Here is a 113804-nt window from a genome sequence, read left to right as displayed (position 1 = left end):
GAGCTCCTTGAACCGCACCAGCTCATCGACCACCTCGACCGGGTCGCCCACGATCAGCGGTCCGCGACCGCCGATGGAGATGAACTCGGCGACATCACGGACCGTCCAGCGCTTCGTCGGGTCCTTGGTGAACATCGCCAGCGCGGACTGATTGGCCTCGGTCTGCACATCGGCGACCACATCGTCATCACGCAGGTTCGACAGATCCACGCCCGTCCATCCGCCGAAGAGCGTCAGCGCAGAGGCGGTGTCCACATACTCCCGGTATTCGGCCAGCCGCGCCTGGGCGAGCTCCGACGTCTCGGCCACGATGATCGTGGCCATGGCGAAGAAGCGGACCGACTCAGGATCCCGCCCAGCCTCCTGCAGCGCCGCCCGGGTGTCGGAGACCTGGGTCCCCAGCCGCTCCGGGGAGGAACTGATCACGAAGATCGCCTCTCCATGGTCCACCGCGAACCTCTGGCCCCGCGCGGAGGACCCTGCCTGGAAGAGCAAGGGAGTGCGCTGCGGGCCTGGGTGGGTGAGCATCTCGCCCGGCACGGTGAACCACTGCCCCTGGTGCTCGATCGGGTGGACCTTCTCCGGGTCCACGAAGACCCCGGTGGACTTGTCCGCCAGCACCGCGCCTTCTTCGAAGGAGTGCTCGAAGAGCTTGTACATCACCTCGAGGTACTCGTCGGCCCGGTCATAGCGCTCATCGTGCGGGATCTGCTCGGTGAGACCGAGATTGCGCGCCGCCGAGTCCTGATAGCTGGTGACGATGTTCCAGGCGATCCTGCCCCGGGTCAGGTGATCCAGGGTGGCGAACCGTCGAGCCAGGGAGTAGGGAGCCTCATAGGTGACCGACGCGGTCAGCCCGAAGCCCAGATGCGTGGTGGCCGCTGCCAGCGCCGGCACGATGACCTGCGGGTCCAGCAGCGGGAACTGCACTCCCCCCCGGGCCGCGGAGTCGGCGGTGCCGCCGTAGACGTCATAGACCCCTGGAATGTCGGCCAGGAACAGCGAGGAGAATCCGGCCCGCTCCACCGTCCGGGCGAGCTCGGACCAGTAGTCGAGCGTGTCGAACTCCTCGATCCGCGACTCCGGATGGCGCCACAGGCCCGGGGACTGATGCACCGGGACCAACATGTCGAAGGCGTTGAAATGGATGGTCATGGCTTCTCCTTGGCCTCGCCGATCGCGTTGAGTCCCTGGGGCAGGGTGCCGTTGATCTCGTGGTCTCCCAGCGACCGGGCACGAAAGACGATCGGGTTGTGGGTGGCGATGGTCTGAGCGTTGCGCCAGTGCCGGTCAAGCGCCTTGGTGCGCAGCGTGGCGGAGGCGCCCACGGTCTGGAACAGCTCGGAGGTCACCGCCAGGACCAGGTCGGGCACGCTGATCTGGGCCTTCTCCACGGCGATCTCCGCATCGTGGATCTCTCGCGGCGGTTCACCCTGGAAGTCCGGGTCGCCGGTGCCGGCCTGCAGCCCCGCGACCAGCGTCTTGTCCAAGGTGCGGGCCGCCTGGAGCACCGCAGCCTCTGCAACGAAGGCCTTGGAGGACATCCTGCCCACCACCTGTTGAATCAGAGGATCTTGGCTGAAGGCCTGACCTGCGGTGGAGGTGTTGAAGGTGCGGGTCCGGCGCGCCAGGGTGGAGGTCGCATCTGCCAGCGCCGCCTTGGCGATGCCGGTCTGGACGGCGAGCAGATAGAGCTGGAAGAACGCCGCCTCGTGGACGGACTCGTGATCGCCGGGGCTGCGTCCGAGCACGCCGAGATCCTCCACGGCGACCGAGTCCAGCAGGGTCGTCCCGGTGCCGGTGAGCTTCTGCCCGAAGCCGTCCCAGTCATCGAGCAGCGTCACCCCGGCGGCGTCGGTGGGCACCACCGCGAAACGCCGACCCTCCCCCTCCTGCGCCTGCGCGGCGGAGACCCTGGTGTAGGTCGAGAAGATGGTGCCGGTGGAGTAGTACTTCGCCCCGGTGAGCTGCGCCGCGCCGTCCTCGTCGCGGTCGAGCCGGGTGTTCAGGCTGCCCAGCGCATTGCCGCCCTTCTCAGTGGAGGCGTTGCCCACCGTGCTGCCCTTGAGCACCCGGGCGTACCAGAGCTCCCGCACAGCAGACGGCTGGAAGCGCAGCGACTCGACGAACCCGAAGTGGCCTCGATAGAGGTGGGCGATGTTGGAGTCGGCCTCGGCGAGCGCGATCACCTCGGTGATCAGCTCTTCGACGCTGATCTCCTCGCCGCCGAACTCGGCCGGCACGCGCAGGGCGCCGAAGCCGACGTCGTCGAGCCAGCTGACCTGCTCGAAGGGCAGGACCCGGTCCAGCTCCCGGGTGACCGTGCCTTCCCGGATGCGGATCAGCAGATCGTGGGGAATCGTGCGGGTCATGCAGCGTTCACCTGTTCCCATGCGGCGTCGATGTCTCGGTCGAAGGCGGGGTTGAGCAGCCCGTCGAGGTACTCGCCGTACCACTCGCGCACCTCGGCCGAATGATAGGCGGCCTTCAGCGCCTCATACCGCTCGGGCTGCTCCTCGCGGAAGCCCGGGCGAGCGCAGACCGCCAGGGCGAACGGCAGCGCCTCCTCGGCGGATTCCATGATCAGCACCTCGTCGGGGAGCACATCAATCTCTGCGAGCAGCCGGGCGAAGCCGAAGACCGCGTCCACATCCGAGTAGATCTGGCCCACTGACTGCTGGTCCACCTCGATGAACTGCAGATCCTTGGGGTTCGCGGTGATGTCCCGGACGCTGAGCGCGGCGACATGCTTGGACTCGTCGATCTCGATCAGACCTCCGCGAGCCAGCAGCCGGATCCCGCGCCCGTTGTTCGCGGTGTCGACCGGCAGGGCGATCTGAGCTCCGTCCGGGAGCTCCTCGAGGGAGTCGTACTGTTCGGAGTAGATCCCGGAGGGCTGTTCGAACATGAAGAAGATCGGCTCGATGTCCAAGTCGTTGTCCGCGATGAACTGGCGCAGGTAGCTGATGTTCTGGAAGAAGTTGACGTCGTATTCACCGTTGTTCACCGCGTGGTTCGGCTGGATGATGTCGGTCACGTAGGTGGCGCCGAACTCCCATCCGTCGGCCTCCAGGATCCGTTGCGCGATCCGGGTCGGCTCCTGGAAGGGAGCATTCTCGGTGACCACCAGGCGCAGGGTGCGGTCACCTTCGATCCGATCCACAAGACCGCAGCCCGAGGTCAGGCTCCCGACGCCGAGCAGAGCAGCCATGCCCAGTGAACCGCTCAATACTCGACGTCGGGAGAGTGTGGGGGAGCTGGAAGAGCTCATGCGCTGAAGTCCGTCCAGATCTCTTCGGCGTTCTCGGTGGTCATGAAGTCCTCGAAGTCGATGACCCCGCCCTGGTACTCCTCGAACCACTGCTCGACCTCTTCGGACTGGAAGGCGTCCTGCAGCGCCTGGGCCTGTTCGTCGGTGACCCCGTCGGGCCCGACGGCGACCACGCAGGTGAACGGTGTGCGCACCTCTTCGCGGCCGTCTTCGATGCTCAGCGTCGTCTCCTCGACATCGAGGTCCGCCTCCGCGATCAGCCGGACGAAGGCGAATCCGGCGTCGACGTCGGGCAGCACCTGCGCCGCGGACTGCTGGTCAGTCTCCACGAACTGGAAGTCCCGGGGATTGTCGGTGATGTCGTTCTGGGTGAGCTCGATGACGGAGACCGACTCGTCGACCTCGATCAGGCCCTCATCTGCGAGGAGCCGGAGCGCACGGCCATTGTTCGAGGGATCCACCGGCAGGTTGATCTCGGCGCCATCCGGCAGCTCCTCCAGGGAGTCATATTCCAGCGAGAAGAGTCCGGCCGGGGCGTAGTACACCGAGAACAGCGGCTCGACCTCCGTGTCGTTGGACTGGTTGAAATTGTTCAGATAGGCCAGGTGCTGGAAGTAGTTGCCCTCGAACTCACCCTGGTTGACCACCTGGTTGGGCTGCACGATGTCGGTCATATAGGTGATGTCGAGTTCGTAGCCCTGCTCCTCGAGCAGCTCCGCGGCGATCTCGGCGGGCTCCTGGAAAGGTGCGGATTCGGTGACGACGATGCTGATCGTCTCATCGTCCTCCACCAGTCCGCAGCTGGTCAGGCCAAGGGCGGCGGTGGACAGGACTGCGCCGGTCAGGATCGCGGGGCGTCGAGCGTTCATGGGTGTGAGCTGCTTTCTCTTGCTGGGCAACAAGGGGCCCAGAGGGTGTGCGGAGATGACCAGGGCGCGACGTCGGGCGCCAGCCCCGGGGTGTGGAGATCAGGTGTGGTGATGGAGCGCGGTGAGCCTGGAAGGCGGAGGACCGGCCTGCAGGAATCTGGTCAGGCTCTGCTCCTGATCAGGCGGTGATCCTGGGCCACGCGGTATGTCGGCTCAGCCGGTGCGGTGGCTCAGGCGGTGATGCGCCGGTCCGAGGCGCGGGCGACCCGCGTGCCGGTGAACTGCACCAGCGAGACCAGCAGCACCATCAGCACGATGGCCGCGATCATGGTGGGGGTCTCGTATCGGTAGTAGCCGTACCGGATGGCCAGATCCCCGATCCCGCCGCCGCCGACCAGTCCCGACATCGCCGAATAGGAGATGAAGCTGACCGTGGTGATGGTGATGGACCCGATCAGTCCGGGCTTGGCGTCGACCAGGAGCACATTGCGGATGATCTGTCCGCGGGTCGCTCCCATGGCCCGGGAGGCTTCGACCGCGCCGGAGCCCAGCTGGGTGATGTTCTGCTCGACGAGGCGCGCGAAGTACGGGATCGCATTGATGGTCAGCGGGACGATCACCGCGGCGGTGCCCACCGACGTGCCCACCACGAACCGGGTGAACGGGATGATCGCGATGAGCAGGATCAGGAAGGGGAAGGACCGGATCATGTTGACCAGTCCGGAGACGATGGCGTGGGAGCGGGGTCGCGGCGCCAGCCCGTCGGGGGCGTGGACGAAGAGCCAGATGCCCAGCGGGGTGCCGAGCAGGACTGCCACCGGGATGGCGACCGCGATCATCGCGAAGGTCTCCAACATGGCCTGGTTGATCTCGGGGAGTCGTTCGATGACGAGGTTCATCAGCGCACACCCCCTGTCGAAGCGGCGAGCGCGGTGTGCTGGGACCGGCGTGCATAGCCCGTCTGCGCGGCGTCCGGGTCCTGCGGATCAGCTGTCGACTCGTGCGCTCGGGGGCCGCTGCGGTCCAGCCGGATCCCATCGGTGAGCAGATACTTCCCGATCGAGGTGCGGGGGTTGAAACCCTCCCGGCGAAGCTCCGAGGCGGGGAACTCCTCCACCACGCGACCGTCCTCCATCACCGCGACATTGTCGGCGAGGGCCTTGATGACTTCCATCTCGTGGGTCACGATCACCACGGTGATGCCGAATTCACGGTTCACGTCAGCCAGGTACTGCAGCACGGTGGCCGTGGTGAAGGGGTCCAGCGCGGAGGTCGGTTCATCGCAGAGCAGCACCTCCGGCTTGGTGGCCAGCGCCCGGGCGATCGCCACCCGCTGCTTCTGGCCACCCGAGAGCTGTGCCGGATAGACGGAGGTCTTGTCGGTGATGTCGACGATCTCCAGCGCTTCTGCGGCCCGGCGGAGACGCTCCCGCCGGTCCCTGACCCCGGCGAACTTCAGTGAGAGCTCGACGTTCTGCGCGACGGTGAGGTTGTTGACCAGGTTGAACCCCTGGAAGATCATGCCGATCTGGTGCCGGGCCTGGCGCAGGGCCGCGTCATCCAGGCTGGTCAGCTCGGTGCCGGCGACGCTCACGGTGCCCGATGTGGGGCGTTCCAGCAGGTTGATGTTGCGTAGCAGCGTGGACTTCCCGGCGCCTGAGAACCCGATGATGCCCTGGATGCTGCCTCGCGGCACCTCAAGGCTGACGTCATCGACTGCGGTCAGCGGCTCCCTGCCGCGGGCGGCGAAGGTCGTCGAGACATGGGTAAGCGAAATCATGAGGCATGCTCCATCGGTCCTGGCGTTAGCACCCGGCCGAGGCTGTGAGGCCCTCCGGGTTGCTGCGACGTCTTCGAGCCAGATCTCTCAGTCGCTCTGGATGGTTGAGTGCCCTCACTCTAAGGGCGAACCTGGGCGAAAAGTCAAGTCGGGATATGTGTTGCGTTTTGTCTCATTGAGTGAGCGTGACATTGATCGGATTCCCCGGCTGGGCGTAGTCTGATCCGCGTACCATCCCGAGCGGCCGAGAGATCTGGCTCGTCGACGCCGCAGCAACCCAGGGAGGGACCCCTCAGATGAGGAGTCTTTTCGCCGGGTGCTACCGCCAGGATCGATGGGAGTATCCTCTGATGATTTCGCCTGCCTCCACCCTGAACGGCACCGCCGCAGTCACCCCTGCGCACACTGCCGACACCTCAGACACCTCCGAGGTCTCTGCCGCGCCCGCTGAAGCGCCGGCGAGCCGAGCGCAGTACACCTCGCTGGACGTCAAGCTCTCCGGCGTCGGCCGGGGCTTCGGCTCCCGCACCGTGCTGCGCGACGTCAGCCTGCAGATCGCCCCCGGCGAGGTGCTGGCGATCTTGGGGTCCTCCGGCTGCGGCAAGTCCACGCTGCTGCGCGCCGTCGGCGGTCTCGACACCGGAAGCACCGGTGAGATCCTGATCAACGGCTCCCCGGTGCAGCGCTATGACGAACGCACTGCGGTCGGGTTCCAGGAGCCGCGACTGCTGCCCTGGCGCTCGATCCACAAGAACGTCAGTCTGGGCCTGCCGCGCAGCCTGTCCAAGTCCGAGGGCCGCGAACGCGTCAATGAGCTCCTGGAGCTGGTCGGGCTCCATGACCGTGCGTCGCTGCGGCCCCGGGAGATCTCCGGCGGCATGGCACAGCGGGCGTCGCTGGCCCGCGCCCTGGCCCGCCGCCCCGGCGTGCTGCTGCTCGACGAGCCCTTCGGCGCCCTCGACGCACTGACCCGGCTCAAGATGCAGGACCTGCTGCTAGATCTGCATGCGCAGACCGGCACCACGGTGCTGCTGGTCACCCACGACGTGGACGAGGCGCTGCAGCTCGCAGACCGCGTGCTCCTCCTGGGCAAGGATCCGGCCGATCCCGACCCCGCCGAGGGCGCCACGATCGCTCGTCTGCTGAACGTGCCCGGTGAGCGTCCGCGCGATCGCGCCTCAGCCGAACTGGCGGCGCTGCGCGGTGAGCTCTTCTCCGGGCTCGGCGTCGACTCACACAGCCACTGACCCCACCACTGACCCCGTGGAGAGACCGCCGGGCGCAGCCCTGACCCTCCCAGCACCAGCACCGAAGCGCACCGGCCAGCTGTCCGATGCACTCTTCGCTCACCCTTCGGTCGGATCCCGGTCATCACCGGACAGCCGATCTCTTCAGAGGCATCCACCCGCTTGCACCTGACATGCACGACTCAGAACTTCCAGCACACTGTCCATCACTGAAGTACCGAAAGGCCCTCCCCCATGCCCAGCACCACCGCTTCCCGCTCCTCACGCCCCCGCCGCACCTCCGTCAAGGCGGTCTCGGCGGCCGCCGCCGTGGCGCTGCTCGCCACCGCATGCGGCGGCGACGGCGGTGAGGATGAGCAGCTCGAGACGCTGAACATCGACTTCGCCACCTACAACCCGCTGAGCCTGATCATCCTGGAGAACGGCTGGTTGGAGGAGGAGCTCGAGGAGCTCGACGTCGATGTGAAGTGGGTGCAGTCCACAGGCTCGAACGTCGCCAACGAGAACCTCCGCGCCGGCAACATCGACGTGGGATCCACCGCAGGCTCGGCGGCGCTGCTCAACCGCGCAGTCGGCGCCGACACCCACACGATCATGATCGAGAACCAGCCGGAGTGGTCTGCGCTTGTGACCGACGGGGATTCCGACATCGAATCGGTGGAGGACCTCGAAGGAGCGTCGATCGCGGCAACACCCGCGACGGACCCCTACTTCTTCATGGCACGGTCCCTCCAGGAGGCCGGGCTCAGTGTGGATGACGTGGAGGTCCAGTCCCTGCAGCACGCCGACGGGTGGCAGGCACTGGCCAACGGCGACGTGGACGCCTGGGCCGGCCTGGATCCCATCATGGCCGGCGCCGAGGCCGACGGCGCCGAGCTGCTCTACCGCAACGTCGACTTCAACACCTACTCGGTGGTCAACGCCACCGGCGAATTCGTGGAGAACCACCCCGACGTCGCGCAGATCGTGGTCAACGTCTACGAGCAGGCGCGCGAGTGGGCCAAGGAGAACCCGGACGGCACCGCCGAGATTCTCGCTGAGTACGCGGGGCTGGAACTGGAGATCGCCGAGGCCGTCATCTCCGAGCGCACGAACTTCGAGGTGGATCCTGTGCCGGGAGACGAGGTCCGCGCCGCGATGGAGGCCGCCGGACCGTTCTTCGTGGAGAACGGCGACGTGGACAGCCAGGACGCTGTGGACGAGGCGCTGGAGTCGCTGTTCTACACCGACTTCGCTGAGAACATCGAGGCCACCGACGCCGCAGGCACCGAGGACGCGGCTGATGAGGCCGATATCGAGGAGACTGACGAGTGAGCGAGACCCTTTCCACGGCGCCAACGACCCAGCCGGCCGATGCCCCGGCCCGAACACCCGGAAGGCGCCGGCGCAGAAAGGTGCCAGGACGCGGACTGCTGATCGGCGCCGTCGTCCCGCTGCTGCTGCTGGGGCTGTGGTGGCTGGTCACCGAAGGGACCGGCACGTTCAGCCCGGTCCAGCTTCCCGCCCCGCAGACCGTCTTCAGCGCGGGGCTCGGGCTCTTCGAGTCCGGAGACCTCATCGATCACATGACGATCTCGCTGCAGCGCGTGCTGATCGGCTTCGGGATCGGTGCCGCGCTGGGTCTGGCGCTGGGCTCGCTGCTGGGACTGTCCTCCATCGCCGATGCCCTGCTGCACCCGACCGTGGGCGCCTTCCGTGCCGTGCCCTCACTGGCCTGGGTTCCGCTGCTGCTGCTCTGGGTCGGAATCGACGAGGACTCGAAGGTCATCCTCATCGCGATCGGAGCATTCTTCCCGGTGTTCACCGCGGTGCATTCGGCGCTCCGGCACGTGGACGCCCAACTGGTCGAGGCCGGGCGAGCCTTCGGGTTCCACGGCGTGCGGCTGCTCGGTACGGTGCAGCTTCCTGCCGTCGTGCCCAGCGTGTTCTCCGGGCTGCGCCTGGGCCTGGCTCAGGCATGGCTGTTCCTGGTGGCCGCCGAGCTGCTGGCCTCCTCGGAGGGACTGGGCTTCCTGCTGGACGAATCGAGGAACAACGGGCGCACCGACCGGCTGCTGCTGGCCATCGTGCTGCTGGCTCTGCTGGGCAAGCTCACCGATACCCTGCTCGGGGTGCTCGAGCGCAAGGCGCTCAAGACCTGGGCCTGACCCTCCCCCTCTCGGCGTTCTACCGGGGCTTCCGCGTTCTACCAGCCACACCATCGGCGAGGTAGATCGCGGAAGCCCCGGTATTTCGCGCAGTGGGGGTGATCAGCTTCTGCGGCGCAGCTGGAACTGCGCGGCGTGGTGGTCCTCGGGCAGGTGGTCGCCGGCGCCGAAGAGCTTGTTGCGCAGGGTGCCCGGGGCGTACTCGGTCTTATAGCGACCAAGCTTCTGCAGCTCGGGGACCACGTGCTCCACCACATCCTCGAAGGTCCCGGGAGTGATGTGATAAGCCAGGTTGAACCCGTCCACGTCGGTCTCCTCCTGCCATTCGATGAGCTGCTGCGCGGCACTCGGTCCGTCGCCGATGATCACCGGGCCGAAGCCGCCGACGCCGACCCACTCGGCGAGCTGCCGGACGGTCCAGACCTCGTCCTCCCGGCCCGAGGCCTTCTGGAAGGTCTCCACGGTGGACTGGATGGCGTTGGACTTCACGTCGCCGATGGGCTGGTCGAGATCGAATTGGCTCAGGTCGATGCCCATCCAGCCCGACATCAGCACCAGTCCGCCCTCGGCGTCGATGTACTGGGCCAGGTCGTCGTACTTGGCCTGGGCGGCGTCGTCGTCCGGGCCGGTGACGATGGTCTGCATCGCGAAGATCCGCACCGAATAGGGATCGCGTCCGGCCTCGGCCACCGACTGACGGATCTTGGCCACGGAGGCCTTCGCCAGCTCTTTGGTGGGCGGGTTGATGAAGACGGCCTCTGCATGCTTGCCGGCGAAGGCGCGGCCTCGGCTGGAGGCGCCGGCCTGGTAGATCACCGGGGTGCGCTGCGGGGAGGGCTCCACCACGCCGATACCAGGGGTCTTGAAGAACTCGCCGTGGTGTTCGATCCGGTGCACCTTCGCCGGGTCGGTGAAGACGCCTGAGGCCTTGTCAGCGAGGACGGCGTCGTCTTCCCAGGAGCCTTCGAGCAGCTTGTAGACGACGTCGAGGTACTCATCGGCATGGTCGTAGCGGCGATCGTGCTCCATCTGGTCGTCCTGGCCCATGTTCTGCGCCGCAGAGGGCAGGTACCCGGTGACCACGTTCCACCCCACGCGTCCACCGGTCAGGTGATCCAGGGTGCCCAGCCGCCGGGAGAACGGGTAGGGGTGCTCGTAGGCGGTGCCCGCGGTGATGCCGAAGCCGAGGTGCTTGGTGACCGCGGCCATCGCCGAGACCAGCAGGAACGGGTCCTGCAGCGGGATCTGCGCCCCGGAGCGCAGCGCGGCCTCCGGGTTCGAGCCGAAGACGTCGTAGGGGCCCAGCACGTCGGCGATGAAGAGGCCGTCGAAGAGCCCGCGCTCGAGGATCTGCGCCACCTCGGTCCAGTAGCCGATCGTGTTGTACTCCCGCGCACGATCATCCGGGTGCCGCCACAGTCCCGGGGACTGATGCACCACGCAGTTCATGTCGAAGGCGTTGAAGAGGATCTCGCGCTTGCCGGACTCGGTGGTCGGGAAGGTCATTCGTGGTTCTCCTTGGGGTTCGGATCACTGACAGATATCGGCGTTCACCGAAAATCGGGCCCCGGCGGACGGGAGGCAGGTGCAGGTGAGGTTCAGGCGCTCGGTGCGGCGCTGACCGTGGCGTCTGGCGGGCTGGCCGGGGCAGGTTCATCGTTCAGCGTCGGCTCGCCGACGCTCCACAGTCGGACCGGCTCGGAGCCGTTGACCCGGTGGTCCCCCGCGATCCGGGCCTTATAGACCCAGGGGTTGTGACTGGTGACGGTGCGGGCGTTGCGCCAATGCCGGTCCAGGCCGCGGGACTGGCTCACCCCGGAGGCACCCAGGACATCGAAGATCCGGGTGACCGCCTCCAGCACGGGACGGTGCAGCGCCACCTGGGCGCGGCCCGTGGCGAGCTCCACGGCATTGGCGGCGGCGATCTGCGCGTCCTGGGCGCTGGTCCGCGCCGCGAAGGCGGCATCCAGGCTCGCGGCGGTGGCGAGCACCTGCGCCCGGGCCAGCGCCGCGACCGCATCCACCTCCCCGACGGCCTGGAGCAGCTGCGGATCCGTGCGCGGAGTGCGGGTGTTGGCGTGGGAGAAGGTCCGCGAGCGCTCATGCAGCAGCGCCGCGGCGTCCCGGGCCGCGGCCTCGGCGACGCCGGCGAGCACGATCAGCAGGAAGTGCTGGTAGAGCGCGGTCTGGTAGGGGAACCGATCGGTCAGCCCGCGCAGCTCGGCCTCCTCCACCACGGCATCGGTGAGCCGCGCCGTGCCGGAGCCGGTGGTGCGCTGGCCGAAGCCGTCCCAGTCGTCGTCGATCTCCACACCGGGCTGGTCCCGGCGCACCAGCACCGCGAGCTCTCGACCTGCGGCGTCCCGGGCGGTGACGTCGAGCCAGTCCGCGAAGATCGCCCCTGTGGTGTAGTACTTCACCCCATTGACCACGTGCCCGGCATCGGTCTCGGTGACCACCGTGCCGGACTGGTGGAAGCCCCCCTTGCCCGGCTCGGTCCACGCGTTGCCGACCAGCTCCCCGGCCGTCAGCCGCGCGAGCCAGCGCTGCACGAGCGGCGCGGGGTCGGACTCAGAGTCAGCCTCGGTACCTGCGCGCCACAGCAGATCCTCCTGGACCGCGAAGTGACCGCGCAGCACCTGCGGAATGTTGCTGTCCTGGGCGGCGAGCTCCAGGAGGACCTGGGTGGTCTGCACCCAGTCCAGGCCGAAGCCACCCGCCAGCTCGGGCACGCGGAGCCGCCCGATGCCGGCGGCGACGAGGTCCTTGACCTCCTCGCGGGCCAGCTCACGGCTGCGCTCCCGGTCGAGCGCGGAGAGACCGACACGCTCGACGGCGTCACGCAGAATCTGAGGCACAGGCAGTTGAATGTTCATTCTTTCCTCCATCGATTCTGGCGGTAGCACCCGGCATGTCCGGGTTGCTGCGACGTCTTCGGGCCAGATCCCTCAGTCGCTCTGGATGGTGATGACGCTAAATATAGAGGGTCTTGGGGCTCATCCGTCAAGTTCAGATGACGCCGCATGTCTGAACTCAGCTGCGCCTCGGCGCCCACTTGACGATCGATATTCATGAACGCCGATGCGGTGGATCTTCAAGGAGTCCTAGTTTGTTCATCGGACGAATCGTGGGCGAACGGGGCGCCGACCCGTCCCTGGAATGTCATGCGGCGTCTCACAGTGCGAACAATTCTTGCTGGGGAACGGGACCACGCGTAGCGTTGAACCGTAACCATCCCGAGCGGCTGAGAGATCTGGCTCAGAGACGCCGCAGCAACCCGGACACGCCGGGTGCTAACGCCAGGACCGATGGAGTTGATCTGCATGTCTGTTCCTGCTCGCACCCTCGAGAACCCCGCTGACGCATCCCGCGTGGATCCCTTTGCGCTGCGCCATGCCCTGGCCCAGTTCCCGCAGGGCGTCGTCGCCGTCGGCGCGGAGGTCGACGGGACCCCCGAGGCGATCATCGCGTCCACCTTCACCGTGGGCGTCTCGCTGGAGCCGCCCCTGGTCACCCTGGCGGTCCAGCACAACTCCTCCACCTGGCCGAAGCTCGAGCACAGCGGAGGCGACCTGGGCATCTCGGTGCTCGGCCGCGACCAGAACGGGCTGTGCCGACAGATCGCGTCCAAGGATCGGGCCAACCGCTTCACCGGGGTGGACTACCAGCTCCATGGCTCGGCGCTGCTGCTCGACGGGGTCCCGATGTGGCTGCGCACCCGGATCTATGACCGGGTCCGCGCCGGAGACCACGACATCATCGTGCTCGAGATCCTGGACCTCGGCTTCACCGAGGGGGCCCCTGGACTGGTCTTCCACCAGCACGAGTTCAAGACCCTGACCACCCTGAGCTGACTCGAAGGACCCTTTCTTGACCACCCACACCCGCTTCACCGTGCCCGCAGACCCGCTCGGCGCGGACGTCCACCAGTGGACGGACCCGCAGGATGAGGACCAGCGCCTGGCGTTCTGGTCCGCCGCGGCGACTCTCCTGGACTGGGAGACCCCCTGGGAGACCACCCGTTCCTGGACGCCGCCGAACCCGGTGACCCGGCGCGGCCCGACGATCGGCTGGTACGAGGGCGGGACGCTGAATGCCGCGGTGAACTGCGTGGACCGGCACGTCGCCGCCGGACGCGGGGAGAAGATCGCGCTGCACTTCGAGGGCGAGCCCGGAGACCGCGAGGACGTCAGCTATGCCGAGCTCGGACGCCGGGTCAACCAGGCGGCGAACGCGCTGACCGCGATGGGCATCACCCGCGGGGACCGTGTGGTGATCTACCTCCCGGTGCTCGTCGAGACCATCGTGGTCACCCTGGCCTGCGCCAGGATCGGCGCGGTGCATTCCCTGGTCTTCGGCGGTTTCTCCGCCGAGGCGCTGAAGTTCCGCGTCGAGGACACCGGGGCGAAGCTGCTGGTCACCACCGACGGACAGTTCCGCCGTGGCAAGGCCGTGCCGGTTAAGGCCAACGCTGATGCCGCCGTCGCCGGGGCCACCGCCGAACATGGCGGCAACCTCGAACACGTCCTGGTCATCAACCGCACCGATTCGGTCGTGGAATGGACACCAGGACGAGACCTCTGGTGGCACGAGGTGGTGGAGACCGCCTCCACCGAGCACACCCCGGAGTTCTTCGACGCCGAGACCGAGCTGTTCATCATGTACACCTCCGGGACCACCGGCAAGCCCAAGGGCCTGGTGCACACCACCGGCGGGTACCTCACCGGAGCGCTCTACACCTACCTGCGACTCTTCGCCCACCCTGACCCGGCTCGACGCCCCGAGGACGTCCACTGGTGCACCGCGGACCTGGCCTGGGTCACCGCGCACACCTACGAGATCTACGGTCCGCTGGCGGCGGGCGCCACCCAGGTGATCTTCGAGGGCACCCCGAACACCCCGCATGAGGGCCGCCACTTCGAGATCATCGAGCGCCATCGCGTCACCACCTACTACACCGCCCCCACACTGGTCCGCTCGCTGATGGGCTGGTTCCCCGAGGGCGTGCCGGCGCAGTACGACCTCTCCTCGATCCGGCTCGCGGGCACCGTGGGCGAGGCGGTCAACCCCGAGGCGTGGCACTGGATCCGCCGTGAGATCGGCCGTGACACCATCGACGACGCCGGCCAGCCGGCCCTTCCCATGGTGGACACCTGGTGGCAGTCCGAATCCGGGTCCACGGTGCTCTCCCCGCGGCCCGAGGATGCTTCGCTCAAGCCCGGGGCCGCGACCCGCGAGCTGCCGGGCTGGGGCGCCGCCGTCGTCGACGAGGTCGGCCAGCCCGCGACCGCGGGCACGCAGGGCAACATCGTGCTCACCCACACCGGGCCTTCGATGGCCAGGACGGTGTGGGGCGATCCGGAACGCTACTTCACCTCCTATTGGGAGAAGTACGCCGATCAGGGCTGGTTCCTCGCCGGAGACGGGGCGCGGAAGGATCAGGACGGGGACATCTGGATCCTGGGCCGGATCGATGACGTCATCAACATCTCCGGACACCGGCTCTCCACCATCGAGATCGAATCCGCGCTGATCTCCCATCCGGATGTGGTCGAGGCCGGGGTCTGCCCGGTGTTCGATCCGATGACCGGGCACGCCGCCGTCGCCTTCACCGTGCTGACCACCGCCGCCCGCGAGCGTCTCGACGCCGCCGGCGGGACGGGCAGCGCGGCCGAGGATGAGCTGCTCGGCGCCCTGCGCAGCCATGTCGGCGAGGTGATCGGTCCGGTGGCGAAGCCGCGCACGGTGATCCCCGTGCCGGAGGTGCCCAAGACCCGCTCCGGAAAGATCATGCGCCGACTGCTGACCCAGCTCCATGACGGGGAGACCCTGGGAGACACCACCAGCCTGCAGAATGAACCCTGTGTACCGAAGATCGAAGAGATCTGCCAACGGCGCGGGACCGCGCCGAGAAGAGAAGAGGTAGCTACATGAGCGATCGCCAGTTCGGCTTCCGCACCCGCGCCCTGCACGCCGGGGCCGTCCCCGATGCCGTCTACGGATCGCGTGCTGTGCCCATCCACCAGTCGACCTCCTTCGTGTTCAAGGACACCGATGACGCCGCGAACCTGTTCGCGCTGCAGAAGTACGGGAACATCTACTCCAGGATCGGCAACCCCACGGTCTCGGCGCTGGAAGAGCGCGTGGCCTCGCTGGAGGGCGGCATCGGAGCGGTGGCCACCGCCTCCGGGATGAGCGCCGAATTCCTGGTCTTCGCCGCGCTGTGCGGGTCCGGAGACCACATCGTGGCCAGCTCGAAGCTCTACGGCGGCACGATCACCCAGCTCGACGTCACGCTGCGCCGCTTCGGGATCGAGACCACCTTCGTGGACTCGCTGGAGCCGGCGGACTACGAGGCCGCGATGCAGGAGAACACCAAGGTCCTCTACACCGAGGTCGTCGCGAACCCCAGCTCGGACATCGCTGACCTGCGCGGACTCTCCGAAGTCGCGCATAAGCACGGCGTACCGCTCGTGGTGGACTCCACCCTGACCACCCCGTACCTGATCCGGCCCTTCGAACACGGCGCGGACATCGTGATCCACTCGGTGACCAAGTTCATGGGTGGTCACGGCACCACCCTGGGCGGCGTGATCGTGGAGTCCGGCGAGTTCCCCTGGGACAACGGGAACTTCCCTGCGATGACCGAGCCGGTGGCCTCCTATGGCGGACTCTCCTGGTGGGGCAACTTCGGCGAGTACGGGTTCCTGACCAAGCTGCGCGCCGAGCAGCTGCGCGACATCGGACCTTCCTTGGGCCCGCAGGCCGCGTTCAACCTGATCCAAGGCATCGAGACCCTCCCGCAGCGGATCGACGAGCACGTCGCCAACGCCCAGAAGGTCGCCGAATGGCTCGAGGCCGATGACCGGGTGGACTACGTCAACTACGCCGGACTTCCCTCCCACGCCGATCATGACCGGGCCAAGGAGATGCTGCCCAAGGGCGTGGGCTCGGTGTTCAGCTTCGGCATCCGCGGCGGCCGGGCCACCGGCGCCCGTTTCATCGAATCCCTGCAGCTGGCCAGCCACCTGGCTAATGTGGGAGACGTGCGCACCTTGATCCTGCACCCAGGATCGACCACCCACCAGCAGCTCTCCCCGGAGCAGATGGCCGCGGCCGGAATCCCCGAGGACCTGATACGCATCTCGGTCGGCATCGAAGACGTCGACGACATCATCTGGGATCTGGACCAGGCACTGAGCACCGCAGTCGAAGGAGACAAGGCATGAGCGAGCAGACGTTGAAGCACGACGACGTGGCCACGGCCGAACGTCCCCATGGCCGCTGGGAGGCGCCGTCGCCCTCTCGCCGGCTGCAGCTGCTGCGCAGCGCCAAGTCGGTGGCGATCGTGGGCATGTCGGACAAGCCCGCGCGCGCCAGCTACTTCGTGGCGACCTACCTGCTGAGCTCCTCGAGCTACACCGTGTACTTCGTGAATCCGCGGCTCAAGGAGGTGCTGGGCCAGCCGGTCTACGCCTCGCTCAAGGACCTGCCCGAGGTCCCTGACATCGTGGACATCTTCCGCCGCCCCGACGACGTCCCGGGGATCGCCCAGGAGGCTGCCGAGATCGGCGCGAAGACCATCTGGGCGCAGCTCGGGATCCATTCCGACGAGGCCATGCAGGTGGCCCAGGACGCCGGGCTCAATGCGGTGCAGAACCGGTGCATCAAGATCGAGCACGGCCGCTTCCACGGCAACCTTCACCTGGCCGGCTTCAACACCGGGGTCATTTCTGCGAAACGGCAGATCCTCGACCGCTGAGTGAGACCGACTTCGAGGGCGCGGCGCCGGGAGACTCGATCTCCTGGGGCCGCGCCCTCATCCGTCGGTGCTGAAACAGCCCGAAGAACAGGGTGAACAGCGCGAAGCTGCCGAAGTGGTTGTAGTTGATGAAGAGAAACTCGGTGGGCGAGGCGATCAGGAAGATCACCATCACCATCAGCAGTCCCACACCGGTGCGGGTATCGGTGGTGCGGGCGTAGAGATACGCGGCCCCGGTCGTGAAGCCGAGCACCAGGATCAGCACCAGCAGCCCCAGGAGGCCCAGGTCGACGGCGGTCTGGATATAGGAGTTGTGGAAGTGCGCGATCACGTAGTCGTCGAACTCCGGCACATACAGGCTGGGTATGGCGCCCTGGGGTGAGTTGAAGTATCCGGTGAAGCCCCAGCCGAGAACCGGGCGCTCCACGATGGCTCGCACGCCCCACTCCCAGAGCACGGTGCGCCCGGTCAAGGTCGGGTCACGCCCGATGGCTTCAAGCAGCGGCACCCAGACCTGGTTCAGCACAGCCCCCGCCGCGGCACCCAGCGGCACCAGGACGGCGAGCAGCCCGCCCAGCGGGATGCGCGGCACCAGCAGCTGGGCAAGCGGGACGATGATCACCGCGGCACCGGCCAGCAGCAGACCCGTGGCCGATCCGGCCCAGACGACGAAGACGATGAAGGCGGCGAGCACCAGCACCCGGCGGAGGCCGCGCAGCAGCGTCATCGCCAGGACGGCGCCGGTGGCCGCGTAGAAGCCGGCCATGATGTTGTGCTGGAAGAACCCGCGGATCTTCTCCCCGCCGAGAAGGTTGGAACGAGCATGCGGGTCGAAGTCCATGACCTGCTCAAGCCCGATGAGGGCAAATGCCATGCCGGCCAGAACCAGCACCGTCAGCACGTTCAGAAACATCCGAGCGATCTGGTTCAGCGAGTACTCTGCGGCCAGCATGCAGGCGACGAGGATGTTGCCGGCGGCCATGGCTCCGTAGATCAGCGAGTCCATCGGCGAGACTGACCAGGCGGCGCTGAGGACCACGAGCCCCCCGATGCCCAGTGCGACGGTGACCGGCACCGGGCTCAGCGCCCGGGAGCTCAGCAGCACCAGCACGGACAAGAGATGCAGCAGGATCCAGGTCGCAGAGAAGATCGAGTTGTCCGCGACGCCTCCGGAGGGGTCGTACGAGATGAGGATGACCGCGTTGACCCCGAGCGTGCAGGCGATATAGACGTAGAAGAACCAGGTCCTCAGCGACCTCACCAGGGCACGCCCTGCGCCAGCTTCCGCACGGATCCATGGATCCGGGCCAGAGACAGCCGGACCTGTTCGGCAGACTCCCGGTAGACCTTGGGGCTGCGCTGATAGGGATCCAGCACGTCTATGGTGTCCGGGTCACGGGGTGGGACCAGCCCGCGCTGCGCCGCAGCACGCTCGACGCCCTGACGCAGCTGCTCCGGCAGGGACGGCGCGGAGACTCCCAGGCCCGGCGGAGGAAGCGGCTCGAACTGACGCGAGGAGGCCTGCTCGACCCCTTCGAGCAGGTCGGCGAACTCGGTCAGCAGAAACGCCTTCCGGGAAGATCGCGGTGCCGCACGGACCACTCCGCTCCGGTGTTCGCGTGCCATGCAGAGCACCAGGTCGGCCTCCTCGATCATCCCGGGGGTGAGCTGCCGGGCCTTGTGATCGGTGCCCGTGGCCCCGAGCTTCGCGGCGAGCCCCGCCGAGTGCTCATCCATGGGAGATCCCTCCAAGGCCCGCGTCCCGGCGCTGGCCACCACCACCGAGGACGGCCAGGGCTCTCCTGCTTCCTCGATCTTGGCCTGGAGCAGCTGCGCGGTCTGGGGCGAGCGGCAGACGTTCCCGGTGCAGACCACCAGAACGCTGAACGGGGCGTCACTGGCCGGCATCATCGCGATTCCACCCCCACCGGCTGACGATATGCGGAGCTGTACCCGACGATCGCCTTGGGGGGCAGCATCGTGGGGACCAGTCCGAGGAGCTTCACGTCGACGAGGCGCAGGGCCTCGATCGCCTTCTTCAGCTGCGGCTTCTGCACCTTGCCGACCGCGACCACCAGAAGCACGCCGGAGCAGTGCGCGCCGAGCACGCGGGCGTCGCTGACCGGCAGCAGCGGCGGGGCGTCAAAGAGGACGATCTCGTACTCCTGCTGCAGCGCGGCGACCAGTTCGGCCATCGCCTCGGAGCCGAGGAGCTCGATGGGATTCGGCGGCACCGTCCCGGCGGGGAGCACCTCCAGCTGGTCGGGTCCCCACAGCTGGACAACGTCGGGCAGATCCACACGTCCGCTGAGCACATCGGTCAGACCCACAGCGCCCTCGAGCCCGAGCATCGGCGCAACCCTGGGTCGGCGTAGATCCGCGTCGACCAGGAGGACCCGGTGGCCGGCGTCGCGCAGGCTGATCGCCAGGTTCACCGCTATCGAGGACTTCCCCTCCCCCTCGATCGCGGAGGAGATGACGAAGCTGCGCGCGGACTGTCCCACGGCGAGGAACTGCAGGTTCGTACCGAGGGTGCTGAAAGATTCGGTCAACGGGCTGCCGACATCGGTGTGCGCGATGACCTGGCCCTTCTGCAGTCGACGGTCGTACTGCACGCCTCCGAGCACCGCCTGGTCGGTGAGCTCCGCGATGTCGTCCTCGCTGCGCACCTTGGTGTCGAGGACCTCGCGCATCGCCAGCAGCACGATTCCGATGGCGAGCCCGGCCAGGAGGCCGAGCCCCAGGATGTTCATCGGCTGGGGGAAGCTGGGGCCCTCCGGGGTGAAAGGCTCCTCCACGGTGGTCAGGGTGACGCTTCCGCTGCCCTCCGTGGAGGTCGTGAGGCCCTGGACCACGTCGTCGAGCGCAGCTGTCATCGATGTGGCGATCGCGGCGGCCTGCTCCGGGTTGTCGTCGGTGACGGTGACCTCCAGGATGACCGTGCCGGTCTGGGAGGCCACGCTGATCCGATCGGCGAGCTCTCGCGGGGTCTCTTCCAGGGCCAGGTCCTCCACCACGGGCCCCAGCACGGCTGAGCTCTGGGCGAGCTCGACGAAGCTCCGCACGAGTTCCTGGCTGTAGATCGACCGCTGGCTCAGGTCATAGGACTCGGCATCATCAACTGAGACATAGATGCGAGTCTCGGCCTCGTAGGTGGCGGGCAACAACGCGACCACGACTGCGGCGGCTCCGAGGGCGACCAGCGCAGAAAGGACCAGCGTCAGCCACCCTCGTTTGAGGACTCGGACATACTGATGAAGCTCCATAGGGGGCCCGCTCTTTTCAGGAAACGACAACGTCAGGAACAGATTACGGGGCAAAAGACGAATCGAACAGAGCTTTCTTCCGGACGAAGCCTGACGTCAGCGACAGGTGGCGCTGACGTCAGCGTCGCGTGTCCGCGATCTTCACGGACCCTCCGGCTTGTTTTGCCGTGGTTCTGCGCAGACAAATGATCTGCAGAAGAAGCGCCGGAGAAAGGATGAGCGCCCACCCGTGCATGGGCAGATCAAAAGATTCCCACGGGGAGAACTTTGGTGCGTCGTATTCTTCAAAGGTACGTTCGGCGGTAACCAGAATTCGATGCGTGTTTAGCCCCAGCGGCGTACAGGTGACCAGCGTGACGAGGTCACGTCCCGCCTCCCGATACAGCGACTCGGTCTCGTCAGGCTCCAACACCTGGGTTCGCGGGTCTCCCCCGTAGGCCAGGTTCTCCCCGAAGACCTCGAGGGAGAAGAGATCACCCTCCCCAAGCTCAACTCCATGGAGCAGAGGACCGCCGATGCTCTGGCGTGCTCACCGACAGCACCCGGATTCACCGTGCCGTAGTTCCCTCCGGCGCCACTGGACGCAGACGACGTCGCGAAGCTGGAAGAAAGCGGTCCAACGTCTACAGGGCCCGTGTCTCCCTGGACGCCGAGGCCTCGATTCTCTTGGTACTGCTTCCCTCATCTCGGGACCCTCTATTGTGGGGTTCTCCCGCACCTCGATGCGCGAATCCTCAGTCCTCGATGAGGTCGTGGATCGCAATGACCTGATCGCGACCCGGGCCGACGCCCACACCAGAGATCCGGCAGCCGCTGAGCTTCTCCAGGGCAAGCACGTAGTTCCGGGCGTTCTCGGGGAGGTCCTCCAGCGTCCGGGCACCAGAGATGTCCTCGGTCCAACCGGGATAGTTCTCGAAGACCGGCTTCGCGTGGTGGAACTCGGTCTGGGTCATCGGCATCTCATCGTGGCGGACGCCGTCGACCTCGTAGGCGACGCAGACCGGAATCTCTTCGATGCCGGTGAGCACGTCGAGCTTGGTCAGGAAGAAGTCAGTGAAGCCGTTGATGCGCGAGGCATAGCGCGCCATCACGGCGTCGTACCAGCCGCAGCGCCGCGGACGTCCGGTGTTGACCCCGAACTCCCCGCCGGTCTTCTGCAGGTACTCGCCCCACTCGTCGAAGAGCTCGGTCGGGAACGGTCCGGCGCCCACACGGGTGGTGTAGGCCTTGACGATGCCGATCGAGCGCTTGATCCGCGTGGGCCCGATGCCCGAACCGACGGACGCGCCGCCCGCCGTCGGGTTGGATGAGGTCACGAACGGGTAGGTGCCGTGGTCAACGTCCAGGTAGGTCGCCTGACCACCCTCCATCAGCACGACCTCGCCGCGGTCCAGCGCGTCGTTGAGCAGGATGGTGGTGTCGACGACCATGGGCCGGAGCCGTTCGGCGAAGTCCAGGAAGTACTCGGCGATCTCATCGACGGCGATGGCCCGACGGTTATACAGCTTGACCAGGAGCTCATTCTTCTGGCGCAGCGCGCCCTCGATCTTCTGCCGAAGGATCGACTCGTCGAAGATGTCCTGCACCCGGATGCCGAGGCGGGCGACCTTGTCCATGTACGTGGGACCGATGCCACGGCCGGTGGTGCCGATGGCCCGCTTGCCGAGGAATCGCTCGGTGACCTTGTCCATGGTCTGGTGATAGGGCGCCACCAGGTGAGCGTTTGCCGAGATCTTCAGCTTGGAGGTGTCTGCACCGCGCGCCTCGAGGCCGTCGATCTCGTGGAAGAGCGCCTCCAGGTTCACGACGACGCCGTTGCCGATCACCGGGACGGCGTTCGGAGACAGGATTCCGGCGGGAAGGAGCTTGAGCTCGAACTTCTCGCCGCCGACGACGACTGTGTGGCCTGCATTGTTGCCGCCATTGGGCTTCACCACGTAGTCAACCCGTGAACCGAGCAGGTCCGTGGCTTTGCCCTTACCTTCGTCGCCCCACTGGGCTCCGACGATCACAATGGCTGGCATGGCAGTCCTTTCCCGAGCTGAGCTGGTCTGGGAGCACCCGCAACAGCAAAGGCGTCCCTGAAGATCCTACCAACGTCGGTCGGCGCGGGGTTTGGACCGGGCACGACTCAGCCCAGCCGGCCGTCCGAGGCCTCCAGGTAGCAGGCCGCGCAGAGGGACTCGTACCAGATGTCTGTGCCGTCGATCGCTACCTGGTCACCGTCGAAGATGATCGCGTCCCCGGCGCGGCGGGTGTTGAAGACGGCCTTGCGCCCGCAGCGGCAGATGGTCTTGAGCTCCTCCAGTGCATGGGCGAGGTCCATCAGCCGGGCCGAGCCGGGGAAAGCCATCGTGCGGAAATCAGTGCGGATGCCGTAGGCAAGGACGGGGACGTCGTCGAGCACGGCGATGCGCAGCAGGTCCTCCACCTGTGCCGGAGTGAGGAACTGGGCCTCATCGACCAACAAGCAGGCCACCGGTTTGATCTGGCGGTTCAGCGCCCCGGACTCGGCTTCCATCTCATCGAGCAGCGTCCCCGGGGTAGTGCCGGCAGCATGCTGCGCCACCAGTTCGCGAAGCCGAGCCTGCGCCGGGATGAGGAAGTCGACATTGCGGGTGACTCCCAGGCGGGAGACGATCTCGTCCTCACCTTTGGTATCGACCTGAGGCTTGGTGAGCAGAACTCGTTGTCCGCGTTCCTCATAGTTGAACGCCGCCTGCAACAATCCGGTGGACTTGCCTGAATTCATCGCACCGTAACGGAAATAGAGCTTAGCCATTCTTGGAACAACCCCTCAGCGCGGTCACCTCCAGAGTCAGCGCAGGCGGCTGATCGCCTCGGGGGCTGAAGCGTCGCAGTCACGCAGCAGCGTGGTGATGCGCTCAACCTCGGCGGTCTCGCCGATGGCGGCCGCAGCCTGACCCAGCGCCCCGAGGGCACGCAGGAAGCCGCGGTTGGGCTCATGGCTCCACGGGACCGGACCGGCACCGCGCCAGCCGGAGCGACGCAGCACGTCGAGGCCGCGGTGATAGCCGACGCGGGCGTAGGCGTAGCCCTCCACGGTGTAGCCCTGGTCCAGCGCGTCCTCGGCGAGCAGCGCCCACACCAGTGAGGACTCCGGGTGCTTCGCCGCGAGATCCACGGGCTCCTCGCCGGTGGCCAGCGATTCGGAGACTTCAGGTTCAGCCGGAAGCAGCGTGGGCTCCGGCTCCATCAAATTTTGACCAACGATGCTCATGGCCACATCCTACTGCCAAGATTCCTCCACGAAATTCGCCGTCCGCGCCCGGTCCTGCGGGCCTCACCGTCGGTTCCCCAGAGGGAACCTCGGTCAGAGACCGGCGGCGGCTCGAGTCGACTTCGGGGCCGGATCGTCCTGGACCGATGTGCCGGTGGCTGGGCCCGGATCGGGGGCGCCGTCGTCGTCGTCTTCCTGGGGCTCTCCCCCGTCGCTGCGCACGCCTGCACCGTGGATCACGCGATGCCGTATGAACGCGGAGATCTGGTCCACCAGCATGGTGACCACGATGATCACGACCAGCACGATGCCGATCCGGTCCCAGTCGCGGGCGCCGAAGACCGTGGAGAGCAGCGAGCCGATGCCGCCGGCCCCCAGCACACCGAGGATCGCCGAGGCGCGGATGTTGACCTCGAAGCGGTAGAGCCAGATCGCGATGACCTCAGGCATCACCTGGGGCAGCACCGCCCAGCGAATCAGCTGCAGGTGATTGCTCCCCGAGGCCCGGGAGGACTCCAGCGGGCCGTCGTCGACCGCTTCGATGGCCTCGGAGATGAGCTTCGAGAGCGTGCCGATGGAGCTTATGCCCAGCGCCATGGCTCCGGCGAGCGCTCCGCCGCCGCCGGAGCCGAAGCCGAAGAGCGGGAGCATGATCGCGATGGCGAAGATGATCTCGGGCACCGCGCGGATCACGGAGAGGATGAAGCGGACCACGACGTACACCGGCAGCGGGGACATGTTGCGCGCGGCCATGAATCCCAGCGGCAGTGAGAACAGCGCACCGACCATCGTGCCGACCCAGGCGATCGCCACGGACTCGAACACCGCACCGAAGGACTGGCTCCAGTAGCCGGCCACGGTCTCGTCCGGGATCTGGAAGACGCCGGCGGCCATGAGCTGGCCGTATTGGATGATGCTGGCCGGCAGCTCCACCAGCGCGCTGACGTCCATGCCGGTCCCGTAGATCGCGGCGATGAAGATGATCCCGACGACCAGCATGCCCACGTTGTAGCCGAGCTTGGAGGGCTTGACGGGGCGCCGGTCCAGCGCATCCGGGGCGAAGCGTGGCTCAGGCCGGGGCTCCGTGCGCTGCTCGGTGCTCGGCTCGGTGCTCGGCTCGGAGCTTGGCTCGGGTCTTGAGGCGCTGCCCGGACCGGCATTGGTTCCTCGATTGCTCACAGCAGCTTCCTCCGGATGTACATGGAGAACATGTCGACCAGCAGCACCACGACGATCAGCGCGATCAGGATGGCGGCGACGTTCTCGAATTGGAAGCGGTTCAGCTGCAGCATCATGGCCGAACCGATGCCACCCACTCCGACGATGCCCAGCGCCGCCGAGGCGCGGATGTTCAGTTCAAAGACGTAGAGCCCGTAGGACACGAACCCGGGCAGCACCTGGGGCAGGATCGCGAGCCGGTTGCGCTGAGTCAGGTTCGCGCCGGAGGCGTCGGCGGCCTCCACGGGGCCTGGGTTGACGGCGTCGATGGTCTCGCTGAGCAGCTTGGCGACGATGCCGATGTTGAACATCAGCAGCGCCAGGATGCCCGCCATGGGGCCCAGCCCGTGCGCGGTGCCGCCGATGAACGCGACGAAGAGCAGCGCCCAGCCGACATCCGGGATCGAGCGGATCACCGAGTTCACGGCCTTGATCGCCTGCGAGACGCCCTTGTTGGGGCTCGAGACCGGCGAGGCGAACATGGCCAGCACGAGCCCGATGGCGCAGCCGATCAGCGTCGCCACCACGGCCATGGAGATGGTGATCAGCCACTGGTCCCGGACGGTCCAGATGTAGCTCCAGTTGGGATCCAGGAACGCCATGAGCCGCGGTTCCACGTTGGACCAGCGTTCGGGGATCTCCAGCAGCGTGAAGCCGACGGTGGCACCGGCCCAGTAGCTCATGATGATGAAGGCGACGGTTCCGAAGGCCGCCATCGTGGCGATCCTGGCCTTGAAGCAGACCGCGAGCGCCACCAGCATCACGACCAGACCGATGACCGGGTTCAGCGGCGCCCACAGGGTCACGAAGCCCAGTGGGATCAGCAGCACGTCCCCAGACTCCTGGATGACCCAGAAGACGATGAACGCAAGCACTGCGAGTCCAGCGAGACCCAGATAGATCAGGCCGCTGGGCCGTGGTGGCTCGGGTCGGACCGTCGTCGAAGTCTGAGCGGCGGAGCGGCCCGCCGCGGTGGTGGTGACCACGCCTTACTCCCGGGTCGCTTCAGCCGTGACGACGTCCTCGGCGGTCAGCGAGCGCTGGTAGACCTCTTCGATGACCGCGTCGGTGGCCTCGTCCACGGGACCGTCGAAGACCACCTCTCCGGCGCGCATCCCGATGATGCGATCGGCGTAGCTGCGGGCCAGGTCGAGGTGGTGCATGTTGACGATGGTGGTGATGCCCAGCTCCTGCTGGATCCGGCGCAGGTCTCGCATCACCTTATGTGCGGTGGGCGGATCCAGGGAGGCGACCGGCTCGTCGGCGAGGATCACCTCGGGATCCTGGGCGAGCACGCGGGCGATGGCCACACGCTGCTGCTGGCCGCCGGAGAGCGAGGAAGCCCGCATATAGGCCTTGTCCACGATCCCGACGCGCTCCAGGGACTGGAACGCGAGCTCCTTGTCCTCGGCGCGGTACCAGCCGAGCAACGAACGCCAGGTGGGGGTCTCCGCAGAGCGCCCGACCAGCACATTGTTCAGCACGGAGACCCGGGTGACGAGGTTGAAGGACTGGAAGATCATCCCCACCCGCGAGCGCAGCCGGCGCAGCTTGGCCTTGCTGCGCGGGTCCACGACGACGTCGCCGACGGTCAGGGTGCCCGAGGTGAAGGGGACGAGTCCGTTGACGGTGCGGATCAGCGTGGACTTGCCAGCGCCTGAGAGCCCCACGATGGCGACGAACTCGCCCTTGTTGATCTGCAGGTTGACGTTGCTCAGCCCCTTGAAGCCATTGGGGTAGACGACGTCGATGTTCTCGAAAGTGATCATGATCTGGTGTCCTAGCCGGGTCCGGGTGCGCAGCTCACGCCTCAAGCGTAGGAGCTGCGCACCCGGGTCACCGACTGCTGGAGGACTGGTTCCTCTCTGAGGGGGTTCTAGAGGTCACTCATCGCCGAAGTCGTTGTAGACCTGGCGAGCACCGTCCAGCGCTTCCTGGTCGGCTTCGACCATGCCCTCGATCTCGTAGACCTCGTCGAGTGCGGCAAGGCCGTCCTCGTCCTCGGCCACGGCGAGCCAGGCATCGGTCAGGACCTGCTGCTCGTCTTCGGTGAACTCGGAGGAGACAACGATGCCGTCATTCGGGATCGGACCGGCCCAGGCGAAGACGACGACCTCTTCACCCACATCGGGGTTCTCCGCGACGACGTTCTCGCGAGCGTCATCGAAGGAGGTGCCGATCGTGGCACTGTCGTTGTAGACGTTGATCACGGAGTTGTCGTGGCTGCCGGCGAACTGCTCGTCGATATCACCCTCACCCGGAGCGAAGCCGAGCAGATCGTTGAGCTGGGTGGCCGGGTAGTAGTAGCCCGAGGCGGAGCCCTGGTCCACGTAGGAGACGGTGGTGCCCTCTTCGATCATCTCCAGCGCCTCGGTGCCGACGGCTCCGGGCTCGGCCTCATCGGTTCCGTTGCAGAAGAGCATGGTGTTGCCCTCGTCGTCGGGGACGTCGACCGGCTCATCCATGCAGTAGGTGTCGGGGTCGTTGGTGAACCACTGGGTCACGTAGACCTCTGAGCCGTAGCGCACCGACTGGGTGATCGGCACGGCGTCGGCCTGCTCCTCGGCCTGGATCATGCCCACGGGTCCGGACATCACGACCTGCGCATCGCCGGTCTGCATGGCAGTGATGGCGCCCAGGTAGTCCTGGGTCTCTTCCGCGCGGACTGGGAAGCCGTCAAGCGCGTCGCTGAGCGCGTCGGCCAGCGGCTCGGCGCTCTCGACGATGTTGTCGACGTCGTTGGAGGGGACGAGCGCGATGACGATCTCGTCGACGCTGCTGATCTCAGCAGTCTCGGAGTCGCCCGCTTCGGCCTCCTCGTCGCCGCCGGTCTCGCCCTCTTCAGCCACACAGCCGGCCATGGTCAGAGTCAGCACGCTCGCCAGGGCGAACGTGGACAAAGTCTTCTTACGCATATGGAATTTCCTCTTCATCAAGATGCCAGGGCGACCCCGGTGCTGCGCATCGCCGCACGTCAGGCGCGTCGAAGTCCGGAGAGTCACGCGTGGGGTCGGCAGCGTCATGCCGCTGACCTCGTGCGATTCCACAATTCACTTTAGGGGCGCGCTGCTGAGCCCTCCACCTGGAACAGGCCAGTTGGTCAACCTGTCACGCACTGTTAACACAGTGGTGTTTTCCATGTGACGCTGATTACATGATGGGCAGTCTTGGTGCGTGGGACGGAGCTGCCGGTCAGACCGTCGCGGCGCTGTGTGACCATGCCTCGATCGCCCGGGCGACGGCGTCGAAGTCCTGCACTCGATGATCGGGGGTGCCCAGGCCGGTGCCGAATCGGTCGATCAGCACCGTGGTGCCGCCCAGGGCGTGCACGTGTTCGAGGTCGTTGGCCCAGATGTCCCCGGCGGAGAGCACCTGGTCCGGGGCGACCAGCTCCCCGGCACCCCCGCCGGCAGCCCGGGCGCGGTCCAGCGCCGCGGGCATGCCGAGGGGTTTGCGCGCGTCGTTGATGACCAGGTCGAAGGCGTCGCTGAGCCCCAGCGTCGTCAGCCAGGGCTCGAATGCGTCCGCCGGCGAGTTCGTCACCAGCACGACGACGGCGCGCCGCCGGGTCTCGGCGAGCAGCTCCTGGGCCCCAGACGGCGCGTGGACGTCGGTGTTCTCCAGCCCATGGGCCAGCAGATCCAGCCGCGCCGCCCGGAAGGACTGTCCGGAATCGGCGTCGGTGAGCCCGGCCTGGCGGGCCAGCAGCTGGACCAGCTGATAGCCGTCCTGCAGCGGCCAGGAGACCGGATGCGCCTTGGCGTCATCATGGGTGGCCTCGCTGCCCACGGTGAGCGGAACCCCGGCGTCGTCGTACTGGATCTGCGGGGCCAGCAGGGAGTTCTCCGCGAAGGCGCGCGTCACGATCTCGTGGACGCTGGTGTCCGTGAAGCGTCCGCTCAGGCCGCGTTCCGCCAGGAGTGCGTCGACGCGGTCGGCGTAAAAGAGGACCGGGGCGTCACCGAGGCAGAGAGTGCCGTCGAAATCGAGCAGGAGCAGCTTCTCGCGGGTCATACACGTCGCTTTCTGCGAGGGTCAGCGTGGCCGGGCCAGATCCCCGGAAAGGCTTCACGGAACGGATTCACGGGGTCAGTCGTCGGCCAGCCGAATCCAGGCGGTTCACTTCTTCTTGCGGCTGGCCTTCTTGCCGGAGCTGACCAATGCGATGGCGATGGCGGCGAGCCAGGCGTCCTTGGCCAGCGGGGTGCCGTCCTGGGTGGGGCGGACGCCGTCGGACTCGGTCATGCCGTCGTTGCGGAAGTACATGCTGAGCATGCCGGCGGCGAAGCCGCCGAGCGCGAGGCCGGCGACCCGGTTGCTCACGAAGGGCGTCAGCAGGGCGCTGCCGAGGGCGATCTCGCCCCAGGCCAGGGCCTTGCCGAACTGCTCGGGAGAGAGCTTCTTGACGGCGGGCACGCCGGTGGCGGCCATGCCCTGCATGCCGGCGGCGGACTCAGCGTCGAGGCCGAGCTTGCCGATGCCGGCGTTGAGGATGAAGGCTCCGGGGACGGTGCGCAGGGCGAGGGTGGAAATGTTCATGAGGTTCTCCGACTGTTGTGGGCGTCCGGCTCCCTGAGGCGGGGCCGTTGAAGACGATTTCCCAAGCCTTAACCCTACCGAGGGTGCGGCCATTCCCTCACTCGAACCCTCCCCCGCGGAGTCCCGGTTCGCGGCGGCGGCAGCTGCCTGCACCGCCGGGCAAATTATCGTAGAGCTGTTGCATTGTCGTAGTACTGAAGCGCTACGACTTCCTGCAGCTCTACGATTTTCTCGCTCGGGCTACGTGCTGGGAACGACGACGGGCGGGCCGCCCCAGGTGTCGAGGATCAGACCCGCCGTCATCCGGCCTGTGGCCACCGGATCCGCAGGAAGCCCGCGCAGCAGGCTGGCAAGCACCCCGTTGTAGACCAACAGGATCGCTGCTGCACTCGACTCTGGGTCCGAGAAGCCGGCCTCCGCGGCGAGAGAGGTCAGCCGTTCGGTGACCATGTCGGTGTCTTGACGGACCAGGTCGAAGACCGGATCCTCACTGCCCGGGGTCGGGGCCGGTCGCTCCGAGGCGGTAGCCAGGAAGCAGCACCACTGCGTCGCCCCCGCCGACGCACGGAAGGTCTCAATCGCATCGAAGATGGCGAGCACGCGTTCGCGCGGTGATTCCGCCGCCGCGACCGCCGATTCCCAGTGCGCACTCCAGACCTGGAGCCGGCGGGCGAGGATCTCGCGCAGCAGGTTGTCCTTGGATCCGAAGTGCTTATAGAGCGTGACGATCGAGACCCCCGCGGCCGCGGCGGCGCGATCGACACCGGTGCTCGCGATGCCCTCGTGGAAGAAGAGTCCCTCTGCCGCGTCGAGGATCCGGGTGCGGGTCAGCTGTGGGTTCGACATGAATGTAGTATAACGTTCGCTTCAGTGAAACGATCGTTATACATCGTTCGAACCGAGACCAAAGGATCATCATGCTCGACATCACTGGGCAAACTGCCGCCCCTGCTGCTGCACCAGCGCGCGGTCACGTACCCCCACGATCAGGCCTCGGCACCGCGGTGTCGGGCATGCTGCTGATTGCCGCGACGTACGGGATGGCCCGCTTCGGCGTCGGGCTCTTTGCTCCGAGGCTGGCGGCCGAACGGCCTGAACTCCTCGAGGTGCTCGGCTGGGCCGCGGCGGCGCAGTTCATCGCGTACTCGGTGGCCGCGGTGATCGCGGCACGACTGGTGGACCGCCGTCCACGGGTGGGGCTTGTCCTGGCAGGAGCCACCGCGACGCTGGGCTCACTCGGAGTGGCCGTGGCCTCGGAGCCGATCTCCTTCGTCGCCTCGGTGGTGATCGCCGGGATGGGCGGGGGCTTCGCCTCCCCCGCGCTGGTGCCGGTCATCGACGCCGTGGTCGCTCTGCGAGCGCGGTCCACCGCCCAATCGGTGGTGAACACCGGAACCGGCGTGGGCGTGATCGGTGCAGGAGTGGTCGCGTTCCTCGCGCCGTCGGTCGGCTCTGCGTGGATGGTGATGGCCGGGCTCTCCGCAGCCGCCGCAGCGGCGGTGCTCCTTCCGCTGCGGGGTCGGAAGGATCTGGGGGTCCGCCGAGAGGCTGCCGGACGGGTCGGCGAACGGACCGGCGAACTGGCCGGAGGCGCCTCGACTGGGGGCGACGGTTCCAGCTCTGGGCCGGCCTCTTCCACGAGGACCAGGCCTGCGTGGCGGAACCTGCTTGAGCCGGCAACCGCCGCCGTCGTCGCCGGCGCCGGCTCTGCGCTGATCTGGACCTTCGGCCCGCTGCTCGTCACCGACTCTGGCGTGGTCACCGCGGATCAGGTGGGCTGGCTCTGGATCGCACTGGGTATCGGCGGACTGCTGGGCTCCTTCACCGGTGTGCTAGTGACCCGCGTAGGCGAACACTCCGGCTTCAGCGCCACCGCGGGCGTGCTCGCACTCGCCAGTGGTCTCCTGGCGTGGGCGTTGCTGACAGAGTCCGGGCCGGCGGCCTATGCCAGCCTGGCGATGTTCGGGGCGGGATATATGGCGCTGTCCGGGGTGCTGATCCTCTGGGCTCGCCGCGTCTGGCCCGATCACGCCGGGGCCGGCACCTCCGTGTTGTTCATCGCCCTGGCCACGGGGCAGGCGGTGGGTTCAGCCGGCTTCGGACTGGTCCAGGGCAGCTGGAATCCGGTCGTCATGGGGGCCATGGCTGCGGGCCTCTGCCTGGTCGGAGGATGCGTCGCTATGATCGGGGCGTGGACGCGTCGCGCAGAGAAGTGATCGGGTGGGTGGCTGCGGCGAGACTCGTGCTCGCCGGCGTCGTCACGCTGCTCGTCCTGAGGCACCTGTCGACCGATTTCGGCTATGCGGGGCCTCCGCCGCTCCTCGGAGGCGCGTACATCCCCGTAGCCTTCGGGACGACACACACACGCTGAACGCAGTGGCCGCCGGCGCCTTGGTGCTGGGCCTGGCCGCGAGCGGATTCATGGCTGGACTGCGGGCGGGTCGCAGGCGGCACCTCTCCTCCAGTCCAGGATTGTTCAGCTGGGCGGTCGCTGCGACGCTCATCATCGCCGGCCTCGCCGTCGTGATTCTGGCAATGGACCGTCCCACCTCCTTCGGCTGGTTCGCCTACGCCCCACTCTCAGACACCACCTACATGCCCGGCCCCTCAGGGGCCACCCTTGCGATCGCCGCGGCAGGCGTGGCTCTCCTCGTCCTGGGACTGCTGGCCACGGGTTTCCTGGCAGGAGTGCGGATCCGCCGCAGCGGCCACCCCCTCTCTCACCGGCAGGATCGCGGCAATCCTGAGACGAAGTAGCCGCAGAGCCCCGACCGACGGGCCCGGCTCGAGAAGACCGTCGAGGTCCACGCGGAGCTCGCGACCCTGCTCGCGCAGCCCAGCTGCAGCTCGGGTGGGAAGTCTGATGTGATCCAATAACCCCATGGAGCCCGCCCCAGCCGCTGCCCTCTCCCGTGACCCGCTCCCGCTGCGCGGAAGGAACGTGCTGATCACCGGGGTGAGCCGGCGGGCCGGGATCGGCTACGCCACCGCGTGCCGGATGGCCGCCTACGGCGCCAGCGTCTTCTGCCACCACTTCGCTCCGCATGACCGTGAACAACCCTGGGGCGCAGACGACATCGCACTGGTGCTCGACGGCGTCCGCAGCCACTTAGTCGGAGATGCCCGGGTCGCGGATCTCCATGCTGACCTGGCCGATCCTGCGGGTCCGGATCACGTGATGCAGGCGGCGACCTCCACGTTCGGCTCGGTCGATGCACTGGTCTGCAATCAGGCGCTCAGCGGCCGGGACGGGGCGCTGGGGGATCTCACGGCGGCGCAGCTGGATCAGCACTGGGCGGTGAACACTCGCGCCTCGATCCTGCTGGCCCAGGCGTACCTGCAGCAGCACCGCCCCGGCGCCGGTGGATCCATCATCTTCCTGACCTCGGGGCAGGGTCTGGGGCCCATGCCCGGGGAGGTGGCCTACGCGGCGGCGAAGGCGGCGCTGGCGGGCATCACGAGCACGCTCTCAGAGCAGCTGATCAGCCAGGGCATCCGGGTCAACACGGTGAATCCGGGGCCGGTGGACACGGGCTATCTGGGACCCGATCTCTGGAAGGACGTCGCCCCTATGTTCCCGTTGGGGCGGTTCGGTGAACCCGATGACCCGGCAAGGCTCATCGCCTGGCTGAGCACCGACGAGGCCTCCTGGATCACCGGCCAGATCATCAACACCGAGGGTGGGTTCCGCCGCTGAAGCGCGTGATCCCAAGCGGATCGGCCCGCCCGCTGGTCAAAAAATCGTAGAGCTGTCGATTCGTCGTAGTGCTCTAGCGATACGACCCACCACAGGTCTACGATTTTTCGGCCCCGGGAGCGGTGGGAACGACGACGGCGGCCGCCCTCCACGGAGAAGGGACGGCCGCCGTCGTCGTCGTTGCTCGGCGCGGGAGGCCGAACGGACCGGGCTTACTTGATGGACTTGCCTGCGGAACCGAGGCGCTGGGAGGCCTCGACGATGCGGGCGGCCATGGACTCTTCAGCCTTCGCTCCCCAGACGCGCGGGTCGTAGGTCTTCTTGTTGCCGACCTCGCCGTCGATCTTCAGCACACCGTCGTAGTTGGCGAGCATGTGACCGGCCACCGGACGGGTGAAGGCATACTGGGTGTCGGTGTCGATGTTCATCTTGATCACGCCGTAGGAGACCGCGTCGGAGATCTCCTGCTCGGAAGAGCCGGAGCCACCGTGGAAGACCAGATCGAAGGGGGCGTCCTTGCCGTACTTCACGCCGGCCTCTTCCTGGATGGCCTTGAGGATCTCCGGGCGCAGCTTCACGCCGCCGGGCTTGTAGACGCCGTGGACGTTGCCGAAGGTCAGCGCGGTCATGTAGCGGCCATGCTCACCCAGGCCGAGGGCCTCGATGGTCGCGGTGGCGTCTTCGATGGTGGTGTAGAGCTTCTCGTTGATCTCGTTCTCCACGCCGTCCTCTTCGCCGCCGACGGTGCCGATCTCGACCTCGAGGATCTGCTTGGCGGCCGCACTGCGGGGCAGCAGCTCAGCGGCGATGCGCAGGTTCTCCTCGAGGGTCTCTGCGGAGCCGTCCCACATGTGGGAGTTGAAGATGGGGTCGCGCCCGGCCTTGACCTCGGCCTCGGAGGCCTCGAGCAGCGGCAGCACGAAGCCGTCGAGCTTGTCCTTGGGGCAGTGGTCGGTGTGCAGCGCGATGTTCACGCCGTAGCTCTTGGCGACCTGCTTGGCGAAGGCGGCGAAGCCCAGGGAGCCCGTCACCATGTCCTTCACGCTGGCGCCGGACCAGTAGGCGGCACCGCCGGTGGAGACCTGGATGATGCCGTCAGACTCGGCCTCGGCGAATCCTCGGATTGCGGCGTTCAGGGTCTGCGAGCTGGTGACGTTCACCGCGGGGTAGGCGTAGCCGCCAGCCTTCGCGGAATCGATCATCTGGTTGTACTTGTCCGGGGTTGCGATAGCCACGTGTGAGCTCCTTAGGAGTTAAGTCAGGTACGGCAGCGTCATTGGTGCACCGCCGTCATCCTATCGGGGTTGGGTGGCCGGGGCCGAGGAAACTTTCGCTGAATCTGCAGATTCTTCAGGACCGGGGGCGGCCAGCGCGTCCGCGGCCCAGCAGTCAGACTTGAGGAGCTTCGCGGGCCACCCGTTGGGCGCAGAACTTTCCAGGGAAGTCCGGTGAGCGGTGCGCCGACCAGCGAAGGTTCCGTGACAGAGGTTCTGCTCAGTCGACGTCCGGCAGCCTGGCCTGACCTTTGGCGAGAGCCGGAGATCTTCCGTAGGCGCGACGGTAGGCACGGCTGAAGGTACTGACGTCGTTGAATCCGCTGGAGAAAGCAGACTCGGCCACGCTCATTCCCCGGCGAAGCAGCTGGTCCCCTCGGATGAGCCGGGCTCGGCGAATCTCCTGAGCCGGAGACGTCTTCTGTTGCGCAAACATCGCCTGCAGGGTGCGCAGCGACACCCCCGCCCGCCCAGCCACGCGGTCGGGGGTCAGTGTGGAATCTTCGCAATGCGATTCGATGTAGGTCTTGATCTCCGCGAAGCCACCGCTGGACTCGGTCTCGAGCCGGGAGATAGGCGATCCCGGCGACCCGGTGGGCCCTGAGGACTGGCGCGGGGTGAAGGTAAGCAGCTTGTGGTCGGAATCCTCGAGCTGACGGAGCCGCCAGCGCACCCGCAGCGGACGCCCGCGACGGTCGATGAACTCCTCGGCGTGACTGTGACCCACGGTTCCTGAGGCCGTCACGATCGGGCATGCCTCGCGCGGGTATGGGGAGCCGTCTGCGTGCCGGGGATGCAGAGCCTCGTGGCTGCAACGACCTACGAGGCTTCTGCCCTCGCTGTAGCCCAGTACGGTGGCCGCGGCCTCGTTCACCAGCGCGACCGACCCGTCGGACTCGATGAGCCAGAGCGGAGTGGGGGCCGCGTCAATGAGGGAGCGTAGAACTCCCCCGCCGTCGAAGGTCATCTTGAGATGCATCTCCTTCCGACACCTTTGCCGTTGTTCCACAATCCTAGGAGCGCGCTGTTTCCCTCAAGATGCCCAGATATTTCGGTCGCGTTAAACCATTGCCGCTTGCGTGAATCGTCAGATGTTCCGCGCGGATCGCCTTGTCGGTCGGATTCGCGCCGACCTAGGTTCGAAAACGCGCCAGAGCCGTTCCGGTCCGGCGCCACCGATCGAGGAGGCCGACACCTGTGGAACCGTTCATCAGCAAGCCAGAAGCCGCCGAGCACATCCGGGTCGCCCGTCACCGGGCGGGCATCAGCTGGGCGCAGATCGCCGAGCACCTGGGCGTGGCGAAGGAATGGAGCACCGCCGCTCTGCTCGGCAGCCATCCCATGACCGCCGAGCAGGCCACTGTGGTGCAGGAGCTGTTGAGCCTTGATGACGCCGTCGCCGAAGCGCTGCAGATGCAGCCCTACCGTGGACCGCTGAGCGAGGACGTCCTGTCCGATCCGACCATCTACCGCTTCCAGGAAGCCGTCATGGTCTACGGTCCCACGATCAAGGAGCTGATCCACGAGGAGTTCGGCGACGGGATCATGAGCGCGATCAACTTTCAGCTCGACGTCCAGCGCCGCGCCGACCCCGAGGGGGACCGCGTCGTCGTGACCTTGGACGGCAAGTTCCTCGACTACAAGTGGTGACCATGGGACACCGTCACCTGTCCCGACGCAATCTGCTCAGCCTCGGCGGCGGGGCGCTGGGCGCGAGCCTGCTCGCCGGCTGCACCCCCACCGGCGGCACCCCGAACACGAACCCGCTCGGGATCGATTTCGCGGCTGCGATGGAACCGTCCGGAGAGCTGGAGATCCGCGATGTCACCATCGGGTTCGTGCCGATCACCTGTTCCTCACCGATCATCAATGCAGCCGCGATGGGCATCTTCGAGCAGTACGGGCTCAACGTGACCCTGCAGCGCTACACGGGCTGGGGCGAGTTGTGGATCGCCTATGTCGCCGGAGAGCTCGATGCCACCCAGATGCTCATCCCGATGCCGCTGGGCATTCACCACAACTTCGCCGCCGGTCAGCGCGATTCCCGGCTGCCTTACATCACCAACGTCAACGGCCAGGCGATCACGCTGGGCACCCAGCACATGAACCGGGTGCGCAGCGCCGAAGACTTCCGCGGGCTGACCATCGCGGTGCCCTTCGACTACTCCGGGCACAACCTGCTGCTGCGGGACTACCTCGCACTGGGCGGATTGGACCCGGACTACGACGTCGGCATCCAGGTGATGCGCCCCTCGGACATGGTCGCTTCGCTCAACATCGGTGACATCGACGGGTTCCTGGCACCGGATCCGTTCAACCAGCGCGCCGTCGCCCTCGGCAGCGGCTACCTGCACATGCTCTCGAAGGACCTCTGGGACGGGCACCCGTGCTGCAGCTTCACCGTGGCCGATGAGTTCGCCACCGCCTACCCCAACACCTACACCACGCTGCTGCGGGCCATCGGTGATTCCGCCGTCTGGACCGACAGGATAGAGAACCGCGCCGACGCCGCGGAGACGATGGCGGGACGCGCCTTCCTCAGCCAGGATCCCGCCGTCATCGCGGCGGTGCTCACCGGTGAGTTCGACGACGGCACCGGGGCCACCCAGTCCGTGGAGGACCGCATCGGCTTCCGCCCCTATCCGCATGAGTCCTATGCGATCTGGGCGTTGACCCAGCTCCAGCGCTGGGACCTCGCCCCCACGGCCGGCTACGACTCAGCGGCGGACTACCAGTCCGCGGTGCGCCAGGTCCTGGACCCCGACGCTGCGACCCCGATCCTTGAGGCGCTTGGCGCGGACACCACCCCTCGGACCACCGAGACCATCATCGGACGCACGTTCGACCCGGCGAACCCACTGCCCTGGACCGAGAAACAGGTGAACCTATGAGCACCCAGACCACTGCGTCGACTGACACCACAGACGCCGCCCAGAAGCCGCACACCAACACCGCACCGGAGGCGCTGCAACAGCGCGCGAAGGCCCAGCGCACCCGGGACAGGTTCCAGACCACCGGGCTCTTTGTGATCTTCTTCCTCGGGTTCATCGGCATCTGGCACCTCGCCACCGTGGGGCTCGACGACGGCGGCCTCGCTCCCACTCCCGGGGCCACATGGGACCGGCTGGTGGAGATGCTCGGTACCGCCTTCCTGCTGGACGGGCCGAACAACGTGGGCATCTTCTATCACCTGCTCGCCTCCATCCAGCGCGTGCTCCTGGGCTTCGGGCTCGCAGCGATCATCGCGGTGCCGCTGGGTCTGCTGCTGGGAACCTCTCGGGTGATCCACGACGGCATGGACCCTTTCATCCAGATCCTGCGCCCCGTCTCACCCCTGGCCTGGCTGCCGCTGGGCCTGGCCCTGCTGCGGGATTCGCAGATGACCGCGATCTTCGTGATCTTCATGGCCGCACTCTGGCCGATCCTGGTCTCGACCATCGACGGGGTGCGACGGGTCAACCCGCTCTTCCTCGACCTCGCGAAGTCCCTGGAGACCGACACCAAGACCCGGGTCTTCAAGGTGCTGCTTCCAGCCACCCTGCCCGCCATCGTGACGGGTCTTCGCACCGCGCTGTCGACCGCGTGGCTGGTGATCGTCGCAGCCGAGATGATCGTCGGCGGGCGAGGGATGGGGCACTTCGTCTGGAACGAATGGAACGCGCTGAACACTCCCAGCATCGTCGTGGCAATCGTGATCATCGGCGGAGTCGGCTTCCTGCTGGACCGCTCGATCGCGCAGCTGCAGCGCCTCGTGCCGAAATCCTGAGCGCCCGCGCTCAAACACCCGCGCCTGCGATATCCGCGCCGACGACACCGACACCTGAGACCGACGCCTGAGACCGACGCCTGAACAACCAGGAGACACAGACATGACCGCCGAAACTCTCACCGCAGAGCGCACAAGCACCGAACCGGTGGTGAAGCTCGAGGGCATCACCAAGGGGTTCCCCGATCGCAAGAAGGGCTTCCAGCGGATCGTCGGCACCACCGACGTCGACATCAACGAGGGTGAGTTCATCACGATCATCGGCCCCTCGGGCTGCGGCAAGTCGACCATCCTGAAGATGATCGCGGGCCTGGAATCAGTCGATGAGGGCACGATCTCGCTGGACGGGAAGCCGATCACCGCTCCGAGCCGGGAGCTGGGCATCGTGTTCCAGCAGCATGTGCTGCTCCCGTGGATGTCAGCCCGGCAGAACGTGATCTTCGCCCTGGAGACCGACCCGCATCAGAAGCGCAGCAAGCAGGAGCTCGAGACGCTGGCGGACGAATACCTGGAGCTGGTGAACCTTTCGCACGCCGCAGACCGGCGGTCGACCCAGCTCTCCGGAGGCATGCAGCAGCGCGTGGGCATCGCCCGGGCCTTCGCACTGGAACCCAAGGTGATGCTCCTCGACGAGCCACTCGGCGCCCTGGACGCACTGACCCGCCACGAGCTCCAGCTTCAGCTGCTGCAGCTGTGTGAGCAGCAGAAGCGCACCTTCATCATGGTCACCCATGATGTGGACGAGGCACTGCTGCTCTCGGACCGGATCCTGGTGATGGGAGCCGGACCGAACGCTCAGATCGTCCACGATCTGACGGTCCCGTTCTCCAGACCCCGCGACGTGGATCACCTGGAGCAAGACCCGAAGCATCACGAGCTGCGCAGCTTTTTGCTCAGCTCGCTCACCGGTCACTGAGCGGGACGGCCCGCACGCGCCCCGACCCATGATCAGGTCGGGGATCGGGGCTTGCGCTTGACCCAACGTCAACTGGAATGCTGAGTCGCACAGCCACAGGGCTGATCGTCAGAGGCAGAAGGGATGGCATGGGGTCATGGAGTGGTCGATTCACGAGCTGACCAGGCTCACCGGCACCACCAGCCGGACTCTTAGGCACTACGGCGAGATCGGACTGCTGAGACCATCACGCACGGGTGCCGGAGGCATCCGGTTCTATGGCGAGACCGAGCTGCTCACACTGCAGCGGATTCTGCTGCTGCGCCAGCTGGGTCTCTCCTTGCCAGCGATCGGCGAGATCCTCGCCGGATCACAGGAGCTCACCGACGCCCTGGACACGCATCTGCTGCTGCTTGAGCAGGAGCAGGACCGGCTGCAGCGCCAGATCACCTCGGTCCGGCGCACACTCAAGAGAAAGCGAAGGGGTGAATCCCTCATGGCGGCAGAGATGTTCGATGGTTTCGACCACACCGCGCACAAGGAGGAGGTCGAGTCACGCTGGGGCAAGGAGGCCTACGCCTCCGGGGACCGCTGGTGGCGCGGCATGGACGATGCCTCGAAGGCCGCGTGGAAGCAGCGCAGCGCGGAGCTGATCGCGGACTGGTCCGCGGCGGCCGAGCGCGGCACGGCCCCCGACTCGACCGAGGCCCAGGAGCTGGCCCGGCGTCATGTCGACTGGCTGGGCTCCGTGCCGGGCTCGCGCACCGGCTTCGGCGGGTCGATGAAGGAGTACGTGATCAGTCTGGGCGAGATGTACGTGGCGGACTCACGCTTCGCCGCCACCTACGGCGGGGATGAGCCAGCGCGGTTCGTCCGCGACGCGGTGACGCTCTACGCGCAGCGCCACCTTTAACCCGAAGACCGCTTGCACTCAGGGGACTCTCCGCGAAAAGCAGAGAGTCCCCCCAGTGCCCGAGCGATCCGCTCGCCTGCTCCATGCGGCAACGCGTACAGGGACGCACCCAGAGGACTGGACGAGCTCCAATCCATGGTCATCCGGAACTGTCGAGCGGCTTCGCCGAATTCAGCAAGAGCATCCATCACAGTCTGGTAGGCCTCCCGATCATCGACGATTTCACGAAGTGGCGTCCCCAGAGAGACTTCTCCTCTCACCCGAGGAGGCTGTGACCCCGACGCAGCCGCCTCAATTCTCCACTCGTGCTGTCCCGGACCGATCGTGAACTCATCCATCGCGGGTAGCGCAACAGTGGCCGTGGCATGCTCCGGAACCAACAGTGACAGCACCACGATGTCCGCCTCTCGGCGCCATCCTCCGCGCACTCTGCCGGCGGGGGTGTCGAGAACCGCACTGGCACGATCAATTCGTGAAGTCAGGGCCGGGGCGAATCTGATCTGTTTGTACCCTGGGGCGGCAGGAGCCACTCCTGCGAGACGACGGTAGAGCCAGTCCACCACGGCACCCAGCGCGTAGTGGTTGAACGAGGTCATCTCCCCCGGATTGACGCTCCCGTCCTCGAGAAGCGAGTCCCAGCGTTCCCATACCGTCGTCGCCCCCATCGTCACGGGATACAGCCACGAGGGGTTCTCCGTCTGCAAGAGCAGTCTCTCCGCCACGTCGGCATGACCGGTGTCCGCGAGCGCATCGAGGAGATGCGGTGTACCGAGGAACCCGGTGCCGATGTGGTAGGAATCCCGGCGGATGCATTCAACCAGAAACTCTCCAAGACGACGACGTCGATCCGGCTCGGTCACCAGGTTGAAGGTGATCGCGAGCACGTACGCCGTGGGCGCGTCTGAGACCATCCGTCCGCTGGGGGTCAGGTATTCCTGAAGAAAGGCGGCCCGGATCTCTGCAGCGAGGGTGCGGTACTTTGAGGCGTCCTCTTCGAAGCCCAGACGTTCGGCGATCTCTGCCAGGAGGCCGGTCGAACGGAACCAGTACGCGGTGGCCACCAGGTCGCGATCGGCACGCGCTGCCCCTGGGCGTTCTGGTGGCGCGGTGGGATCCAGCCAATCACCGAACTGCAGGTCTCCTTTCCACAAACTGCCTTCGGACCGAGCGGTGACGGCATCGACCCACGACTTCATGCTGGAATACTGCTGCGTCAGAACCGAGGGATCTGCTCCGCGCTCGAAGAGCGCCCAGGGCACCAGGACCGCGGCATCTCCCCAGCCTGCCGCTGGTCCAGGAGGGAAACCCAGGACATCGGGGACGACGAAGGGAACCACACCGCCCCATTTGCGCTGCTCGGACTCCAGATCCACAAGCCAGCTCCGCAGGAAGCTCTCACAATCGAAGAGGGTCCGTGCAGTCGGAGTGAACACCGCGACGTCGCCAGTCCAGCCCATCCGTTCGTCACGCTGGGGGCAGTCGGACGGCACTGAGAGGAAGTTGGAGCGAGTGCTCCACAAGACGTTCTCATGAAGCCGGTTGAGCAGGGGTTCTGAGCACTCGAACCACCCGGTGCGCTTCATGTCGGTGCTCAGCACGACCCCCCTGATGGCATCCAGATCGAAGTTTCCGGGCCAACCTGAGATCTCGGCATAGCGAAAGCCATGGAAGGTCCCGAAGGGCTCAAAGAGCTCCTCACCCTCCCCCGAGAGAACGAACGTGTCCCGCGCCGCAGCTCGGCGCAGCGGTTCCAGGGCTAACCGACCATCTTCGAGGACCTCAGCGTGGCGCACCGTGATCTCAGTGCCCCGAGGCCCGGCAACACGGAGCCGAAGGCGGCCTGCGAAGTTCTGGCCGAAGTCGAGAAGGACAGTGTCCGGTGCGGTGCGGGTTGCGGTGACCGGTTCAAGGGTCAGCACCTCGCGCACCGGGTCGCTGGTCCGCGGCACCACCGCCGCCGAGGTTTCTACCGCCTTCGCGTGGACCCAGTCAGCGTCTGCGCATCCGGTCCGGCGGTGATCGATCGTCTCACCGGCGTAGATACCTGAGTCGATGATCTCCCACTCGGCGCAGACCTCCCACTCTGCGTCGGTCACGATGGTCTGGGAGGTTCCGTCCTGGTGGATCAGCTCGAGCTGAGCTGAGACAGACGGCTGGTCACCATAGATGCGGTGAGCGGAAGCTCCGAAGCCATACTCCTCCGTGTACCAGGCTCCTGTGGCCTCGAGCTGGAGCGTATGTCTGCCCACATCGAAGTGTTCGGTGACGTCGAGGGTATCCGTGAGTACTCTTTCCCGATAGGTGGTCCAGCCAGGTGACAGTGCCGCGTCCGTGACCACTTGCCCATCGATCCGAGCCCGGACAGCGCCCAGGGCGGTGAGATGCAGGATGGCGCGCTCAAGCGGCTTGTCCACGCTGACACCTGTCCGCGCCTTGAACGGCTGGGCCGGGCGCGAAGGTTCGGGCACGCCGATGAAACCGGCCTTCCACGACCCCTCCGGCGCCGCGCCCAGTTCCACGCGGACCGGAGCCGACCACGGCGACCAGACGGCGCCCGCGTCACGGACGCGAAGCTCGACCAGGTGGAGACGGTAGGGCTCCAGCGCGGCCTGGAAAGGCCACTCCACGAACAGGTGCTGTGGGCCGGAGAGGGTGACGGTCTCTGTTCCGTCAAGACGAACCTCAACCTGAGTCTGGTCCCAGTCATCTGTCGGGGTCTTCACCTGCCAACTCAGACGAGGCCTGGGCAGGGTGACGAACTGGTCTTCCCGAGCGTGCTCACACCACAGCTCTGCCACCTCGGGGACAGTTGCTTCGTTCAGCCCCATATCGAGCACCTCCAGCCAATCGGGAACAAGGGGTCTTCGCTGTCGGATCCGACGTCGGGACTGCTGGCGATCACGGCCTCCATGCTGCGCGGCAACTCGAAGGGAAGCCGGCCCTGCGGCAGTTCGGCGCCTGTCAACGCTGCGAATACCGCACGATCATCAGCGCCATAGTCTGCCACCAGTGCGCTCACGACACTGGTGATCGGAGTCAGAATTGCGGGTCTGCTGAGGGTCACCACCAGCACCACAGGGACATCTTTCGCCAGCTCCTTCACCCGGTCAACGGCACCAGGTGGGAAATCCAAGGATCCCTGTTCCATCCCTCTCTCAAGGAAGTATGTGTCGCGTGCCTCGAAGGGTGCGCTCAGCCGCATGATAGCGACCTCTGCATCGGACGCCTCAGTGGCCAGCGTCCAATGGTCCGGCATCGCTGCTGGGTCCAGTCCGTCCAGGTGCACCGCCACAGGGCGTGCCAACGGAAGCGTGGGGCCTTGTTCAGTCACGGTGTTGCTCAGAACCGTCATGGCCTGCGACTGAGCGCGTCGACCGAGTGTGATCTGCTCTGGGGCACCGAGCACGCCGCTGGGTGCACGGACAGCGGAGACTGAATCATCGGTGAGACTGCGCTGAAGCTTCTGGACTCGGCCAGCAGCTTCGGTCACGCGTTCCTCCGAGACCAAACCGCGCTCTACCAGTTCGATCACCAGGTCGGCGTCCTTCTCCCCACCGAGCTGATCGACGCCGGCGTTGAGCAGCCTGGCAACTCGGGCATGCCGATCCAGATGCTCGACCCCCCATGCCCGCGCCGGGAAGGGCCTGCCCGCGATGTGCTGATCGGTGACCAGCCCGAAGTCGCTGAGCACTACACCTTGAAAACCTAGCTCCTCGCGGAGCATCTCCGTGATGATGGTTCGATTGAAGGCAAAGCCCACCGATTCGACCGGCTCTCCGCGCCACTGGAGGCCTACAGGCATGCCGTAATAGGGCATGATCGCGGCAGTTCCAGCCTTGATGGCGGATCGAAAAGGGGCCAGGTGGTCTTCGAACCGACCACCCGGGTAGACCTGTTCCCTGCCGTAGGGGAAGTGTGGGTCCTCGCCATCGAGCTGTGCGCCGCCCCCGGGGAAGTGTTTCGCCGTGGCGGCCACGCTCGTGGAGCCCACGGTCTCGCCCTGGAGACCTCGGATGTACGCGGCGACCAACCGCGAAGTCAGCCCGGGGTCCGCACCGAAGCTCTGCGCCTGACGCGCCCATCTCGGTTCTGTAGCCAGGTCTATCTGGGGGTGCAGAGCCATACGGACCCCCATGGCCAGGTAGTCCTGCCGGACGATGTCGGCGAACGCCTCGACGGTGTCCGTATCGTCCAAGGCCCCGAGACCTATCGGTTCAGGCCATTGCGACACTCCATTGGCCGCATGGGTGGCGCCGTCGTTCTGGATGAACGAGTGCCGTGGGTCGGTCGAGAACACGAGGGGCAGCTGCGCCGCTGAGCTGCGCACGATCCGCTGCACCTTCTCCAAGGATTCTCTGACGCGATCCGCTCGGGGCATGGCTCCGAGGCAGAAGAAGCGAATGCCACGGTCCAGGATCAGCTCCTCGAGCGAGGGGCCTCCCGCGATGCCTGGGGCCTCAGGGTTTTCGACATCTCCGGGGAACAGCATCGGCTGGAACAGCAGCCCTGCGCGTTCACGCAGGGACAGATCTTGTACCAGCCCGTCAGTGGTCGTTTCTCTGGTGATGTCAGTCATGAGTTCCTTGATTCGGGGGTTGTCGCCAGCATTTCGAAGCGAGCGCGGCGTTCCTGCTGCGCCACCGGGTCTGCCACGGGGGAAGCCAGGACGAGACGCTGGGTGTAGGGGTGTTCGGGCCGTGTCGAGACCTGTTCGGCCTGGCCGCGTTCCACGATCTCGCCGCGATGCATGACCGCGATCCGGTGGCTCATCACCCGCACAACGTCGAGGTCGTGAGAGATGAAGAGGTATGACACGCCTAGTCGCTGCTGAACCTCCAGAAAGAGGTCCAGAACCGCAGCCTGGGTTCGCAGATCCAGGGCTGAGACAGGCTCGTCGCAGACGATGAACTGGGGTTCGAGCGCAAGCGCCCGCGCGATCGCCACGCGCTGCCGCTGACCGCCGCTGAACTCCCGGGGTAATCGCCGGGAGGCATCGGAGGGAAGCTGCACGAGGTCGAGCAGGTCCGTGATGCGTCTGCTTGCCTCACGTCCGGTGTGACCATGGGCTCGCAGCGGTTCAGCAAGCGTGTCCCCGATGGTCAGCGAGGGACTCAGTGACGAGTAGGGGTCCTGGAAGACGACCTGCATGTCCGCAGCCAGCTTTCGCCGTTCAGCACGACCCAGGCGAGTGATGTCCTGCCCGGCGAACGTGATCTTCCCGGAGGCGACGGGCGCCATGCCAAGGACGGCTCGGCCGATAGTCGACTTCCCTGATCCGGACTCACCGACGAGGCCCATCGTCTCGCCACTGCGCACGTCGAGGTCGATGGAGCGCAAGGCCTGAAACGTGCGGCGACGCGCACCGCGAAGCCGGAAAGAGACACCAAGTCCGCTGATATCGAGCAGTGGTTCGTTGTTCATCGTGTCGCCTCCGACTCTGACTCGTCCACCCGCGACGGCGCGTCGCTGAGCAGAGAATCGAGGAGCTCTCGTGTGTATTCGTGTTGAGGGTCCGAGAAGATCTTCCCGACGGGACCGGTCTCGAGGATGGACCCCTGCCGCATGACTGAGACGGTGTTGGCAATGTCCGCGACCACTCCGAAGTTGTGCGTCACGAGCAGCATTCCCATGCCAGTCTCGGTCTGGAGGTTTCGCAGGACACCCAGGATCTCGGCCTGGACGGTGACGTCGAGCGCCGTCGTCGGCTCGTCGGCAATGATCAGATCAGGCTCGCAGGAGATGGCTCCTGCGATCAGCACGCGTTGCGCCATGCCGCCGGAGATCTCATGCGGGTAGCTGTCGAAGGTGCGCTCGGGGTCGGGAAGGTCGACCTTGGCCAGAAGCTCAAGTGCGCGGCTGCGAGCCGCGACCTTGTCCAGGCCCAGGACGACTCGCAGCGGTTCCGTGAGCTGGTGCCCGATCGTGTAGGACGGGTCGAGGTTGCTCAGCGGCTCCTGCGGGATGTAGCCGATCCGACGCCCGCGGAGTTCCGCCATGACGTCCCGCCTCTGCCCGATCAGCTCCTGTCCATCGAAGACGATGCTGCCTGCGACGACACGTCCGCCGTCGGGCAGAAGTCCCAGGGCGGACCACGCGGTCTGTGTCTTGCCGGAACCTGACTCGCCCACGAGTGCATGGATCTCTCCGCGTGCCACGGAGAGGGAGACTCCCTCCACCACGGTCTTCCATCCGGACCCTTCGCGGTAAGCGACCGCCAGGTCTCGCACAGCTAAGAGTGGATGCCCGCGCTCCCACTCTTCGACCCGCAGAATAGTCGCGTCGATCGGTTGCGCGGAGGGGGCCCATGGTTGTCCTGACCGCTGCTTCTTGTCCCCGGTCAGTTCAAGCTCATCGCGCAGTGCAGTGCCGAACAGGGTGAAGGCGATACAGGTCAGGGCGATCGCCAGCGAGGGCCAGACAAGCAGGGAGGGAGACCGGTAGATGTTGTAGAAGCCTTCGGAGAGCATGGCACCCCATGTGGGCAGTGCAGGATCACCCAGGCCGAGGAAGTCCACCGCCGCCTGGATCGCGATGGCAGCCGCAAAGATTCCCGAGGTCAGCAGGATCGCCGGGGCCCGGACCGCGGAGAGTACGTGCCTGAAGATGATGCGCACATCTGATAGCCCTGCCACTCTCGCGGCATCGATGTACATCTCTTCGCGCACGGCACGCACCGCGGTGAACACGACTCGGTAGTAGGCGGGTGAGATCAAGATTCCGAAGATCACCATGATCATCCACAGGGACGGCCCGATGACCGCGCGCGCCGCGAGCAGAACGACCATGGCGGGCAATGAGAGCAGCAGGCCGGCGAACCAGGCCGAGAGATCCGCGAACCATCCGCCCTGATACCCGGCGTAGAGCCCGGCGGGAACACCGATGCCGACGGCGACCAGCACGGTGATCGCCGCGCCTGCCAGGCTGAAGGAGGTGGCTACGATCAGCCGAGAGAACACGTCCCGTCCGGCGCTGTCGCCGCCCAGAATGTACTCCCCGCCCATCGGGGCGAAGACCGCGGCAGTCTGTGCCGAGCTCGGATCATTGGGGACGATGAATGGGCCGATGACCGCCAGCACGACCAGGGCCAGCAGATATACAGAGGCGACGAGACCGAGCGGATTGCCGAGCATGCGTCGAACAAGATGGGACCGTCCGCCAAGGCTCGTGGCAGCGACAGCTGGTTGTTCTGCGGGGATGGTCATCAGAGTCTCACCTTCGGGTTGAGCCAGGCCTGGATCATGTCGACAGCAATATTGACGGCCACGACGATGGCCGCGGTCACGATGACCACTCCCATGACCAGAGGAACGTCGCCCTGGCTGGTGGCCGTGATGGCGGTCTGTCCCACGCCGGGAATGGCAAACACCTGCTCCACGACGACAGCGCCACCGAAGATCACCACGAACTGCAGTCCCAGGGTGCTCAGCGCCGGGCCTGCGGCGTTTCGCAGCACGTGACGGTAGACCACGCGTCGGTACGGAAGCCCTCGCGCCCGCAGGGTGCGGACGTAATCAAGCCGCAGTGTGTCGATCATCGATCCGCGCACCTGTTGAGTCACCGCTGCGATGGCTCCCAAGGAGAGGGCGATCACGGGAAGCGCTATCGTCGACAGCCACCCGACCACAGACTCTTCAGGTCGGATGTATCCCGTCGCGGGGACGAGACCGAGAGTGATCGCGAAGACCACCACCAGGAACAGGGCGAAGAGGAAGTTCGGAATCGCTGCGAACGTCACCGAGGTGACCTGCACGGCGCGATCCAGGCGCCCACGGCGACTGGCGGCGACTGCACCGAGAACCACGGAGATGATCCCGCCCAGAACCACCGCCCCGATCGTGAGGCTCAGCGTGACTGGAAGACGAGTCAGGATCGCCTCAGCCACCGGCTGCCCGGTGAACCAGGAACGTCCCAGGTCGCCCTGAAGCGCGGAGAACGCCCACTCCTGGAACTGCACGATGAGGGGCCGATCAAGCCCAAGTTCGGCAGCCTGGCGGTCCACCAGGTCCTGTGATGCGGTCTGCCCCACCATGTTCCGGGCAGTGTTTCCTGCACTGAGATAGAGCAGACAGAAGGCGAGCACGCAGATACCGAGGAGCGTGAGCACACCGGTGGCTATCCGTCGCAGTATGAATGAGAGCATGACTATTCCTTGTGCACGCGGTGGCCCCGCCATCTCTGGCGCGGCCACCGGGCGGGGTCAGGATGCGGGCTTGATATTCCAGAGGTACGGGTAGACGTTGCCGACCTGAAGTTCGACCTGGGTCTCGTCATTCGTCAGGAACGCCGCTTCGGGGCGGTACACCGGGGCGAACCACGCTTCCTCGACGAGGTATTCGTTGAGCTCCTGACCGAACTGTTCAGATTCCTCGAGCTCACTGGTCCGCATCTGCTCGGCGAGTGTCGCGACCTCTTCATCCTCGGTGCCGAAGGGGTTCCAGGTGGCTCCGGGCAGGACGGAGAGCTGCGCGGTCTGCCAGGCCGTCGGATCCGCTTGGAGCTGGAACGGGAACGCCGCCCAAGTGCCGCCGAGCATCTGACCGAAGAGATCATCACCGGTGGTCTCCCACTCCACGTCAATGCCCACAGTTCCGAGCTGCTCCGCGTAGATCGCGAATTCTGACTCCGGGACGAAATCGTTGCTCGGCATGGTCAGAGTGAACCCATCCTCGTATCCCGCCTCTGCAAGGAGTTCCATCGCGAGTTCCGTGTCGTGGGGGTAGCGCTCGTCGAGTTCTGCATCGTAGGCGCCGCTGTCTGGACCGATGATCTGGGTCGTGGGCGTGCCGTATCCGTCGGCGATCGCCTCGACGAGTGACTCACGGTCCAGGGCGTGGTTGATCGCCTGTCTGACCCGGACATCCTCGAGTGCAGGATTCACCTCGCCATCGCGATCAACAAGAAGGAAGCCTGCCCAGTTGATCTCCACGGTGTTGGCGGTGAACCCCGCGGCTTCCGCCTCAGGGATCTGAGTGGGCGTCTGCGTGGCGGTGGCGTCGACCTGGCCACCCTGGACAGCGTTCATCAGGGACGTGGCATCTCCGTACAGGGATATCCGGATCTCGTCGTAGTGCACAGATTCCGGATCCCAGTAGTCGTCCCTCGCGGTGTAGACATAGGTCGAACCGACCACGGTTGCGCCGGCGTCCAGTTCGTACGGACCAGTGCCGACCGGGTTTGTCTGCGCGTCCTCGGCATCCCACATCGACTCGGCTCCGACAAGGCCTGCGTTCTGAGTCAGATAGACCAGCAGCGTCGGATCAGGCTCCTCCAACGTCACCACCAGAGTGAGGTCGTCGGTGGCTTCAACCTCGCTGATGCCGGCCAGGAAGGATGAGTTCTCGCTGGTGCCGTCGCGGAAGCGTTCAAGCGATTCGGCGGCCACCTCGGCGGTGAGCTCACTGCCATCACTGAACGTCACCCCATCCCGCAGGGTCAGTGTGAGCTCGGTGCGCGATTCATCCCACTCCCAATCGGTGGCGAGACCCTCGACGATCTCACCTTCCGGATCGGCGCGCAGGAGGGTGTCATAGACCGGCTGCAGATAGACCGACTGCTGGGCCCACGAAGCCTGCCATGGCTCGAAGGAGGACAGCGGGGTGACCGAACCCAGACTCAAGGTGCCACCCCCCTCTTCGGAGCCTTCGGCGGAGTCCCCCTCCCCGCCGCATGAAGAGAGCATGAGCGCTGCGGCTGTTCCTAGTGCCCCGATACGCATGAAGTGATTGCGGTGCGACATTGCACTTCCTTCCGATAGAACCTCATCTGCTGTGATCGAGACGGTAGCACAAATTCTTAGGCTGCAAAGGTTTTTGAGTGTCTTGAGTCACATGTTGGACTCAGAGGCGTGTCGGGACGCCACAGCTGCGCCGTCCAGAACTGGCTTTTGCCGGTCACAGCTTTGCTAAGGTCAGGGAATGTCCAGAACCGCACTGCCACGCGGACAGTACAAGAAATCCCCCAGACGTCGGGAGGAGATTCTTGACGCCGCGTTCGAGGTCTTCTCACACACGGGATACTTGAATGCCTCGGAGACCGAGATTGCACGGGCGGCGAACTTCACTCTTCCGGGGCTGCGTCACCACTACGCCTCCAAGTCGGTGCTCTTCGAAGCAGTGATCACCCGGCGTGACATGCAGGCCCAGGATCACCTGGTCAATCGCACCGGGATCGACCTGCTGCGTGGGCTGGTCGAGATCGCTCGACGCGACGAAGCTGATCCCCGAGCGACAAGACTCTTCGCGATCGTCTCGGCAGAAGCCACCGACCCCGACCATGAGATGCACGACTACTTCCGGCGCAGGTACCTGCTCATCCTGGACAACGTGACGTCCGCGCTGAGCACGGCCCAGTCCCTGGGGCAGCTGCAAGAAGATATCGATCCCGAATATGGCGCCAAGCGCTACGTGGCCCTCTCAGATGGCCTTCAGCTTCAGTCGCTGTTTGACCCGGAGCGGACCCGGCAGGCGGAGACGCTGCAGCGGGGACTGCAGGAGCTGCTCACCGTCGAGCTCTGAGGCCGGAGGGTCGGGCTGACGTTCGACCCGCCCCCCCCAGTCTCACTCGCATGCTGACTGCCGCGTGGCGGCTACTCGACGACGACGAGCAGATCTCCGCCGTCGACCTGCTGCACGCCGCTGATCACCGCGCGGGCCACGGTGCCCGCGACCTGGGTGGTGATCCCGGCCTCCATCTTCATCGCCTCGATAGTGGCCACGTTCTGTCCGGCCTCCACGGTGTCGCCCTCCTCGACCGTGAGCGAGACCGCTCCGGCGAAAGGCGCGGCGACGTGGCCAGACTTGGAGGTGTCCGCCTTCTCGGCCACCGCGACGGTGGCCTCCACGGAGTCATCACGGGCACCGACCTGGCGGGCCTGACCGTTAAGCGTGCACATCACGGTTCGCACACCCTTGGGGTCAGGGTCTGAGACGGTCTGCAGCGTGACCAGCAGCCGCACTCCCTTGCCCAGGGAGATCACGTGTTCATACCCGGTGCGCATGCCGTAGAGGAAGTCTCGGGTGTGCAGCACCTGGACATCGCCGTACTTCTCCCGCGCGGCCTCAAAGTCCCTGGTGGGGCCGGGGAAGAGCAGCCGGTTCAGCGTGCGGCGCCGCTCGGCGGCATCCTCCGAACGCAGAGCCGTGGAATCCTCGTCCGAGAGCTCCTGGTCCAGGGGCTTCACCGTGCGGCCCTCCAGCGCTTTGGAGCGGAACGGTTCGGGCCAGCCGCCTGGCGGGTCTCCGAGCTGGCCGGCGAGGAACTGGATCACCGAATCCGGCAGGTCGAAGCTCTGCGGGTTCGCCTCGAACTCCTTCGGGTCCACGTCCATGCCGACCAGCTGCAGCGCGAGGTCTCCGACCACCTTGGAGGACGGAGTGACCTTCACCAGCCGGCCGAGCATGGTGTCGGCCGCGTGGTACATGTTCTCTATTGATTCGAACCGCTCCCCCAGGCCCAGCGCGATGGCCTGCTGGCGCAGGTTCGAGAGCTGCCCTCCCGGGATCTCATGCCGGTAGACCCGTCCGGTGGGACTGGGCAGCCCGGATTCAAACGGAGTGTAGATCGAGCGCACGGCCTCCCAATAAGGCTCCATCGAGGCCACTGCTTCCAGTCCCAGCCCGGTGTCACGCTCGGTGTGCTCGAGTGCTGCGACCAGGGCGGACGCCGGCGGCTGGGAGGTGGTCGCGGCCATGGAGGCCACGGCGACGTCGACGGCGTCGACTCCGGCCTCGGCGGCGGCCAGCAGGGTGGCCAGCTGTCCGCCGGCGGTGTCATGGGTGTGCAGGTGCACTGGGAGATCGAAGCGTTCCCGCAGCGCGGTGACCAGGGTCTTTGCCGCGGAGGGGCGCAGGAGTCCGGCCATGTCCTTGATCGCGAGGATGTGTGCGCCGGCGTCGACCATCTGCTCGGCCAGGCCGAGGTAGTAGTCCAGCGTGTAGAGGTCCTCGTCCGGATCGGAGAGGTTGCCGGTGTAGCAGATGGCAGCCTCGGCCACCGCGGTGCCGGTCTTGCGGACCGCCTCGATGGCCGGGACGATCTGGTTCACATCGTTGAGCGCGTCGAAGATCCGGAAGATGTCCACCCCGGTGGCGGCGGCCTCGGCCACGAACGCGTCGGTGACCTCCAGCGGGTAGGGGGTGTAGCCCACGGTGTTGCGCCCGCGCAGCAGCATCTGGATCGGGATGTTCGGCAGCTCCGCGCGCAGCAGGCGCAGCCGGTCCCACGGGTCCTCGGTGAGGAAGCGCAGCGCGACGTCGTAGGTGGCGCCACCCCAGGCCTCCACCGAGAACAACCCCGGGGTCACGTGGGCGACGGCGGGCGCCGCGGCCAGCAGGTCACGGGTGCGCACGCGGGTGGCGAGCAGCGACTGGTGGGCGTCGCGGAAGGTGGTGTCGGTGACCGCCAGGGCGGTCTGCTCGCGGAGCTTCTTCGCGAAGCCTTCCGGGCCCTCTTGGAGGAGGACCTGGCGCCAGCCATCGGGCTTGGGGTGATCGGAGGGGCCGTCGAAGGGGCTGCGGTCGGGCTCGTCGCGCTTGTCTCCCGGGAAGTGCGGGAGCTTGTCGCGCGGGTCGATGCCCTCCACCCGGGGGCCGTGAGGCTGGTTCACCGTGATGTCGGCCAGGTACTGCAGCGCCTTGGAGCCGCGGTCCTGGGAGCGGTTGATCTTGGCCAGCTCGGGGTGGGCGTCGATGAAGTCCGTGGCCACGTCTCCGGCGAGGAACTCCTTGGAGTCCAGCACGTTGAGCAGGAATGGGATGTTGGTGGCGACTCCGCGGATGCGGAATTCCGAGAGCGCGCGGCGGGCGCGGGCGATGGCGGTCTGGTGGTTGCGTCCGCGTGCGGTGAGCTTGACCAGCATTGAGTCGAAGTGCGGGCTGATCTCGGCCCCGGCGTAGACGGTGCCGCCGTCGAGCCGGATGCCGGAGCCGCCGGCGGAGCGGTAGACCGTGACGGTGCCGATGTCCGGGCGGAACTCGTTGGCCGGGTCCTCTGTGGTGATTCGGCACTGCATGGCGGAGCCGCGCACGCGCAGGTCCTCCTGGCGGATGTCGAGGTCTTCGAGAGTCTCGCCGGCGGCGATGCGCATCTGCGCGGAGACCAGGTCGATGTCGGTGATCTCTTCGGTGACCGTGTGCTCCACCTGAATGCGCGGGTTCATCTCGATGAACACATGCTGCCCGGCGCGCTCCCCGACGGTGTCCACGAGGAACTCCACGGTGCCGGCGTTGCGGTAGTTCATGGCCTTGGCGAAGGCGACGGCATCCCGATGCAGCGCCCGCCGGATGTCCTCGTCCAGGTGCGGGGCCGGGGCGATCTCGACGACCTTCTGGTAGCGGCGCTGCAGCGAGCAGTCGCGCTCGAAGAGGTGGACCACGTTGCCCTCGCCGTCGGCGAGGATCTGGACCTCGATGTGCCGGGGGCGCAGGACGGCCTGTTCCAGGAAGACGGTGGGGTTGCCGAAGGCGGTCTCGGCCTCGTGCATGGCCGAGCGCAGGGATTCGGCGAGGTCTTCGCGCTTGTCCACTCGGCGCATGCCGCGACCGCCGCCGCCGGCGACGGCCTTAACGAAGATCGGGAACCCGATCTCTTCGGCGGCCTTGGTGAGCTCCTCGGTGTCCTTGGAGGGCTCGGAGCTCTGCAGGACTGGGACGCCGGCCTTTTTTGCGGCGCGCAGGGCTTTGACCTTGTCGCCGGTGGATTCCAGGACGTCTGCGGGCGGGCCGATGAAGGTGATTCCGGCGGCCTCGGCGGCGCGGGCGAGGTCGGGGTTCTCGGAGAGGAAGCCGTAGCCGGGGTATATCGCGTCGACTCCGGCGTCCTTGGCGACGCGGATGATCTCTTCGATGTTCAGGTAGGCGCGGACCGCGTGGCCCTCTTCGCCGATCCGGTACGCCTCGTCGGCCTTCTGGCGGTGGAAGGAGTTGCGGTCCTCATGCGGATACACGGCGACGGTGCGCGCTCCGAGTTCGACGCCGGCGCGGAACGCCCGGATGGCGATCTCTCCGCGGTTGGCGACCAGGATCTTCGAGAACATAACTGCGGTCTCCCTCACTTCGTGGCGCCGCCACCTCATTGTGGCGGCGTTGGGGCGATCCTACCGGGTGCCGGGTTGAGTGAGGCTAGTCCGCTGAACGGCGCATGGCCGCCTGTGTGAGCTTGAGGGTGAAGCCGAGTCGCTCATAGAGCCGAGTCGCGCCAGTCAGCGACTCCGAGTCCACGTCGAGTTCTATGGCGTCGAACTCTCCGGACCGCGCCGCGGCTTCGATGGTGTGCGCGAGGACTGCACTTCCGAGACCCATCCCCCTGGCCTCGGGCACGGTCCCGACCAGGTTCACGTACAGCTTTCGAGTCACCCATTGCCCACACAGCGAGTAGGCGAGAACAGTGCCATTGGGAGCCGCGACCCCCGCGTCATCCACCGCTATTCGAGAGACCTCGGTTCGGCTGCTCCCCGCGATCCAGTTCTGATGCCATTGCTCGGGAGCCGGTGGGGCACTGCCCCAGTGGTCCACGAAGGCTGCCGCGTGCGCATCCATGACGGCAGACTCGTCTGCGTCCTGGGGTGCGCGGATGTTGAGTCCGGGCGGAACGTTCCTGCCCCCGAGGATGGTGCTGACAGAATCTTCGGTGCTGAGATCGCGTGTGAGCAGATTGAAATATCGCGCCACGGTGTACCCGCGGGAGAGATGGAACCTTCGTGCAGAGGATTGCTCCAGACCTCCGCCGGTGGAGAAGTAGAACGGGAGATCAGGATGTCTTTCGACGCTGAGCTCCCTGCCGCGAGCCTCCAGCTTCTGCATCAAGAGGGTGCCGACTCCCCTGCCGCGGTGACCACTGTGCACCCCTCCGTCGAGTTCGACGTCCACCTTGCCGCCGTGGTGGTCCGGGTGGCTGGGGACTCTGACGGTTCCGAAGGCGATCATCGCATCGTCGTTCCAGACGGCGAACGTATCCCTGAGCGGGTCCATGCGTGGACTATTGAGTTCATCCAGGAGATCTTCAGCGTTGTAGAACTCTTCGGTCCCGTCCACCACCGCGAGATGATTGACGAGCTCAGCCCATGGAACCATGTCCTCAGCATCGATTGAGCTCCACCGATAACTACTTTCCATCAGTTCACTTTAGCTGATTGAACACCTCTGAGAGGAGGGCAAGAATACATGGCATCTCTCCCCGACCTCATTCATCAGGACGCGATTCTGCTGGATGCCGAGGCAGCCGACTGGCAAGCTGCGGTCCGCCTGGCCGGAGGCCTTCTGGAACAGACGGGCATCGCATCTGCCCAGTACACCCAGTCGATGGTCGACAACGTCGTCGACAACGGCCCCTATATCGTCATTGCGCCTGGATTCGCGTTCGCGCACGCCCGCCCCTCCGAAGCCGTCCGACGCACCGGCATGTCCTGGGTGCGGCTGAAGGAGCCGGTGGACTTCGGAAGCGGCGAGAACGATCCGGTCTCCCTGGTCGTGGCGCTCGCTGCCGTCGATTCCAGGGACCACACCCATGCCCTTGCAGAGCTGAGCGGCGTCCTGGGCGACGAGGACACTCGCGCCGCCGTGGACGCCGCTCCCACCCCGGCGGCCCTCACCGCAGTCCTCCGTGGAGAGAACTCGACCACCGCGTCGACCGCCGGAGAGACCCCGAGCAGGTCATCTGCGGGGACTGAACAGCACCTGATCCTCACCGTCTGCGGCAACGGCCTCGGGACCTCTCTGTTCCTGAAGAACACCCTTGAAGGCGTTCTCGACACCTGGGGCTGGGGCCGGCACCTCAACGTCGAAGCCACCGACACCATCTCTGCCCGCGGACGCGCCTCAGAGGCAAAAGCTATTCTCACCTCCGGAGAGATCGCCAAGTCGCTCGGCGACGTCGGCATCCCCGTCAAGGTCATTGAAAACTTCACCAGCAAGGACGAGCTCGACAGCGCACTGCGCGAGCTCTACGACGTCTAAGGAATACATATGGACTGGCTCGTCGCAATCCCGGAATTCCTCGTCAACGAGATCCTCTCCGTTCCGGCGTTCCTGATCGGCATCATCGTCGCCGTGGGGCTGATCGCGCTGAAGAAGTCCACCGGAGCGATCATCGGTGGCGCCATGAAGGCGATACTCGGCTTCCTGCTCATCGGTGCAGGCGCCGGGCTCGTCGTCGCGTCCCTGGACCCGCTGGGAGTCATGATCCAGGGAGCTACCGGCGCCCAGGGCGTGATCCCCACCAATGAAGCCATCGTGGGCATCGCCCAAGAGACCTACGGCGCCCAGGTGGCGTGGCTGATGATCCTGGGATTCGCCATCAGCCTGGTGCTGGCGCGGTTCACGCCGCTGAGCTACGTCTTTCTCACCGGCCACCACATCCTCTTCATGGCGACGCTGCTGACCATCGTGCTGGCCACCGCCGGGTACTCAGGGCCACTCACCGTAGGACTTGGCGGCGTTCTGCTGGGCATTCTGATGGTCTCCCTCCCGGCCTTCTCTCAGCCCTTCACCCGGAAGATCACCGGTGATGACAGCATCGCCATGGGGCACTTCGGCACTGCCGGCTACGTCGCGGCAGGAACCGTGGGTCGCCTCGTCGGCGGCAGGTCCAGCCGATCCACTGAGGACTTGAAACTGCCGGAAGGTCTGCGATTCCTCCGAGACTCCATGGTCGCGACTGCTCTGTCCATGGTGATCATGTACGTCGTGGTAGCACTGATCTACTTCGCCCGCGAACGTGAAACAGCGTACGAGGCCTTCGACAGCGGAGCCGAGAACCTCGGCAACTTCATCATGCTCTCGGTGACCCAGGGGCTCCAGTTCGGCATCGCCGTGGCAGTCATCCTCTTCGGGGTGCGGACCATCCTCGGCGAGATCGTCCCCGCGTTCCAAGGCATCGCGGCGAAGATCGTGCCCGGCGCCATTCCAGCCCTCGATGCACCCATCGTGTTCCCCTACGCCCAGAACGCGGTGCTCATCGGGTTCCTCTCCAGCTTCAGCGGCGGACTGGTGGGACTTGCGGTCCTGACCCTCTGGCTCAACCCGGCCCTCGGCCTGGCGCTGATCCTGCCGGGTCTGGTGCCGCACTTCTTCACCGGCGGCGCCGCTGGCGTCTACGGCAACGCAACGGGTGGTCGGCGCGGCGCCGTGGCGGGAGGCTTCGTCAACGGGCTGCTCATCACGTTCCTGCCAGCAATTCTGCTGTTGGTTCTCGGCGACTTCGGCTCCGCCAACACGACGTTCGGAGATACCGACTTCGGCTGGTTCGGCATCCTTGTCGGCTACGGAGCAGGCATCGGCTCCGTCGGCGGCATCGTGGTCGTCGTCGCCCTTGGTCTGCTGATCCTCGGTGCCGCGATCCTGGTCCAGCGCCGCGTCGTCGACCGCAACTGGGATGCTTCGCCGCATCGGCCCGAACAGGCAGAGCGGTCCGCGACCGAGGCTCCCGTGGCCGGCGCCAGTGGTCAGTACCCGAAGATCGCCCCACCCAAGGGAGCCCCTGCACCACCTGCGCGAGGCTGAATCCGCGGACTCAGCGCAGAGCCGCTCGCACCCACACAGATGGTGAGATCGAAAGTGGAGCTAAGGGGAGTCGAACCCCTGACCTCGTCGATGCGAACGACGCGCTCTACCAGCTGAGCTATAGCCCCATGCCATGCCGCGAGGACTGGAAACCGGACTTCTCCGGTGAACTGGACCCGCGGCGTCGGCCCTTACAGGATAATGGATAGGTGACTTCTTCTGCTGAGGCTGCGGCCTTCAACCCCACCCCGCCCTTCGGACTGCTGCTCGACGTGGACGGGCCCATCGCCTCCCCGGTCAGCCGCTCCGTCGCCATCGAGTCCATCGCCCAGGACCTGACCGACATGGCCAACCAGGGCATCCCGGTCATCTTCAACACCGGACGCTCGGATGACTTCATCGCCCAACAGGTGATCCCGCCGATGCGCGCCGCCGGGCTGCTGCCCGGTGCGCCGGTCTTCACGATCAGCGAGAAAGGCGCGGTCTGGGCCGAGGTCACGCCTAAGGGCCTCGGTGAGATCCACATCGACGAGGAGCTCAAGCTTCCCACCGCCCTCTTCGATGACGTGCGGGACCTGGTCGCGGAACGCTTCAGCGGGCACATGTTCTTCGACGAGACCAAGCGCGCCATGGTCTCCGTGGAGCAGTCCACCGAGGTGGAGAACAAGGACTACCTCGAGGCGCAGAAAGAGTTCGACGCCGCGATCCCTGACCTGTTGAGCAAGCACCAGTTGGAGCACGTGCGGATCGACCCGACCATCATCTCCACCGATGTGGAGCACGAGGGCGTGGGCAAGGATATCGGCGCGGAGCGCTCCTTGGCCCTGCTGGAGGCGCGCGGGATCGCCGCGCAGACCTGGTTCACCATGGGGGACTCTCGCACCGACTACGCCATGGCCACCTGGCTGCACGAACGCGGGCTTCCCGTGTCCCATGTGGACGTGCGGCCCGAGGACGGCATCCCGGAGACCGAATACGAGGTGCTCACCTCCTCTACGGGCGCGATCCACGACGAGGCCGGGGCCGAGTTCCTCAGCCGCTGGGCTGCCGATCCCGAGCACACCAGGGCCGGACGCAGTGACTGAGCACCCCGAGCTGGTCCTTCCCGACGTCGCCGCCTGGCGCGCCTGGCTGGATCAGCACGAGGACGATTCCGACGGGGTCTGGCTGGTGATGGCCAAAAAGGGCGTGACCACACCGACCTCGCTGAGCTACGCCGACGCGCTGCAGGAGGCGCTGTGCAGCGGATGGATCGATGGCCAGCGCAAGGCGCGGGATGAGACCACGTTCCTGCAGCGGTTCACCCCGCGGCGGAAGACCTCGATCTGGTCCCAGCGCAACGTCGGCTACGTCGAGGCGCTGATCGCTGAGGGGCGAATGCGGGCGCGCGGCGTCGCGGAGATCGAGCGGGCCCAGGCCGATGGCCGCTGGGACCGGGCCTACGCCGGCCAGGCCGACGCGGAGGTCCCGGCCGACCTTGCGGCGGCCCTGGAGGTCTCCCCCACCGCGAAGACGACCTTCGAGGCTCTGAGCAGCCAGGGCAGGTATCACGTGCTCCACCAGGTGATGATCGCGGCGAACCCGACGACTCGGGCCCAGCGGATTGAGAAATTCCTGGAGAAGCTGAACCGTGGAGAGGCACCGTAGGGACTGCCAGACCTGCTCAGTTGTGGAGATCAGACTGCACCGCGTCGCTCAGCTGGCGCAGGTGCTCACGCCACCCGGCTTCGTGCTGGGCGGGCAGCGTCAGCGGAGTCCCGGCGCGGAGAAACCCCTGCTCGATGATGGTCACCTCTGTGGACTCCCCGTTCGGGATGAGACGAACCTCCACGGAGAGGCTTCCGCTCCAGGACGGCTCGGTCCAGTCGAACGCCAGGAAGAGCGGCGGCTCGACTGCGGTCACCACTCCCCGGGCGTGGAGTATGACACCGCATTCGGTCCACGTCTCCAGGAGCGGAGCACCAACAGCGGCTTCGAAGTCCATGCCCGGCCACCATGCTGAGCGCTCCAACGTCAGCGCCCGCCAGACCCTCTCGGGCGCCGCCTCGATCCTCGACGCGACCGATACGCGATCGACCGACATGCGCAGAACATTAGCCGCCGCTCAGCACGAGCCACCAGATCTCAGGGCACGCTCAGCCGGCGAATCGGTGCTGCCGGATCCAGGCATGCATCGCGATCCCGGCTGCAGTGCCGGCATTGATCGATCGGGTGGAGCCGAACTGCGCGATGGACAGCGTGTCCTGCGCGGCCTCGCGGACCTCCTCGCTGAGCCCGGGACCCTCCTGACCGAACACCAGCACACACCGCTGGGGCAGCGCATAGGTCTCGATCGGCCGCGAATCGGGGAACAGGTCGACGCCAAGCACCGGCAGCCCCTCGGACTCTGCCCAGGCCACGAAGTCCTCCACTGTCGGGTGGTGGCGGACGTGCTGGTACCGATCGGTGACCATGGCGCCACGGCGGTTCCAGCGGCGGCGCCCGATGATGTGGACCTCTTTGGCCATGAACGCGTTGGCGGTGCGCACCACGGTGCCGATGTTGAAGTCGTGCTGCCAGTTCTCGATGGCCACGTGGAAGTCATGCCGACGGGTATCGAGGTCCGCCACGATCGCGTCATGGGACCAGTAGCGGTACTCGTCGACGACGTTGCGCCGGTCTCCCTCGCGCAGCAGCTCCGGGTCATAGTGGGCGCCTTCAGGCCAGGGCCCCTCCCACGGGCCCACGCCGATCTCGCGTTGCGTGGGCTGCCCAGTCTCGTCCATGGATTCGAGGCTATCCCACCTGCGAAGCCCCGAAATTCGGCGGTACGGGTGCAAAGTCCGGGTTAGTTCACCCGCGCCAGCAGGAACCCGTCCCAGCCCTTGAGCCCCACGGTCTGCAGCGCGGTGGCGCTGAGCCGCTCATCGGCTTCGATCAGTTCCAGGAGCGTGCGGATGCCCAGGATCTCGGGGTCAGTGCTGTCCTGCTCGAGCACCGCACCGGAGCGCACCACGTTGTCGATGATGATCACCGTGCCGGGATGCGAGAGTGCCAGGGATGCCTCCAGATAGTGGGGGTTGTTCGCCTTGTCCGCGTCGATGAACACCAGGTCGAAGGGTTCTGCTCGCTCCTCGATCAGCGCGTGTGCGGAGTCCAGTGCCGGGCCGACGCGCACCTTCACCCGCTCGGCCACCCCGGCGGCGTCGAAGTTCCGCCGGGCCACCTGCGCGGCCTCCGGGTCGATGTCCAAGGTGACCACTGCGCCGTCGTCGTCCATGGCGCGTGCCATCCAGATGCTCGAATACCCTGCGAGGGTGCCGAACTCCAGGACCCGGGTGGCGCCGCTGATCTGCACGAGCAGCCCGAGGAACGCTCCCATGTTCGCGGTGACGTCGATGCCCGGCGTGGCGGTCTCGGCAGAGCTGCGCCGGGTGTCCCCGAGCGCCTGGTCCTCGTGGACCAGGTGCGTGGCCAGGTAGGTGTCGACGGCGGCGAAGTCATCCGGTGCTGTGCCCATGAGAGCACCCTAGGCCGCGACGTGTGATCAGGACCAGAGCAGCATGGCCGCGAGCAGCGAGGGCGTGGAGATTATGCTCCTGCTATGTCTGATGCTGTCTCCCCCGACGCCCTGCGCATCCGCGAGGCCCAGTCGCGCGATCTTCCCGCGGTCGTGGCGATCCAGACCTACTACGCCCACCACACGGTGACCACGTTCAGCGAGGAGCCGATGAGCCTCGCGGAGTGGCTGGAGAGCCTCGAGGAGAAGCGGGCCACGGGTCATCCGTTCCTGCTCGCGGAGCAGGACGGGGTGATTCTCGGGTTCGCCTATGCCGGGCACTGGCGGTGGAAGTCCGCCTACCGGTACACCGTGGAGGACACGATCTACCTGCGTCCGGGCGCGGAGGGTCGCGGGATCGGGCGGAGGCTGCTCAGCGAGCTGCTGTCCCGGTGCGAGGCGGCCGGGTACCGCCAGGCGATCGCGGTGCTCACCGACGACGCCTCCACCGCCGCGTCCTACGCGCTGCACGCGAAGCTCGGGTTCACCGAGGTGGGCCGACTGGCCGATGTGGGGGTCAAGCGTGGGCAGACGCTGAGCACGGTGCTGATGCAGCGGTCGCTGGGGAGCTGAGCGCGGGTCACCGAGACGTAGGGGATGCGGCGTGAATCCGCCGGTCAATCCGCCAACGGGATCCAGACTGAAACCTCGTCTAGGAGGTGAGAACAGGCACCAGTCGCCCCAGCGTGGCGAGGAACCCGGTGATGACGTAGACCGCGATGAGACTCCACGCCAGCTGAAGGTCGATCAAGGGAATCAACAACGCAAGGAGGAGCACCGCCAGCGTCGCTGTGGAGAGAACCCCTTGGAACCAACGGGCGCCGACGGTATGCCTCCTGCGATGCGTTCCGTGGAGCGAGGGTCGCGCGGGTTTCTTCGCCTTGACCAAGGGGTTGCCCCGCTTGTCGAACTCCGTTGCGCTGAGGTGCCGGATCCGTCCCCACACTTCGTTGGTTGCGAACAGCGCCCCGTAATAACTGAGGATGTAGATCAGATTGAGAAAGATGTTGTGCAGTAGCTCTGGGACGATCAGCAGGGAGACCAGGCCAGCCTTCAAACCTCCCGTTCTGACGGAGACGGTCTGTTCAAAGATGTACACGCCCGCAACTGTGATCCAGAGTGGGTGAAAGAAGTCGGGGTATTGGCCTCGAGCGAGAGCCACAATCAGCGTGTAGGGGAAGAACGCTGTGAACAGAACAGCAAGATAGGTGAGAAACTGTCTCGCCACGTAAGGCGCGGTGACCCTGTTGAGGCCATGCGCCAGGAGATTCTCAAGCGCTCCGCGCTGCCAGCGCCTACGCTGCTTGAGCAGGCTCAAGACATTCGGCATCATCGCAGTCGTCACCGTGCAGCCCGTAGGCGAGAGCACCCGGTAGCCGAGCTCCCGCACCGAGAGCGTGAGCTCGTTGTCCTCTGTCAGCGCCGAGGTGTCGTACACAGAACGAGTCTCACCGAGATCTGGCAGCCTGCCAGACCGGCGAGCCTATTGGACCCCCAGCAGAACACCGGCCTTGAAGACGGTCCCAGTTCCTGTGAGCACGAGGGCCTTGCCCCTCCGACGAGCGAGTCGTCGCTGATATCGAAGATACTCATTGGCCTGAAGCTGACGAACCACGTTCCAACCGTCATCATCGGCGAGGAAGATGCCTCCCACCCCCGCCATGGGCTTCTTGGATTCGCCATACAGGGTGTCCACGGTGGTTTCGATGAAGCGATCGCTGAGCTCCGTGTCAGCATCCATCACCAGCACGCTGTCCTCTGCATCAAGGATCGGCAGTATCTCCCCCAAGAGGTCATTGAGCGCCCCGGCCTTGCCCCGTGCATTACCAGCTGATTCGACCACCGAGACGCCCGCTTCGAGCGCAATCGCGATCGTGTCATCGGTGCAGTTATCAGCCAGGACAATGATCTCATCGGTCAACCTTGTTTGATTGCGCAACCCGTTGAGTGTCTTGAGGATTGAGTCCTGTTCATTGAATGCGGGAATGATGGCCACCAAAAAAGGGAAGGGGTCTCCGTTCCTCAAAGTAGCCTTCACTCGATCAAGGAGCTCTGTCTCAGAATTGGAGTGCTTTCCCGCGACGATGAAGTGTCGGAGTCGCCCTCGCGAATCGTCGGTGTAGGAAAAGCCCTGCGACGAGTGTTCGATGCCGGACGAGAGATCCAGGTCTTGATGCCTGTCCCGCCTTCTTGCTCTGAAAGCCTCGGTCCGACTAAATGCATTAAATGGCTTCGAAATATGCTCCCCCTGTAACGACAACTAAAGAACATTGTAGGTCACATTATTGAAGTCTGTAATGCAGCAGGGGTGAATTTGGGTGAAGCAGCTGACGATGCAAAGCCCTCCTCGACTCACCGACGAGGCGCGGTCACCGGGATGCTTGCTGCGATCGCGACCAGGCCAAGTCCCGCAAGGGCTGCCAGGACGCCGAACATCGCCTCGTAGCTGCCCAGCCAGTCGGCCAGGATCGCTCCGAGGAACGGGGAGACCGCCACGGCGAGCATCATCGGCCCGTTGAGCACCCCGGAGAGTCGGCCGTACTCGCGGGTGCCCCATCGGTCGGTGACCGCGGTGGCCTGGAGCAGCGTGACGATGCCGCGGGCGACGCCGGCCGCCATGGAGATCACGACCAGCAGCACCGCTGCGGTGATGTCCCAGGCGAGTGCCGCGGTGGTGAGGGCCAGCAGCGCGTAGATGACCACGCTGCGCTGCCGCACGGTGGTTCCCCGATCGAGACGCGCGTAGAAGAAACGACCGATGACCTGCCCCACCCCGCCGAGACCGAGCACCCAGGCGGCCACCATCGGGGAGACTCCGCGCTCGACCAGCATCGGCACCAGGTTGATCAACCCGGCGTACATCGCGATCGCGCCCAGCGCCATCCCGGTCACCAGCAGGAGATAGGCGCGGCTGCGCATGATCGCAGCGGCGTAATCGGGGAGTGATGGGTGAGACAGCGGCTGAGGAATGGAGGGTGGGGCCGGGTCGACGGGGGCGGCGGGCCAGGGGCGGCTCAGCACCACCGTATGCACCGGGACCACCACGACCCCGAGCGCCACCGCCAGCACAACATAGGTCTCGCGCCAGCTCAGCTGGGTGGCCAGCGCCTCGGTGACCGGGGCGAACACCGTGCTCGCCAGACCACCGGCGAGCGTCACCATGGTCAGCGCGAATATTCGTCGCGCCCCGTACCACCTGGTCAGCGCCGCGAATGCAGGCGGATAGAGCGTCCCGGACATTGCGACGCCGATGAGCAGCCAGCCCAGCAGGAACATCCAGTACGACGGCGCGGCGGCCACCGCCAGCAGCCCCGGGACCGCGAGCGCTGCGCCCGCCGTCATGACCAGCCGCGGGCCGCGCCGGTCCAAGACCCGGCCCAGGGGGATGCCGAGCAGGCCGGAGATCACCAGCGCGGCGGAGAAGGCAGCTGTGAGCGCGGTGGCCGACCATCCGGTGTCGGCGGCGATCCGGGGCTGCAGCACCGGGAAGGCATAGAAGAGCACACCCCAGGAGGTGATCTGGGTCAGGCACAGCCCGAGGAGGACCGCCCGCTTGGAGGGGTGCACCCGCCCAGTGTCGCGGACCTCAGCCGGTGCGGCCGTGCAGCGCGCCGGTCGAGGCCCCGATGCGTGAACCGGCCCCGACGGGTTCCGGCGAGGAGCTGGAACAGGACTGCGTCTCCTCCGGCGCGGAGCCACCACAGGACTGCACCCCACCCGCCCCAGCCGGGTCAGCTCCAGGCCCGTCAGCCTCGGACGCGTAGGGATCGGACACGTCGGGATCAGGGGCGCTGACGCCCGAGCAGACCCCGGTCTCCGGCAGATTCAGGTTCCGTGCGGCCGCATCGGCGCCGGCCAGGTGGGCTGCGATGGACCGCACCTGCTCGTAGCCAGTGGCGAGCAGGAACGTGGGCGCGCGTCCATAGGACTTCATCCCGGCGAGGAAGAAGCCTTCCTCCGGATGAGCCAGCACGTCGGCGCCATGCGCCTCCACCGTCCCGCAGGAGTGGAACTCGGGATCGATCAGCGTGGCCAGCCGGCGCGGAGACTCCACCGCAGGATCCAGGTCGATCCGCAGTTCGCGCAGCATGTCCAGCTGCGGGCGGAACCCGGTGGCGGCGGCGAGGTAGTCGGCGCGGGTGCGGCGACCATCGGCGAAGCTGACCTCCAGGGCGGAGGCGGCGTCGTCGTCGGACTGGGAGGCGTCGGGCTGGGAAGCCTCAGGCGGCTCGACCACTGCCAGCGCGTGGACCTCGGCCCCGGTGTGCAGCGTGATCTCGCCTTCCTCCACGAGCCGGCGCAGCCGCTGTCCCAGCGCGCCGCGGGCGGGCAGCTGGTCTGCGTCCCCGCCGCCGTAGACCCGCTCGGCGGACTCCCCGCGGATCGCCCAGCTGATGGTGGTGGCATGGTCCTTCCGCTTCAGCGCGGCCAGGTTCAACAAGGTGTTGACCGCACTGTGCCCGGCGCCCACGACCAGGACGTGGCGCCCGCCCAGCCGCTCGGCGTCGACACCGAGCACATCGGGCAGCGAGCCCAGCAGCCGCTGGGCCACCTCGGGGCGCTCCTCCCCCAGGGCGGGGAGACCGGCGGAGCCGAGAGGGTTCGGGGTGCCCCAGGTGCCGGAGCCATCGATGACAGCGCTGGCGTGCAGCTGAAGCACCTCGCCGGCGTGCGCCACGCGCAGCACAAAGGGCTGACCGGTGCGGGCCTTGACATGGGTCTTGTCCCGCTCGCCCCGACTGATCGCGAGCACCCGGTGATCGGTGCGGATCCGGCCTGCCAGCTCGGCAGTTTTCGCCAGCGGCTCAAGGTAGTCGTGCACGAGCTCGGCGCCGGTGGGCAGCGCGGTGGCTCGCGGGGACTCCCAGCCCGTGGGGTCCAGCAGCCGCGCGGCGGCGGCATCCACGTTGTAGCGCCAGGGAGAGAAGAGTTTGATGTGACCCCACTCGCGGATGGAGGCTCCCACCTGCGACTCGGCCTCGAGCACCAGCGGCTCCAGACCCTGCTCGAGCAGGTGCGCCGCGGCGGCCAATCCGGAAGGACCGGCTCCGATGACGACGACAGGCAGCTCAGCGATGCTGGCAGGTGAGGCGTTCATGGTGACTCCCTCTCGAGGTGCACGGCCACGACGCGAGCACAAAGCGCGAAGCATCGATGTTCTTCGATATGTCGAGCGTAGACCCTTATATCGACGAACGTCAATGGAGCCTCGAGTGGAGCCGGGGCGGGTCAGTCCAGCCCAAGGTCGTTCTTAGAGTACGCGAAGAGGTAGGGCACTCCGGCAGTGGCTTCGATGTGCTCCTTGGCGCCGGTGTCTCGATCGACGATCACCGCGACCGCCTGGACGATTCCTCCGGCAGCCTGCACCGCCTCCACCGCGGTCAGCGCGGAGCCGCCGGTGGTGGAGGTGTCCTCCAGGACGACGACCTTCCTCCCCTCCACGCTGGGACCCTCGACCTGGCGACCCATGCCGTGGGACTTCTGCGCCTTGCGCACCACGAACGCGTCCGTGGCCGCGCCGTCCTGCGCGGCAGCGTGCATCACTGCCGTGCCCACCGGGTCGGCACCCATGGTCAGACCGCCGGCGGCGACATAGTCGATGTCGGCGTCCGCGAGCAGCTTCCGGATGACGCGCCCGACGAGCGGGGCGGCCTCGTGCTGCAGGGTGATCCGGCGCAGATCGATGTAGTAGTCGGCCTCCTTGCCGGAGGACAGCGTGACCTTGCCGCGCACCACCGCGAGCTCGCTGATGAGCTCCTGGAGGCGCTGGCGATCAGCGGCATGGTCGACGGGCTGCGGGGATCCGGCGGTGGTCTCAGTCATGGAACCCATCCTAGCTATGGGCCCGGCTGGGTCCCGGCGGCCTCGCGGCCTGCATCCGGACCCCGCGCATCACCCGGCTCCGGACCCTGCGACGAGACCTTCCCTCCGCGCGCTCCGCCGGCACCGGCCGCGACCTGTTCCTGCGCATCGACGATCCGCTCCACGAACCAGGAGGCGATCGTGGCGGTGACGGAGCCGATCAGCGCGATCCCGGCGATCATGAGCCCGATCGCGATGAGCCGCCCCAACGTGGTGACCGGGTAGTAGTCGCCGTAGCCGACGGAGCTGATCGTGACGAAGGCCCACCAGATCGCATCCCCGAAGCTGGTGATGTTCGCACCCTCGGCATTCTGCTCCGCGTCGAGGACGCCCAGCGCGGCGACCAGCACCAACATGCCCGAGACCCCGGCCACGTACACCGACACCTTTCCGCGCAGGGCAGAGCCCATGGTCCGGTGCATCACCGCCACCACCTTGACCAGACGGAGCAGCTGCAGCGGCCGCAGGAAGGGCAGCGCCGCCATCGCGAGCTCGTGGAGGTGGGTCAGGAACCAATGCCGCCGATGCCGGACCAGCACGAGGCTGATCACGTAGTGCAGGGCGAAGATCATCCAGACAGCGATCAGGAAGATCGGCGGCCAGGCGATATCGGTGGGTCGCGTGTTGGCCAGCACGAGATAGGCGTACACGATGAGGAACGACAGCGCCACGATGGCGAGCGGGAGCTCCGTGATCTTGTCCCAGCGGCGATAACGCGCCCCATAGTCCGGCGCCATCACAGATTCCCCCTCCGGCCTGCAGGGTGATGTCGACTCAGGGTACCCAGCGGCACTCCCGACAGCCATGCCTCGCACACCGGTCAGATCGCCCACGCACTCCCCGCGAGACTCTGCTGACACACAGGCTCCAGTGATCTGGCCGAAACCTGCTCCTGAGTAGACTCAGATCATGCGTGAGCTACAGACAGACATCGTGGAAGAGATGGGCGTCAAGCCCGCGATCGATCCCGCAGAGGAGGTCGGTCGCCGCGTCGACTTCCTGGTCGAGTACGCCAAGACCGCCAAGGCAAGGGGTTTCGTGCTGGGCATCTCCGGCGGCGTGGACTCCTCGCTGGCGGGCAGGCTCTGCCAGCTCGCCGCCGAGAAGCTGCGTGAGCAGGGCCTCGAGGCACAGTTCCACGCGGTACGGCTGCCCCACGGAGTTCAGCACGACGCCGACGACGCCGCCACCGCACTGGACTTCATCGCCCCGGATCACACTCACAGCTTCAACATCGAGAAGGCCGTCACCGGAGTGAACATCGCCTTCGACGAGGCCTTCGGACGCCCGCTGCAGGACTACCACCGCGGCAACGTCAAGGCCCGCCTCCGGATGACGGTGCAGTACGCGATCGGCGGCGAGAACAACGCACTGGTGGTCGGCACCGATCATGGCGCTGAGTCCATCACCGGCTTCTTCACCAAGTACGGCGACGGCGGCGCGGACATCCTGCCGCTGTTCACGCTGAACAAGCGCCAGGTCCGGCAGCTGCTGCGCCACCTCGGCGCCTCCGAGGCGCTCTGGTCCAAGGCCCCGACGGCGGATCTCCTCGATGACAAGCCCGGTCAGCTCGATGAGACCGAGCTCGGGATCAGCTATGACCACATCGACGACTACCTCGAGGGCCGGGAGATTCCGGACAGCGAGGCCGAGATCCTCGAGAAGCACTACCTGCGCACCCGGCACAAACGCACCGTCCCGGTCTCCATCGCGGACGACTGGTGGCGCCACGGCTGAGCCCGCCGCCCTCGGGCGCCGCTGGTAGTTTTGATCCATGCGGATTGCGACATGGAATGTGAACTCGATGCGGGCCCGGGCTGACCGGGTCGAGGCCTGGCTGGATCGATCGGACGTGGACGTCCTGGCGATCCAGGAGACCAAGTGCAAGGACGAGAACTTCCCCTGGGAGCTCTTCGAGGCCAACGGCTACGACGTGGCCCACTTCGGACTCAGCCAGTGGAACGGGGTGGCCATCGCCTCGCGCGTCGGCATGAAGGACGTCGAGCGGACCTTCCAGGGCCAGCCGGTCTTCGGCAAGGGCGGCAAGGACCCGATTCAGGAGGCCCGCGCCATCGCTGCGACCTGCGGAGGCGTGCGCATCTGGAGCCTGTATGTCCCCAACGGGCGCTCACTCGAGGACGAGCACATGAACTATAAGCTCGCCTGGCTGCGTCAGCTCAACGAGCACGCCGAGTCCTGGCTGAGCGAGGACCCCCAGGCCCAGATCGCACTGATGGGCGACTTCAATATCGCCCCGCAGGACGAGGATGTCTGGGACATCGACTTCTTCCGCGAGCAGGGCCTGACCCACGTCTCCACCCCCGAGCGTGAGGCGTTCCAGGGGTTCCTGGACAGCGGATACACCGAGGTCGTGCGGCCCCACACCCCTGGCCCCGGGGTCTACACCTACTGGGACTACACGAAGCTGCGCTTCCCGAAGAAGGAGGGCATGCGCATCGACTTCGTGCTGGGCTCCCCCGCACTCACCGAGCGCGTCAGCTCCGCCTCTATCGACCGCGAAGAGCGCAAGGGCAAGGGCGCCTCCGATCACGCCCCAGTGATCGTGGAGCTGGACTGACCTTCTCAGCACCCCTGGACCTGCAGACGACGACGGCGCCCGATCCCCCACGCGAGGGATCGGGCGCCGTCGTCGATGTATCAGGTGAAGACCTGGAGGGCTCAGCGGCGGTTCTTCAGCTCAGACCGCAGCGCTTCGATCTCGGACTGGGTTCCGGCGGTGTTCTGCGAGGTGCGCACCAGTGCGATCAGGATCGCGTAGATGAACTTGGCGAACTTCACGGCCACGAAACTCTGGAATGAGAAGTCGAACAGAGCCGCGAAGAAGTTCTTGCCCTCCGGCGACCGGTTCGACGGCGGCGTGCCCCGGTTCTGCGCGTACTGCTCGGGGTAGGGCTGCTGATGCGGCTGGCCGGAGTATGGGCCGCCGTACTGCTGGCCGGGGTACGGGCCGCCGTACTGCTGGCCGGAGTACGGGCCGCCGTACTGTGGGTCGCCCGGCCCCGACTGCGGCTGGGGCTGCATGCCCGGCTGGGTCGGGTTCGGGCCAGCCCGACCGGGACCCTGCTCAGGGATCTGATCGGGAGTGCGGGCTGGGAACACACCATTCGCCGCCTTGGAAAAACGGGGGTGCAGTGCAGGGTCAGGACGACGGGTACGAGCTCGAGTGGCCGTCTTCGCCGTCTGTATCCCGGCCCTCTTCGAAAGTGGCTCTCCGGATTCGCTCTTCCAGGCCGGAGGGGGGCGACTCTTCGCGCCAGGTCACCTCTGACGCTTCCAGGCGCGCGGTCGCTGCACGAAGTTCGGCGAGCTCCACATCGATCGACGGGTCTGCTGCTCGAGCCTCGTTGAATTCCTGCTGCTCATCGTCACTGAGATCGCCGGCCAGCGCTCCGGCGATGAGTTCCTCCCGCCGCGAAGGCATTTCCCTCATCGTGAGCGTGACCTCCCAGTGCCAGTCGCAGTGATCTCAGTCCGTAATACATCCGCGTCCGCAAGGTCGCGACCGGAACTCCCGTCTGATTCGAGAGCTCTTGGTAGCCTACGCCGTCCAGCTGAACAGCAATAATCACCTCGCGGTGCTCGAAGGTGAGGGTGGCAAGGGACTCGAAAAGGTCCAGGCACTCGATGATGAGGAGGTCCTCCGTCACCGGCTCACTGGCCCATTCGATCTTCTCCGCGTCCGAGGGTGCCGGGCGCCGGGCCCGTGCTCGAAGTGAGTCGATGACCAGGTTTCGCGCGATGGCAAACAGCCAGGTCCTCACCGAGCCCCGCGAGCTGCTGTACCGATCCCTGTTCCGCCAGGCCCTGATAAAAGCTTCCTGAACACAGTCCTCCGCCTCGGCACGATCACCCAGTGCGTTGAGCGCAAAGGAGAACATTGCCGCTCCATGCTCAGCAAAGGCTTCCCGGACATCAAAAGGCCTCTCATCCTCTGGGTGCATCGAGGGCACCCCCCGGCGCGGCCGGATCCAGAAGCACGCACATGCCGATTCCCATCGAAATCCGCCCAGGGGAGATCCGGCTAGGCCTCGAGCGGGGCCAAATGTTCAACCCAGGCCCGGGAGGATCGACCGGCTCCACCTCCCCCGACGCGAGGGTGGCCGTGGCGCGCGAATCAGCCTGGCCAGGGCCTTTGGGAATGTCGCGGACATGTAGACCAGAGACGCTGCGATGAACGGTGGCGGCGACAGGCATAGGTACACACCTTCCTGGCCCCCGAGCAATTCCGGTGCAAGGATTATGGCCGGGGACGGTCCTTAAATACGTAGATACTTAAGTAGAGTATCGATGGTCTCGAAGTTCCACAAGATATGACTAAGATCACTTCTATTACAAGGTCTCACCAGCGCATCGAATGCAGTTTTTCCCACATCACGCGGCTCATCAATCTCGTGGACGCTCCAATTCCGCGTCATCTCAACCAATTTCGTATCCGGATCAGCTTTACCATGACTGACATCCCACCAGGTCAGTTGACCATCGTGTGACGCCTAGGGGGACGCGGCCACCGCAGTGGCTTGCTGCCGCGGCACGTCCAGGCTCGCGCCGGAGATCGCTGCCTCACCCCGGAGCCACTGCGACTCGACTGGATCACATGCCCAGGAAGCGGCCGCGGCCGAACCTCCCGCGAGCGCCGCCCCATTCGCGCCACAGACTCACTCGAGGCCCCGAGCGCTTCGCCTCTCCTGGGTCAGTGGATGCTGGTGATCAGCGCATCCCACTAGGTCGTCTGGCTCATTCTCTATTGTCCTGTCAGTCCTGTTCAAAACCTCAACCAGACCTGCCTCTCTCCAGCGGCCTGTCCGCACGCGGGATGGTCGTGGTCGTGCACTTCGTCCCGGCCGTCGTCTCCACACAGTTTGTAGCTGTCATGAACGCCGGGGCGATTACCGGCGTATCCACTACTACAACCGCTCCGACATGCGGAGCCGGGACCCCTAAGTCGCGCCAAAATTTCGATTCGTCGCGGACTTTCCCAGCTGAAAAGGTGATTTATGGTTCTATACGAAGGCTCGCCGAAGGCCGTCCCCTCGGTGACCCCGGACCTTGCACTCAAGACTTATCCTGATCCCGTCCACCGTGAAACCGCCCCGAACGAAGTCAGTGCGCTGACCGCCCCCGCAGGCGCTTCGAAGGTCAACGGATTCGGGAACACCCTCGCACCATCGACCGCCGTCTACTCCGGCGGTGCGGTGACCACTCCCCGCACCCTGCTGGACATCTTCTTCCACTCCGTGGACAACTTCCCAGATGCCATCGCACTCGATGACGGTGTCGTCGCGCTCACCTACCTGGAACTTCTGGGTCGCATCGATACGGTCTCGCTGACCATGCGAGCAGCCGGCATCGGAACTGGCGACCGAGTGGGCATCCGGGTCCCCTCCGGAACTGTGGATCTCTACATCGCCATCCTGGCCGCGCTCTACCGCGGCGCCGCGTACGTTCCGGTGGACCACGATGAACCCGACGAGCGCGCCAAGCTCGTCTGGCAGGAAGCCGGCGTGACCGCCGTGGTCGAATCCGGTCTCAACGTGCGTCTTCTGCCTGATTCCCCTCCGCGCGGAGCCGACCGGCCCCCCAGCGGCGACGACGACGCGTGGATCATCTTCACCTCGGGATCCACCGGCAAGCCGAAGGGCGTCGCCATCACGCACAGGTCTGCGGCGGCGTTCGTGGACGCCGAGGCCTCCATGTACTGCCTCGACTCCCCGCTAGGCCCCGGCGACCGGGTGCTGGCGGGACTTTCGGTGGGCTTCGACGCCTCCTGTGAAGAGATGTGGCTCGCCTGGCGCTACGGCGCCGCCCTGGTCCCGGCGCCGCGCGACGTCGTCCGTTCCGGCGAGGACCTGGGCCCCTGGCTGGTCGAGCGCGGCATCACCGTCGTCTCCACGGTTCCGACGCTGGCCGCCATGTGGCCGCCCGAGTCCCTGAAGAAGGTCCGTCTGCTGATCTTCGGCGGCGAGGCCTGCCCGCCGGAACTTGTGGCCCGCCTTGCCACCGACGGTCGCGAGGTGTGGAACACCTACGGTCCCACCGAGGCCACCGTGGTGTCCTGCGGCGCCCTGGTCGACGGGTCCACCCCCGTGCGCATCGGCCTCCCCCTCCTCGGATGGCAGCTGGCGGTCGTGGACGCAGAAGACCGGCCGGTCCCCTGGGGAGAGGTGGGCGAACTGGTGATCGGCGGAGTCGGACTGGGTCGCTACCTGGATCCGGAGAAGGACGCCGAAAAGTACGCTCCCATGACCACACTCGGCTGGCCCCGCGCCTACCGCAGCGGCGATCTTGTGCGAGCCGAGATGGAGGGGCTGATCTTCGTGGGCAGGGCTGATGATCAGGTCAAACTTGCAGGTCAGCGTGTCGAGCTGGGCGAGGTCGACGACGCGCTCAGCCATCTTCCCAATGTCGCAGCGGGCGCGAGTGCAGTGCAGACCAGCCCAGATGGCAACGGCATCCTCGCCGGGTATCTCGTACCGGCCGCTGGCCACAGGATCGACCTGGTCGAGGCTCGCGCCCAGCTGAGTGAGAAGCTGCCCGGACGCCTCGTCCCCGCGCTTGCGGTGATCGAGGAGCTGCCGGTGAAGACCTCGGGCAAGGTCGACCGAAAGGCCCTGCCCTGGCCGTTTCCAGCCGACCCGAGTGCGGCCGCCGCGGCCACCGAGCTGCACACCGACTTCGTCTGGCTGGCCGAGAAGTGGACCAGCCTGCTGGGACCGTTGCCGCTGAACGCGGACAGTGACTTCTTCGCCCTGGGCGGTTCCAGCCTGACCGCGGCCCAGCTCGTCTCGATGCTGCGCAAGCGCTACCCAGACGTCTCCATCGCCGATCTCTACGCCCACCCCACACTCTCCGCGATGTCCTCACACCTGCGCCATCTCGACCCGGCAACCGCCGTGGAGCGGACAACACGTCCCACGCCACGGTGGACCGGATTCCTGCAGATGCCGCTGATCGCGGGACTCTACGGAATCACCGGACTGCGCTACGTCACCGGAATCATGATCGTGTGCCTGGTGCTGTTCCAGATCGGTGAAACTCCATGGGTGCCGAACCCACCGCTGGTCCCGACGATCATCGCCTGGCTGGTGCTGTTCAGCCTGCCCTCCCGTGCGCTGGCTGCCGTCGCTTCTGCCAGACTGCTGCTGTTCAAGGTCAACCCGGGCATCTACCCGCGAGGTGGATTGGTGCACGTCCGACTCTGGGCCGCCGAACGGATCGTGACCTTCTGCCAGCTGGACGGGCTGATGGGCACTCCGATGGCTCCGGCCTTCGCTCGCGGCCTGGGCGCCGTTGTCGGCAAAGACGTCCACCTGGACGCACTTCCGCCGGTCACCGGCCTCGCGGTCATCGAGTCAGGTGCCTCCATCGAGAACGACGTCGATCTGGCCGGTCACTGGCTTGAGGGCGATGAACTGCACATCGGCATCGTTCGCATCGGCCAGAATGCTCGAGTGGGCACCAGGTCGACTCTGCAGGGCGGTGCGGTCATCGGAGACAACACCGAGATCGCCCCGGCCAGCGTGGTGACCGACATGGTCCCGAACGACGAGCACTGGGCAGGATCCCCGCTGACATTCCTCGGCGCCTCAGGGCAGGACTGGCCCGAGGCCGCGGAGTCCAAGGCGGACCGCTCACGCGGCGTCGCGCTGCTCTACCCGATCGGACTCGTCCTGCTGGGTCTGATGCCGCTGCTGGCACCGCTCCCCGGCGCCGCGCTGATGCTCTTCCTGATCTCAGGCTTCGAAGCCCTGGAACCCGCGCTGTGGACTCTCGCCGCGTGGACACCGGTGTTCATCATCATGACCGTGGTGACGTACCTCTTCCTGCTCGCCGGATCTGTGCGTCTGATGGGGCGCCTGATGCCCCGAGGGACCCACTCGGTCCACAGCGTTCCCGCATGGGCGGCATGGATGTCAGGACGCCTAATGGGGAAATCCCTGATCAACCTGTACCCGCTATACAGCAGCATGCTCACCCCCGCATGGCTGCGCCTGCTCGGTGCACATGTGGGCAAGGACGTGGAAGCCGCCACCGTTGAGGCGATCCCGCACCTGACCAGCGTCGGCGACAAGGCCTTCCTGGCAGACCATTCACTGGTCTCCGCCAAGTACGTCCGTCGCGGCTGGCTGCGGCTTGAGAGCGGCAGCGTCGGCCAGCGGGCCTTCCTCGGCAACTCGGCCATTCTCGGTCCGGACCAGAGGATGCCCTCGAACTCGCTGGTCGCCGTGCTGTCCTCCGCGCCGAAGGACATGCCGCCGAACTCCCTGTGGCTGGGCAACCCGCCGATCGAACTCCCACGAGCCGCCGAGACGGTCGATTCATCGTTGACCTTCGATCCGCCCCGTCGGCTGAAGGTCGCCCGCGCAGCAGTCGAGCTGTGCCGCATCCTGCCGATGTTCATCGCGGCGTGGCTGGCATTGGTCACGGTATACGCGCTTGCTCTGGTGTACACCAGCTACGGATTCTTCGCCGCCGTCATGCTGTCCGGCCCGGTGGTCCTCGCCAGTGGGATAGTCGCGGCACTCATCGCGCTGGCAGCCAAGTGGCTGCTGGTCGGAAGGTTCAAGGCGACCGAGAAGCCCCTATGGAGCTCCTTCGTGTGGCGCAACGAACTCGCCGACTGCTTCTCCGAAGCTCTCGCCGTTCCCGGCCTGATCCGGATGAGCCTGGGCACCCCGCTGCTGAACCTGTGGCTGCGTGCCATGGGTGCGCGAATCGGTCGAGGCGTGTGGTGTGAGACCTGGTGGCTCCCCGAGTTCGACCTGATCAAGCTCGACAAGGGCGTCTCGGTCAACCGAGGAACCGTGCTGCAGACGCACCTCTTCCATGACCGAATCATGCGCCTGGACGGGGTCCACCTCGAAGAGGGCTCTTCCCTCGGAGCGAACAGCATCGTGCTGCCCGGCAGCTCGCTGGGTGCGCACGCAGACGTCGGAGCCGGTTCTCTGGTGATGCGTTCGGAGAGCATTCCGGCCTCGACCACCTGGAACGGAAACCCTATTCGCCGGTCTCTCGGCGCCTTGGCGAATCGAGAGTCAGCGCCGGTCGGGTCTCTTCGTTGAGAGGCCACAGCATTTATAGAGGAAGAGAAGGAGGCACGATGGACTCGACACCTGATCTCAGGTTTCACATCACCCCACAGTTCGGCACGGTGACGACAGCCATGGTGACACCCTTCGATGAGTCTGGGCAGCTGGACCTGGAGGGAACGCGAGATCTCGCTCGCTGGCTCACACGTGACGGTTGGAACGACGGCCTCGTGGTCAACGGCACCACCGGCGAGTCGATCAGCACCACCGACGCGGAGAAGACGCTCATGGTCAGGACGGTGTCCGCCGCTGTCGGTGGACGCGTGTCAGTGATCGCTGGCGTCGGCGCGGGCAGCACGCAGCACAGCATTGAGCTGGCGCAGGCCGCTGCGGGAGCAGGGGCCGACGGGTTGATGGTCGTAGCGCCGTATTATTCGCGTCCCACCCAGGCAGGCCTGCTGCGGCATTTCACCGCAGTCGCGGACAGCACCTCGCTGCCGGTCATGCTCTACGACATCCCGCAGCGCACTGGAGTCGCGATCAGTCCGGAGACTCTCGTCGCAGCAGCAGAGCATCCGAAGATCGTGGCGGTGAAGGACGCCAAGGGTGACCTGGCCTCGAGTTCATGGGTCATGAGCCACACAGATCTGAACTACTACTCGGGGGAGGACGCGCTGAACCTTCCGATGCTCTCGATCGGAGCAGTCGGTTTCGTCTCGGTCGTCGGACACGTCGCCGCGGACATGCTGCGCCACATGCTGGACTGTCACCAGCTCGGGAGGCCGACACAGGCGGCGGCTATCCACCGTCAGCTGCTGTCGACCTACACCGGCATGTTCCGCGCGCCGGCCGCCGCCACGGTCAAGGCTGCGCTGGCGATGCGCGGGCTCCCCGCCGGGCCCCTGCGGATGCCGATGGTGGAGCTCGACTACGTGCAGAAGCAGCAGCTGTCCCTGGACCTGATCGCCTCCGGGATCACAGACCGACCCGTGCCGGACCGACCGGTCAGGTCGGTGGAGACCGTCGTGTTGGAGTCCGCCCCGGCCCGACCCGTTCTAAGTCTCCGACTGCCTTGACCGGTGCCGCCAAAGACCCTCAAGTTCGCGGGGCAGTTCAGGGATCCGTGACCGCCGAGAAGCGCAAACGTCGTCTCGTCGGGGTCGATGCGGCTCGAGGCATCGCCCTAATAGGCATGATGGCCATCCATGTCTTGCCCAGCATCACGGATGACATCGAGCCGACGTTGACCTGGCTCGTCTTCTCCGGCGTCTCGGCGGCGCTCTTCGCCCTCCTGGCCGGAGTGGCGGTGGCGTTCATGACGGGCGGGCCTCGTCCACCGAGCGGCAGTGCGCTGACCGCGTCTCGGGCAGCACTGGCAGTCCGGGCGGCGTTGATCACCCTGATCGGTCTGCTGCTCGCCTACGTCGATCCGCCGGCCGCCATCATCCTCGTCTACTACGGCGCCATGTTCCTGCTGGCCATACCGCTGCTGCGGCTCTCCGTCCGCGCACTGTTCAGCATCGCCGTCGGCATCGCGATACTGGGGCCGGTCATGGTTCATCTGGCCCAAGGCGCCCTGCCGGGCCTCGACGGCTACGATCCCAGCCTTACCACGGTGGTCACCGATCCCATCGCCTCTGCCAGTGCCGTCCTGTTCACCGGCAGCTTCCCCGTCATCCCGTGGATGGCCTACGTGTGCGCCGGCCTGGCGATAGGTCGACTGAATCTGCGGGACAAGGTTCCAGCAGTTCGTCTCTTGGTCGCGGGCATCCTGGTCGCCCTCGTCGCGTGGTTGACCTCGACCGTGCTGCAGGGTCCGCTAGGGGGCCGTGATCAGCTGGGCGCCGCGACTCCGTGGTCAGCGACCGAGCTCGACTGGTTCATCACCTGGGGGCCTCCCCCGGAGCTTCCGACGACGACCTGGTGGTGGCTCACGGTTCTGGCGCCGTATACGTCCACCCCTTTCGAAGTTCTGCATTCGCTGGGCGTCGCAGCTGCGGCGCTGGGCGCGATGCTGCTGATCGGCAGAGCGGCGGGAAAGTTCCTCCGACCGTTGGCGGCGATCGGCAGCATGACCCTGACCCTGTACACCGTGCATCTGCTCGTCCTGGCCACCGGGTTCCTCGCTGACGCGCCATGGGCATCCTTCATCATCCAGACGTCCGCGGCGGTGCTGTTCGCGATGGTGTGGCTGCGCTTCCGGGCCGCCGGCCCGCTGGAGCGTGGGATCACCGTGGCGTCCCGCGCCGCCCGAGACTGGGTCGAGGAGCGCCTACGACGACGGACTCCGAGGTAGCGCTGTAATCACGCCTGGAGTACTCAGTCCACTACACTGACACCGAGAACCAGGCGTCGCCATATGAGCACGCCTTCTGTCGTTATTTTCCACGGTGCTGGAGGGGTACGTGCGCAGTAGCCGGGACAAGGCGGCCAACGCCCTGTACGACGAACGCAGGAAGCTGCTTGCCGGTCTGATGATGTCGGAGGCTGAGCCATGGGAGGACCTGCCCGAGGACGTGAAGGAACGGTGGCGGAGCAAGATCGACCGCGCTCAGACGCCCGAAGGTTCGAACAGGCCCGCGACCCGCTCCGAGTAGCGACACGGGAAGCGTCGTCCGTTCAGGCGTACCACCGGCCCGCCGGCTCACCGGCGCGGGAGAACGAGCGGCCCGGTGTTCCGCGCCAGAGCGAGCATCACAGGCTGCTCGCCTCCGGCGTCGTCCCGAGTGTGCAGGTCGATCACAGTGACCTGGGCGTGGCTGAGACACAAAGGCGCCTCCCAAGGCGCATTGAGCACCACGTCTGCAGGCGGCAGACCGCCGCGGCCGACGTCGAACCCGGTGTGCAGCGCCTTCAGCACCGCCTCTTTGCGCACCCAGATCCGCAGCAGCCACTGCAGTCGCTCGGCCTCGGCCTCCCCCGCCGTCGCACGGAACCACGCAAGCTCCTGCGGTGCCAGGATGACCTCCGCGAACACAGAAGGCTCCGTCGTTGACTCCAGAAACGGTCGGACTGCCTCGATATCGATCCCCAACGAGTGCCGTTCCCCCGGCCCGGCGCACGCCGCCGCAACAAACCCATGGGAGCCCGACCTTGAGACCTCGATCCGCCTCCCATCGATCCGGGCCTCCGGCGCCCCGCGGCGCTGGACCAGCTCCACATGAGCCGGGTCGACCCGGTGGGCGTCGGCCACCAGGGCGCGCACGATCGAATCCCGGTCGTTGGTGCGGCTATAAGTCCATTCCACCGACCCACCTCCTGAAAATGTGGTTCTGGTTGACCACCGACTGCGAATGCGTGAACCCATCTTCACATCGTTTCGCCGACTGTGAGCGCTGCGCACGGAGTTCTGGAGATCATTGCAAAGGATGCGTGCCCCGCTGATGATCCAGCCCGACTCCTATACTCCGACCTCCGGGACGGCGGAGCTTCAGATCGACCACTATGACCTGCATCTGGACTATGAGATCCGACCGAACCGGCTGAAAGGCCGCGCGGTGCTCCACGGTCGTGTGCTCGCACAGACATCCGCCATCGAACTCGATCTGCGCGGACTCAAGGTCAGTGCGGTGCAACTCAACAAGACCACGGTCAGGTTCCGGCAGACTCGCACGAAGCTGGTGCTGCCCGCGGACCTCTCCGAGGGCCAAGCGATCACCATCGAAGTGCACTACCGGGGGAAACCCCGACCGCAGAAGGGTCCCTGGGGCGACGTCGGGTGGGAAGAGCTCACCGACGGCGTCCTGGTGGCCGGACAGCCGAACGGCGCTGCCACCTGGTTTCCATGCAACGACCACCCCCGACACAAGGCGACGTGGAACTGCACCGTGCTGGTCGACTCGGACTACACCGCGATCAGCAACGGTTCCCTTCTCCAGGTCACCCGGGATGGTGACCGGAAGGCCTGGCGCTGGGAATCCAGGACGCCGCTGGCGACCTACCTTGCGACGGTTCAGATCGGGCAGTACAGGCGCGGTGCGATCAGAAGCGCAGAACACGTGTCAGCTCGGGTACCGCTGCGCCTGGCCTGCGGGGAGCATCTGTGGCGTCAGGCGCAGGATGTGCTGGCCAAGCAACATGCCATGATGGCGGCCTTTGAGCGGGACTTCGGCGAGTACCCCTTCGACGCCTACGAGGTCGTGGTGACCGACGACGAGCTGGAGATTCCGCTGGAATCTCAACCGTTGTCGATTGTGGGCTGCAACCACCTTCAAGAGGGGTGGAACAACGAGCGGCTGATCGCTCACGAACTGGCGCACCAATGGTTCGGCAACTCGCTGACACCGCACCAATGGTCTGATATCTGGCTCAGCGAAGGCTTCGCCACGTATGCGGAATGGCTGTGGTCGGAGGCGTCTGGCAAGCTCGATACCCACTCCCGTGCCCGCACGTCCTACGATCGGCTGGCATCTCGGCCCCAGAACATCGTCTTGGCCGACCCTGGTGGGCCCGACATGTTCGATGATCGTGTCTACCTGCGCGGGGCCCTCACCCTTTACGCGCTGCGGTCCTTCGTGGGCCATGACGAGTTTCTCCGGATCCTGCGGACCTGGACCCAGGAGAACCGTCACGGCACGGTGTCCACGGCAGCCTTCCTGGAACACGCCGAGCGGTTGTCCGGGCCGCGGATCAGGCCGCTGCTGAGCGGCTGGCTGTTCCAATCGACACTTCCCGCATTTCCCGAATGACGCGTCTCCCGAAGGCGGCAAGACACTCTGCGGATGACACTCGCACCGGGGCTTCCGGCAGATCTTTTAGACTTTTCTCAGAGGACACACGAGTGATGCACGACCACCACCACATCCGTCGTCCGGAGTCTCCGCAGGAGCCTCTCACCCGACACTCGGAACCAGGGCAAGGACCGCTGCTATGACCAGACGTTGGGCCGTGCTCTCCGGACTGGTGGCGGCCCTGCTCGCCGTGGTGCTCGTGCTCTTCCTCGGAACTCCCCGCTCGAGCGAGGGAGACGCTCCCCAGGCGGCCGACGGGACAACCGCGGATGCGACCCCGGCCCGATGCGAAGAGCACGGCCTCACACGGCCCGATCCGCGCGCAGACCCAGATCCGGTCAGCAACGCCGCAGACGAGCCGGCGGACTCCGTGCAGCTTGATCGAGAATTCACCTCGGGCGCGACGACAAGTCAGTATCACCTGTTCACGAGGGGAGTGGATTTCGACCAACCGGTAGGGGTGGTGGTCAGACTCCACGGGGACGGCACCAACGAATACGAGAATCCTGACGGGCTGCTCAACTGCCTGGCTGCGGTCGCTGCGTCGCACAACATGGTGCTGGTCGCTCCGCTCACCCCGGATGTGGAAGGCGAGATCACCTGGTGGGAGGACATCTCGACCAACCTCCCCTGGCTGATCGATCTGTTGGACCAGCGCGTGCTGGAGCCCTATGCCCCAGATCCGGACAATGTGTGGTGGATGGGGTACTCAGGCGGCGCCGAGATGATCACCTACGGAGTGATTCCCCGGAACCCCCAGTACGTGACGGGCGGCGCCTTGATGATCGGCGGCGGAGGTGCTCCGGAGGCGCTCGTCGAGGAACCCACATCGGAACAGCGCGAGTCTCTGGACCTGCTCTGGGTGACCGGAACGCTCGATGACGGCACCGATCCGTGGGCACCGTTCGACGCGGTGACCGCCACCCGAGAAGGTTCCAGCTGGTATCGCCAACAGGGCTTTGAAGGGGTGAGGGCTGACTACCCCGAGGGAGAGGATCACTTCTCCCTGCGCCAGGCCCGGATCCTCGATGAGACCCTGCGGCAGCCCGTCCTCCCGGACCTCTTGAAATAGAACAGAGGCCTTCTCGTCCCGCGCTCTGCGATCTCCGGTCCCCGTCGCTCTGGAGTCCCTAGGACTGTCGATCAGCCAGGAGCGCGGCGATGGCCTCCGCGCGGGAATCGGCCTGCAGGGTCTGGAGAATCCTCGAGATATGGAACTTCACCGTGTTCTCACTGATGCCCAGCTCCTCGGCGATGGCACGATTCCTGCTGCCTGCGGCCAGAAGGGTCGCAACCTGCATCTCCCGTGGTCGGAGACCGGCCAACGCGGCCGTGGACGGTCCGGCCGGCGGCGGGTCCAACGGCAGGACCGCCGAGAGCTCGGCCCCCCACCCAGCTGTCGAACTCACCGAGAGCTGACCTCTGAGCGCATGGACGCGCTGCCCAGCGATCTGCCGCAGCGCATCGGCATCGAGCGTGCCGCCATCACCGTCGTCCCGGACCCTGACCACCAGATCGTTCCCGTCACAGTCCCACTGCACGCGCACCCGGCTGACCTCGGAACTCTCCATGCGGCTGAGAATGACCCGGGTGACCACGGCTCTGGCTCCCCGAGCGACATCATCGGGGACCAGGTGGTCCCCCTCAGGCGGGTCGATGAACTCCAGGTCAACGTGCCAGTGTCGCGTGGCGGCCCAGAGCTCCTCCTTGAGCCGCGCGAAGGACATGCTGACAGACTCCTCAGCCACGGCGCGGGCCTGCTCGGTCATCGCGTTGAGCCGAGTCAGTCCTGCCGCGGATCTGGCGATGGCAGAGTCTCGCGCGGCCGCATCAGACAGCTGCCCCGATCTGAGTGGAGCGAGGATGCTGTCCAACGTCGCCGAGTATTCGTCCTGGATCTCGCTCAGCGCCTGCAGCCGCACCCCCGCAGTCGAGCGTGCATGACGGAGATACTCTGGCGCGGCTTCGTCTGCGCGCTCCTGCAGGTGCAGCGAGACGATGTTCCAGATGTCCAACAGCGGCGCAGATGCCGCGACTGGGCCGGGATCCGTGATCACCAGGAGCGCGCCGTTGCGCGCCAGGACCTGAAGCGCCGGACGCTGCGAATCCCCGACTCGCAGCGTTGTCCGATGAACGCCCTCGACGCCGCCGACCCCTCTTCGCAGCTGGTCGACGTCCAGTCCGCGCATGCCACGTTGGACGGCGGTGTCTCCTGTGCATTGGATGCGGCCGCCGCTGGCGTCGGCCGTGAGCATGACCAGTGCGGAGTGTGTGACCAGTGGGCTCAACAGTTCAGTGAGCCCGCGAACGATCAAGCCGAGCGGCGAGGCAAGCAGGTCGAAGAGCTCGGGAAGGAGACCGTCGAGAACTGTGACGCGTGCCATATTTCAAATTCTACTGATCTGACCTACCTAAAGGTAGAGCTCCACCCGGTCTCACGGGTCATTGAGAAGACCCACGGCCGACTAGAGACTTGACTCATGTGGCGGAAACCGCTCGTCACGATCCCCCGAGAGGATAGCAATGTCTACAAACAGTGCAATCGCGTATAAGAGCCCAGGCGTGGTCGAGGTCGTGGACACCCCATACCCCGAGTTCGAGCTCAAGGATGGGCCCGGGGTCAACCCCGCCAACATAGGTCGCAAGGTGCCGCACGGCGCCATCCTGCGGACAGTCGCCACGAACATCTGCGGCTCCGACCAGCACATGGTGCGAGGACGGACCACTGCGCCCGCCGGGCTCGTCCTCGGACACGAGATCACCGGCGAGGTGGTGGAAGTAGGCCCTGATGTCGAATTCATCAAGGTCGGAGACATCGTCTCAGTGCCGTTCAACATCTCTTGCGGGCGGTGCCGCAACTGCAAGGAGCGCAAGACCGGCATCTGTCTCAACGTGAACCCGGATCGCCCAGGCAGCGCCTACGGATACGTAGACATGGGGGGCTGGGTCGGTGGGCAGGCGGAATACGTGCTGACTCCGTATGCCGACTGGAACCTGCTCAAGTTCCCAGACCGGGATCAGGCGTTGGAGAAGATCCTCGATCTGACCATGCTCTCTGACATCTTCCCCACCGGATTCCACGGCGCGTACTCCGCCGGCGTCGGACCCGGATCCACGGTGTACATCGCCGGCGCTGGCCCCGTCGGGCTCGCCGCCGCTGTCGGCGCACAGCTGCTGGGAGCAGGTGCGGTGATCGTCGGTGACCTCAACGAGGATCGATTGGCTCAGGCCCGTTCCTTCGGCTGCGAAACCGTCGATGTCTCCAAGGGCGATCCCCGCGACCAGATCGAGCAGATCCTCGGGGTGCCGGAGGTTGAGTGCGGCGTCGACGCGGTCGGCTTCGAGGCTCGCGGACACGGCGCCGGTTCGGCGCAGGAGGCCCCCGCGACCGTCCTGAATTCACTGATGGACCTCACCGAGGCTGGTGGCGCACTAGGGATCCCCGGGCTCTACGTCACCGGAGACCCGGGCGGGGTCGACGAGGCCGCCCAGGTCGGGTCCCTCTCGATCCGCCTGGGACTGGGCTGGGCCAAGTCCCTCTCATTCGCCACCGGACAGTGCCCGGTCATGAAATACAACCGCCACCTCATGCAAGCGATCCTCCAGGACAAGGTGCAGATCGCCAAGGCCGTCAAAGCCACGGCGATACCGCTGGAAGACGCGCCCGCGGCCTACGCAGAATTCGACAAGGGTGCGGCGAAGAAGTTTGTGCTCAACCCCAACGGCTATATCAAGAACTGACTCGCTTGCGGGGGCAGACCACGTGCGTCCTGCCCCCGCAAGCAGGCACGACGACGCCGGAAGTCTCGCTCCTGGCTCAGTCGGTGCTGCCGGTGAGCTCGCCGCTGTTGACGAGGTCCTCGGCGAGCGTGAGCAGCTTCTTGTTGGTGTGCTGGCTGGCTCGGGCCAGAAGCAGGAAAGCCTGATGACCGGTGATCTTGTATCGCTCCATCAAGATTCCCTTGGCCTGACCGATCACGTCGCGGCTCTGCACGGCCTCGAGGAGCTGGCTCACCTGCTGGGCATCGGCCAGGGCGACCGCGGCGTGGGAGGCCACGATCAGCCCAACATGCTCGGAGTCATCGTCAAATGCATCGACCTGGCTCGAGTAGAGGTTCAACGCGCCCAGGTTGTCGCCCACGACGAAGAGCTGGAAGGCCAGCATGCTGCCCACACCGGCGGCGGTCGCCTTGGCAGCAAACCCGGGCCACCGGGTCTCGCTCGCCATGTCGCGCACGCGGATGGTTCGTTCCGAATAGATCGACTCGAGGCAGGGACCTTCGGTCAGTGCTACCTGCAGATCATCCAGCCGCCTGAGCAGCTCACTGGACGGAGCGACCGTCTCGACTTCCTTCCGCCCGGTGACGATGCTCAGAGACGCCTCCTCGACACCCGGAATGAGTTCGATGGCGGCCGCCACCACAAGCTCCAGGACTGCGCCAGGGCTCTCCTGGTTGAGCGAGCGAGCCAGGTCGCCCAGCTGGGTGGCCAGCTGATACTCACCAGCAGAGCTCCCGTGATCGTGCACTGACGGCTGTCCCGGCTCGGTCTTCGCCCGGATCTGGATCTCTTCTACGCGCTGCATGGTCTACCCCTCGGATTCATATGACGGTGTCGTGCCGCCGTCGGCCGTGTCATTGCTGTAGGACGCTCGAGGAGGCGGTGGGAGCATGTCGATCATCTCGTTGACGGCCTGGGCCAGGATGTCCCGCTCGAGGACGGGCAATGAGTACAGACCGTTGATGTAGGCATCGAGCTCGTATTCGCCGGCTGTGCCGCCCATGCTGAAGTAGCGCAGCCATAGTCCCTTCAACGGGAGGTCCGAATGACGCACCGCCCTGCCGAGGGCCTGTCGCTGCAAATCATCCTCACCCGAGGCAGCTGGATCACTTTCAGGTTCTGATGGCTTCGGTGAATCGGGATCTTTCACAACGGAGTGCTGTCCTGCCGCTGGCTGGCGGCCATGATGCGTCGAGCAGTCTCTCCCATCGTGACTCGTTCGGCGCGGGAGACCTGGATCAGGTGCAAGGTGGCGGCGTCTTTGTCGAACCCGTGCTGGGCCATCAGCACGCCTTTAGCGATGTTGATCGTGTCGCGCTGGCTCATCGCGGTGCTGATGGATTCGCTGAGCTTCATGGGGAGGTCTTTGGTCTGGATGTGCGCCAGCAGCGCGGCGGCGGGCCCGGCGAACATGGTCAACAGCCGTTCGGTCTCCGCGGTGAAGGCGTGCTCGGCGGCCGAGTAGATCTTCATGGCGCCGACGACGGTCTGCTGGTGCTGCAGCGGCGTGCTGAGCACCGAACGGATAGGCAGCCTGACGACGGCTGAGGACCAGTTCGGCCAGCGCGGATCGGAGTGGACGTCCTCGACGTTGACCACCGTGCGTGAGGCCCAGGCGCTCAGACAGGGGCCCTCCCCGATGGTGTACTGGAGGTCATCGGCCTCGCGGACCACCCGGTCGGTGCTGCCGGCGCTCTCTTTTCTGCCCGCGTTGCTGATCAAGGAGACCCCGGCACCGATCGCCCCCGGAACAGTGTTCTTGGCCGCCTGCGCGAGGAGATCGACCGCGTGCTCCACGGTCTCCTCGCTCAGCAGCATGCCATTGACACGGGCGAACACAAGCGACAGTTCATCAAGTGGAAGTTCCGTTGCCATCATCGTCTCCCTGGGGCGGCCTCGGCAGAGCCCTGATCGTAGGGACCCGGGAACGTCGATGAGCTCGCCCTGCGCTCTTGTCCTGCGGTCGTGGTTGCGCGACCGTGAAATCCATCCTCGCGTTCTGCGCGTTGGCGTACGGCCATTCGACGGGCCCCCTCCGTGGTTATTCACGATACGCCACTATCCTGCGCAGCCCGAGAGTGCGGGAGCCTCACCCATGGTGGGACCCCCGCACTCTCGGAAAAGGCCGTGGTCATTCCTTCTTCAGCTTGTCCTGCACCGCGCCTGCGGTCTTCTCCACGATGTTGGGCACCTCGGTGGTGCCGTAGAAGCGGGAATCCGGATGCGTGGGAGGCGGCATCGGCACTCCCTGCGGCGGGGTGTCCACATAGCTGAACTCGCCGAGCCCATCGGGGCTCGGTCCCGAGGCCCAGGGGCCCTCCGCCATGGACTTTCCATCCGAGAAGTTGATCGCCTGATAGGAGAATTCGCGGTGCTCCTTCTTCACGGGGAAATTGCTCGGGACCGGGAGCTGTTCCATCCCGGTCTCCTGCAGCTCCCGGGCCGCGGCCAACCACTGATTCTGGTGGTGGGTGTCCCTGGCGAGCAGGAACGAGAGCAGGTCCCTGACACCCGGGTCGTCGGTCTGGTGATAGAGCCTGGCCACGGCGATGCGGCCCTGCATCTCAGCGTTGATGTTGGAGGTGAAGTCCGCGAGCAGGTTGCCGCTGGCGGTCACATAGCCGGCGTTCCAGGGGTTGCCGTTGCTGTCCACGGGCCGGGCGCCGGCGCCTGCGAGGATGGCGTCCTGGACGTCCATCCCGCCCACGACCGCGGCCACGGTGGGATCGTCCTGAACAGCGTCGTCGGTGATTCCTTGAGGAGCCTTTTCCAACAGCTGGGCGACCATGGTCGCGAGCATCTCCACGTGGCCGAACTCCTCAGCCGCTGTGGAGAACAACAGGTCCCGGTACTTGCCCGGGATGTGCGCGTTCCATGCCTGAAAGCTGTACTGCATGGCCACGGTGATCTCACCGTACTGTCCACCGATGACTTCTTGGAGTTTGCGGGCATAGACCGCGTCGGGCTTCTCTGGTGTGGCGTTGTACTGCAGAGCTTGTTTATGCAGAAACATGGGTTCCTCCCAATGTGATGATTCCGGATTGATGAACAGGCTCCGGTCGACGGGCCCCCTGGGCTTCGGATCACGTCGCGGCCCTGGAGGCTGCGCGTCTCATCTCGGCGGAGAATGGGGGCATGTCGCTCGTTCAGACGGGGTGAAGGCCCTCCTGCCTGCTCGGAGCTGCGCACCTCACGGACTCCCGATGAAGGTCACTGAGCCCGCACGGACGGGGAAACTGCGGCAGCGCGAGCGAGATCTCTGGCAGGCCCTCGGGAACGCGGTGGCCGGCGAAATACATCTCCAACGCCGCCAGTCCCACGGGCTCGATATGGGCCGTGCCGCGCAGGTCGACGAAGAGGTCAGGGAAAGATCGGATGGTCGACAACTGGTCGAGGACTGCAGAGGCTGTCGAGAAGCTCTCCAAGGTCAGGCGCCCCACCAGTTCGACGGTGATCGGCCCAGTCAGGCTCGAAGCGGTGATGACAACTCGGGAAATGTGCTCCATGGGACACCCTTGTCTGGAAAACAAGAGCCCATCGTCTTGAGCTACGGCCACAGCGTAGCCGATCGGTCCACGGCTGCCTATAGCCCAGCAAGCTCTCCCCGCTCGTGCTCACCCTCGCACTCCAGCGTCAGCTGCGCCGAGCTTTCGGGAATCAGTCGCCGCGAACGGTTTGCATCTGCGGGATCAGCACGTACTCTCAGAACAGAGTTCAAGTAGCGGACTCCTCCTACCTATCTGTTGAGGTACTGATGGAGCACACGCTACGAAACGGTCTGGCCGTTGGACCTTCTCCCGACACCTCCCGCATCGGTCTCGATGCCTGCCTGGGCCGAGTCCGAGCCCGGGGCCGCCCTTTCTCTTCCACTCGGAACGTCGAGGGACGCACCTCTTCTGTGTGCCTCAGCGCATACACCGACCCGCCCGGCATGTCTGCGTTACGAGACCCACGGCATCGTTCACTGCCGAGCCTCGGCATGTCTGCTGTGTGGGCAGGTGCCTCATGACGGTCATCGAGGCAGGCGGCTTGTCCACTCCCGAAAACCCCTCACCGGACCGTTCGGGGCCCCCGCGGATCCTGAGCGCGGAACAGAACCTCGGGAGCGTCCTCGCGGCGCTGGGCCCCGAGGTCTTCGCCAGCGAAGACATCGCCATGGCCCGCCAGAGGCTGCGGCAGGGAGGTGTTGAACACCTCGTCGTCACCGACGCCGCTGGCAGATCCGTGGGGTTCCTCACCCGGGCAGATCTTGACCTTCTGGACCGGATACCTGGTGTCTCGTCATCGACGCCCTGTGCGGACCTCATTGCGACCTCAGTGCCCAGCCTGCACCCCGAAGACTCCTTCGACGCTGCCATCGCGACGCTCCAGATCCACGGCGTCCGACCCCTGCTGGTCTGCGAGGACGAGGAGCTTATCGGCGTCCTGGAACCCACCACGGTCATCCAATGGTGCGCGCAGCACCGCCCCAACGCCCTCGAAGAGCTGGTCGCCCGACCGACAGCAGAGGTCTTCCGGACACTCGCCTCGACTCAGCCGCACCGCCCTGACACATACGCCTCCGGCTGATCCAGTAGTCCACCCCTAGGAAGGAGTTCTCCTCAACGTCGCGCCGTTCCGCAGCACCAAGACTGCCCGCTGATCCACGCGACGAACCAGCGTCAGCCACCTCCCGATCATCGCCCCGCCGAGGATCACAACGAAAGGCCATCATGACGGATTCCATCAATACCTCGCAGAACAACCAGTCCTCGGAGCGCCCAGACGCCAAGAATCCCCGTGCCGACGCGCACCGCTCGACGTCGCCCGCGTCGGATGTGACTGAACCGGTTCCGGCAGTCCCGGTCGCACCTCCCGGGCTCGAGTCAGTGACCGGGGAACCGGGCTACGCCACCCGGCAGGCCTCAGATTCTGAGACCCCGGGCACCACCGATCGGTCCCGGTCCGGCCAGTCCGGCGCGGGCCAGTCCACCACGAGCCCCTCCGGCTCTAACCAGGGCAGCTCTAACCAGGGCAAGTCGGATCAGGCCAAGGGCGCGGCACAGGATGTCGCCGGTGACGCCAAGGATGCCGGACGGGCGGTCAAGGACACCGCGGCACAGGAAGCCGCGGGGGTCAAGGATGACGCTGTGCGTGAGGCCAAGCGCTTGGGCGGTGAGGCGGGCACGATGCTCGAGTCTCAGGCGTCCGAGCAGCTGGACCGCGCAGCCGGCACGGTGCGGACCTTCAGCGACGACGTCGCGCGCATCGCGCGTGGTGAGAAGCCTGAGCCCGGGGTCGCGAAGGACCTCCTGGATCAGGTGAACTCACGGGCGGAGGCGACTGCGACCTGGCTTGAGGGTCATGACCCCAAGGAGGTTCTCCAGGAGGTCCAGAGCTTCGCACGTCGTCGTCCGGTGGCGTTCTTGGCGATCGCGGCCGGTGTCGGTTTCGCCGCTGGCCGGGTGACGCGTGGGCTCAAGCAGCACCACGCCGATGACGACCGGCAGGGCTCCTCGACGTCGAGCCAGGGTGCCAGCACCAGCACGCCCGGCACGTCCGCCGGCGCAGCTTCCGGGCCTGCTGGCGGCACCTCTTCCGGCGCCGCTTCCGGGCCGGTCCCCGGCACCATCCCCACAGGAAGCACGGATTCCTCCGCAGGAGGTGGCGGCCGATGAGCAGCATTCATCCCCCCGCAGGTCCAGCCCCAGCGGGGCCAGCCTCGGCCGGCCCGACACCTGTGGATCCGGCGCGCCAGGCCGAGCGCAAGGCGGAGCATGAGTCCTTGGGTTCGTTGATGTCCCAGGTCAGTAATGACCTCTCCACCCTGATCCGACAGGAGACGGCGCTGGCGAAGGCAGAGCTGTCCGAGACGGCGAAGAAATCAGGAAAGGGCGCGGGCATGCTCGGCGGGGCCGGGATCGCTGGGCACTTCGTGCTGCTCTTCCTTTCCATCGCGCTCTGGGCCGGGATCAGTTCCACCGACCTGGGATCAGCCTGGTCCGCAGTCATCGTCGCCGTGATCTGGGCGATCATCGCCGCCGTTCTGGCGATGCTCGGAAAGAAGAACCTCGAGCAGGTCAAGGGCGCTCCGCACACCACGGAGACCCTCAAGGAAATCCCTGACGCTCTCACCCCTACGAAGGAGACCCGATGACACAGCAGACTCCGGAAGAGATCCGCGCTGATATCGAGCGGACCAGAAGCAGCCTCTCCCTTGACGTCGACGCCGTCGCGGACAAGGTCTCCCCCTCCAAGGTCGCTCAGCGACAGACCGAGAAGATCCGCAGCACCGTGGGCGGATGGAAGGATCATGTGATGGGCTTAGCCGATGATGCTTCGACCAAGGTCTCAGATCAGGCGCACCACGCAGCCGATGGTGTCCAACAGGCACCCGGTGCGGCGAAGCAGAAGACCCGCGGGAACCCGCTGGCGGCCGGGCTGATCGCCCTGGGCGCCGGTTGGCTCGCGGCGTCGATCGTGCCGGCCTCAGAGCCGGAGAAGAAGGCGGCCGCCAAGCTCGAGGACCGGGCCCAGCCGTTGGTCGATGACGCGAAGAGCCAGGCGAAGTCGATGGCCGAGGAGCTCAAGGAGCCGGCACAGGAGTCTGTGCAGCGGGTCCGAGACTCGGCCGCTGAGAGTGCTCAGAACGTCAAGTCTGAAGGACAGGAGCAGAAGGACACGGTCACGGACTCTGCGCAGTCCTCAGCCCAGGACGTGCGCAGCAGCTAGGAGACGACATACCAGCTCGGGGCTCGCCTTCAACAGAAGTCGGGCCCCGAGCTGCGTCCACGCAGATTCAACGCGCGCTGCCCTGGTGATGCCCTGGTGTGGGGTTCGGCCCAGCAGAGCTCCCGGAGAGGTCGGAGATCAAGACTCCCCTGTGAGTGGCAGCGCACCTATGCTGAGCTTTATAGACCCTCGAGGGCAGAGCCGGTGACTCCAACATCAGACTTCCGTGACCTCTATGCGTCCGACGCGCACACGCCGAGTCGGGCGGAGATGGCGCGGGGCAACCACTTTCTGACCGCTGACCATGGACTGCTGGGTCTGCTCCAGGCCAGCCAACTCGTGACCGGGGATTTGGACGTCGATCAAGTCCTCTCCAACCTGGCAGAATCGGCCCGCACCCTGGTGGATGCCCGGTTCGGCGCTCTCGGGGTCGTCGATGACAAGGGAGCGATGGAGCGATTCATCCACGTGGGAATGCCCCCTGAGCTGGTCGAGCGGATGGGCCACCCTCCCCGCGGTCTCGGCGTCCTCGGCGCGGTCCTCACCGGTGGTGCGCCCATCCGGCTGCGGAATCTCTCGGACGATCCACGCTCCGTGGGCCCACCTCTGGGACACCCTGCGATGAAGGCATTCCTCGGTGTCCCCATCACCATCCGGGGAAGCGTCTACGGCGCCCTCTACGTCACCAACCCCTCCGAGAAGGCTTTCACCGCACATGACGAGGCCCTGATCAAGGCCCTGGCTGCGACCGCGGCGACTGCGATCGACAATGCACGGCTCTACGCGAGATCCCGCCGAGCCCAGGAGCTCAGCTCAGCGCTGAGCGATGTCGCGGCAAAGCTGTTGAACGTGAGGACCACCGAGGTGTTCGCGGTCCTCGCGGAGAGCCTCGTCGCACTCACCGGGGCGCAGCTGGTCAGCGTGGTCGTCTCCGAAGCGGTAGGCAGCGAGCTCTATGTCGACACGGCTCGGGGAGCCCGTGCCGCCCAGATCGAAGGCTCCTCGGTCCCTTGGATGGACTGCGTGCTCTCCCGCGCCATGGATGGGGAGCCCGGGATCACACCGGAGGGGGGAGATGAGCCGGTTCCCTTCGCCGATGACATTCCAAGCGCCTCCATGGTCGCTGTGCCACTCGTCGTGGACGGTGACCGGGTGGCGGCGCTGTGCGCGACCCGGTCGGCCGATGAAGCGCCGTTCAGCCAGGATGACCTCGAACTGCTCTCGGAGTTCGCCGCCCAAGCCGGTCTGGCCGTCGCCCTCGCCTGGGCCCGGGCTGACAAGCAGCGACTGGAGATCGTCGAGGACCGCGCCCGCATCGCCCAGGATCTCCACGACCATGTCATTCAACGACTCTTCGGCACCGGACTGGGGCTGGAGGCCCTGGCATCGGCACATCCACAGCTCACCGACAGCATCGAGACGCACGTGACACAGATCGATGCGGCGATCGCTGACATCCGCACCGCCATCTTCACCCTCCAGACCCGCACCGGCACGGAAGCGACCCGTCACCGGCTGCTGCGGATCCTCACGGAGCTCTCCGACACTCTGCCCACGCCCGCGCAGGTCACCTTCGCCGGGCCGATCGATCTCATCATCCTCGGCCCACTGGCCGACGACATGGCAGCGGTGCTTCGCGAGACGCTCAGCAACGTGGCACGGCACGCCGACGCGAAAACGGTGAAGGTAGCGATCACCGCAACCTCCCACACGGTGGAGCTCAAGGTCGACGACGACGGCGTCGGGCTCTCCGCGGACTCCTCCCGACGCAGCGGAATCGAGAACCTCAGCGCCAGAGCTCGCGCCCACGGTGGAGACTTCACCTTGTCCGCGCGCAGCTCGGGCGGTACGCGGGCACTGTGGCAGGTCCCGGTGAACTCGCCGGAGCACTCATGATCAGGGTCTTCCTCGTCGATGATCACGAGGTCGTGCGACGTGGCATCGCCGCGCTCATCGACGCAGAACCAGGAATGGAAGTAGTGGGGGAATCGGACACCGTCCGAGGGGCCGTTGTCCGCATCGCTGCGATGCGGCCGGACATCGCCGTGCTGGACGTGCAGCTTCCAGACGGCAACGGCATCGAGCTGTGCCGTCACATCTGTTCGACGCACCCCGAGACCTCCTGCCTGATCCTCACCGCCTACGACGACGACGCCGCGAGCGTCGCCGCCGTCGTCGCCGGAGCCTCTGGTTATGTGCTCAAGAACATCCGGGGACGACATCTCATCGAGTCGATCCTGCGGGTCTCCCAGGGAGAGAACCTGGTCACTCGCGACCTCGCCCACAGGGTCCACTCCTCGCTCAGCGCCAAGGCCGCACAGTCGCAGGAAACATCCCCAGATGCCGCGCAGATCGAGCTCACGCTGCGTGAGACCCAGGTGCTGAAGCTCATCACTGAGGGGCTCACCAATCGGCAGATCGGAGCGCGGCTGAACCTCCGGGAAAAGACCGTGAAGAACTACGTCTCCGGGCTGCTGGCCAAACTCGGAATGGACCGCCGCACCCAGGTGGCCGTCTATGGCGCGAGGATGAACACAGACACTCCCCCGCCCAGCCAAGAGGCCGCCCCTCGAAGTGCCGAAGTGCCCGGGAGCGACGGTAGGACCTAAGGCCCTACAGGATGCCGACACCTGAGACGACCGTGGGATCAGACCCGCAACTCGGTGGGCAGAGACCAGAGGACTTCGTCTATGCAGATCGCATCCTCGAGCATGACCTCCCCGAACCTCGCCCTCCAGACCGCAGCGGCCGTGGAGCTGGAATGGACCCCCGAGCTCGACGCCTCCAGGCTGACGGTCTGGGCCGCGAGTTCAGTGGTCACCGTCTCAGGTGCTGTCGGGTCCTATTCCGAGCTCGCCGCCGTAGGGCGCGCGATGCGACGCGTCCGGGGAGTGAGCTCAGCAATCATCAATGTGGTCGTCGACCCGGCCGCTCCCCAGGGGGCCACCGATGGCGATATCCGCCGGGTCGTGGAGCGAGCCCTGACCTGGGCGCCCGCCGTTCCCAGCGCCGTCAAGTCTCAGGTGCGCAATCGCCACATCACCCTGACCGGTGAGGTCGACTGGGACTTCCAACGCGAAGCCGCCCAGCTGGCAGTCGAAGATCTGCGCGGGGTGAGATCCCTGGACAATCAGATCACCCTGAGCAGTCGCACTCGTGTGGAGACTGCAGAACAACGGCTGGAGTACGCCATGCTGCGCAACCCCCGGCTGGACGCCCGCAGCGTGACGGTCACGATCGTAGAGAACACCGCCATCCTGACCGGGCATGTCGCAACTCTGGCGGAGAAGAAACAGGCAGGACTGGCGACCTGGGTCTGCCCCGAGGTGACCAAGATCGAGAACCGTCTGGCCGTTCGACCCGACTCACCCCGGCTCAGGTGAAGATCCTCGTCATGACTGTTCATCCCACCGCTGACCGCAGCTTCAACGAGGAGACGCCCTTCAATGTCGCAGAGTGCTACGCCGCGCACGGAGCGGCCCTCTTCGCGTACGCGCTCAATGCGCTAGGTGACCGGGCGGAGGCACAGGACTGCGTCCAAGAGGCCTTCATCCGGGCCTGGCGGAACAGGACGCGCTACAGCAGTTCCCGAGGTTCGGCCCGGACATGGCTGTTCGCGATTGAGCGAAACCTCGTCACCGACGCACTGCGCGCTCGGTCCCGGCGTCCGGTGCCCTCCGACTCGGTGAAGATCCAACGGGCGAGCACCCCGGTCACGGAGGACCTCCTGATCGTGGAACGACTCGTGCTTTACGAGTCTCTGGCCACCCTCACTCCCGAGCACCGAGAGGTCATCGTGGCGGTGCAGCTCGACGGCCTCGGCTATGCCGAGCTGTCGGAGCGCACGGGGGTTCCGGTCGCCACGCTGCGGACACGGATGTACTACGGGCTCAGAGCTCTGCGAGCGGCACTGCATGACCACGCTCAGGAGTCGGAAGGCGCCGTCGCGTCGGCAGTGGTGCGCGGCCGGAGCACCCCACCCGGGGGCGACGATCACACCTCCGCCCGACTGGAAGGCCAGCGTCGCGCCTGACTCCACGCCTCAGGTCGTGCTGGTGCTGAGGTCCCCGCGCTCGACCAGCTCCTCCGCAAGCGCCTGCAGCTTCTTGTTGCTGTGTTGACTGGCCTTGGCTAGAAGCAGGAAGGCCTGATGGCCTGTGATCTTGTAGCGCTCCATCAAGATGCCTTTGGCCTGACCGATCACGTCCCGACTCTGCATCGCTTCGTGGAGTTGACTCACCTGCTGGGCATCAGCCAAGGCAACTGCGGCGTGGGAGGCCACGATCAGCCCGACGCGCTCGGAGTCTGCGTCAAAGGCTTCGACCTGGCTGGAGTAGAGGTTCAAGGCGCCCAGATTGTCTCCCACGACGTAGAGCTGGAAGGCCAGCATGCTGCCCACGCCGGCCTCGGTGGCCCGCCCGGCGAAATCGGGCCACCGGTCCTCGCTTGCCATCTCCGACACGCGGATAGTTCGTTCCGAGTAGATTGCTTCGAGGCAAGGACCCTCGGACAACTCTGCCTGCAGATCATCGAGTCTTCTGAGAAGTTCGCTGGACGGGGCCATCGTCGCGACTTCCTCCCGCCCGGTGACGACGCTCAGCGAGGCTTCTTCGGCACCGGGGATCAGTTCAATGGCAGCGGCCACCACGAGTTCCAGGATCGCCTCCGGACTCACCTGGTTGAGCGAACGGACCAGGTCACCGAGCTGGGAGGCCAGCTGATAGTCATCCGTGGAGCTCCGCTGCTCGTGCACGGAGGCGTGCCCCTGTTTGGTCTCGTTCGGAGTCGAGACCTCTTCTCCGCTGTGCATAGTTCCTGCCTCGGGATTGCTGCGTCTATCGCACCACCGCTTACACCGAAATGATGCAGTCGGAGCCGGTACAGCGGAAGGGCCGAATGACCCAGCGCGCAGCCTGCGATCCGGCGCCGTGAAACGTGCGCCGCAGCGAGAACTCATCACCGTCGGGCCGGGGTGGCCTCGTGGCCGGCACGCGTCAGGACCGCTCACTGCCTTGCGGCCGGCGGGCGGCGATGATTCGTTCGGCCGTCTCTCGCACCGTGAGACCGTCTGAGCGGGCCACCTGGATCAGGTATAGGGCGGCGGCGTTCTTGTCGAAACCGCGTTGGTCCATCAGGACGCCTTTGGCGATGTTGATCATGTCGCGCTGGCTCATGGCATCGGTGATCGATTCACCGAGTCTCTCCGGGAAGTCGCTGGTCTGCACATGCGCCAGCAGCGCGGCCGCCGGCCCGGCGAACATGGTCAGCAGCCGCGCACTCTCCAAGGTGAAAGCCTGTTCTGCGGAGGAGTAGACCTTCATGGCGCCGACGATGGACGCCCGGTGCTCCAGAGGTGTGCTGAGCACCGACCGGACCGGCAGCTCAACGACGGCGGCGGACCAGTCCGGCCAACGGCGATCGGACCGAACGTCATTGACGTTGACAGTGACGTGCGATGCCCAAGCACTCAGGCACGGGCCCTCACCGGTCGAGTACTGGAGATCGTCGGCCTTGCGCACCACCGAGTCGGTGCTGCCGGCACTCACTCTCCGGCCGGCGCTGCTGATCAACGACACGCCCGCCCCTATGGCCCGGGGAACTGCGCACTTGGCCGCCTGGGCGAGGAGCCCCACCGCGTGTTCCACAGTCTCCTCGCTGAGCAGCATGCCGTTGACACGGGCGAACACCAGCGAAAGGTCATCACGCGGTGTTTTCGTCGTCATCATCATCTCCTTCCGACAGGGCGGAGACTCTTCTCTCTGCTCGGGGTCACAACTGCGGGTGGACGCCAGCGAAGGAAAGGACGCCGTTCGTAGGTGACACCCGATCGCGATTCCGCGCGTGAGCCGGAGTCCGCCTGCGGGTCACGAGCTTCCGTGGGTGCAGACTCATCCTCTACGCAGAGTCGAGGAAAATGAGGGGTCAGCAGGGTGATCTCCGGCAGACCCTTGGGAACCCGACACCGAGCGAAGTACATCTCCAGTGCCGCCAGCCCGACGGGCTCGATATGCGATGTTCCCCGCAGGTCGACGATGAGATCGGGAAATGAACGTATGCCGGACCATCGGTCGAGGACCGCAGAGGCTGCCGAGAAACTCTCCAGGGTCAAGCACCCCACCACCTCGACGGTGATCGGCCCAGACAGACCGGAGGTGCTGATGACTACTCGGGAAATGTGCTCCATGGGACACCCTTGTCTGAGAAACAAGAGCCCGGCTGCTTGAGCTATGGCCGAAGCGTATCCAATGGAGGGATCGTCGCCTAGAGTCCAAGGCCCGTTGCTGCGTCTCGCGGCTAGGGGTGCATCCCAAAGCCGAACTCCACCCGTTCTACGACGCCCAGGGTTCTACTCTTGGATGTGGATGGATGCCGATGGACAGAAATCCGCAGCCTCCCGGACCAGATCGTGTTCGGCTGCCGGAGGATCGTCGTCGAGCAGCTCCACTTTTCCGTCCTCGGCACGTTGTGCAAAGACATTCGGGGCCGAGAGCACACATTGCCCCGCCGCAACACAGGTATCCTCGGTGGTCTCAATCTTCACTGAGTTGGTCCTTCCTTCAAGGGATGACTCAGCAACGAAAGTTGAGTCCACCAACCACGGGTTGGCGGGCGATCTCTCGGACATCGAGCCGATCCTAGCTCCGATATGTGGGCGTGGTTCCTATACTCGTCTTCCACATGGGAGTGCACAAGGCCACCACCGCTGCCAGGTTGTTGATTCGCCCATGACCCAGGACCTCTCTGTAAACGCCGTGGAGGTGTCGACAGAAGCAGGAGGAATCGGGGAGGAGCGGCCCCTGGGACTGACCTTGATGATGGGATCTGTCCGGAACGCCTGACGGAGAGGAGCTCCGGATCACCTCAGACACAAGAAAACCCCTGGAGATCCAGGGGCTTTCTCACCCGATACCGGGTAAAGGTGGCTCCGACCGGCGTCGATCCGGTGACCTTTCGAGTAAGAGTCGGGCTCTATCAGGGGTTTCTACGGAATAGCACGAGCTCTCGTTGCTCCAGGTCAGGTCAACATGTGGTTGGATGCAGCTCGCATCGCATGCTCGCGAATATACGGAATAGATCCGGAACCAGGGTCAGTCATCAACCCTGCGCACCAGGCTATAGACCAGTGCCCGAAGAGATCTGCCCTGGTCCTCACCCTATTGAGTCTGCTCAGCTCGATGCATGAGGTGACGACGAGGCCTGGCTCTTTACCTCCAGCTTAGAAGAATGTGGCATCAAAGCGGGACACTTCGGTGACCACCCTGGTTGAACGCCAGGCCCGAATGGTGCGACCGTTGCGTCTGTCCCTCTCAGGATGGACCGGCGTTGCATGGTGCCCTCACCGCCCACATGGCCGACTTGCCGAGGAACAAGGAGAGGGTTGCGAGCTGAGGTTCATAGCGAATCGATCAGGCTGCGCATCAACGCGGAAGCGGTGGTGTGCTGCTCGTAGGCTGCCTTGTCGAGCTTCGCGCGTCGGTTAGCGTCCAACCTCATGGTGAAGGGTCGAGCATCGGCCCCGATGCTCACTGGCCTGCCAACCTTGGGTGGCCCAAGATGACAATCGGTGTAGTCCTGCTCGGACTCAGCCTCAGTAGCCGATGCCTCGATATCTTCCTCAGTGAAGGTCTTACCGTTGACCGCGGTGCACTCGTCCATCTGGATTACCTCCCTAGGTCCACTTCGTTGAGCACCTTCTGGGTCGCGATCGTCGCGTGAAATACCAGTCACCCAGCGGACTTGTCTTTGGACGCCACGGATTCCGACACGTTTGCGTTCGTTCAGATAACCAACCATGTACAGCAAACAGCCCCGACATCACGCGTTCGTAGCAATGAAAGCTCGGAACGCTCAGAAGTTCCTACCGATCTGAGACACGTTGTGGCGAAGGCCTCTCAGGCCGTCTTATGTCCGCAAAGCTACGCAACCGTCAATCAGGCTCTCACCCATCTACATGCTGCGTGACACGGAGTGGGTTCGCGTCAAGGAGCGGGCCTGGCAGCAGCACGGCGGGGAAGTTCTGGTAAACCACAGGACGCAGAAATCGTGAGATCGCCGCGGTGCCCACCGCTGTGGTCGTTGACGCGGTGGTCGCTGGATAGGGGCCACCGTGTTGCTGAGCGTGCGTCACAGAAACTCCCGTCGGCCATTCGTTCCACAGCAGCCGTCCAGCACGGTCGCAAAGGATTGGCAGGAGTTCCTGTGAGAGCTCTTGATCGTCCTCGACCTCCCCGATGAGCGTGGCGGTGAGCTGGCCCGGAAGTTTCCTAGCTAGCCGGACGGCCTCTGCCGGATCCCCGTATTCGACAACGAGAGCCGCCGGACCGAACATCTCGGTCAGGATCCCCTCGACGTCCGTCATGACCTCTTCGACGTCGGCCCGCAGCAGCGTAACCTCTGGAGCCTCCGCCCGGCTCTCTGGCCCGGCCCTCAACACCGTGATCCCGGGATGTTCGGAGACTCGTCCAAGCGTGCCGAGAAAGACCTCACTGGTGCGGAGGTTCAACAGAGGCGCCCCCTCCGCCACGTCTATCCGCCCGAGCTCTTCGATGATCGCCGATCCGGCGGGAACGAGCAGCACCCCCGGCTTCGTGCACAGCTGCCCCTGGCTGCCCGTCACGGCAGCGAGAAAGGACGCCGCGATCTCTTGCGGCCTGGTTTTCGAGGCAGCCGGAAGGACGAAGGCCGGATTAACGCTGCCGAGTTCCCCGTAGAACGGGATCGGCTCCGGGCGCGCAGCCGCGATGTCGAACAACGCGCGCCCGCCCTCGATCGATCCTGTGAACGACGCTGCTTTGATCGATGGATGTTTCAACGCAGCGACGCCGGCGTCCTTGCCGTGGATGACTCGCAACAGGTTCTGTGGTGCTCCGGCGGCCGCGAGGGCGCGAGCGACCACCTCGGCCGTCGCGTCCGAGAGCCGCGGGTGACCCGGGTGGGCCTTCACAAGCACGGCATTGCCCGACGCCCAGGCGGCAGCGGTATCTCCGCCCGCTACGGAGAATGCGAAGGGAAAGTTGCCTGCCGAGAAGACTAGGACCGGACCGATCGGCACGAGCATGCGCCGCAGGTCAGGTCGAGGGGCGCCCATAGGCCACTGTCTGTCCGGACGATCGATGCGCACCTCGAGGAGGTCTCCCTCCTCCACCGTGTCCGCGAAGAATCGCAGCTGGAACGTCGTACGCTTCAGCTCCCCCCGCAGGCGCGCCTCTCGCAGATGCGTCTCGGCCATCGCCAGGGGCACCAGCTGGTCCGCGGCCGACTCGAGCCCCGCGGCGACACCCCGCATGGCCTCTGCACGTTCGCTCAGCGACATCGCCGCCCAGACTGCGGAGGCACGCGTGACCTGCTCGATCTCTTCATCCATAGTGTCGCTCATTCCTCGTCAGCTCCTTCATCTTTCACACCTAGTTTTCTCCGCGCCGTTTTCACCCGCGTCGTCTTTCACCCGCCGAATTCATGCACGGGCGCGCCGGAGGCGTCGACGCGGCGGGTGAAGACCTGACCCGCGAGCGGCTCTGCCGCGGCGTCAGCATTCTCCTTGGAGGTGGTCACAAACAGCGTCGATCCGTCCTTGCCGCCGAAGGTGCATGACGTGGGATTGGTGACCGGGAGTGAGAGGACCTCCGTGAGCGTGCCGTCTGGCGCGTAGCGGTGAACTGCCGCGCCGCCCCACATCGCAACCCAGAGACAGCCTTCGCTGTCAAGCGCCATACCGTCCGGCGCACCGTGCCCCTCCGGGATCGAGACGTAGATCCGTGAGGTGCCGAACTCCCCGGTCGAGGGGTCTACTTCGTAGGCACGGATCTCTCGATGCATCGTGTCCGCATGCAGCGCGGTGTGCCCGCCTTCGATCCACACCAGTCCATTGGGGATTGAGACTCCCTCAAGGGCCCGGTGCACCCTCAGGTCAGGATCGAGGCGATAGAGCACCCCTGCTCCGCGGCTGGCCTCGTAGGCCATCGACCCGCAATATAGCCGACCCGCCGGATCGCAGCTGCCCTCGTTCATGCGCAGGCCACCATCGTCGAACGCCGTCACGTACTGTTCGGGTCTGAAGTCCTCACCGAGGAGGCGGAAGCCTCGTTCGACCGCCACCACGTATCCTCCGGCGCGGCGACCTCTCATCATGGCGACCAGCGCCGAGAGATGCGTTCGCGTGGTGTCTGGGCCCTCCAGGGTGACGATGTCACCGGTGTACATGTCGACGTAACGGAACACGCCGGCTCCCGCGTCCCAGTAGCCGCCCTCGCCGTGGAACACCGTCGGATCCCCCGACCAGCTTCCGCGATGCTCAAACTCAGAGCCAGCCACCGTCGACCACCCAGTTCTGCGCCGTGCACCTGGAAGAATCATCCGCCGCGAGCCAGAGGACCATCCGCGCCACATCCTCCGGAAAAAGCTTTTCGGTCAGACACTGACTCGCCTCGATGTGCGCCGTCGCCTCCGGAGTCACCCACTGTTCCAGCTGCCGCTGAGTCATCACCCACCCGGGGATCACGCAGTTGACTCGGATGCGCTGAGGCCCAAGGTCTCGGGCGAGAGCGCGCGTCAGCCCCTCGATGCCGGCCTTCGCGGTGATGTAACCGACGAGGTCGGGGAGATCGATGTGCGCGCTGATGGACCCGAGGTTGATGATCGAGCCGCCTCCAGCCTCATCCATCATGGATGCCACCGCACGTGCTCCGAAGACATGGTGTCTCAGATTCACCGCCTGGCGGTCGTCCCATTCTTCGACATCGAGGTCGGCGAGCGTATGGCGCATATCGTGAGCCGCGTTGTTGATGAGAACCGTGATCGGGCCGAGCTCCGCCGCGACGTGCGTGATCGCCGCCTCCAGCTGCGGGATCTCCCTGACATCGCACTGGATGAATCGTGCCGCGTCGCCGAGATCCGCGAGGAGAGCCTCTCCCCTCTCCTCGTCCACGTCGATAAAACCGACTCGGGCCCCCTGCGCGACGAATTGGCGGACGAACTCCTCGCCCAACCCACTGGCGCCACCGCTGATGAAAACCGTCCGCCCCGCGAGGCTGGGGTATGTCGCGTATGTCATGGGTTGACTCCCTCCGGGACGATGACCGATCTGCCGACGGCACCCTGTGCGAGCGCGTCGAACGCCACGGTCACGTCCTCGAGTGCGTACCGGGCCCCGATGAGCTCATCCAGCGGGAGCTCCCCCGAGCGGTACAGCTCAAAGATCACGGGAAGGTCTATGGCAGGTGTCGACGAGCCGTACAGCGAGCCCACGACGCGCTTCTGCCGCTGGACGAGCTCGTTGATCGGAATCTCGAACGTCTGTCCCACCGCACCCAGACCAACCGCGACGGCGGTGCCACGAGGTCTCAGCATCTGCACGGCGTCACGCAGAGTATCGGGACGCCCGATGGCCTCGATCACCCATGCCGCTCCCCCACCGGTGAGCTCGAGAACCGCCTCAACCACGTCCCGATCGCGGCTGTTGATCGTCGCCGTCGCTCCGAGCCGCGTGGCGAGCTCCAGCTTGCCGTCGTCGATGTCGACCGCGATGAGCGGCCGAGCCCCGGCCAGCCGCGCACCCATCACAGCCGCGAGCCCTACGCCACCCGCGCCCAGCACCACGACGGGGTCACCCAGGCAACCCCCAATGACGTTGCGGGTGACACCGACCCCGGTGATCACGGCGCAGCCGGCGATCGCTGCCACCTCTGCTGAGATGTCCTCGGGCACCGGGACGACGCTGCGCTCGTGGACGACCACCTTCTCCGAGAAGCAGGAAACTCCCATCAGGTGATGGATGGGGCCGTTCTCGTCGGACATTCGGATCGAACCGTCGATCAGACCGCCCGTGCGGGCCTGAACCGCTGCCGATGTGCACATGACCGAGGCTCCGGACATGCACTGCACGCAGCGCCCGCAGTTCGGGCGCCAGAGAAGCGCGACCCGGTCACCGACGCTGATCGCGCCGCTCGTCCGCGACCCGACGGCGATGACCCGCCCTGCACCCTCGTGGCCGGGGACCAGAGGAAGAGGTGCGCGGAGCCCGCCCCGCAGGTAGTGCAGGTCTGAGTGACAGACTCCCGCGGCCTCGATCTCCACCAGGAGCTCTTCATCGCCTGGCTCAGAGAGCTGGATCTGCTCGACGCGCATTGGCTGGTCGATCTCCCGCAGCACAGCGGCATTGACCGTGTAGGACATTTCAGAAGTTCCATTCGTCAGTGGGAATCGCGCATCACGGCAGGGCCGGTCGCGCCTGTCAGAAAGTCGAGGTCGGCACCGGTATCCGCCTGTTGGACGTGATCGATGTAGAGCTGTTCCCAACCACGCTTCGGCGATGCATACGCGGCCTTCAGCTGCGTCGGAGGGGTGCGTCGTCGAAGCTCCTCCTCGGGGACCAGCAGCGTGAGCCCCCTGGCCTCCACGTCCATCTCGATGAGATCCCCGTCCTGGACCAGAGCAAGCGGACCGCCGGCGGCGGCCTCGGGTGCCACGTGGAGCACCACCGTGCCGTATGCGGTGCCGCTCATGCGACCGTCGCAGATGCGCACCATGTCTCGCACACCCTTCTCCAGCAGCCGGCGCGGCAGCGGCATGTTCGCCACCTCCGGCATGCCGGGGTAGCCGCGCGGGCCGCAGCCCCGCAGGACAAGCACCGAATTCTCATCCACGACCAGATCTGGATCGTCGATGCGCGCCCTCATGTCCTCCACGGAATCGAAGACCACGGCCGGACCGCGATGACGCAGGAGCTGTGCGCTCGCGGCGGCCGGCTTGATGATGGCTCCGGACGGTGCCAGATTGCCCCGCAGCACGACGATGCCGGCGTCGGGCTGGAGCGGCTCCTGCGCGGTCCGGATCACGTCACGATCCCACACTGCTTCTACCGGCAGCTCATCCACCAGCCGCCTACCCGAGACGGTCACAGTGCTCGGGTTGAGCAGATGCCTGACCTCGTTCAGGACGGCGAGGAAGCCACCCGCGCGGAACAGGTCCTCCATCAGGTACTCGCCCGCCGGCTGGAGATTCACCAGCAGCGGCACTCCATCGCCGATCCTGTCGAAGTCATCGAGCGAAAGTTCGACACCGAGCCGACCTGCGATCGCCAGCAGATGGACCACGGCATTGGTGGACCCACCGATGGCAGCCAGTGCCACAATGGCATTGTGGAAAGCACCTTCCGTCATGATGTCCGCAGGGGTAGTCTCCTGCCCGACCAGTTCCACGATCCTGCGCCCGCTCGCGTGAGAGAGCTCGAGCAGACGGCTGTCGGGAGCGGGAGTGCCGGCGACACCCGGCAGCGACATCCCGAGCGCCTCAGCCATGAAGGCCATGGTCGAGGCCGTGCCCATCGTGTTGCAGTGCCCGCGGCTGCGGATCATCGAAGATTCGGTCGAGCGGAACTCAGCGTCCGAGAGCCCACCCGCACGGACCTCCTCACTGAGCTTCCACACGCCAGTGCCGCACCCCAGGGGTCGACCCCTGAACGATCCGTTGAGCATCGGGCCCCCGGGGACCACGATCGCCGGAATGCCCACCGAGGCCGCAGCCATGAGCAGCGCGGGGATAGTCTTGTCACACCCCCCAAGCAGGACAACCCCGTCGACGGGATTGGCACGCAGCAGCTCTTCAGCGGCCATCGCCGCCATGTTGCGCCACAGCATCGCAGTGGTGCGCACAGTGGTCTCCCCGAGCGACACCATCGGCAGGTTATAAGGAATACCTCCGGCCTCGTAGATGCCGTTCTTAACACTCTGCGCCACCTCATCCAGATGGGCATTGCAGGGAGTGAGATCCGAGGCGGTGTTCGCGATGGCGATGTTCGGGCGTCCGTCGAAGGCGTGGTCGGGAACACCCCGGCGCATCCACGCTCGGTGGAGATAGGCATTGCGGTCAGAGCCGCCATAAAACTCCGCACTGCGGCTCATGCGCCGTCCCCATCGTTGGTCCGCGACTCCAGCACGACGTCCCGTTCAACCGCACCCTGTTCAAGCCGGAGGTTCGCGGAGCCCCGGGCCCCCTCCAAGAGATAGTCCCCCGCAAAGCCCTGAACTTGAAGCACCCCGGCGGCGTCCGCGACGAGGCTTTCCTCGGGGTGCCACCAATCTTCTTTGATCAAGGAACGCAGGGCATCGAACGCAGGCTTCCTGCTGCCATCCGCACGCAGAAGCCCTGAAGGAGCACCGAGCCATGAGCCGTGGTCGGTCATTCCCCAATACGTCAGCGACTCTGCGGCGGGATGAGAGAAGACCGTCTTAAAATGCCTCGCGATCTCCTCAGCCTGACGCTCCTCGCCCGCCGGCGTAGAGGGCCATTCATCCACGATGTAGTCGTTGAGGTCACCGATATGTCCCGGCATGAGCTCCCCCGAGACCAGCGTCGTCTCGGTCATCTGCAGCGGGAGACCGAACCGGGCAAAACGTTCCATGACGTTCCAGATCTGCTCCTCCCCCCGATACCCCTTGTGCATGTGACTCTGAAGCCCAATCGCATCGATCTGTATTCCTGCCTCAAGGCACTCTTCGATCAGCTGCTCATAGGACTCCGAGAGATCGAAGTCATTGAGCACCAGACGCGCCGAGGGATTGGCCTCCCGAGCCACCTCGAAGGCCATCTTGACCATCCCGAGGCGGCCCTTGGACTGCGCGAGCCTGGTGACCGCGTTGTTCTCCGCGGTGAAGACCGGAAGGATGACGGCCTCGTTGATCGCGTCCCACAGATCGATGGTTCCGGTGAAGCCAGACACGAGCTGCCGGATCCGCTCGCGAATGGCCGACTCCACCCCGGCGTCGTCGAGCTCCAGCAACCAGGCCGGGGCCAGGGTGTGCCAGAGCAGCGGATGCCCCTTGACGGACACTCCGCGCTTCGTGAACCACTGCGCGGTGCGCCTCATTCTTTCAGTGTCTCGGTGGCCAGGTTCGGGCTCGAACCCCCGCCAGTAGAACGGCAGGGTCGCCATGTTGAAGAGCTCAAGCCAGTCCTGCGCCAGGGCGTCCGGGTCCGGGGCGAGCGCGCCACCGAAGAATTCGATTACGCGGTGTGAATCCGTCGGGGGTGCACCGCCCACCCATTCAATGAAGTCAAAGCCGATGTTTCCGAAGCCGAAGGCATGTCCGCTCTGGCGCACATTCACCCGCGCGCCGGGCAGCGGCTGACCAGCGGCGTCTGTGATCCGGATGCGTGCATCGCTGTGCCTGTGGGTCAGGTCGGTCATTGCACGACCTCGCTCCCGCGATCCCGGTCCCCACGCGCACCCGGATACCAGTCCTGCAACGTGTTCTCCGAGATGGCGATGAAGACATCATCGGGCCGCACGCCTTCGGCTTCGAGACGACGCGCGACGGAACGGAAGGCCTCGGCCTTCGTCGCGTCGTCGTACATCTTCACCATGAGGATCCGCACGTACACCACGTCGCGGCGCTCGCCGCCGAGATAGTTCGGATCCGCGATGAGATGACCGGCCGGCAGCGGGTGAATGACCTGGAATCGATCGGCTGCGTCCATGCCGAGTCCAGCGACGAGGCCCTCATGCACGGCGTCCGCATAGGCGAGGCGCTTATCGGCCGGGACGGTTTCTGAGACTTCTATAGTGATGAGGGGCATCAGGCCCATACCTCCTTTTCGACGCGGACATCGGCGCCGGTTCTGGCGGACTCCACGATCGCGAGTCCTAGAATGTGGTCCTGGCACGCGTCGGCCAGGCTGTATGAATCGGACGCCTCGTCTCGGGCCCATGCGCCGGTGCGCTCAAGGAACGAGGCGACGGCGATGTCGTCCTCCGAGAGCCGGGTGCCGACCCAAGGATTCAGGTAGACCATCCGGCCCTCGAACGACACAGAGACGACCTCGTTCCCTTCCAGGTTCATGTCGATCCCGGTCCGTCGGTACGACACCGGGGAAATGATGACGCCCTCGTCTGTCAATCGGGTCACGGTGTCATCGACGATCTCGCCACGCTCGCCGCGGAGTACCAGACGCCGCGCAAGCAGCGGGTTCCACCATTGGTTGTCGACGAAGTTGTAGAGACCCATCCGCCCGTCCCCGAAGTCGAGCGTCGCGATCGTGGTGTTCCGTGGTCGGGGCTCGACGTCCGAGGACCAACCGCCGAAGGAGAGCGGATCCGCCAGAGGTGCGGTGAAGGCGCGGGCATTGACTGTCGCCTTCTCCATACCGGCCCCCAGGTAGGCACGCATGAGCGCCGTAGCATGATAGAGGTGCGTCGAAGCGACCTCGACGGAGTTCACCCGCCCGATGGCGTCGGATCCGACGATAGCGAGACGCGCGGCGTGGCCCGGCATCAGCATGTACTGCTCGGCCACCTGCACCCGGTTCGTATGGCCCACCGCTGCCCACAGGGATCGCAGGCCATCGGCATCCGGTGCCGGTGGGGTCTCCGCGAGAACTCGGGCGCCCCGTTCGACGAGATCGGTCACAACATCCGGCATCGCTGGCCAGGGCACGGATGCGATCACGAATTCCGGGGCCGCTGCCATGAGCTCGTCTAGGGAACGGACGACAGGCACATCCCAACGAGCCATCCGCTCAGCGGACTCCTGCGACCTCGCATAGACTGCGACCACTTCGAGCCGGTCCGGCGCGGCTTTCGCCATCCGAATATGAAACTCGGAGCGCCAGCCGGTGCCGACGATTGCATACTTCACTGGATTGGACAATGTGTACCCTTCTTGTTGAACGACGAGCGGTGGAGCCTCATACCTGGCTCATGCCTCCGTCTACGATCAGTTCCACCCCGGCGATGAAACTGGATTCCGCACTCGCGAGGAAAGTGACCGCGGACGCGACCTCCTCCGGCCGCCCGACACGTCGGAGCGGCACCATGGCGGCGACCTTCTGCTCTATCTCTTTGGAGCCGCCGGTGAACTGGTCGAAACCTACGGTCGCTGTCGGACCGGGGCTCACCGCATTGGCGCGGATCCCGCGTTCTCCGAGTTCGGACGTGAGCGTCCGGGCAAGAGAGCGCACGGCCGCCTTCGTGGCGTTGTAGACCGAATGCCCCCGGCTTCCGTTGCTGGCTCCGATGGAGGAGACGAGCACGATCCGTCCGCCGTCCGCCATGCGGGAGGCGAGTTTCTGCAGAAGGATGTAGGTGCCACGGAAGTTGAGGTCGGTTACGTAGTCGAAGTCCTCCGGTGTGGTGTCGGCGAGATTCTTCGCGTCGACATCGCGTCCGGCATTGGCGACCAGTACGTCCACGTCTCGTCCGGTGGCCTCGATCTCGGCGACTAGCCGACCCAGATCGCCGAGATCACTTCCATCTGCACGCAGCACCCGCGCCCGATCACCCCAGGCACGCTGCGCCTCGTCGATGCGCTCGGGGCTCATTCCGGTCACGATGACTTCGGCACCTTCAGCGAGGAAGCGTTCCACGACGGCGCGGCCGATTCCCGAGGTACCGGCCGTCACGACGGCGAGTTGGCCTTGAAGCAGTGGCCCGCTCACTTGAGGGCTCCCGCAGACAGGCCCCGCTCGAACGTGCGCTGAAGCAACAGGTACGCAAGGATCATCGGTATCGACGTGATCACTGCGGCAGCGAGGATGCCGGTCTGATCGTTTGTGTACTGACCAAGGAAATACGAAGGCAACAGTGTGACCACCTGTTTGCTCGGATCGTTCAGCATCAGCATCGGCAACAGATACGCGTTCCAGCTGTTGATGAGTGTCAGGATCACCACCGCTCCGGCGATTGGCCGAGTCAGTGGCAGCACGATGTGCCAGAACACCCTCACCACATTGGCTCCGTCAATGCGTCCGGCCTCCATCAGCTCGGTGGGCACCCCGGCGAAGAAGCTGCGCGCGAGGAGCACGGTGAAGGGCACCTGCAGGGCGGCAAGGGGCAGGATGACGGCGATGAGTTCGTTGTAGAGGTCGAAGGTCGATGCGGTGACGAACAGCGGGGTCAGCAACACCGCTTCGGGTACGGTGAGGGCGATAAGCAGCATCCAGAACCAGACTTCCTTGCCCCGGATCCTTAATTTCGCGAAACCGAAGGCCGCCAGCATGGTGAACACGTAGACGATGACGATGGCGCAGCCGGCAACGATGATGCTGTTGCGGAAGTATGTCGGCACCACTCCGGTGTCGAACACCTTGACGTAGTTGTCGAATCCTCGTCCCGCGAGTGAGCCTTGCACCATGGCCAGCAGGGGAAGCAGGTAGGGGATGGCTATGAGGGTAGCGAGCACCTGTAGTGCGATGCGGGAACGTAAACTTCTGATCTCGAACATGATTCAGGCCCCTTCACTCTGACGATTGCCCAGACGCGTGAGCAAGCCGCCGACGATGGCGAGTACCAGCAGCGCCACCGAGATGGACGCTGCGTACCCGAACTCTTTTTGCTCGACCATCGTTTGGTAGATATACGTCCCGAGGAACTCCGTCGCGTGGTTCGGGCCGCCATTAGCGATCAGCCACGGCACGTCGAACGTCTTGAGTGAACCGATGACTCCGAGCGTGGCCAACGCGATTGTTGTACCGCGGCACAGGGGCCAGATGATGGACCCCAGTGTCCTGAGGTTGCCCGCTCCGTCGATGCGTGCGGCTTCGAGGATCTGTGGATCGATCTGGCTCATCGCAGCGTAGAAAAGGATGAATGAGAGTCCGGTCCACTGCCAGATGGTCACGGCCATCACAACGGCCATTGCGGTGAGATCCTCTGCCAACCATGGGCGGGCGAGCGATCCGAGGCCCATGGACTCAAGAACCCCGTTGAGGCTGCCATTGGCGTCGAAGATGACGCGAAAGACGGGGGCCATGATCGCGGGGGCCAGGACGTTCGGCACGAAGATGACGACCTTGTAGATCGGCGCAAGGTATATCTGGGAATGCATGATGGCCGCGAACGTGAACGATATCGCGGTCTGCACCGTGAAGGTCACGACGAAGAAGATGGCGGTGTGCCACATCGCTCTCCAGAAGACCTCGTCCTGCACCATGCGCACATAGTTGTCGGCACCGACGAACTCGGACGGGCTGAGGATGAAGCCGGTCCAATTGAGCATCGACATCCACCCGGTGTATCCGATGGAGAAGTAGATCATCCCGATCACTAGAACGAGTGCGGGAAGGATCCACGGCAGTCCGCTCCCGTAGAGGTTATGTCGCCTTCCTGCCTTCCGCCTGCGGCGATTCTTTCCTGTGGGAGGAAGGACGCCAACCTCTTCCAGAGATGAGTCAACGGTCGATCCGAGCGACTCGATTAGAAGGCTTGACCGTCCTTTGACGGTCACAATCTCGTCACTGCTCCTCATCGTTGACCGCCTGCAGCGTGGCGAGTCCGTCCTCGGCGGATTCCTGTCCGCGTGCTACCCCGATGAGGACCTCCTGGAACGCGTCGTTGAGGGCAGCGTCGACCGTGGCGAAACGGGGTTCGGTTGATACCGAGGCCCGCTCGGTCAGGTCCTGCAGAGCCTCAAGCTGAGCCTCAGGATCGACAAGTTCGATGTCCTCCCATTCCGGCTGAATGCCCGTCAGCGACGGGATGTCATTGAGCGTGTTGGCCACCGCCTGCTGACCCGTCTCGGACGTGCCCAGCCAGAGCGCGAATGTCGTCGCGGCGGCCTGCTGATCGGACTGACCATTGACTGCGAGCCCATAGTCGGCATCCCCAAAGTAGTTGCCTGTGTTGCCCGTCCCGGCGACATCAGGGAAATCAATCGGCACCATGGTGAAAGGTTCAGGATCGGAGACACCCGCGGCTTCCATCGCACTGACCATGGTGTCGCGCACTGTGTACTGCGTGTACCACGTACCCATCATCACCATCGCGTAGTCGCCGGACATGAATGCGTTATTCGCTTCCGGGTACTGCTGCAATCCGACGGCGCCGTCCTGCATGATTCCGTCGTCGAAGAGCGACTTCCAGATCTCCATCCCCTCGATGAACTGCGGCGACGTGTAGGACGCTTCACCCTTGGAGGCTTTCGCATAGAGCCCGGGCTCGATGTTCTCCATGATGGCTTCGAAGGTGTCCATGTCGAACGCCCCGTTCCCCGCCCCCTGCACAAAGCACCCCTGGCCTTCGGCTTCGAGTGTTTCGCACACTTCTTTCCATTCATCGAGCGTGGTCGGGGGCTCAAGCCCGTACTCGTCAAAGATGTCTTGGTTGATCCAGAGGCTGCCCGAGTACACGGAGCCAGCAGACAGCCCGACGACCTTGTCGTCGACCGTCAATCCCTCGACGCCGGCTGTCGCGAGCTGGTCCTCCCAATCGTCACCCAGCTCTTCCGTCACGGCGGGCCTGAGGTCGATCGCGCCGGCCTGGAATGTATCTACTCCACCGTTGGCGGACCCTGGAGCGACGTTGAAGACGTCGGGCCCGTCGCTCGAGGTGATCGCGGGACTTAGAACGGCGTCGTAGCCCGAGATCGGCTTTGAGACGAACTCGACATCGATGTCGGGATACTCCTCGTTGAAGGCTTCGATCAGCGAGTCGGCGAGAGGCTTATCCGGCGTCCAGCCCCACCAGGTGATGTTCCCGGATGTTGCGGAACCCTCAACCTCCCCCGAAGCCTCGTTGGAGCACGATGTGAGCGCAACGAGGGAGACCGCAGCGAGTGCACCTACCCCTGCTCTCTGCCAAGAATGAATGTTTCGCGACATGAAATCCTCCTCCGTGCGCTCTGCAATGAGCGAGTTGATCGCGGCCACACCGCCGCAATTTGCTTGCGAGTTGCCAGTAGACTGGACTTTACGCAACTTGCACTGCAAGTTGTGATGCACGTTACACTAGGAGCACAGTCACGAACGTGTCAATACCTAAAATCAAAGACTCCAGGAGGTCGCGTGGGCGAACGAACTGCTACCTTGGCGGAAATCGCAGGCGAGGCTGGCGTTTCAGTGCCCACCGTCTCCCGCGTCCTGAATGGTCGCCCCGGAATCTCAGAGAAGACGCGTGTCGAGGTCGAGCGCCTACTTGAGTTGCGAGGTTACGAACGTCGAAAGCCCCGCCGCGAGACTCCGCTCATTGATTTCGTGACCGTGGGGCTCGAGACGCAGTGGTCACTGCAGCTCCTGCGAGGAGCACAAGCCGAAGCCGCACGGGCCGGCGCAGATTTCGTCGTCACTGCGACTGAGGGACTGCCAGCAGGCGCCCCTGACTGGCTGGAACGGTTGCGATCCCGCGGCTCCGACGGGATCGTCGTCGTGGTCTCAGAACTTGAACAAGATGCCCGCGAGGAACTCTCGCGTCTCCAGGTCCCAGTTGTACTGATCGACCCCGTGGGAACCGACACGGAGTCCTATGTGACGGTGGCGGCGGCAGACTGGCTTGGGGCCCGCGATGCCACGCAACACCTGCTAGACCTAGGTCACGAGAGAATTGGCTTCGTAACTGGTCCGCTTCACCTCGAGTGCCATGCAGATCGGCTGGACGGTTATTATTCGGCGCTTGGCCGCCGCGGAATCTCCAGAAATCCTGATCTCGTGCGAGTTGGCGACTCCCTCGTGGCGGGAGGGGAGACCTTCGGAGGAGAGCTACTCGATCTGGAGGAACGCCCGACCGCGATCCTCAGCGGGTCCGACGAACAGGCGTACGGGATCTACCTCGCGGCCCGCAACAGAGGCCTGAGTATTCCGGAAGACCTCTCGGTGGTAGGTTTCGACGACGTCGACCTGGCTCGCTGGGTTTCACCGCAGCTCACGACCGTCCACCAGCCTCTGACCGGCATGGCAGCCACCGCAACGCGCCTCGTCTTGGCTCTCTCCCGGGGTGAAGAAGTGTCGAACCGTCGCGTGCAGCTCGCATCCGAACTCGTCGTTCGCGATTCCACCGCGCCTCCACGCGCAGTAGCATCACCGAATCCAGAGCCAACCAAAGTCACCCATAGCCCTGTCTGACTCAAACAAGGAGCACGCTGTCCCATTCGCGCTCGAGTAAGAGTCAGGCTCTATCAGGGGTTGCTACGGAATGACCTCGGCTGACGTTGTTCCAGGTCAGCTCTGTGCTTAGTTGTAAATGGTTCGCGCCGTATGGCTCGGAGTATACGGAATAGATCCGGAACTCGGCCCAGTCTCCATCATTCGAACCCGGAGCCGGTTTCTAAACCGTTTTCCACTCGCTATCGTTGCCGTCCACCGCACCTCTCACTCTATCGAAGCTTGCAGGCGAACCAGCCAGCTGCGACCAAGACTCTGATCTCCGGAGCACGGGATGCGCTAGTTGGTTTTGACCCGCAGGGGCAGCAGTTTGAGCAGTGTCGTGTTCTCAGCGGAGTCGAGGACGGAGTGCTGAGTGCAGGTGGGAACGAGCCGGCCGGTCTCCGGCTGGCTCAACGCCCCGAGCCGCTCTTGGGCCTCCCACACTGCTGGCTCATCACTGATCTGTCCCTGCTCCATCAAGGCCCAAGCCGGCGCCACCACGGAGGCGTCCATAAAGTTATGCGCCACGAACGACTTGAGGGTGAGGGTCTTGCCGCTCCAAGCCCGCCACAGTGCACGAGCACCACCGGCGCGTGCCACGATGCGTTGGGCCATTCCGAGGACCTCAGGTACACCCCCTGGATACCGCAGTACTGCGTGCAGGACGCGGACCGTGAGCAAGCAACGACTCTGGCCCCGAAGAACATGCCTTCGTGGTGCTTCAGGAGCCGGTCACGTCCCGCGGTGTCTGCAGGAACGTCCGGGGCGATCATCGGCAAGGGCAACGGTTCCGCGATCGGGACCTTGGTGGAGCGCGGCACCAACTACACGATGCTCATCCATCTACCAGATGGTTATAGGGGGGAGCAGATGCGTGACGCGCTCAGCGCGAAGATCAAGGCTCTGCCTG

General features: G+C 65.7%; 106 protein-coding genes, 1 tRNA gene, 1 pseudogene and 4 riboswitches (2 of these 112 running past the window's edge). Of the genes and pseudogenes, 40 read left to right on the top strand and 68 right to left on the bottom strand.

The window, feature by feature from the left end; translation table 11 throughout:
* From ACHAA4_RS06325 to ACHAA4_RS06300, 6 genes are all read right to left on the bottom strand, one after another.
* Nucleotides 1–1155 carry the 5' portion of an LLM class flavin-dependent oxidoreductase gene (locus ACHAA4_RS06325; protein WP_435773341.1) on the bottom strand. The gene continues 261 nt to the left of window position 1, outside the view, so 1155 of the gene's 1416 nt are visible here — the first part of the coding sequence; its start codon is at nucleotides 1153–1155; its stop codon lies beyond the left edge, outside the window.
* The gene (locus ACHAA4_RS06320) at nucleotides 1152–2372 is read right to left on the bottom strand and encodes an acyl-CoA dehydrogenase family protein (RefSeq protein WP_435773340.1); all 1221 of its coding nucleotides are present in this window, start codon (nucleotides 2370–2372) and stop codon (nucleotides 1152–1154) included. Before ACHAA4_RS06320 ends, ACHAA4_RS06325 begins: the two co-directional genes overlap by 4 nt.
* A complete protein-coding gene (locus ACHAA4_RS06315) occupies nucleotides 2369–3271 on the bottom strand; it encodes a MetQ/NlpA family ABC transporter substrate-binding protein (RefSeq protein ID WP_435773339.1) in 903 nt (300 codons plus the stop codon). Before ACHAA4_RS06315 ends, ACHAA4_RS06320 begins: the two co-directional genes overlap by 4 nt.
* On the bottom strand, nucleotides 3268–4140 hold the full coding sequence (locus ACHAA4_RS06310; protein ID WP_435773338.1) for a MetQ/NlpA family ABC transporter substrate-binding protein: 873 nt from the start codon (nucleotides 4138–4140) through the stop codon (nucleotides 3268–3270). Before ACHAA4_RS06310 ends, ACHAA4_RS06315 begins: the two co-directional genes overlap by 4 nt.
* A 230-nt stretch (nucleotides 4141–4370) precedes the next feature.
* A complete protein-coding gene (locus ACHAA4_RS06305) occupies nucleotides 4371–5039 on the bottom strand; it encodes a methionine ABC transporter permease (RefSeq protein WP_106122520.1) in 669 nt (222 codons plus the stop codon).
* Nucleotides 5039–5920: a methionine ABC transporter ATP-binding protein gene (locus ACHAA4_RS06300; RefSeq protein WP_435773337.1), complete on the bottom strand. Its 882-nt coding sequence runs from the start codon at nucleotides 5918–5920 to the stop codon at nucleotides 5039–5041. The genes ACHAA4_RS06305 and ACHAA4_RS06300 overlap by 1 nt, the downstream gene beginning before the upstream one ends.
* A 7-nt stretch (nucleotides 5921–5927) precedes the next feature.
* Nucleotides 5928–6027, bottom strand: a riboswitch (SAM riboswitch).
* A 121-nt stretch (nucleotides 6028–6148) separates the two neighbouring features.
* A riboswitch (SAM riboswitch) is annotated at nucleotides 6149–6261 on the top strand.
* Between the two features lie 9 nt (nucleotides 6262–6270).
* On the opposite strand from ACHAA4_RS06300, the gene ACHAA4_RS06295 reads away from it, so the two are divergent.
* From ACHAA4_RS06295 to ACHAA4_RS06285, 3 genes are all read left to right on the top strand, one after another.
* Nucleotides 6271–7167 carry an ABC transporter ATP-binding protein gene (locus ACHAA4_RS06295; protein WP_435773336.1) on the top strand — a complete coding sequence of 299 codons (897 nt, stop codon included), beginning with the start codon at nucleotides 6271–6273 and terminating at the stop codon, nucleotides 7165–7167.
* A 234-nt stretch (nucleotides 7168–7401) separates the two neighbouring features.
* Entirely contained in the window at nucleotides 7402–8481 is a 1080-nt protein-coding gene (locus ACHAA4_RS06290) for an aliphatic sulfonate ABC transporter substrate-binding protein (RefSeq protein WP_435773335.1), read from the top strand.
* A complete protein-coding gene (locus ACHAA4_RS06285; protein WP_435773334.1) occupies nucleotides 8478–9314 on the top strand; it encodes an ABC transporter permease in 837 nt (278 codons plus the stop codon). Before ACHAA4_RS06290 ends, ACHAA4_RS06285 begins: the two co-directional genes overlap by 4 nt.
* Before the next feature lie 102 nt (nucleotides 9315–9416).
* On the opposite strand, the gene ACHAA4_RS06280 is transcribed toward ACHAA4_RS06285, so the two are convergent.
* Nucleotides 9417–10820, bottom strand: coding sequence for an LLM class flavin-dependent oxidoreductase (locus ACHAA4_RS06280; protein WP_435773333.1), 1404 nt, complete (start codon nucleotides 10818–10820; stop codon nucleotides 9417–9419).
* A gap of 92 nt (nucleotides 10821–10912) precedes the next feature.
* Nucleotides 10913–12190 carry an acyl-CoA dehydrogenase family protein gene (locus ACHAA4_RS06275; protein WP_435773332.1) on the bottom strand — a complete coding sequence of 426 codons (1278 nt, stop codon included), beginning with the start codon at nucleotides 12188–12190 and terminating at the stop codon, nucleotides 10913–10915.
* A 5-nt stretch (nucleotides 12191–12195) separates the two neighbouring features.
* A riboswitch (SAM riboswitch) is annotated at nucleotides 12196–12282 on the bottom strand.
* A 260-nt stretch (nucleotides 12283–12542) separates the two neighbouring features.
* A riboswitch (SAM riboswitch) is annotated at nucleotides 12543–12629 on the top strand.
* 8 nt (nucleotides 12630–12637) lie between these two features.
* Between ACHAA4_RS06275 and ACHAA4_RS06270 the strand changes: the two genes are divergently transcribed.
* Genes ACHAA4_RS06270 through ACHAA4_RS06255 form a run of 4 tightly spaced genes read left to right on the top strand, consistent with a single transcriptional unit; the run spans nucleotide 12638 to nucleotide 17076 of the window.
* Nucleotides 12638–13168 carry a flavin reductase family protein gene (locus tag ACHAA4_RS06270; protein ID WP_435773331.1) on the top strand — a complete coding sequence of 177 codons (531 nt, stop codon included), beginning with the start codon at nucleotides 12638–12640 and terminating at the stop codon, nucleotides 13166–13168.
* A gap of 40 nt (nucleotides 13169–13208) precedes the next feature.
* The gene (gene acs / locus ACHAA4_RS06265; RefSeq protein ID WP_435773459.1) at nucleotides 13209–15248 is read left to right on the top strand and encodes an acetate--CoA ligase; all 2040 of its coding nucleotides are present in this window, start codon (nucleotides 13209–13211) and stop codon (nucleotides 15246–15248) included.
* Nucleotides 15245–16543 (top strand): O-acetylhomoserine aminocarboxypropyltransferase/cysteine synthase family protein, encoded by a 1299-nt coding sequence (locus ACHAA4_RS06260; RefSeq protein ID WP_435773330.1) that lies wholly within the window; start codon nucleotides 15245–15247, stop codon nucleotides 16541–16543. Before acs ends, ACHAA4_RS06260 begins: the two co-directional genes overlap by 4 nt.
* Entirely contained in the window at nucleotides 16540–17076 is a 537-nt protein-coding gene (locus ACHAA4_RS06255; RefSeq protein WP_435773329.1) for a CoA-binding protein, read from the top strand. The genes ACHAA4_RS06260 and ACHAA4_RS06255 overlap by 4 nt, the downstream gene beginning before the upstream one ends.
* Here ACHAA4_RS06255 and ACHAA4_RS06250 read toward each other — a convergent pair.
* The 14 genes from ACHAA4_RS06250 to ACHAA4_RS06185 form a co-directional block, all read right to left on the bottom strand.
* Entirely contained in the window at nucleotides 17042–18337 is a 1296-nt protein-coding gene (locus tag ACHAA4_RS06250) for an O-antigen ligase family protein (RefSeq protein ID WP_435773328.1), read from the bottom strand. The two genes, ACHAA4_RS06255 and ACHAA4_RS06250, sit on opposite strands and share 35 nt — an antisense overlap.
* Nucleotides 18334–18987: an arsenate reductase/protein-tyrosine-phosphatase family protein gene (locus tag ACHAA4_RS06245; protein WP_435773327.1), complete on the bottom strand. Its 654-nt coding sequence runs from the start codon at nucleotides 18985–18987 to the stop codon at nucleotides 18334–18336. The genes ACHAA4_RS06250 and ACHAA4_RS06245 overlap by 4 nt, the downstream gene beginning before the upstream one ends.
* Nucleotides 18984–20342 (bottom strand): tyrosine-protein kinase domain-containing protein, encoded by a 1359-nt coding sequence (locus ACHAA4_RS06240; RefSeq protein WP_435773326.1) that lies wholly within the window; start codon nucleotides 20340–20342, stop codon nucleotides 18984–18986. Before ACHAA4_RS06240 ends, ACHAA4_RS06245 begins: the two co-directional genes overlap by 4 nt.
* A gap of 118 nt (nucleotides 20343–20460) precedes the next feature.
* Nucleotides 20461–20847, bottom strand: coding sequence for a sortase (locus tag ACHAA4_RS06235; RefSeq protein WP_435773458.1), 387 nt, complete (start codon nucleotides 20845–20847; stop codon nucleotides 20461–20463).
* 229 nt (nucleotides 20848–21076) lie between these two features.
* Nucleotides 21077–22366 (bottom strand): adenylosuccinate synthase, encoded by a 1290-nt coding sequence (locus ACHAA4_RS06230; RefSeq protein WP_435773325.1) that lies wholly within the window; start codon nucleotides 22364–22366, stop codon nucleotides 21077–21079.
* A 107-nt stretch (nucleotides 22367–22473) separates the two neighbouring features.
* A complete protein-coding gene (locus tag ACHAA4_RS06225; protein WP_435773324.1) occupies nucleotides 22474–23124 on the bottom strand; it encodes a thymidine kinase in 651 nt (216 codons plus the stop codon).
* A 36-nt stretch (nucleotides 23125–23160) separates the two neighbouring features.
* Complete coding sequence (locus ACHAA4_RS06220) at nucleotides 23161–23583, bottom strand: DUF3151 domain-containing protein (RefSeq protein WP_435773323.1); 423 nt, start codon at nucleotides 23581–23583, stop codon at nucleotides 23161–23163.
* A gap of 93 nt (nucleotides 23584–23676) precedes the next feature.
* A complete protein-coding gene (gene phnE, locus ACHAA4_RS06215) occupies nucleotides 23677–24762 on the bottom strand; it encodes a phosphonate ABC transporter, permease protein PhnE (RefSeq protein WP_435773322.1) in 1086 nt (361 codons plus the stop codon).
* Entirely contained in the window at nucleotides 24759–25787 is a 1029-nt protein-coding gene (phnE, locus tag ACHAA4_RS06210) for a phosphonate ABC transporter, permease protein PhnE (RefSeq protein WP_435773321.1), read from the bottom strand. The genes phnE (ACHAA4_RS06215) and phnE (ACHAA4_RS06210) overlap by 4 nt, the downstream gene beginning before the upstream one ends.
* Before the next feature lie 3 nt (nucleotides 25788–25790).
* The gene (gene phnC / locus ACHAA4_RS06205; protein ID WP_435773320.1) at nucleotides 25791–26570 is read right to left on the bottom strand and encodes a phosphonate ABC transporter ATP-binding protein; all 780 of its coding nucleotides are present in this window, start codon (nucleotides 26568–26570) and stop codon (nucleotides 25791–25793) included.
* 114 nt (nucleotides 26571–26684) lie between these two features.
* Nucleotides 26685–27716 (bottom strand): phosphate/phosphite/phosphonate ABC transporter substrate-binding protein, encoded by a 1032-nt coding sequence (gene phnD, locus ACHAA4_RS06200; RefSeq protein ID WP_435773319.1) that lies wholly within the window; start codon nucleotides 27714–27716, stop codon nucleotides 26685–26687.
* 277 nt (nucleotides 27717–27993) lie between these two features.
* On the bottom strand, nucleotides 27994–28815 hold the full coding sequence (locus tag ACHAA4_RS06195) for an HAD family hydrolase (RefSeq protein WP_435773318.1): 822 nt from the start codon (nucleotides 28813–28815) through the stop codon (nucleotides 27994–27996).
* Nucleotides 28816–28920: 105 nt separating this feature from the next.
* The gene (locus ACHAA4_RS06190; protein WP_435773317.1) at nucleotides 28921–29340 is read right to left on the bottom strand and encodes a hypothetical protein; all 420 of its coding nucleotides are present in this window, start codon (nucleotides 29338–29340) and stop codon (nucleotides 28921–28923) included.
* Between the two features lie 240 nt (nucleotides 29341–29580).
* The gene (locus ACHAA4_RS06185; RefSeq protein ID WP_435773316.1) at nucleotides 29581–30186 is read right to left on the bottom strand and encodes a TetR/AcrR family transcriptional regulator; all 606 of its coding nucleotides are present in this window, start codon (nucleotides 30184–30186) and stop codon (nucleotides 29581–29583) included.
* 167 nt (nucleotides 30187–30353) lie between these two features.
* Here ACHAA4_RS06185 and ACHAA4_RS06180 point away from each other — a divergent pair, with 167 nt between their 5' ends.
* The 3 genes from ACHAA4_RS06180 (at nucleotide 30354) to ACHAA4_RS06170 (ending at nucleotide 33037) form a co-directional block, all read left to right on the top strand.
* Nucleotides 30354–31556, top strand: coding sequence for an MFS transporter (locus ACHAA4_RS06180; protein WP_435773315.1), 1203 nt, complete (start codon nucleotides 30354–30356; stop codon nucleotides 31554–31556).
* Nucleotides 31557–31716: 160 nt separating this feature from the next.
* Nucleotides 31717–32097, top strand: a complete 381-nt coding sequence (locus ACHAA4_RS06175) for a hypothetical protein (protein ID WP_435773314.1) — start codon at nucleotides 31717–31719, stop codon at nucleotides 32095–32097.
* Nucleotides 32098–32221: 124 nt separating this feature from the next.
* Nucleotides 32222–33037 carry an SDR family oxidoreductase gene (locus tag ACHAA4_RS06170; RefSeq protein WP_435773313.1) on the top strand — a complete coding sequence of 272 codons (816 nt, stop codon included), beginning with the start codon at nucleotides 32222–32224 and terminating at the stop codon, nucleotides 33035–33037.
* Between the two features lie 212 nt (nucleotides 33038–33249).
* On the opposite strand, the gene fbaA is transcribed toward ACHAA4_RS06170, so the two are convergent.
* Both fbaA and ACHAA4_RS06160 read right to left on the bottom strand, forming a co-directional pair.
* The gene (fbaA, locus tag ACHAA4_RS06165; RefSeq protein WP_435773312.1) at nucleotides 33250–34272 is read right to left on the bottom strand and encodes a class II fructose-bisphosphate aldolase; all 1023 of its coding nucleotides are present in this window, start codon (nucleotides 34270–34272) and stop codon (nucleotides 33250–33252) included.
* 259 nt (nucleotides 34273–34531) lie between these two features.
* On the bottom strand, nucleotides 34532–35290 hold the full coding sequence (locus ACHAA4_RS06160) for a helix-turn-helix transcriptional regulator (protein WP_435773311.1): 759 nt from the start codon (nucleotides 35288–35290) through the stop codon (nucleotides 34532–34534).
* Between the two features lie 218 nt (nucleotides 35291–35508).
* Between ACHAA4_RS06160 and cynS the strand changes: the two genes are divergently transcribed.
* The 5 genes from cynS to ACHAA4_RS06135 all read left to right on the top strand — a co-directional run bounded on the left by cynS (nucleotide 35509) and on the right by ACHAA4_RS06135 (nucleotide 39885).
* Nucleotides 35509–35961, top strand: a complete 453-nt coding sequence (gene cynS, locus ACHAA4_RS06155) for a cyanase (RefSeq protein ID WP_435773310.1) — start codon at nucleotides 35509–35511, stop codon at nucleotides 35959–35961.
* Nucleotides 35962–35963: 2 nt separating this feature from the next.
* On the top strand, nucleotides 35964–37202 hold the full coding sequence (locus ACHAA4_RS06150; protein ID WP_435773457.1) for an ABC transporter substrate-binding protein: 1239 nt from the start codon (nucleotides 35964–35966) through the stop codon (nucleotides 37200–37202).
* A complete protein-coding gene (locus ACHAA4_RS06145) occupies nucleotides 37199–38077 on the top strand; it encodes an ABC transporter permease (protein ID WP_435773309.1) in 879 nt (292 codons plus the stop codon). The genes ACHAA4_RS06150 and ACHAA4_RS06145 overlap by 4 nt, the downstream gene beginning before the upstream one ends.
* 103 nt (nucleotides 38078–38180) lie before the next feature.
* On the top strand, nucleotides 38181–38993 hold the full coding sequence (locus ACHAA4_RS06140) for an ABC transporter ATP-binding protein (RefSeq protein WP_435773308.1): 813 nt from the start codon (nucleotides 38181–38183) through the stop codon (nucleotides 38991–38993).
* Between the two features lie 136 nt (nucleotides 38994–39129).
* On the top strand, nucleotides 39130–39885 hold the full coding sequence (locus ACHAA4_RS06135; RefSeq protein WP_435773307.1) for a MerR family transcriptional regulator: 756 nt from the start codon (nucleotides 39130–39132) through the stop codon (nucleotides 39883–39885).
* Here the strand turns inward: ACHAA4_RS06135 and ACHAA4_RS06130 are convergent.
* From ACHAA4_RS06130 to ACHAA4_RS06105, 6 genes are read right to left on the bottom strand one after another with little or no spacing between them, the layout of a single operon-like run.
* On the bottom strand, nucleotides 39882–42713 hold the full coding sequence (locus tag ACHAA4_RS06130; protein WP_494337966.1) for an alpha-L-rhamnosidase: 2832 nt from the start codon (nucleotides 42711–42713) through the stop codon (nucleotides 39882–39884). The two genes, ACHAA4_RS06135 and ACHAA4_RS06130, sit on opposite strands and share 4 nt — an antisense overlap.
* Nucleotides 42704–44461, bottom strand: coding sequence for a glycoside hydrolase family 3 protein (locus tag ACHAA4_RS06125; RefSeq protein ID WP_435773305.1), 1758 nt, complete (start codon nucleotides 44459–44461; stop codon nucleotides 42704–42706). Before ACHAA4_RS06125 ends, ACHAA4_RS06130 begins: the two co-directional genes overlap by 10 nt.
* Nucleotides 44458–45306: an ATP-binding cassette domain-containing protein gene (locus ACHAA4_RS06120; protein ID WP_435773304.1), complete on the bottom strand. Its 849-nt coding sequence runs from the start codon at nucleotides 45304–45306 to the stop codon at nucleotides 44458–44460. The genes ACHAA4_RS06125 and ACHAA4_RS06120 overlap by 4 nt, the downstream gene beginning before the upstream one ends.
* Nucleotides 45303–47087, bottom strand: a complete 1785-nt coding sequence (locus tag ACHAA4_RS06115; protein WP_435773303.1) for an ATP-binding cassette domain-containing protein — start codon at nucleotides 47085–47087, stop codon at nucleotides 45303–45305. The genes ACHAA4_RS06120 and ACHAA4_RS06115 overlap by 4 nt, the downstream gene beginning before the upstream one ends.
* Nucleotides 47087–48025, bottom strand: a complete 939-nt coding sequence (locus tag ACHAA4_RS06110) for an ABC transporter permease (RefSeq protein WP_435773302.1) — start codon at nucleotides 48023–48025, stop codon at nucleotides 47087–47089. Before ACHAA4_RS06110 ends, ACHAA4_RS06115 begins: the two co-directional genes overlap by 1 nt.
* 57 nt (nucleotides 48026–48082) lie before the next feature.
* Entirely contained in the window at nucleotides 48083–49564 is a 1482-nt protein-coding gene (locus ACHAA4_RS06105) for an ABC transporter substrate-binding protein (protein WP_435773301.1), read from the bottom strand.
* Nucleotides 49565–49799: 235 nt separating this feature from the next.
* Between ACHAA4_RS06105 and ACHAA4_RS06100 the strand changes: the two genes are divergently transcribed.
* Nucleotides 49800–50399, top strand: a complete 600-nt coding sequence (locus ACHAA4_RS06100) for a TetR/AcrR family transcriptional regulator (RefSeq protein WP_435773300.1) — start codon at nucleotides 49800–49802, stop codon at nucleotides 50397–50399.
* A gap of 71 nt (nucleotides 50400–50470) precedes the next feature.
* Here the strand turns inward: ACHAA4_RS06100 and ACHAA4_RS06095 are convergent, their stop codons facing one another.
* Complete coding sequence (locus ACHAA4_RS06095) at nucleotides 50471–53917, bottom strand: pyruvate carboxylase (RefSeq protein WP_435773299.1); 3447 nt, start codon at nucleotides 53915–53917, stop codon at nucleotides 50471–50473.
* An 85-nt stretch (nucleotides 53918–54002) separates the two neighbouring features.
* Nucleotides 54003–54953 (bottom strand): GNAT family N-acetyltransferase, encoded by a 951-nt coding sequence (locus tag ACHAA4_RS06090; RefSeq protein ID WP_435773298.1) that lies wholly within the window; start codon nucleotides 54951–54953, stop codon nucleotides 54003–54005.
* Nucleotides 54954–55043: 90 nt separating this feature from the next.
* Here ACHAA4_RS06090 and ACHAA4_RS06085 point away from each other — a divergent pair, with 90 nt between their 5' ends.
* Both ACHAA4_RS06085 and ulaA read left to right on the top strand, forming a co-directional pair.
* Nucleotides 55044–55835, top strand: a complete 792-nt coding sequence (locus ACHAA4_RS06085; protein WP_435773297.1) for a PTS sugar transporter subunit IIAB — start codon at nucleotides 55044–55046, stop codon at nucleotides 55833–55835.
* 9 nt (nucleotides 55836–55844) lie between these two features.
* Nucleotides 55845–57380 (top strand): PTS ascorbate transporter subunit IIC, encoded by a 1536-nt coding sequence (ulaA, locus tag ACHAA4_RS06080; RefSeq protein ID WP_435773296.1) that lies wholly within the window; start codon nucleotides 55845–55847, stop codon nucleotides 57378–57380.
* A 55-nt stretch (nucleotides 57381–57435) separates the two neighbouring features.
* Here the strand turns inward: ulaA and ACHAA4_RS06075 are convergent.
* Nucleotides 57436–57508: transfer RNA gene (locus tag ACHAA4_RS06075), tRNA-Ala, on the bottom strand.
* A gap of 81 nt (nucleotides 57509–57589) precedes the next feature.
* Here ACHAA4_RS06075 and ACHAA4_RS06070 point away from each other — a divergent pair.
* Together ACHAA4_RS06070 and ACHAA4_RS06065 are read left to right on the top strand one after the other, a co-directional pair.
* Nucleotides 57590–58465, top strand: coding sequence for a Cof-type HAD-IIB family hydrolase (locus tag ACHAA4_RS06070; protein ID WP_435773295.1), 876 nt, complete (start codon nucleotides 57590–57592; stop codon nucleotides 58463–58465).
* Nucleotides 58458–59027 carry a YdeI/OmpD-associated family protein gene (locus ACHAA4_RS06065; RefSeq protein WP_435773294.1) on the top strand — a complete coding sequence of 190 codons (570 nt, stop codon included), beginning with the start codon at nucleotides 58458–58460 and terminating at the stop codon, nucleotides 59025–59027. Before ACHAA4_RS06070 ends, ACHAA4_RS06065 begins: the two co-directional genes overlap by 8 nt.
* A gap of 16 nt (nucleotides 59028–59043) precedes the next feature.
* Here the strand turns inward: ACHAA4_RS06065 and ACHAA4_RS06060 are convergent, their stop codons facing one another.
* The 3 genes from ACHAA4_RS06060 to ACHAA4_RS06050 all read right to left on the bottom strand — a co-directional run bounded on the left by ACHAA4_RS06060 (nucleotide 59044) and on the right by ACHAA4_RS06050 (nucleotide 60879).
* The gene (locus ACHAA4_RS06060; RefSeq protein ID WP_435773293.1) at nucleotides 59044–59463 is read right to left on the bottom strand and encodes an SRPBCC family protein; all 420 of its coding nucleotides are present in this window, start codon (nucleotides 59461–59463) and stop codon (nucleotides 59044–59046) included.
* Nucleotides 59464–59515: 52 nt separating this feature from the next.
* The gene (locus ACHAA4_RS06055; protein WP_435773292.1) at nucleotides 59516–60145 is read right to left on the bottom strand and encodes a TrmH family RNA methyltransferase; all 630 of its coding nucleotides are present in this window, start codon (nucleotides 60143–60145) and stop codon (nucleotides 59516–59518) included.
* A gap of 62 nt (nucleotides 60146–60207) precedes the next feature.
* Entirely contained in the window at nucleotides 60208–60879 is a 672-nt protein-coding gene (locus ACHAA4_RS06050; RefSeq protein ID WP_435773291.1) for an O-methyltransferase, read from the bottom strand.
* A gap of 84 nt (nucleotides 60880–60963) precedes the next feature.
* Between ACHAA4_RS06050 and ACHAA4_RS06045 the strand changes: the two genes are divergently transcribed.
* Entirely contained in the window at nucleotides 60964–61491 is a 528-nt protein-coding gene (locus ACHAA4_RS06045) for a GNAT family N-acetyltransferase (RefSeq protein ID WP_435773290.1), read from the top strand.
* 79 nt (nucleotides 61492–61570) lie between these two features.
* On the opposite strand, the gene ACHAA4_RS06040 is transcribed toward ACHAA4_RS06045, so the two are convergent.
* From ACHAA4_RS06040 to ACHAA4_RS06015, 6 genes are all read right to left on the bottom strand, one after another.
* On the bottom strand, nucleotides 61571–62356 hold the full coding sequence (locus tag ACHAA4_RS06040; protein ID WP_435773289.1) for a glycosyltransferase family 2 protein: 786 nt from the start codon (nucleotides 62354–62356) through the stop codon (nucleotides 61571–61573).
* A gap of 45 nt (nucleotides 62357–62401) precedes the next feature.
* Nucleotides 62402–62914, bottom strand: a complete 513-nt coding sequence (locus ACHAA4_RS06035) for a glycosyltransferase family 2 protein (protein ID WP_435773288.1) — start codon at nucleotides 62912–62914, stop codon at nucleotides 62402–62404.
* 356 nt (nucleotides 62915–63270) lie between these two features.
* Complete coding sequence (locus tag ACHAA4_RS06030; RefSeq protein WP_435773287.1) at nucleotides 63271–64485, bottom strand: MFS transporter; 1215 nt, start codon at nucleotides 64483–64485, stop codon at nucleotides 63271–63273.
* Between the two features lie 19 nt (nucleotides 64486–64504).
* Complete coding sequence (locus tag ACHAA4_RS06025; RefSeq protein WP_435773286.1) at nucleotides 64505–66016, bottom strand: FAD-dependent oxidoreductase; 1512 nt, start codon at nucleotides 66014–66016, stop codon at nucleotides 64505–64507.
* A gap of 131 nt (nucleotides 66017–66147) precedes the next feature.
* Entirely contained in the window at nucleotides 66148–66741 is a 594-nt protein-coding gene (gene pyrE / locus ACHAA4_RS06020; RefSeq protein ID WP_435773285.1) for an orotate phosphoribosyltransferase, read from the bottom strand.
* Between the two features lie 14 nt (nucleotides 66742–66755).
* Nucleotides 66756–67517 (bottom strand): potassium channel family protein, encoded by a 762-nt coding sequence (locus ACHAA4_RS06015; RefSeq protein WP_435773284.1) that lies wholly within the window; start codon nucleotides 67515–67517, stop codon nucleotides 66756–66758.
* Between the two features lie 172 nt (nucleotides 67518–67689).
* On the opposite strand from ACHAA4_RS06015, the gene nadE reads away from it, so the two are divergent.
* Both nadE and ACHAA4_RS06005 read left to right on the top strand, forming a co-directional pair.
* Nucleotides 67690–68517, top strand: a complete 828-nt coding sequence (gene nadE, locus ACHAA4_RS06010; RefSeq protein ID WP_435773283.1) for an NAD(+) synthase — start codon at nucleotides 67690–67692, stop codon at nucleotides 68515–68517.
* A gap of 37 nt (nucleotides 68518–68554) precedes the next feature.
* The gene (locus ACHAA4_RS06005; RefSeq protein ID WP_435773282.1) at nucleotides 68555–69358 is read left to right on the top strand and encodes an exodeoxyribonuclease III; all 804 of its coding nucleotides are present in this window, start codon (nucleotides 68555–68557) and stop codon (nucleotides 69356–69358) included.
* Nucleotides 69359–69459: 101 nt separating this feature from the next.
* Here the strand turns inward: ACHAA4_RS06005 and ACHAA4_RS06000 are convergent, their stop codons facing one another.
* Together ACHAA4_RS06000 and ACHAA4_RS05995 are read right to left on the bottom strand one after the other, a co-directional pair.
* Nucleotides 69460–69822 (bottom strand): hypothetical protein, encoded by a 363-nt coding sequence (locus ACHAA4_RS06000; protein ID WP_435773281.1) that lies wholly within the window; start codon nucleotides 69820–69822, stop codon nucleotides 69460–69462.
* 344 nt (nucleotides 69823–70166) lie between these two features.
* Nucleotides 70167–70742, bottom strand: a complete 576-nt coding sequence (locus tag ACHAA4_RS05995; protein ID WP_435773280.1) for a sigma-70 family RNA polymerase sigma factor — start codon at nucleotides 70740–70742, stop codon at nucleotides 70167–70169.
* Nucleotides 70743–71795: 1053 nt separating this feature from the next.
* Between ACHAA4_RS05995 and ACHAA4_RS05990 the strand changes: the two genes are divergently transcribed.
* From ACHAA4_RS05990 to ACHAA4_RS05975, 4 genes are all read left to right on the top strand, one after another.
* A complete protein-coding gene (locus tag ACHAA4_RS05990; protein ID WP_435773279.1) occupies nucleotides 71796–75860 on the top strand; it encodes a Pls/PosA family non-ribosomal peptide synthetase in 4065 nt (1354 codons plus the stop codon).
* A 38-nt stretch (nucleotides 75861–75898) separates the two neighbouring features.
* Nucleotides 75899–76903 carry a 4-hydroxy-tetrahydrodipicolinate synthase gene (dapA, locus tag ACHAA4_RS05985; RefSeq protein ID WP_435773278.1) on the top strand — a complete coding sequence of 335 codons (1005 nt, stop codon included), beginning with the start codon at nucleotides 75899–75901 and terminating at the stop codon, nucleotides 76901–76903.
* A 47-nt stretch (nucleotides 76904–76950) separates the two neighbouring features.
* Nucleotides 76951–78123, top strand: a complete 1173-nt coding sequence (locus ACHAA4_RS05980) for a heparan-alpha-glucosaminide N-acetyltransferase domain-containing protein (protein ID WP_435773277.1) — start codon at nucleotides 76951–76953, stop codon at nucleotides 78121–78123.
* 109 nt (nucleotides 78124–78232) lie between these two features.
* Nucleotides 78233–78424, top strand: coding sequence for a hypothetical protein (locus ACHAA4_RS05975; protein ID WP_435773276.1), 192 nt, complete (start codon nucleotides 78233–78235; stop codon nucleotides 78422–78424).
* A 47-nt stretch (nucleotides 78425–78471) separates the two neighbouring features.
* Here ACHAA4_RS05975 and ACHAA4_RS05970 read toward each other — a convergent pair whose 3' ends face one another.
* Nucleotides 78472–79074: a 4'-phosphopantetheinyl transferase family protein gene (locus ACHAA4_RS05970; protein ID WP_435773275.1), complete on the bottom strand. Its 603-nt coding sequence runs from the start codon at nucleotides 79072–79074 to the stop codon at nucleotides 78472–78474.
* A 136-nt stretch (nucleotides 79075–79210) separates the two neighbouring features.
* Here ACHAA4_RS05970 and ACHAA4_RS05965 point away from each other — a divergent pair, with 136 nt between their 5' ends.
* The gene (locus tag ACHAA4_RS05965) at nucleotides 79211–80515 is read left to right on the top strand and encodes a M1 family metallopeptidase (protein ID WP_435773274.1); all 1305 of its coding nucleotides are present in this window, start codon (nucleotides 79211–79213) and stop codon (nucleotides 80513–80515) included.
* 181 nt (nucleotides 80516–80696) lie between these two features.
* A complete protein-coding gene (locus tag ACHAA4_RS05960) occupies nucleotides 80697–81629 on the top strand; it encodes an alpha/beta hydrolase (protein ID WP_435773273.1) in 933 nt (310 codons plus the stop codon).
* 58 nt (nucleotides 81630–81687) lie between these two features.
* On the opposite strand, the gene ACHAA4_RS05955 is transcribed toward ACHAA4_RS05960, so the two are convergent.
* Nucleotides 81688–82941, bottom strand: coding sequence for a helix-turn-helix transcriptional regulator (locus tag ACHAA4_RS05955; protein ID WP_435773272.1), 1254 nt, complete (start codon nucleotides 82939–82941; stop codon nucleotides 81688–81690).
* Nucleotides 82942–83080: 139 nt separating this feature from the next.
* On the opposite strand from ACHAA4_RS05955, the gene fdhA reads away from it, so the two are divergent.
* Nucleotides 83081–84298: a formaldehyde dehydrogenase, glutathione-independent gene (fdhA, locus tag ACHAA4_RS05950; RefSeq protein ID WP_435773271.1), complete on the top strand. Its 1218-nt coding sequence runs from the start codon at nucleotides 83081–83083 to the stop codon at nucleotides 84296–84298.
* A gap of 76 nt (nucleotides 84299–84374) precedes the next feature.
* Here fdhA and ACHAA4_RS05945 read toward each other — a convergent pair whose 3' ends face one another.
* The 5 genes from ACHAA4_RS05945 to ACHAA4_RS05925 form a co-directional block, all read right to left on the bottom strand.
* Nucleotides 84375–85142, bottom strand: coding sequence for a GAF and ANTAR domain-containing protein (locus tag ACHAA4_RS05945; protein ID WP_435773270.1), 768 nt, complete (start codon nucleotides 85140–85142; stop codon nucleotides 84375–84377).
* Nucleotides 85143–85145: 3 nt separating this feature from the next.
* Entirely contained in the window at nucleotides 85146–85418 is a 273-nt protein-coding gene (locus ACHAA4_RS05940) for a hypothetical protein (RefSeq protein WP_435773269.1), read from the bottom strand.
* 65 nt (nucleotides 85419–85483) lie between these two features.
* Nucleotides 85484–86176, bottom strand: coding sequence for a GAF and ANTAR domain-containing protein (locus ACHAA4_RS05935; protein ID WP_435773268.1), 693 nt, complete (start codon nucleotides 86174–86176; stop codon nucleotides 85484–85486).
* Nucleotides 86177–86468: 292 nt separating this feature from the next.
* Nucleotides 86469–87350 carry a manganese catalase gene (locus ACHAA4_RS05930; protein WP_435773267.1) on the bottom strand — a complete coding sequence of 294 codons (882 nt, stop codon included), beginning with the start codon at nucleotides 87348–87350 and terminating at the stop codon, nucleotides 86469–86471.
* A gap of 133 nt (nucleotides 87351–87483) precedes the next feature.
* Nucleotides 87484–87843 carry a hypothetical protein gene (locus ACHAA4_RS05925; protein WP_435773266.1) on the bottom strand — a complete coding sequence of 120 codons (360 nt, stop codon included), beginning with the start codon at nucleotides 87841–87843 and terminating at the stop codon, nucleotides 87484–87486.
* 523 nt (nucleotides 87844–88366) lie between these two features.
* Here ACHAA4_RS05925 and ACHAA4_RS05920 point away from each other — a divergent pair.
* From ACHAA4_RS05920 to ACHAA4_RS05885, 8 genes are all read left to right on the top strand, one after another.
* Entirely contained in the window at nucleotides 88367–88906 is a 540-nt protein-coding gene (locus tag ACHAA4_RS05920; RefSeq protein ID WP_435773265.1) for a CBS domain-containing protein, read from the top strand.
* 143 nt (nucleotides 88907–89049) lie between these two features.
* The gene (locus ACHAA4_RS05915) at nucleotides 89050–89994 is read left to right on the top strand and encodes a hypothetical protein (RefSeq protein ID WP_435773264.1); all 945 of its coding nucleotides are present in this window, start codon (nucleotides 89050–89052) and stop codon (nucleotides 89992–89994) included.
* Nucleotides 89991–90473: a phage holin family protein gene (locus ACHAA4_RS05910; protein ID WP_435773263.1), complete on the top strand. Its 483-nt coding sequence runs from the start codon at nucleotides 89991–89993 to the stop codon at nucleotides 90471–90473. The genes ACHAA4_RS05915 and ACHAA4_RS05910 overlap by 4 nt, the downstream gene beginning before the upstream one ends.
* Nucleotides 90470–91048 carry a DUF3618 domain-containing protein gene (locus ACHAA4_RS05905; RefSeq protein WP_435773262.1) on the top strand — a complete coding sequence of 193 codons (579 nt, stop codon included), beginning with the start codon at nucleotides 90470–90472 and terminating at the stop codon, nucleotides 91046–91048. Before ACHAA4_RS05910 ends, ACHAA4_RS05905 begins: the two co-directional genes overlap by 4 nt.
* Before the next feature lie 204 nt (nucleotides 91049–91252).
* The gene (locus ACHAA4_RS05900; protein ID WP_435773261.1) at nucleotides 91253–92944 is read left to right on the top strand and encodes a GAF domain-containing sensor histidine kinase; all 1692 of its coding nucleotides are present in this window, start codon (nucleotides 91253–91255) and stop codon (nucleotides 92942–92944) included.
* A complete protein-coding gene (locus ACHAA4_RS05895) occupies nucleotides 92941–93657 on the top strand; it encodes a response regulator (RefSeq protein ID WP_435773260.1) in 717 nt (238 codons plus the stop codon). The genes ACHAA4_RS05900 and ACHAA4_RS05895 overlap by 4 nt, the downstream gene beginning before the upstream one ends.
* Nucleotides 93658–93738: 81 nt before the next feature.
* A complete protein-coding gene (locus ACHAA4_RS05890; RefSeq protein WP_435773259.1) occupies nucleotides 93739–94431 on the top strand; it encodes a BON domain-containing protein in 693 nt (230 codons plus the stop codon).
* 11 nt (nucleotides 94432–94442) lie between these two features.
* Nucleotides 94443–95081, top strand: a complete 639-nt coding sequence (locus ACHAA4_RS05885) for an RNA polymerase sigma factor (RefSeq protein ID WP_435773258.1) — start codon at nucleotides 94443–94445, stop codon at nucleotides 95079–95081.
* Nucleotides 95082–95090: 9 nt separating this feature from the next.
* Here ACHAA4_RS05885 and ACHAA4_RS05880 read toward each other — a convergent pair whose 3' ends face one another.
* The 16 genes from ACHAA4_RS05880 to ACHAA4_RS05805 all read right to left on the bottom strand — a co-directional run bounded on the left by ACHAA4_RS05880 (nucleotide 95091) and on the right by ACHAA4_RS05805 (nucleotide 111685).
* Entirely contained in the window at nucleotides 95091–95858 is a 768-nt protein-coding gene (locus ACHAA4_RS05880) for a GAF and ANTAR domain-containing protein (RefSeq protein ID WP_435773257.1), read from the bottom strand.
* Between the two features lie 184 nt (nucleotides 95859–96042).
* A complete protein-coding gene (locus ACHAA4_RS05875; RefSeq protein WP_435773256.1) occupies nucleotides 96043–96771 on the bottom strand; it encodes a GAF and ANTAR domain-containing protein in 729 nt (242 codons plus the stop codon).
* Nucleotides 96772–97394: 623 nt separating this feature from the next.
* Nucleotides 97395–97589, bottom strand: a complete 195-nt coding sequence (locus ACHAA4_RS05870; protein WP_435773255.1) for a ferredoxin — start codon at nucleotides 97587–97589, stop codon at nucleotides 97395–97397.
* An 851-nt stretch (nucleotides 97590–98440) separates the two neighbouring features.
* Nucleotides 98441–98704: a CopG family transcriptional regulator gene (locus ACHAA4_RS05865; RefSeq protein ID WP_435773254.1), complete on the bottom strand. Its 264-nt coding sequence runs from the start codon at nucleotides 98702–98704 to the stop codon at nucleotides 98441–98443.
* 283 nt (nucleotides 98705–98987) lie between these two features.
* Nucleotides 98988–100412: an aldehyde dehydrogenase family protein gene (locus ACHAA4_RS05860; RefSeq protein WP_435773253.1), complete on the bottom strand. Its 1425-nt coding sequence runs from the start codon at nucleotides 100410–100412 to the stop codon at nucleotides 98988–98990.
* Between the two features lie 77 nt (nucleotides 100413–100489).
* Nucleotides 100490–101359 (bottom strand): SMP-30/gluconolactonase/LRE family protein, encoded by an 870-nt coding sequence (locus ACHAA4_RS05855; RefSeq protein WP_435773252.1) that lies wholly within the window; start codon nucleotides 101357–101359, stop codon nucleotides 100490–100492.
* Nucleotides 101346–102098, bottom strand: a complete 753-nt coding sequence (locus tag ACHAA4_RS05850; RefSeq protein ID WP_435773251.1) for an SDR family NAD(P)-dependent oxidoreductase — start codon at nucleotides 102096–102098, stop codon at nucleotides 101346–101348. Before ACHAA4_RS05850 ends, ACHAA4_RS05855 begins: the two co-directional genes overlap by 14 nt.
* Entirely contained in the window at nucleotides 102095–103219 is a 1125-nt protein-coding gene (locus ACHAA4_RS05845; protein ID WP_435773250.1) for a zinc-binding dehydrogenase, read from the bottom strand. The genes ACHAA4_RS05850 and ACHAA4_RS05845 overlap by 4 nt, the downstream gene beginning before the upstream one ends.
* Nucleotides 103220–103236: 17 nt before the next feature.
* Nucleotides 103237–104946, bottom strand: coding sequence for an IlvD/Edd family dehydratase (locus ACHAA4_RS05840; protein WP_435773249.1), 1710 nt, complete (start codon nucleotides 104944–104946; stop codon nucleotides 103237–103239).
* Complete coding sequence (locus ACHAA4_RS05835; protein ID WP_435773248.1) at nucleotides 104943–106232, bottom strand: endo-1,4-beta-xylanase; 1290 nt, start codon at nucleotides 106230–106232, stop codon at nucleotides 104943–104945. The genes ACHAA4_RS05840 and ACHAA4_RS05835 overlap by 4 nt, the downstream gene beginning before the upstream one ends.
* A complete protein-coding gene (locus ACHAA4_RS05830; RefSeq protein WP_435773247.1) occupies nucleotides 106229–106621 on the bottom strand; it encodes a tautomerase family protein in 393 nt (130 codons plus the stop codon). Before ACHAA4_RS05830 ends, ACHAA4_RS05835 begins: the two co-directional genes overlap by 4 nt.
* A complete protein-coding gene (locus tag ACHAA4_RS05825) occupies nucleotides 106621–107679 on the bottom strand; it encodes a Gfo/Idh/MocA family protein (protein WP_435773456.1) in 1059 nt (352 codons plus the stop codon). Before ACHAA4_RS05825 ends, ACHAA4_RS05830 begins: the two co-directional genes overlap by 1 nt.
* A 49-nt stretch (nucleotides 107680–107728) precedes the next feature.
* Complete coding sequence (locus ACHAA4_RS05820; protein WP_435773246.1) at nucleotides 107729–108442, bottom strand: SDR family NAD(P)-dependent oxidoreductase; 714 nt, start codon at nucleotides 108440–108442, stop codon at nucleotides 107729–107731.
* Between the two features lie 32 nt (nucleotides 108443–108474).
* Nucleotides 108475–109263: a carbohydrate ABC transporter permease gene (locus tag ACHAA4_RS05815; RefSeq protein ID WP_435773245.1), complete on the bottom strand. Its 789-nt coding sequence runs from the start codon at nucleotides 109261–109263 to the stop codon at nucleotides 108475–108477.
* 3 nt (nucleotides 109264–109266) lie between these two features.
* A complete protein-coding gene (locus ACHAA4_RS05810; RefSeq protein ID WP_435773244.1) occupies nucleotides 109267–110076 on the bottom strand; it encodes a carbohydrate ABC transporter permease in 810 nt (269 codons plus the stop codon).
* Between the two features lie 196 nt (nucleotides 110077–110272).
* Nucleotides 110273–111685, bottom strand: a complete 1413-nt coding sequence (locus tag ACHAA4_RS05805) for an ABC transporter substrate-binding protein (RefSeq protein ID WP_435773243.1) — start codon at nucleotides 111683–111685, stop codon at nucleotides 110273–110275.
* Between the two features lie 135 nt (nucleotides 111686–111820).
* On the opposite strand from ACHAA4_RS05805, the gene ACHAA4_RS05800 reads away from it, so the two are divergent.
* Complete coding sequence (locus tag ACHAA4_RS05800; protein WP_435773242.1) at nucleotides 111821–112873, top strand: LacI family DNA-binding transcriptional regulator; 1053 nt, start codon at nucleotides 111821–111823, stop codon at nucleotides 112871–112873.
* Between the two features lie 318 nt (nucleotides 112874–113191).
* Here the strand turns inward: ACHAA4_RS05800 and ACHAA4_RS05795 are convergent, their stop codons facing one another.
* Nucleotides 113192–113509, bottom strand: a complete 318-nt coding sequence (locus ACHAA4_RS05795) for a hypothetical protein (protein ID WP_435773241.1) — start codon at nucleotides 113507–113509, stop codon at nucleotides 113192–113194.
* Between the two features lie 153 nt (nucleotides 113510–113662).
* On the opposite strand from ACHAA4_RS05795, the pseudogene ACHAA4_RS05790 reads away from it, so the two are divergent.
* A pseudogene (locus tag ACHAA4_RS05790) lies at nucleotides 113663–113804 on the top strand (IS30 family transposase); its annotated part runs 284 nt beyond the window's last position; the annotation flags it as partial.

The sequence above is a fragment of the Nesterenkonia maliinae genome (assembly GCF_051262655.1).
In the GTDB taxonomy this organism is placed as follows: domain Bacteria; phylum Actinomycetota; class Actinomycetes; order Actinomycetales; family Micrococcaceae; genus Nesterenkonia.
The sequence above is the reverse complement of the archived record's forward strand: the minus strand, read 5'-3'. Positions and strand labels throughout refer to the sequence as shown.

Coding starts and splice junctions, on each gene's coding strand:
- ACHAA4_RS05885 (WP_435773258.1), top strand. CDS start 94,443: ATGACTGTTCATCCCACCGCTGACCGCAGCTTCAACGAGGAGACGCCC.
- ACHAA4_RS06245 (WP_435773327.1), bottom strand. CDS start 18,987: ATGATGCCGGCCAGTGACGCCCCGTTCAGCGTTCTGGTGGTCTGCACC.
- dapA (WP_435773278.1), top strand. CDS start 75,899: ATGGACTCGACACCTGATCTCAGGTTTCACATCACCCCACAGTTCGGC.
- ACHAA4_RS06015 (WP_435773284.1), bottom strand. CDS start 67,517: ATGGCGCCGGACTATGGGGCGCGTTATCGCCGCTGGGACAAGATCACG.
- ACHAA4_RS06100 (WP_435773300.1), top strand. CDS start 49,800: ATGTCCAGAACCGCACTGCCACGCGGACAGTACAAGAAATCCCCCAGA.
- ACHAA4_RS06055 (WP_435773292.1), bottom strand. CDS start 60,145: ATGGACGAGACTGGGCAGCCCACGCAACGCGAGATCGGCGTGGGCCCG.
- ACHAA4_RS05840 (WP_435773249.1), bottom strand. CDS start 104,946: ATGAGCCGCAGTGCGGAGTTTTATGGCGGCTCTGACCGCAATGCCTAT.
- ACHAA4_RS06230 (WP_435773325.1), bottom strand. CDS start 22,366: ATGCCAGCCATTGTGATCGTCGGAGCCCAGTGGGGCGACGAAGGTAAG.
- ACHAA4_RS06220 (WP_435773323.1), bottom strand. CDS start 23,583: ATGAGCATCGTTGGTCAAAATTTGATGGAGCCGGAGCCCACGCTGCTT.
- ACHAA4_RS06240 (WP_435773326.1), bottom strand. CDS start 20,342: ATGGAGCTTCATCAGTATGTCCGAGTCCTCAAACGAGGGTGGCTGACG.
- ACHAA4_RS05810 (WP_435773244.1), bottom strand. CDS start 110,076: ATGATCTACTTCTCCATCGGATACACCGGGTGGATGTCGATGCTCAAT.
- pyrE (WP_435773285.1), bottom strand. CDS start 66,741: ATGACTGAGACCACCGCCGGATCCCCGCAGCCCGTCGACCATGCCGCT.
- ACHAA4_RS06125 (WP_435773305.1), bottom strand. CDS start 44,461: ATGACTGACATCACCAGAGAAACGACCACTGACGGGCTGGTACAAGAT.
- ACHAA4_RS05895 (WP_435773260.1), top strand. CDS start 92,941: ATGATCAGGGTCTTCCTCGTCGATGATCACGAGGTCGTGCGACGTGGC.
- ACHAA4_RS06180 (WP_435773315.1), top strand. CDS start 30,354: ATGCTGCTGATTGCCGCGACGTACGGGATGGCCCGCTTCGGCGTCGGG.
- phnD (WP_435773319.1), bottom strand. CDS start 27,716: ATGCGTAAGAAGACTTTGTCCACGTTCGCCCTGGCGAGCGTGCTGACT.
- ACHAA4_RS06300 (WP_435773337.1), bottom strand. CDS start 5,920: ATGATTTCGCTTACCCATGTCTCGACGACCTTCGCCGCCCGCGGCAGG.
- ACHAA4_RS05860 (WP_435773253.1), bottom strand. CDS start 100,412: ATGGATGAAGAGATCGAGCAGGTCACGCGTGCCTCCGCAGTCTGGGCG.
- ACHAA4_RS06145 (WP_435773309.1), top strand. CDS start 37,199: ATGAGCACCCAGACCACTGCGTCGACTGACACCACAGACGCCGCCCAG.
- ACHAA4_RS05925 (WP_435773266.1), bottom strand. CDS start 87,843: ATGGAGCACATTTCCCGAGTTGTCATCACCGCTTCGAGCCTGACTGGG.
- ACHAA4_RS06095 (WP_435773299.1), bottom strand. CDS start 53,917: ATGTTCTCGAAGATCCTGGTCGCCAACCGCGGAGAGATCGCCATCCGG.
- ACHAA4_RS06130 (WP_494337966.1), bottom strand. CDS start 42,713: ATGGGGCTGAACGAAGCAACTGTCCCCGAGGTGGCAGAGCTGTGGTGT.
- ACHAA4_RS05965 (WP_435773274.1), top strand. CDS start 79,211: ATGATCCAGCCCGACTCCTATACTCCGACCTCCGGGACGGCGGAGCTT.
- ACHAA4_RS06085 (WP_435773297.1), top strand. CDS start 55,044: ATGGCATCTCTCCCCGACCTCATTCATCAGGACGCGATTCTGCTGGAT.
- ACHAA4_RS06195 (WP_435773318.1), bottom strand. CDS start 28,815: ATGACCCGCGAGAAGCTGCTCCTGCTCGATTTCGACGGCACTCTCTGC.
- ACHAA4_RS05915 (WP_435773264.1), top strand. CDS start 89,050: ATGACGGATTCCATCAATACCTCGCAGAACAACCAGTCCTCGGAGCGC.
- ACHAA4_RS06315 (WP_435773339.1), bottom strand. CDS start 3,271: ATGAGCTCTTCCAGCTCCCCCACACTCTCCCGACGTCGAGTATTGAGC.
- ACHAA4_RS06025 (WP_435773286.1), bottom strand. CDS start 66,016: ATGAACGCCTCACCTGCCAGCATCGCTGAGCTGCCTGTCGTCGTCATC.
- nadE (WP_435773283.1), top strand. CDS start 67,690: ATGCGTGAGCTACAGACAGACATCGTGGAAGAGATGGGCGTCAAGCCC.
- ACHAA4_RS05830 (WP_435773247.1), bottom strand. CDS start 106,621: ATGCCCCTCATCACTATAGAAGTCTCAGAAACCGTCCCGGCCGATAAG.
- ACHAA4_RS05905 (WP_435773262.1), top strand. CDS start 90,470: ATGACACAGCAGACTCCGGAAGAGATCCGCGCTGATATCGAGCGGACC.
- ACHAA4_RS05865 (WP_435773254.1), bottom strand. CDS start 98,704: ATGGACGAGTGCACCGCGGTCAACGGTAAGACCTTCACTGAGGAAGAT.
- ACHAA4_RS06320 (WP_435773340.1), bottom strand. CDS start 2,372: ATGACCCGCACGATTCCCCACGATCTGCTGATCCGCATCCGGGAAGGC.
- ACHAA4_RS05795 (WP_435773241.1), bottom strand. CDS start 113,509: ATGGCCCAACGCATCGTGGCACGCGCCGGTGGTGCTCGTGCACTGTGG.
- ACHAA4_RS06110 (WP_435773302.1), bottom strand. CDS start 48,025: ATGCTCTCATTCATACTGCGACGGATAGCCACCGGTGTGCTCACGCTC.
- ACHAA4_RS05880 (WP_435773257.1), bottom strand. CDS start 95,858: ATGCACAGCGGAGAAGAGGTCTCGACTCCGAACGAGACCAAACAGGGG.
- ACHAA4_RS06105 (WP_435773301.1), bottom strand. CDS start 49,564: ATGCTCTCTTCATGCGGCGGGGAGGGGGACTCCGCCGAAGGCTCCGAA.
- ACHAA4_RS06255 (WP_435773329.1), top strand. CDS start 16,540: ATGAGCGAGCAGACGTTGAAGCACGACGACGTGGCCACGGCCGAACGT.
- ACHAA4_RS05995 (WP_435773280.1), bottom strand. CDS start 70,742: ATGCACCCAGAGGATGAGAGGCCTTTTGATGTCCGGGAAGCCTTTGCT.
- ACHAA4_RS05945 (WP_435773270.1), bottom strand. CDS start 85,142: ATGCAGCGCGTAGAAGAGATCCAGATCCGGGCGAAGACCGAGCCGGGA.
- ACHAA4_RS06120 (WP_435773304.1), bottom strand. CDS start 45,306: ATGAACAACGAACCACTGCTCGATATCAGCGGACTTGGTGTCTCTTTC.
- ACHAA4_RS05845 (WP_435773250.1), bottom strand. CDS start 103,219: ATGTCCTACACGGTCAATGCCGCTGTGCTGCGGGAGATCGACCAGCCA.
- ACHAA4_RS05960 (WP_435773273.1), top strand. CDS start 80,697: ATGACCAGACGTTGGGCCGTGCTCTCCGGACTGGTGGCGGCCCTGCTC.
- ACHAA4_RS05955 (WP_435773272.1), bottom strand. CDS start 82,941: ATGGCACGCGTCACAGTTCTCGACGGTCTCCTTCCCGAGCTCTTCGAC.
- ACHAA4_RS06275 (WP_435773332.1), bottom strand. CDS start 12,190: ATGAACATTCAACTGCCTGTGCCTCAGATTCTGCGTGACGCCGTCGAG.
- ACHAA4_RS05990 (WP_435773279.1), top strand. CDS start 71,796: ATGGTTCTATACGAAGGCTCGCCGAAGGCCGTCCCCTCGGTGACCCCG.
- ACHAA4_RS06190 (WP_435773317.1), bottom strand. CDS start 29,340: ATGAACATTTCCACCCTCGCCCTGCGCACCGTCCCCGGAGCCTTCATC.
- ACHAA4_RS05890 (WP_435773259.1), top strand. CDS start 93,739: ATGCAGATCGCATCCTCGAGCATGACCTCCCCGAACCTCGCCCTCCAG.
- ACHAA4_RS05815 (WP_435773245.1), bottom strand. CDS start 109,263: ATGTTCGAGATCAGAAGTTTACGTTCCCGCATCGCACTACAGGTGCTC.
- ulaA (WP_435773296.1), top strand. CDS start 55,845: ATGGACTGGCTCGTCGCAATCCCGGAATTCCTCGTCAACGAGATCCTC.
- ACHAA4_RS05850 (WP_435773251.1), bottom strand. CDS start 102,098: ATGACATACGCGACATACCCCAGCCTCGCGGGGCGGACGGTTTTCATC.
- ACHAA4_RS06160 (WP_435773311.1), bottom strand. CDS start 35,290: ATGCATCTCAAGATGACCTTCGACGGCGGGGGAGTTCTACGCTCCCTC.
- fdhA (WP_435773271.1), top strand. CDS start 83,081: ATGTCTACAAACAGTGCAATCGCGTATAAGAGCCCAGGCGTGGTCGAG.
- ACHAA4_RS05835 (WP_435773248.1), bottom strand. CDS start 106,232: ATGACCGACCTGACCCACAGGCACAGCGATGCACGCATCCGGATCACA.
- ACHAA4_RS06270 (WP_435773331.1), top strand. CDS start 12,638: ATGTCTGTTCCTGCTCGCACCCTCGAGAACCCCGCTGACGCATCCCGC.
- ACHAA4_RS06135 (WP_435773307.1), top strand. CDS start 39,130: ATGGAGTGGTCGATTCACGAGCTGACCAGGCTCACCGGCACCACCAGC.
- ACHAA4_RS06295 (WP_435773336.1), top strand. CDS start 6,271: ATGATTTCGCCTGCCTCCACCCTGAACGGCACCGCCGCAGTCACCCCT.
- ACHAA4_RS06310 (WP_435773338.1), bottom strand. CDS start 4,140: ATGAACGCTCGACGCCCCGCGATCCTGACCGGCGCAGTCCTGTCCACC.
- ACHAA4_RS05910 (WP_435773263.1), top strand. CDS start 89,991: ATGAGCAGCATTCATCCCCCCGCAGGTCCAGCCCCAGCGGGGCCAGCC.
- ACHAA4_RS06090 (WP_435773298.1), bottom strand. CDS start 54,953: ATGGTTCCATGGGCTGAGCTCGTCAATCATCTCGCGGTGGTGGACGGG.
- ACHAA4_RS06050 (WP_435773291.1), bottom strand. CDS start 60,879: ATGGGCACAGCACCGGATGACTTCGCCGCCGTCGACACCTACCTGGCC.
- ACHAA4_RS06305 (WP_106122520.1), bottom strand. CDS start 5,039: ATGAACCTCGTCATCGAACGACTCCCCGAGATCAACCAGGCCATGTTG.
- ACHAA4_RS06260 (WP_435773330.1), top strand. CDS start 15,245: ATGAGCGATCGCCAGTTCGGCTTCCGCACCCGCGCCCTGCACGCCGGG.
- ACHAA4_RS06115 (WP_435773303.1), bottom strand. CDS start 47,087: ATGACCATCCCCGCAGAACAACCAGCTGTCGCTGCCACGAGCCTTGGC.
- ACHAA4_RS06140 (WP_435773308.1), top strand. CDS start 38,181: ATGACCGCCGAAACTCTCACCGCAGAGCGCACAAGCACCGAACCGGTG.
- ACHAA4_RS06005 (WP_435773282.1), top strand. CDS start 68,555: ATGCGGATTGCGACATGGAATGTGAACTCGATGCGGGCCCGGGCTGAC.
- ACHAA4_RS06225 (WP_435773324.1), bottom strand. CDS start 23,124: ATGGCTAAGCTCTATTTCCGTTACGGTGCGATGAATTCAGGCAAGTCC.
- ACHAA4_RS06290 (WP_435773335.1), top strand. CDS start 7,402: ATGCCCAGCACCACCGCTTCCCGCTCCTCACGCCCCCGCCGCACCTCC.
- ACHAA4_RS05875 (WP_435773256.1), bottom strand. CDS start 96,771: ATGACGACGAAAACACCGCGTGATGACCTTTCGCTGGTGTTCGCCCGT.
- phnC (WP_435773320.1), bottom strand. CDS start 26,570: ATGATCACTTTCGAGAACATCGACGTCGTCTACCCCAATGGCTTCAAG.
- ACHAA4_RS06280 (WP_435773333.1), bottom strand. CDS start 10,820: ATGACCTTCCCGACCACCGAGTCCGGCAAGCGCGAGATCCTCTTCAAC.
- ACHAA4_RS06060 (WP_435773293.1), bottom strand. CDS start 59,463: ATGTCGGTCGATCGCGTATCGGTCGCGTCGAGGATCGAGGCGGCGCCC.
- ACHAA4_RS06150 (WP_435773457.1), top strand. CDS start 35,964: ATGGGACACCGTCACCTGTCCCGACGCAATCTGCTCAGCCTCGGCGGC.
- ACHAA4_RS05930 (WP_435773267.1), bottom strand. CDS start 87,350: ATGTTTCTGCATAAACAAGCTCTGCAGTACAACGCCACACCAGAGAAG.
- ACHAA4_RS06170 (WP_435773313.1), top strand. CDS start 32,222: ATGGAGCCCGCCCCAGCCGCTGCCCTCTCCCGTGACCCGCTCCCGCTG.
- ACHAA4_RS06000 (WP_435773281.1), bottom strand. CDS start 69,822: ATGCAGCCCCAGCCGCAGTCGGGGCCGGGCGACCCACAGTACGGCGGC.
- ACHAA4_RS06185 (WP_435773316.1), bottom strand. CDS start 30,186: ATGTCGAACCCACAGCTGACCCGCACCCGGATCCTCGACGCGGCAGAG.
- ACHAA4_RS06045 (WP_435773290.1), top strand. CDS start 60,964: ATGTCTGATGCTGTCTCCCCCGACGCCCTGCGCATCCGCGAGGCCCAG.